Source organism: Streptomyces sp. enrichment culture (assembly GCF_964272855.1).
Lineage (GTDB): Bacteria > Actinomycetota > Actinomycetes > Streptomycetales > Streptomycetaceae > Streptomyces.
This window is the reverse complement of sequence record NZ_OZ186847.1, coordinates 7,441,825-7,551,704: the sequence shown is the minus strand read 5'-3', so window position 1 is coordinate 7,551,704 and position 109,880 is coordinate 7,441,825. Positions and strand designations below refer to the sequence as shown.

Here is a 109,880-nt window from a genome sequence, read left to right as displayed (position 1 = left end):
GCGAGCGTGGAAGAACCCTTGTCCAGGGTATATCGCCACACAGTGGCAGGCTGCTCGGAGCGGGTGCAGCCCGCCCCGCGTATGTTCGGTGCGGTCAGCGCTCACCGATGCCTCGTGCGGCTCGGCAGGCCGCCACGGACGGCAAGCGGCCGCCCGGGCAGGCAGAGCCCAGGCGGCCGGTCCGGCCGTGATCACCGGCTTCCGATGGCCGGCAGTCCGCCTCCTTCACCAGCAGAAGGGGAAGGCGCTCTCCCCGTTCTCCGTGAACCACGCGGACCAGTAGCCGTCGAGGAACTGCCGCTTCCAGGTGTCGATCTCCGCTTCCGGGACGTCGCACTTCTCGGCGACCTCGGCGCTCGTCGTGTGTCCGGACATCAGGGACATCACGATCCGTACCTTGTCCGCTCTCCCGAGCTTCGATCCTTCCGGCTTGTGCGGCAGCAGGTCCTCGAGCCGGAAACAACCGGGCTTGCCTGGCTCACCGGGCTTACCGGGCTCGCCGCCCTTACCGCCCTCCCCGCCCTTGCCGCCCTCGCCGCAGTCCGAACGGTGACCGAGGGGATGACCGGCATCAGTGGAGTGAGTGGAGCCTGTCGGGGCACTCTGCGCCGCCTGGGCGGCGTACACGGTGCCGGTGGCGAGAGCCGCTGAGGCCATCGCCAGGATGAGTGGACGCTGCCAGATACTTCTGGGCATGAGGTTTCTCCGTTTCCAAGTCAAGGGATCAGCCACGGCGCCGGCCCCGGACGCCGGGGCCGGTCGCAGTGGCCTATGAGGGGCGGGGTGAAGGTCTCGCCGGACCTCCACCCCGTCCAGGTGGGGCTGCCGTGGCCCGCGCCGATCAGAAGACGCTGGAGCCGCCCGCGCCGCCGGCGCCGCCGTTGCCGAAGACGCTGGAGCCACCGGCACCACCGGCACCGCCATCACCGAAGACGGTGTTGCCACCGTTGCCGCCACCGCCGCCGTTGCCGAAGACGCTGGAGCCACCGGCACCACCGCCGCCGCCATTACCGAAGACGCTGGAGCCACCGCCGCCGCCACCGCCGCCACCACCGAAGACGCTGGAGCCGCCCGCGCCGCCGGCGCCGCCGTTGCCGAAGACGCTGCCGCCACCGGCACCGCCCGAGCCGCCGCCACCGAAAACGCTGGAGCCGCCCGCGCCGCCGGCGCCGCCGTTGCCGAAGACGCTGGAGCCGCCCGCCCCCCCGGCCCCGCCACCGGTGACGACGCTCGCCGCGGAGTGGCTCGGGGCCGCCGTCGCGGCGGACGCAGGAAGGACGACGCCTCCGGTGACGACAGCGGCCGACGCGAAGACCATCGCGAAGCGGTAGCCCCACCGCTTGGGCCTGGCGTCCTTGTGGGTGCCGGCGTGGGCGCTGTGAACCTTGCGAGTCATGGGATTTCTCCTTTGTGAAAACATTTTTCCTGATCCTAAGAGGAAACCCTGGTCGAGGATTCCTCCGCACCGCACGGTCCTCATTTCCTTTCCGGTGAGAACCACACTTCAATTAGGCCCGAGACGACGCAGCGCGTCATGCTCCGAGGACTCGGGACTTGACCGGGCCGAAGACGCCGGGTAAAAGCCCATAAGACGGTGTCCTATGTGGTGAGGCAGACGAGTCGCTTGTAGCAGCACAGGGCGGCGGCGAGACCGAGAAAGGCCAAGTAGTTGCGGGGATTTCGTTCGCAGCGGGGGCTGAGCCGACGGTAGCCGGACAGCCAGGACATGGTCCGCTCGATGACCCACCGGCGACGGCCCAATCGTTCGCTGGACTCGATGCCTTTGCGGGCGATGCGCAGCCGATGCGCTTGCCGCGTAACCATTTCCGCAGCTGAGGCACGTCGTATGCCTTGTCTGCATGGAGCCGTTGGGGCTTGAGGTGACGGCCGCGGTGGGGGTCGTGTCTCGTTTGGTGACCGGCCACCATCGGCTTCAGTCCTTCGCTGTCGTGGACGTTCGCGGCGGAGACGCCGACGACCAGGGGCAGTCCGTTCGCGTCCGACAGGACGTGCATCTTGGAACCCGGTTTGCCCCGGTCCACGGGGCTCGGACCTGTGTGTTCGCCCCCTTTTCAGCCCGGACGTGGGCGGTGTCGAGGACTACGCGGGTGACGTCGATGAGGCCAGCGTCGTCAAGTTGGTGCAGCACGGCCTCGTGCAGCCGGCCCCAGACACCGGCTCTGGACCAGATGAGGAACCGGCGGTGGGCGGTCGACTTCGATATCCCGAAGCACGGCGGCAGAGCCCGCCAGGCGCAGCCGGACACCAGCACGTAGATGATCGCCGCGAACAGGGTTTCATCAGGCGTGTCCTGCGTTCCGCCGCCCATGTGGCCGCACCTTCGACGGTGGGATCAGCGGCTTCGCGATCTCCCACAGCCCGTCCGGAACAATCCGAATCCACGTACCCCGCCCCATGCCGAGTTCAACGACGCCTCACCACACAGGACACCGTCAATCCCCCAGGGCGGCCACGGCCGGTCTCGGTGTCGAAAGTTCACAGCAAGGTCCAGTTCTGCAGCCGGACATGCCGCTGGCCTGGCCGGGCGTTGCCGCCCGGCCAGGCCGTGAAATCGATGCCGTCTACAGAAGTCAGGTCAGCGAATTGCCGCTCCCATTACCGTTGCCGTTACCATTGACCGTATTATTGTTCCCGATGACGATGATGGTGACGGGGCCGTTCTTGTTTCCGCCGTAGCGGCTTTTCTTGTGCTTGCTGTCCTTGCCGTACTTCTTGTCCTTGTCGTTGCCGTATTTCTTGTGATCACCGTGACCGGCTGTCGTCATGGCCACCGTGCCGGTATGCGGCGCCGGGGCTGCGAACGCACTGGTGGGCACCAGCACACCTGCTGCGGTCAGGACGGTCGAGGCGGCAGCCATCACGAGACGCTGCGTCGAAAAGGTACGGGGCATGGGAATTCTCCTCCAGCGAGAAACATCGGGGGCTTGTGAGACGGCTCTGCCGGGTCGCACCAGGTCATTCCGCACCGTGCGGGCCGACCAGCTGCTCCGCGCAAGCCCATGCCTCAAGTAAGCCCTGGCAGACGCATCGCGTCACGCCCCTGGAACCCGGGACTTGACAAACTCACAGCGACCACTCCGCGTGAGGTCGTCGCAGGCCAGGGGCGTGTCGTTTGGATCAGGCCGACTGTGAGGGACGGTGCGTCCTGGCCGAGCCGAGCGGGGTCTGGTGCGGGCGGCTGCAAGGCGGAGGAAGGGGTCGACGCGGAGCGTCCGGGACCGACATGACCGCTCTGCGCCGGCCGGTCATGCCGACCTTCCACGCCGCCTTCAGCCTGGGCGGCATGCTCGGCGCGGGACTGGGCGCGCCGCGGCTGCTCGCCGCCTTCCCGGACATGCCCGTCATCGTGGCCTGGGACCTCAACGTCATCGAGCGCGGCCACCAGCCCCCACACAAGGTGTTCGGCGACTGGGAGTACGACTTCTACGACTCGTTCCAGGCCGCCGGCCTCATCGACGCCTTTCGCCACCTCCACCCCTACGAGGTCGCCCACTCCTCGTTCGGGCGCAGCGGCAACGGCTTCCGCTTCGACCACCTCTTCATCTCCACACCCCACGCCGAGCGCGTCCTGGCCTGCGACTACCACCAGGAAGCCCGCGAAGCGGGCTTGACCGACCACGCGGTCATGACGCTGCGCCTGGGCCTGCCGTCCACCCCGGGCGAACAGGGCGAAGCCCCAGCGACGGGGGCTGGCTGACAGCCGGCCGCCGCAACGGACATCGGCGTTTCGGCCAACCTCCCCCAGACCGCAGGCTCTTGCGCGGCAAGGGTCGATGCACTGCGCACCCTCGGAAAACCGCTGAATCACAGGGCGCGCAACGCGTCCGAAAGGAACAGGCGCTCGAAAGCGTGCGGCGTCGTTGAGCACGGCGACGCCACCGCCACGTCCACGAGAGGGGAACACATGGACGCCAGTCGAACCAGGCGGCGACAAGACCCACGAGGACCTGATCTCCCGTAAGCGCGGCCTGTACCGGGGCGTGTTCACTGCCGACGCCCCCTACGGAATCGCGCCGCCAGCCGGCAGCGTACCCGGCCCCCGAAGCGCCAAGCCGTCCGGCCACTAAACGGCGAGCAGAACCACTGGAGCTTCCTTCCCCCGCCCGCCAGCCCCTGACATCGAAGGCGAGACGACGCCCATGCCACCCAGCTCCACCGCGATCCGCAGGACCGTCGAGGCGTACCTCGGCCGGCACCCCGGCGAGCGTGACGCCCTGGCCGACCTCCTTGCCGCGCTGGACCGGCCCGTCGACGCGACCGCCCGGACGACGCTGCCCGGGCACGTCACGTGCAGCGCCGTCGTCATCGACCGGCAGGGCCGGGTCCTGCACATCCGACAGCCGTCTTTGCCCTCGCTGATGGGGGTATTCGCCCATCCCGACGATGAGAGCCTGCTGGCCGGCGGTGTGCTCGCACAGCACCACGCCGCCGGCGCCCGCACCTCCGTTGTCACCGCCACCTGGGCGCCGACGAGCCACCGAACTCGCCGGCGCCCTGGACGTCTTGGGCGCCGGGGCGCCGCGGCTGCTCGGCTACGCCGATGCCCTCAACCCCGCCTCGGCACCCGACGGCGCCGTGCGCCTCGTCGACGCGCCCCTCGAGGAAGCCGTCGGCCGCCTGGTCGCACACATCCGTGAGGTCCGGCCCGACATCGTGATCGGCCACGATGCCCTGGGCTAGCTCACGGGGCACCCGGATCACCGGCGTGCCCACCAGATCACCCTCCTCGCCGTCGAGGCCGCCGGCCTGTCGACCCTGTATCCCGACGCCGGGGAGCCCTGGCAGCCTGCCGCGCTGTACGCGGCCACGCACTCAGCATCCGGTGTGGGCCTTCTCGGCCCGCTACTCCAGAGCGTTGGGAAGACACTCCTCGCGGTGCCGGACGCGTACGTGACCACGACCGTCGACGTCTCACCGGGGGCCGCGGTGAAGCTGAAGGCCATCCTCGCGCACCGCAGCGAAGCCGCCCGCGAGCGGCCCCTGCCCGGCCTTCTCGCCCGCCTGCCCGAAGCAGAACGCGACGAGATCATCAGCACCGAACAGTTCACCCGGCTCACCCCCGGCCCCGCGCCGGGTGACCCTCACCGGCTCGGCGCCTGACTGGCCGCCGTCCACCAGGCCCGCGCGCGGCTCCGGATCCCCCGTGCCGCGTGGCAGCTCCTCACCGAACTGCTGGACGCCACCGACCTCACCACCTTGTAGCCTCCGGCCCATCTCGAAGCGAGGACTCGCATGAGCAACACATCACCCGCCCTCAGCACGCCCTCCGTGGCCGCTCAGCCCCTGCCGGCCACAAGAGCCGCATCGGATGCTCCAGCGCTGGTTCGAACGGGACACTGCCAGTGCGGCCGGATCACCTACCAGGTCACCGGAGTTCCGGATGATCCGCATTTGTGTTCATGTGTCTATGAGACTCGGATCTCCGGCGGGCCCGCGGTGCTGTGGGTGGGCTTCCCTCTGGACTCCCTGATCTGGACCGGGCCCAGGGGTGAGCCGAAGTGGTACGCGACCTACCCGGCCCTCCGACGAGGCTTCTGCCCCGACTGCGGAACACACCTCGTGTCCGTGGCCGACGGCTCCAGCACGGTCATGGTGACCGGGTTCAGCCTCACCGACCAGAACGGCATCGAACCCCTCGGTCACTCCCACCGCGAGAACGCCGCGCCCTGGATGCACATCACCCTCGCGCCCGGTCCGATCGTCCTGATGTCCGACCCGCGCGTGACGGCCATCCCCGTCGCCGACTGCGGCGAACCGCTCACCGACGTACGGGGAACCCTGCTGGTCGACGACCGCAGAGCCGACACGACCGGCTCGTACGCCCATCTGCGCCGCGGCGTCCTCGACCGGCTCGTACATGCCCAGTCACTCCTGCCCGACGGGCTGCGCCTGCTCTACATCGAGGGCTACCGCCCGCCCGACCTGCAGCGGCGCTACTTCGAGGAGTACGCGAACGAACTCCGCGCGGCCAACCCGGCCTGGCCCGACGACCAGGTCTACAAGGCCGCCAGCCGGTACGTGTCCCCGCCGGAGATCGCCCCGCACAGCACCGGCGCCGCCGTCGACCTCACCCTCGTGGACGCCAGCGGCACCGAGCTCGACATGGGCACGCGCGTGAACGCCAGCCCCGAAGAGAGCGACGGCGCCTGCTACACGGACGCCACCTCGATCAGCCACCAGGCCCGCACGCACCGGGCCCTGCTGGCCGCCGCCCTGTCCGCTGCCGGGTTGACTAACTACCGCACGGAGTGGTGGCACTGGAGCTACGGCGACCGGTACTGGGCCCTGATGACCAACCAGCCGACGGCACTGTACGGACCCCGCTCCCTTCGCTGTTCGCGGTAACCCACGGTCGTCGGAATGCAGGTCCGCAGAGGGCGAGCCACTGTCCAGCCACGACCGACGGGCGCTGGCCGCGTACGTAACTCTCGTAGTGGGTTCATCCGCACACCGCCTCGGGCACCCCGTCGCCGGACCAGGGTGGCGTGGGCCAGGTCGGGCGGTACGGGTCGTCGACGATCCACCCCCGCCACGCCGGGTCGCGGAGCTCTCCCGTGTTTTCGTCGACCACGCCCTCGGGCACCAGCCGCAGCCGCGCCCCGCCGGACCGGCGACGCTCGACGGTGCGCTGTGCGCGTGCGGTGAGCCACTCTCGGTAGTACCGCCGCTGATCGCCGTGCCGCTGGCGGCGCCGCTTCCCCAGGCCGGCGGTGCCTCGGGCGAGGGCGACTTGCTGAAGCTGGTCGGGGTCGGGGCGAAGGCCTCCATCACCGGCCAGGTGGCGGGGCAGGTAGACCAGGCCGTCGGCTTCCTCGGCCAGCCCGTCCTCGACGAGCTTGTCCACGCGGCGGCGGACCGTGGTGCGATGCAAGCCGGTAACCGCGGCCAGCTGCGCTACCTCGACACCGTCGAGCGGGTCGAGGGCGGCGAGAATCCGAGCACCGGACGTGCCGGTGGTGACAGGCATCCGTGCCCATCACGGCACCCGACGCGCGGGTGCTCACCTCCCGGCCCGTGTGCACTTCCGGGACACCCCCTGCCCCCCTCTCGCCCGGAACTGGACGGTGTCCCGGGCGCGCACAGGACTCCTCGGCTTCTTGTGGGATCCGCAGGGACCAAGTCCGTCGGACTGCAGGGAAGTTTTCAGTAGCGCACGATTGATCTCAGTGAGTCCTTCAGTGTCCACGCCGGCCCGGCCCCCGGCCGGATGACCAGCCTGCCCCGCGTCGAGCTCTCGCCGCTCGAGGAGGTCCTCGCGCGGATGCTCGTGCAGCGCCTCCTCCGCGGACTCGGTGCCGGCTCGCGCGCGCCCCGCCGACGGGCACTGCGCACGCTCGTGCTCATCGGAATCCTCCGGCTCGGGCGACACCGAGCCGATGGCCGGGGACAAGGCGGGCGCCTGGCCGTCCTGCGCCTGCTCGAGCACGACCACCCCCGGCGCGGCGGGCGCAGTATGCTTGTGCAGTTCGTTCCGTTCCGATCGGTGCGGCTCTGCTGCTGGGCGGACGGCGTATCCCAGACGGCTGCGGCGCAACGGCCGCAGCTCCTCGCGCGTGGCCTTCGGCCGCCAGCGCCAGCCGTAGGCGTCTCGCAACTCCCGGCGGTAGTCCAGCTTCTCCTGGTACAGCGCCACCTCGTACGAGGAGATCGTGCTCGGCCACAGTTTCCTGCTGCGCCACATCAGCCAGGTCGACCAGGGGGCGAGAAGCCACCGGCCCAGCGAGAGCGCATGTTCCTCCCGCCCCTCCTCCCGCGCCGTCGCGACGGCGATCGCATGCCGGACCGCCTCGGTGATCGCGATGAACAGCAAGGGAATCGCCGCATGCATAAAAGATGCAAGTATGTCCGGGTAAGAGGAGAAAGCGTTGAATGCCACCGTTGCCACGGTAAGCAGCCAGGCGATGTGCCGCAGGAGCGGATACCGCAAGTCGACCCAGGTCAGGGCAAGGTCGAGGGCGAGCATCGCGATGATGCCAATATCGGCCCCAAGGGGAAAACAGCGGCAAGCCACCCGAACCCCTTCTCCTCGGCGAGGTCACGTACGGCCGTGTAGGAGCCGACGAAGCCGGTCAGGGCGATCAGCAGGGACCCGAACCCGATGATCCCGAAGGTGATGCGGCGGCCACGGGTCCACACGACTCGGCGGCGGCCGCCGCCGACCGCCCCCGCCCTCCCGAGATCGGCGGTGATCGTCATGGACCCATGCCCCCTTCGTCGTGCCCGTGCGCTCGGCGCTGTCGCCTATAGAGGTGCGGTCAGCAGCCGCCGTGTGACATTCGCCCCTCCGCGGTTCGGTGACCGCGCCTCTGAATCTGAACGGTAGGAGCGACGGCCCGGCGCATCCACCGCGATCAGGGCCCTAGCCCGCGCCGTCACCTGGTCGTTGCTTTCGACCTGGTCACCGATACCCCAACGAACCGTGGGGACGACTCGCATAGGCTCCAAGATCCCGACATATGCCGGGGCAGAACGACACCGGGAGCCGCCGTGATGACCGTGCTGACCACGACCGTCGCCCTTCTCGCCGGCGCCCTGGCCGGCACCGCCACCCGCCCGCTGCTGTTCACCAGGACCGTGCCCGCTGGCGTACCGCTCCGGCACTCCTGCCCCTCGTGTGGCACCCAGCCCAAGCGGCCATCCAGCTCCTCGCACCACCCCGAGGCCGCTGCGCCTCATGCCGCACGCCTTGGTCCCCGGCCCGCGGCCTCCCCGAGGCCATGACCGCGCTCGCCTTCGCCCTCGTCGCCGCCACCGGTCTGACGGGCTGGCTGGCCGCCGCGCACTACTGGGTCGCCGCCTGCGGCACCGCGCTCATCCTGATCGACGCAAAGGTGCACCGGCTGCCCAACGTCCTCACCGTTCCCGCCTTCGCCGGGACGATCACCCTGCTGGCAGCCGCAGCAGCGGCCGGAGAACACGGCAGCTTCGCCCGTTCCCTTGCCGCCGCGGCCGCACTCGGCTCCGCGTTCGCCCTCATGACCTTCGGCGGCATCGGACTCGGCGACGTGAAACTCGCCCCCACCCTCGGGGCCCTGCTCGGCTGGCACAACTGGACCACCGTGTTCCTCGGCACCTTCGCGATGTTCGCCCTCGGCGCCGTAGTGAACCTGCTCCAGGGGCGCACCCACGGTCGCATCGCCTTCGGCCCCTACATGATCATTGGTGCGCTCGGGGTGTCGGTCTGCGTGTCGTAGCCCTCTGGCGACGGCCGGAACGCCACCCGGCTCGTGCCCCTGCCTCGGGTCGGCGCCTCCGCACCGGTCCCGTAGCCAGCAGGACAGCCGATCGTTAACCCGACGGGGGCCACCCGACGGCGACCAGATGAGGCACCTGCATGAGCACCACCGAAGCGAAGACCAGGGCATGGTCTGCTGGCATGCCGCAGGACAAAATGGCCTGGTACGCCCAAGCTGCTGGCCCTACTCCTCGCCGCCGGCCTCCCCCTGGTCAGGGCCGGGCACCCCATGCGCATCCGCGAAGCGCACGGCTGGCGGATGACCCTGCACCAGGACGCCCGAACGATCGAAGTCCACATGCCAGATGAAGACGAACCCTGCTCACGCTGCCGGGCGACGTGCCACCGCGCTGGAACTACCTCGCGAACAAGGTGGGATGCGTCGTCTTGTACGTGTCCGATGATCTCGGGCTGCCGCTCAGCGGTGGCGAACAGGAACTTCAGCGTCAGCTAATGGCTGCGGCCGAACGAAGCCGGTTCGTGGCGGCCTCGATCGCCTACAGCGCCCTCTGACTGCGGCGCTCGTGACCGGGACGCTCAACTACGCGGGCGACGGCAGCGGAAACCCGGGCCCGTACGTCGCCGACCGGCCACACGCGTCATTCGGCTCGAGGATGAGTTCGCCGTGCTCGATCGGCACCAACCCCTGCCTCCCTACGGTCCATGGTGCACCGGGCCGTCGTCACCGGTCACCAGCGTCAGAACGCCGCTCGACGCGGCGACGAACGAGGCACCCAGCAGCGCGACCAATCGCTCCCGGTCCCGATCCGATACACGGACCTCCCCGCCGATGACGCCGACCGGCACCGCGTAACTACCGAGCTCCAGGTCACCGGCCTTGGCGACCAAGGCGATCCGGCCGCCGGGACCGCCGACCGGTTCCGTCCGTTCGGGCCGGGACCGCTCCCCGCCCGAACGGGCCGATGCCGCCCGACCGAGCCGGCGCCCGCCAGCCCGGATCAGGCCCCGGGCCAGGCCCCGGATCAGGCGGCCTGCCGGGACCTCGGGGCCGCTCCGGCCGGGCGGGCGGCCCGCGCCGCCCGGCCCCGCCGGGTCGGCCCCCACGGCTTGAGAACCGAGACCGCCGTCATGAAGACGTAGGCGGACAGCGAGACGACCGGGCCGAACAGCACATCGCCGGCGTCCGGCAGCGGTCGTCCCGCGGCGACCGCGGCGACCGCCTCGTTCACCCCCGGCCGCAGGGCGAACGCCGTGGCGGTGGTCGTGGCGAGCGTGAGCCAGAACTTGGTGTACACCCACCGGTGCCGCGCGAGCCCCCACGCGGTGCCCAGCGCCAGCACCAGCCCGCTGAGCAGGGTGAGGAACGCGGCCGGCAGCAGCAGCCAGTCGGCGAAGAGCTTCATGGCCCGTACGGAGGCCTCCACGGCCGCCGCGGAACCGGTGCCGGCCGCGGTGGTCCCGAGGGCGAGCAGCCCGAGCGTGAGCCCGAGCCAGCAGGCGGAGGCGGCCACATGGACGACGAGGAAGGCCCGGCGTGCGGGTCGGCTGAGTTTCACGCCCACCACGCTGCCCGGCCGCGGCGGCGAACGCGTCTGACGGCGGGAACAACCGCGGGTACTCGGCTGGGCGTACACGCCACCGCGAGGGCTGGCAGATCTTCCCGCGCGACGGGTGAAACCGCAGGTCAGCGCGGCGCCTGTGGGGGCGTCAGGTGGCGCAATACTTCGGCAACACCACTGTGCGCCACCCCCGGCTAGGGTCCACCCCATGCCCACCGACCGCATCCGCGACCACGTCGGCCAGGGCGCGCCCACCGTCGCCGCTCACCGCACGCGGCGCCGGCTGCGCGCGGACCAGGCCCGTCAGCTCGCCGACCTCCTGCGCCGCCAGCTCCTCACCGGGGGCTTCCCGGCCGGCACCCTCCCCCACGAGTCGACCCTCGCCGCCGACTACCGGGCCTCCCGCAACACCGTCCGCCAGGCCCTCGACCTGCTGCGCGCGGAGGGCCTGGTGGAGCGCCTGCCCGGCGTGGGCACGGTGGTCGTCGCCGAGAAGTACCCGCACGGGCTGGACCGGCTGATGGGGCTCGCGGAGACGCTGCACGAACACGGCCGCGTCACCAACGAGGTCCGTACCGTGGGCCCGGCGCCCGCCCCCGCCCCGGTCGCCGAACGGCTGCGCGTCCCGGCAGGCGCCGACGTCCTCTACATCGAACGGCTGCGTCGGCTGAACGGGCTGCCCCTGTCCCTGGACCTCACCTACGTCCCGCTGGACATCGGCGCCTCGCTGCTCGGCTGCGACCTGGAGAACACGGATGTCTTCCGCCTGCTGGAAAGCCTCACCGGGCAGCCCCTCGGGCACGCCGAGATCACTCTGGAGGCGGTCAACGCGGACGCCCACTCCGCCGCTGTGCTCCAGGCGCCGCGTGGGGCGGCCGTGCTGATGCTGGAGCGCCTCACCCATCTCGCCGACGGCCGGCCCGTCGACCTGGAGTTCATCCGTTTCCGCGGCGACCGCATCACGATGAGCGGCCTGCTGCGCCGCTCCCTCTGACCCATCTCCCCATAGCGCAACCTTCCTGGAGACAGCCATGCCTTTGGCGCCCCAGCGGGCCGACGTGCCCGTGACCATCGACGAGTCGAAGTGCATCGACGGCTGCACCCTCTGCGTGGACATGTGCCCGCTGGACTCCCTCGCCATCGACGAGCGCAACGGCAAGGCGTACATGCACGTGGACGAGTGCTGGTACTGCGGCCCGTGCGCGGCCCGGTGTCCCACCGGAGCCGTCACGGTCAACATGCCCTATCTGCTCCGGTGAAAGGCCCGAACCAGCATGAAACGCACCGCAGTCGCCGTATCGGCGCTCGCCCTCCTGCTTCCCCTGACCGCCTGCGGCGGTGACGCCCAGGCCGGCGACGGTTCCACGGTGACCGTCACCGTCGGCTACCAGTCCAAGACGATCAACACGGTCACCGCGGGCACCCTGCTCCGCTCGCTCGGCTACTTCGAGAAGCAGCTGAACGCGCTCGACGACGGCGTCACCTACAAGGTCGTCTGGCAGGACTACGCCACCGGCGCCCCCATCACCGCGCAGATGACCGCCGGGAAGATCGACATCGGCTCGATGGGCGACTTCCCGCTGCTGCTCAACGCGGCCCGCGGCAGGCAGCTCGGCAAGCCGACCCATCTGGTCTCGGTCACCGGCTACAACCTGCGCGGCGGCCTCAACACCGTGGTCACCGCACCCGGTTCGTCCCTCGACTCCCTGAAGGACCTGAAGGGCAGGAAGGTCTCGACCAGCGTCGGCTCCGCCGCCGACGGCACCCTGGTGCGCGCCCTGCAACGCGCCGGCCTCGACGCCGGCGAGGACATCGAGAAGCTCAACCAGCAGCCCGCTGTCGGCGCTTCGGCCCTCGCCGCGGGCAGCGCGGACGCGCTGTCGCAGTTCGTCGCCTGGCCTGGCCTGCTCGTCCACCAGGGCAAGGCGAAGGCGCTGTACGACGGTGCGCGGCTGAACCTGCCCACCTTCCACGGGGTCACCGCCCGCGAGGACTTCGCCGAGCGGCGCCCGGCCGTGCTGGAGGCCTTCCTGAAGGCCCAGGCGCAGGCCACGGACTATCTGAACGACCATCCCGTGACCGCCGCCGAGCAGGTCGCGAAGGCCACGGGCCTGCCCGCCGAGGTGGTCTACCTGTACAACGGCGCCCACGGCATCGCCACCTTCGATCCGGCGGTCAAGCCGCGGCTGGTGGCCGCGCTGAAGGAGGACGTGTCGATCCTGAAGTCCGCGAAGCTGACGGGTGACGTGGACGTGAACGCGTTCGTCGACGACCGGTACGTCCGCAAGGCGCTCGGCGCGGACTACGCGAAGCGGCTCGCCGCCCCGCCCGCGCCCGCGCGGAGCGAGGTGTGGAGCGAGGGCGAGGACACGACGCGGACGTTCGGCACGCCCGCCGGACTGCTGGCGCACGTCGCCCGGCACCCGGACAGCGTCCGCGCGGCCTACGTCCCCGACGCCACCACGGGCACCCAGTGGTTCGCCGACAAGGCGGTGTGGGTGGCCGACGGCGACCAGCTGCTGCCGTTCGTCGCGCCGGACACCGCGCGGGCGTACGTCGGCGGTCACGAGGGGGCACGTGTCGTCTCATACGCCGAGGCGCTGGAGCGGGCGTCGTGACCCGGTACGCGCTGCGGGTCGCGTCCCTCGCGGTCGCGCTGGGCCTGTGGCAGCTGCTGACCAGCCGGGACGTCGATCTGTGGCTGCGCTTCTCGCAGTTCCCGACGGTCACCGACGTGGCCCGCGCCTTCGCCGGCCGGCTGGCCGGGCCCGACTACTGGACCGACCTCACGGACAGCCTGACCCGGATCCTCAGCGGCTTCCTGCTGGCCGCCGTGCTGGGCGTGGCCGGGGGCGTGCTCGTGGCCCGCTCCCGGCTCGCCGAGGACCTGCTGGGACCGCTGCTGGAGGTCGTCCGTCCGATCCCGGCGATCGCGCTGGTCCCGGTGGCGATCCTGCTGTTCCCCTCCAACGAGCAGGGCATCGTCTTCATCACCTTCACCGCCGCGTTCTTCCCGGTCCTGGTCTCCACCCGGCACGCGGTGCGCGCGCTGGCCCCGGTGTGGGAGGAGGCGGTGCGCACCATGGGCGGCGGCCGGTGGCGGATCCTCGGCTCGGTCGTCCTGCCGGGCGCGCTGCCCGGCGTGTTCGGCGGCCTGTCGGTCGGCATCGGAGTGTCGTGGATCTGTGTGATCTCCGCCGAGATGATCTCCGGCCAGTACGGGGTCGGCTACCGCACCTGGCAGGACTACACGGTCGTCGACTACCCGGGCGTGTTCGTCGGGATGGTCACGATCGGCGTGCTCGGCTGGCTCACCTCCACCGCCGTGGAGCTGCTGGGCCGCCGGCTGACCCGCTGGCTGCCGCGCACCTCGTACGTCCCCGGCGGCCGTGCCCCGCGGCGCGTGCGCGGCGCCGCCACCCCCGCCCCGGCCGGCCCGCGGCCCCGGAAGGACGTGCCCCATGACCAGCTCGTCTGACGTCCGTTCACCGTCCCGCACCGGCGCCCGGCTGGCCCTGCGCGACGCCACCCTCGGCCGCCCGGGGGCGCCCGCGCTGCACTCGGTGGACCTCGATGTGGCCTCCGGCGAGATCCTCACCGTCGTCGGCGCCTCGGGCTGCGGCAAGTCGACGCTGCTGCGCACGCTGGCGGGGCTGCTGGCCCCGCTCGCCGGTGAGGTCGCGCAGGACACGCGGCCGCTGACGGGCCCGGCCGCCGACCGGGCCCTGGTGTTCCAGGAGGACGCGCTGCTGCCATGGCGGACGCTGCGCGGCAACGTCGAACTGCCGCTCGCCATCCAGGGGGTGCCGCGCGCCGAGCGCCGAGCCCAGGCCGAGGCCTGGCTGGGCCGTGTCGGACTGGCCGCGCAGGCCCGGCAGTTGCCGCACCGGGTCTCCGGCGGGCAGCGGCAGCGCGCCCAGCTGGCCCGGGCCCTGGCCGGGGCGCCGCGCGCCGTGCTGATGGACGAGCCGTTCGGCGCGCTGGACGCGCAGACCCGGGCCGGGATGCAGGACCTGCTGGTGGAGGTGCTGCACGGCACGGGCGCGACCGTCGTCTTCGTCACCCACGACGTGGACGAGGCCCTGTTCCTCGGCGACCGCGTCGCGCTGCTCGGCGACGGCCGGCTGACCGCCGTACGCGAGGTGCCGAGCCCCCGCGACCGTACGGCCCACGACGACCCGGCGCGCGTGGCGCTGCGGCGCGAAGTCCTCACGTCCCTCGGTACCTGAAAGGCCCTGTGGTGGACCCTTTGGTGGCAATTCCCGCCCTCACCGACGCCGAAGAGCTCTCCTGTGACGTCCTCGTCATCGGGGGCGGCACCGCCGGCACCATGGCGGCGCTGACCGCCGCCGAGCGCGGCGCGGACGTGCTGCTGCTGGAGAAGGCGCACGTGCGGCACTCCGGCGCGCTCGCCATGGGCATGGACGGCGTCAACAACGCCGTCGTCCCCGGCCGGGCCGAGCCCGACGACTACGTCGCCGAGATCACCCGCGCCAACGACGGCATCGTCGACCAGTCGACCGTCCGGCAGACCGCCGTCCGCGGCTTCGACATGGTGCGGCGGCTGGAGTCGTACGGCGTGAAGTTCGAGAAGGACGAGCACGGCGAGTACGCGGTCCGGCAGGTGCACCGCTCCGGCTCCTACGTGCTGCCGATGCCGGAGGGCAAGGACGTCAAGAAGGTCCTGTACCGGCAGCTGCGGCGGCGCGAGATGCGGGAGCGGATCCGGATCGAGAACCGGGTCATGCCGGTGCGGGTGCTGACGGCACAGGGGCGCGCGGTCGGCGCGGTGGGCTTCCACACCCGTACGGGCGCCTTCGTGACCGTCCGCGCGGGCGCGGTCATCCTCGCGACCGGCGCGTGCGGACGCCTCGGTCTGCCCGCCTCCGGCTATCTGTACGGCACGTACGAGAACCCGACCAACGCAGGCGACGGCTACGCGATGGCGTACCACGCGGGCGCCGAGCTGACCGGCATCGAGTGCTTCCAGATCAACCCGCTGATCAAGGACTACAACGGTCCCGCCTGCGCCTACGTCGCCAACCCGTTCGGCGGCTACCAGGTGAACCGGCACGGCGAGCGCTTCGTCGACTCCGACTACTGGTCGGGCCAGATGATGGCGGAGTTCGCGGCGGAGGTGGCGAGCGACCGGGGTCCGGTGTACCTGAAGCTGAGCCATCTGCCGGAGGAGTCGGTGGCGGCCCTGGAGTCGATCCTGCACTCCACGGAGCGGCCGACGCGGGGCACCTTCCACGCGGGCCGCGGCCACGACTACCGCACCCACGACGTGGAGATGCACATCTCCGAGATCGGGCTGTGCGGCGGCCATTCGGCCTCGGGCGTACGGGTGGACGACCACGCCCGGACGACCGTGCCCCGCCTGTACGCGGCCGGTGACCTGGCCTGCGTGCCGCACAACTACATGATCGGCGCGTTCGTCTTCGGCGACCTGGCGGGCGCGGACGCCGCCCGGTACTCGGCGTACGACGGGGAGCTGCCCGCCGACCAGCTGCGCGAGGCGCACGAGCTGATCTACCGGCCGCTGCGCAACCCCGACGGCCCGCCGCAGCCGCAGGTGGAGTACAAGCTGCGGCGCTTCGTGAACGACTACGTGGCTCCGCCGAAGTCCGGCGCCCGGCTGTCGCTGGCGCTGGAGGCGTTCGAGCGGATGCGGGGCGACATCGCGGAGATGGGCGCGCGCACCCCGCACGAGCTGATGCGGTGCGCCGAGGTCTCCTTCATCCGGGACTGCGCGGAGATGGCGGCGCGGGCGTCCCTGGCCCGTACGGAGTCCCGCTGGGGTCTCTACCACGACCGCCTGGACCATCCGCACCGCGACGACGCGTCCTGGTTCCACCACCTCGATCTGCGCAAGTCGCCGTCGGGTGCGATGGAGTTCACGGCGCGCCCCGTGGCGCCGTATCTGGTGCCGGTGGACGAGTACGCGCCGGTCGGCGGTCCTTGGCGGCAGCTCGGCGAGGTCCACCCGGAGCAGGTGGCGACGGCGGGGGCCAGGGAGGTCGCGCCGGTCGCGATGGGGCAGGAGTCCGCCGTGCCCACGGCCACCGTGGCGTCGGCGGCGGACGCGGACACCCCGGCCACCCCGCGCCTGCTGGAGCTGCTCGCCCTCGCCGAGGAGGAGCCGGAACTCGAGTCGCTGGCAGGCTACTTGGCCGATCCTGATCCCGCCGTCCGCCGCACGGCCGTCACCGTCCTGACGGAGACCGTGTCGGCGGGCACCGGTCCCGCGCTGGCCGCGGCGCTCACCGACACCGACGCCGGCGTGCGCGGCGCCGCGGCGGCCTCGCTGCGGGAACTGGTGGAGACCCTGCCTGCGGAACCGGCGTTGCGCGACGCCCTCACCACCGCCCTGTCCGAGGCCGACCCCGTCGTGCGCGCCGCGGCGCTGGACGTCCTGCGCGCCCTGCGGCTCGGGGACGCCGGGCTGTTCGCCCGCTGCCTGCCGGACGCCGACATCACCGTGCGGACCGAGGCGGTGCGGGCGCTGGTGTCCGTCGACGCCGCCGCGGAACTGGCCCGGGCGGCGACGGCCGACCCGTCCCGCGAGGTCCGCGTCACGATCGCCAAGGGGCTCGCCACGGTCGCCGCGGGTGGACCCGACGTGGCGCGGGCCGCGCTCGCCGGGCTCCTCGACGATCCGGACGCGCTGGTGCGAGCGGCGGCGTACGAGGCGCTGGGCACCGCCGGCTGCCCCGCGCCGCTCGCCGCACGCGCCGAGGCGGCCCTGGCCGACCCGGCCTGGCAGGTACGGGCCGGAGCGGCCACCGCCCTCGGCGTCGCGGACCCCGACCTGGCCGTCCCCGCCCTCGCCAAGGCCCTCGCCGACCCGAACGCGGACGTACGCAAGGCCGCCGTCCGGTCCCTGACCCGGCATCGCTCCACCGAGGAGGTCCGGTCGGCCCTGGCCGGCGCCACGACGGACTCGGACGCCGACGTCCGCGCCTACGCGGCGAAGGCCCTGTGAACCCGGTCCCGCCAGGTCGCGGACGCCCGCCCGGCCCGCTAGGGGGCCGGGCGGGCGTCCGCGACCTGGCGGGCGGGGACCTCAGCGGGCGGACAGGAGTCGTCCCGCGTCACCGAGGACGTACCGGGCCACGTTCTTGCCGAGGGTGATGCCGGCCTCGTCGGCCGAGCGGGTGTGGATGCCGGAGAAGATCCGGGCGTCCACGTTCTCGTCCGAGAGCTGCTTCCAGGCGGTGTACGTCCGGATCGCGCCGGGCGCGGTGGGGCTGGTCAGCTGGAAGGGCTCGGTGCGCGGTCCGACGAGCGCGCTCAGCACGGCCTCCGCGGCGCCCGAGTAGGTGTTGTGGCCGCTCGGGTAGTCCGGGTGGGCCGGGGTGGTGTGCAGCGGCGTCCACGCCGGGTCGGGGTCGATGGCGCCGGTGCGGATCGCGGTGACGGGACGCCACCGCTCGTGGGCGTACTTGCTGTCGGAGGTGGCGATCTGTGTGTCCACCAGGGCGACGTGGAAGAGCGCGACCAGCCGGGCCTGCCCGGCGGTCCCCTGGTCGGTGCGGGAGAGCGCCACGCGCAGCGGCTCGGTGTACAGGGTGTAGGAGGAGCCGAGCCAGAAGGTGGCGGTCTCCGTCTGGCGGGCGCTGCGCCGGGTGCTGTCCGCGGCGCCGTACGCCCGTACCTCCGCGAGGTCGGCGGCGTAGCGCGCCGAGTCCGGTGCGGGCGGCGGTCCGAGCCGGAACTGGCTCGGGGCCGTGAGCGCGAACGGCTTCGCGAGCCGGTTGCCGTACTGGGCCGCCGGGGCGTAGGCGGGCGGCGTCGGCTGCCAGACACCGGGGGCGGCGGGTCGCACGGTGTACGGCGCGTTGACGGAGGCGGGGTCGAGGCCGTCGTCCGCCCGCTCGGCGAGCAGGAGATCGGCCTGGCGCTGCCCCGCCGCGATTCCGCGGTCCTCCGCCCGACCGTCGGGGATGGCGTCCAGGGTCTCCTTCAGCTTCGCGTCGAGCTGTTCGGTGCGGCCGGGGGCCAGCGCCACCAGGGTGCGGTGGACGGCCGAGGCGAGCGCAGCCTCCTGGTAGGGGCCGCGCGCCACACCCGCGGGCACCGCCCGGGTGGCGCGGGCCGCCGCGAGCCAGCCGACGGCCCAGGTGCGGCTGTTGGTGACCTGTGTGGGCGCCCCGGCGGCGGCGAGCGTGTCGGCCGTGACGTCGTACCAGGTGAGCGCGGTGGCGGAGGCCGTACGGGCGGCCGGTGCGGCCACGGCGGCCTGCGGGACGGCGGCGGACACCGTCAGCAGGGCCGCCGCGCCCAGGGCGGCGAGGGCCGGGCGGGTTCTGAACGCGCTCATGCGTGCTCCTTCGGTGAGGTGAGTGCGAGGCGACGGCCGGTGGGGCGCGGCAGTCCGTAGTGGTCGCGCAGGGTGGTGCCGCGGTACTCCGTGCGGAACAGTCCGCGCCGCCGCAGGATCGGCACCACGTGCTCGGCGAAGAGGTCGAAGCCGCCGGGCAGCCAGGGCGGCATGACGTTGAAGCCGTCTGCCGCACCGTGTTCGAACCACTCCTGGAGCTGGTCGGCGATCTGCTCGGGGGTGCCCGCGACGACGCGGTGGCCGCGGGCGCCGGCGAGGCGGTGGAGCAGTTGGCGGACGGTGGGCTGCTCGCGGTGGATGATGTCGAGGACCAGCTGGAAGCGGCTGCCGTTGCCGCGTTCGCCGCCGGTCTCGACGAGTTCGCGCGGCACCGGGCCGTCGAGCCGGTCGGCGGTCAGCCTGACGCCGAGGAGGCGGTGCAGCAGTTCGAGCGAGTACTCGGGCTGGGTCAGTTCGTCGAACTCCTCGTGCAGGGCGCGTGCCTCCGCCTCCGTGGAGCCGATGAAGGGGCTGATGCCCGGCAGCACGAGCAGCCGGTCCGGGTCCCGGCCGAGCGCCGCGGCGCGCGTCTTGAGGTCGGCGTAGAACTCCTGCCCGCTGCGGAGTGTCTGGTGCGCGGTGAACACGGCCTCGGCGTGGCGGGCGGCGAAGGCGCGTCCGTCCTCGGAGGAGCCGGCCTGGACGTAGACGGGGCGGCCCTGCGGGGTGCGCGGGGTGTTGAGCGGGCCGCTCACCTTGAAGTGGCGGCCCTCGTGGTCGATCGGGTGGATCCGGTCGGTGTCGGCGAACAGGCCCGACTTCTGGTCGGCGATCAGCGCCTCGTCCTCCCAGCTGTCCCACAGCCGGGTGACGACGTCTACGAACTCGTAGGCGCGGTCGTAGCGTTCGGCGTGCGCGGGGTGTGCGTCGAGGCCGAAGTTCCCGGCCGCCTGGGGTGCGCCGGTGGTGACGATGTTCCAGCCCGCCCGGCCCCGGCTGAGATGGTCCAGGGAGGCGAAGAGCCGGGCCAGGTTGTACGGCTCGGTGTAGGTGGTGGAGGCGGTGGCGATCAGGCCGATCCGCTCGGTGGCCGCGGCGATGGCGGACAGCCAGGTGAACGGCTCCAGCCGGAAACGGCTGGCGTAGCGGACGTTGTCGGCCTGGGACGGGCCGTCCGCGAAGAACACGGCGTCGAACGTGGCGCGCTCGGCGGTGCGGGCCAGTTCCTGGTAGAAGCCGATGTCCAGGAGCCGGTCGGGGTCGGTGCCGTGGTGGCGCCAGGCGGCCTCGTGGTGGCCGCCCGGGTAGACGAAGAGGTTCAGGTGCAGTTGCCGTCGCTCGGTCATGCCGGGCCGTCCTCCTCCGCGAGGTCCACTCCCAGCCGGCCGAGCAGGCGGTCCCGCAGGTCCGCGTAGGCGGGGCTGCCGTGGCGGCGGGGTGCCGGGAGTTCCACGGGAAGGTCGGCGGCGATCCGGCCCTGGTCCAGTACGACGACCCGGTCGGCGAGCGCGATCGCCTCGTCGACGTCGTGGGTGACCAGCAGGACGGCGGGCCGGTGCCGTTCGCACAGGTGGCGCAGCAGGGCGTGCATGCGGATGCGGGTGAGCGCGTCGAGCGCTCCGAACGGTTCGTCGGCGAGCAGCAGGCGCGGTTCGCGGACCAGGGAGCGGGCGAGCGAGACGCGCTGCTGCTCCCCGCCGGACAGTTCGACGGGCCAGGCCCGTTCGCGCCCCTCCAGGCCGACTTCGGCGAGTGCGGCCCGGCCGCGCTGTTCGGCGTCCGGTCCGCTCAGGCCGAGTACGACGTTGTCGAGGACGCGTTTCCAGGGCAGCAGCCGGGCGTCCTGGAAGACGACGGAGAGGTGGTCGGGGGCGGCGAGCACGCCGCTCCCCGCCACGTCCTCGTCGAGCCCGGCCAGCGCCCGCAGCAGGGTGCTCTTGCCGGAGCCGCTGCGCCCGAGCAGGGCCACGAACTCGCCGTCGCCGATGGTCAGGTCGAGCCCGTCCAGGATGGTGCGCTCGCCGAAGGAGCGCACCAGGTTCTCGATCCGGACGGTGGTCCGCCCGGTCGTGCGGTCCTGTGTCGCGGTCAGGCCGCCAGGGTGCGTCGCCATGACAGGGTCCTCCTCTCCACGAGTCGCACCAGGCCGTCGGAGAGGAGCCCGAGGAGGCCGTACACGACGAGGCCGACGAGGATGACGTCGGTCTGTCCGTACGTCCGTGCGAGCTCCATCATGTAGCCGATGCCGCTGGTCGCGTTGACCTGTTCGACGACGACGAGCGAGAGCCAGGCGGCGGTCACCGCGAAGCGCATCCCGAGCAGGAAGCCGGGGAGGGCGCCGGGCAGGACGACGTGGCGGACGAAGCCGAGCCTGCCCAGCCGTACGGTCTCGGCGAGTTCGACATAGCGGCTGTCGATGGTGCGCAGCCCGTTGTGGGTGTGGATGTAGATCGGGACGAACACGCCGAGCGCGATGGTGACGACCTTCATCGTCTCGCCGATGCCGAACCAGAGGATCAGCAGCGGGATCAGGGCGAGCGAGGGGATCGCCCGCTTGATCTGCACCGGGCCGTCGATGACGGCCTCGCCGATCCGGCTGAGTCCGGAGACGAGCGCGAGGAGCAGTCCGGCGGCGATGCCGAACAGCAGGCCGAGCACGGCGCGTTGGGCGGAGGTGGCGAGATGGGACTGGAGCCGGCCGTCGGCGATGAGGTCGCCCGCGGTGGCGGCGGTGGTCCACGGGGCGGGCAGGCTGCGGGCGTCGAAGAGACCGGCCGCGGAACCCGCCGCCCACAGGGCGAGCAGCAGCAGCGGGCCGAGCGCCCAGCCGTACGGCACGGGGCGGCCGGGGGCGAGCCGCCCGCGGGTGCGGCGGCGCGCCGGGCGCCTCAGGGCGGCGGGGACGGCCCGCTTCGTCGTCGGTGGGGTCTGCTGGTCGAGGACGGTGGCACTCATGACGCCTTCCCTTCGTCGGCTATGGCTTTCGCGGCCACCGATTCGTAGCGGCGGTCGAACAGGATGTCCGCCTCGAAGCGCGGACGGTCCTGTTCCTTCGCGAGCAGGTCGATGGTCTGCTGCTGGCGTTCGATCGCGTCGGACCAGTCCGCGGGAATGTCCGAGAAGCCGGACCGCTCGACGAGGTATTCGCCGTCCTCGTGGCTCAGCCCCTGGTCCTTGACGTAATAGCCCTCGATCCATTCCTCCGGGTGTTCGTCGATCCAGACGCGGGCCCGCGCCCAGAATTCGACGAGTTCACGGATGGCGGCGGACTTCTGGGGATCGCTCACGGAATCCGTGAGCGCCCACAGATGCTCGGGATCGTCGCGCAATCCGTGCTGGACGGTGGTGGCGCCGTCCTTTCCGTATTTCGTGAGATAGCGCTTGATATTGACCCCGCCGATGGGTGCGGCGTGCACCTGGCGTTCGCCGAGCGCGGTGGGGTAGACGTCGTCGATGCTGGCCAGTTCGACCAGTTCCACGTCGTCGCGGGTCAGCCCGGCCTTCTGCAGGATCCGCAGCACGAGGGCGCCCTGCGCCTGACCCGGGCTGTAGGCGATCTTCTTGCCGCGCAGGTCGGCGAGGGTCCGGATGCCGGCGCCGGGGGCGATGCCCAGCTCGTAGATGGGGTGCTGCAGAGGCTCCTTGTGGAACTTCGCCGCCACCAGCTTGGTGTCGAGACCCGTCCAGTGGGCGTTGATCGCCGGGATGTCCGCGGCCGAGCAGACGTCGAGGGCACCGGCCCGGAACGCCTCGGAGCACTTGGGGCCGCCGCTGATGTTGGCCCATTCGACCTTGAAGGGCAGTTCGTCGATCTGCCCGGAGAGTTCCAGCGCGACCTTCAGTTCGGGCGATCCCACGGTGAGGGAGGTGCCCGGCGACACCTCGGCCGGAATCTCCTTGGCGGAGACGTCTTTCCCGACCGAGGTGGATTCGTCGTTCTGGGCGCACGAGGAGAGAAGGAGGCCGAGGGACAGCGCGGCACCCAGGGCCGCGAACCTGCTTCTGGGCATGCGTATACGGGGGATCATTCACGCCTTCACAAAGTGAGCGAACGGGACATCGAATGGGGGGTTGACCGACGCGGTGCAGTTCGGCTGGAGTTCAGCTACACACCGCGGTGGCGATCCGCATCAGATCGATGGCTCGCCGCTTGTAAAAGCGACCGAATGTCCTCATGCCGCCGAACCTAATGGCGGGTCAAAACGCGGTCAAGGGACAAGGGTTCGCTCGGCGGCCGCTGCAACGGCACTTTCGTTCGGGCGCCATGTCCGCGTTACAAGCGCCGCTCGCGCCGCGGCAGGCCGACGCCGGGACGCCGCCCCCTTGCCCCGCGCCGGTGCGGCTCCTAGCCTGACTTTGTGCCGGAAATAAACAAAACCCGCTCGCACAACGTCGTGCCGGGTCACCACGCCGACCTCACCCGCCTCCGAATCGCCCTGACCACCTTCTTCGCCCTCGACGGCTTCGTCTTCGCCGGCTGGGTCGTCCGCATCCCCGCCATCAAGGAACAGGCCGGCGCCTCCCCCAGCACCCTCGGCCTCGCGCTGCTCGGGGTGTCCGCCGGCGCGGTCGTCACGATGATCCTCACCGGCCGCCTGTGCCGCCGCTTCGGCAACCACCGGGTCACCGTCGGCTGCGCCGTACTCCTCTCGCTCAGCGTCGCCCTGCCCCCGCTCACCCACTCCGCGCTCGCGCTCGGCGCGGTGCTGCTGGTGTTCGGGGCCGCGTACGGCGGGATCAACGTGGCCTTCAACAGCGCGGCCGTCGATCTCGTGACCGCCCTGCGCCGGCCGGTCATGCCGACCTTCCACGCCGCCTTCAGCCTGGGCGGCATGCTCGGCGCGGGACTGGGCGCGCTGGTGGCCGGAAGCCTCTCCCCCACCCGCCATCTGCTCGGACTCACCCTCGTCGGCCTGGCCGTCACCGCCCTCGCGGGACCGACGCTGCTGCGCCACGAACCCCCGGCGCGGCCGGCACCGGCGGAGCGGGGGCACCGCGCGGCGGACGCCCCGCCCCACCCCGACCGCCGTACCCGCGCCCTCGTGATCGTGTTCGGGCTCATCGCCCTGTGCACCGCGTACGGCGAGGGCGCTCTGGCCGACTGGGGCGCCCTGCACCTGGAGCAGGATCTGCACGCCTCCCCCGGCGTCGCCGCGATCGGCTACTCGTGTTTCGCGCTCGCCATGACCTTGGGACGGCTGAGCGGGACCGTGCTGCTGGAGCGCATGGGCCGCACCCGCACCGTCGTCGTGGGCGGTGCCACCGCCGCGGCCGGCATGCTGCTCGGCTCGCTCGCGCCGTCACTGTGGGCGGCGCTGCTGGGCTTCGCGGTCGCGGGGCTCGGCCTCGCCAACCTCTTCCCGGTCGCGGTGGAGCGCGCGGGCGCCCTCGCCGGTCCCGGCGGTGTCGCCGTCGCCTCGACGCTCGGCTACGGCGGCATGCTGCTCGGGCCGCCCGCCATCGGGTTCATGGCCGACTGGTTCTCCCTGCCGGCCGCCCTCACCAGCGTCGCCGCGCTGGCGGCCCTGGCCGCGCTGATCGGGTTCGTGACGCGACGGACCACGGCGTAGCCGCGGAGAGACCCCGCCACGAAGACATCGCCACGAAGACCCCGCCACACCCCGCAGGGGTCGGCGCGGAAACCGCCTTGCCATGAAGCCCTCTCCATCCGGCAGACTGCGCCGCATGGAACCCACTGCCCTGGATACGGGCCGATTCGTCGAAACACTGGACAGGGAAGGCCGGTTGCTCGCCGCGGCCGCCGAGCGGGCCGGCACCGACGCCAAGGTGCCGACCTGCCCCGGCTGGCAGGTGCGCGACCTGCTGCGGCACACCGGCGCGGTGCACCTGTGGGCCGCGTCGTACGTCCTGGAGGGACACACCGAGCGGCGCCCCTTCGGTGACGCCCCGGACCTCGACGGCGCCGCGTTGGTGACCTGGTACCGAGACGCGCACCGCCGGCTCGTCGACACCCTCACCGACGCGGCGCCCGACGTGTCCTGCTGGGCGTTCCTGCCCGCGCCCTCGCCGCTGGAGTTCTGGGCCCGCCGCCAGGTCCACGAGACGACCGTGCACCGCTTCGACGCCGAGTCGGCGCTCGGCGGCACACCGAGTCCCGTCGAGAGGGCCGTCGCGGCGGACGGCATCGACGAGTTGCTGCGCGGCTTCCACGCCCGCTCGAGGAGCCGGGTCCGCACGGACGAGCCGCGTGTCCTGCGGGTGCGGGTGACCGACACGGACACGGACGCGATGTGGACGGTACGGCTGTCGCCGGAGCCGCCGGTGACGGTCCGGGGCGGCGACGGGGAAGCCGACTGTGAACTGTCCGGTGGCGCCGAGGAGTTGTACCTGGCGTTGTGGAACCGGCTGCCCCTGCCGTCCGTGACGGGCGACCGGGCGCTGGCCGCGCTGTGGCGGGAGCGGTCCGCGATCTGACAGGCCTTCGCTCAGCCCTGCGCGTCCGGCGTCTCCGGCGCGCCGGGCGTGTCCTGGCCCAGCATCCGGGTCAGCACCGCCCGCTGCACCGGCAGCACCTCACCGTGCAGGGCACGCCCCTTCTCGGTCAGCGCGACCCGGACACCGCGCCGGTCCTCGGCGCACATGCCGCGGCTGACCAGCCCGTCCTTCTCCAGCCGGGCGATCAGCCGGGACAGGGCGCTCTGGCTGAGGTGGACCCGCTCGGAGATCTCCTGCACGCGATAGCTGCAGGGACCTTTCGGCGCCTCGGCCTCGGCCAGCACGTCGAGGACCTCGAAGTCGCTGGCGCACAGCCCGTGCCCGTGCAGTGCCCGGTCGAGTTCCCAGTGGGTGCGGGCGTGCAGCGACAGGAGGTCCCGCCACTGCTCCACGAGCGCCCGCTCGTGCTTGTTCGCCGCCATGTCGGCACCGTAACAGAGAAAGCGCTTTATTGCACAGGCATTAAATGCACACGCATGTATTTTGCTTCGGGCTCGCTTGCTCCGCCGGGCGCGCGGCTGTGAGACTCGTGCCATGACTTTCCACGGGGGACGGCGCACGCAGGCCGAGCGGGACGCGATCACCGTCGAGATCGGGTACGCGCTGTGCAGCGCGGCCTTCGCGGCGGCGCTGCTCTTCGGGGCGGTCGCCGGTCCGGCGCTGCTGTTCGACCTGCCGCCCACGCTGTCGGCCCTGCTCCTGCGCACCGGCCAGGTTCTCGCACCGGTGCTGTTCCTGGCCCGGGTGATCGCGGTGCTGGTCCGCTTCCGTACCGCCCCTCAGCCCAGCCAGCCCGGTCGCACCAGCCCCGACTCGTAGGCCAGCACGACGAGTTGGGCCCGGTCGCGGGCGCCGAGCTTCACCATCGTGCGGCTCACATGGGTCTTGGCGGTGAGGGGGCTGACGACCAGGCGGCGGGCGATCTCCTCGTTGGACAGGCCGATGCCGACCAGGGCCATCACCTCCCGCTCCCGCTCGGTGAGGGCGGCGAGCGCGCCGGCCGCCGCGGGCTCCTTGGAGCGGGCCGCGAACTCGGCGATCAGCCGCCGGGTCACCCCCGGCGAGAGCAGGGCGTCGCCCGCGACCACCGCCCGCACCGCGCGCAGCAGTTCCTCCGGTTCGGTGTCCTTCACCAGGAAGCCGGAGGCGCCCGCGCGGATCGCCTCGAAGACGTACTCGTCGAGTTCGAAGGTGGTCAGCATGACCACCCGCACACCGTCCAGGCCCGCGTCGCCGGTGATCCGGCGGGTGGCGGCCAGGCCGTCGAGGACCGGCATCCGGATGTCCATCAGGACGACGTCGGGGCGCCGCTCCCGCACCGCGCGCAGCGCCTCCTCGCCGTCGGCGGTTTCCGCGACGACCTCGATGTCGGGCTGCGCGTCGAGCAGCGCCCGGAAACCGGCCCGCACCAGTGCCTGGTCGTCGGCGAGCAGTACGCGGATCACCGTTCCCCCTCCTCGCGGCGCGCCGGCAGTGGCAGGACGGCGGCCACCCGGAACCCGCCGTCGGGGCGCGGGCCCGCCTCGATCGTGCCACCCAGGGCCGCGGCCCGCTCCCGCATCCCGGCCAGTCCGTTGCCGCTGCCGCCCGCGTCGGCGCCGGTCGCGGGCCCGTCGTCGTCGACACTCAGCCGTAGCGCGTCGCCGTCGGTGGCGAGCCGCACGCGCGCGTGCCGTGAACCGGAGTGCCGTACGACGTTGGTGAGCGCTTCCTGGACGATCCGGAAGGCGGCGAGGTCCGTGCCCGGCGGCAGTCGCGGTGCCGTCCCCTCGACCCGGACCGTGAGGCCGGCGTCCGCCGCCGCCTCGACCAGCTCGGGCAGCCGGTCCAGACCGGGGGCCGGGGCGCGGGGCGCGTCACCGGGCGCGCGCAGCGTGTCGAGCACCTGGCGGACCTCGCCCAGGGCCTCCTTGCTGGCGGCCTTGATGGTGGTGAGCGCGGTGCGCGCCTGCTCCGGGTCGCTGTCGAGGAGGGCGAGTCCGACGCCCGCCTGCACGTTGATCACGGAGATGCTGTGCGCGAGGACGTCGTGCAGCTCGCGGGCGATCCGCAGACGTTCCTCGTCGGCGCGCCGCCGCGCGGCCTGGGCCCGCTCGGCGCGCTCCCGCGCCCACTGCTCGCGCCGGGCGCGGGCCAGCTCCGACAGCGCCACGACCGCCACCACCCAGGTGGCGACCACGATCTCCTGGCCCCAGGAGGCGGCGCCGTCCCCGGACGGCGGCAGCCACCGGTACAGCCAGTGGGCGACCAGCACATGTGCGGCCCACAGCGTGCCGAGCGCCGTCCAGGCCGCTCTTCGGTGTCCGGTGACGACCGCGCTGAAGCAGGCCACGGCGACGGTCAGCAGCACCGGCCCGTACGGGTATCCGGCGCCCAGGTAGACCGCGACCGTCGCCGCCGTCCCGAACACCACGGCCCGCGGCCGGCGGTACCGCCACAGCAGCTGGCCCGCCGCCACGAACAGCAGCACCCGCGCGAACGGATCGAGGGCCGCCCGCTCGCCCTCCTGGGCGTGCGCGGCGAAGTTCGAGCCCAGCAGGACGAGGACGGTGAGCAGCGCGGTGGAACGCCACGGCCACCGGACCGGGCGCCCCTCGCCTTCCGGGGCCCCCCGCCACTGCGGCCCGTGCCGCCACCACGCGGGCGGACCGCCCCGGCGTACGTGCTGCTGTTCCATGACGGCCACGCTAGACGCCGGGCCCCGTGGTCGGCGTCACCCCCGGGAGGTGCTCACACGTACTCCTCGCGAGGTACGGGCCGCCGGGCCCCGGTGTCCTCCCTGAGTCGCAGCCGGCGCAGCGGCCGGGGCGCCCACCAGTTGGCGCGCCCGGCGAGCCGCATCGTCACCGGGAGCAGCACCACCCGGATGAGGGTGGCGTCGACGAGAATCGTCAGGGCCGTGCCGACGCCCAGCTCCTTGAGGAAGACGACGCCGCCGGTGGCGTACGACAGGAAGGACAGGGCCAGGATCCCGGCCGCCGCGGTGATCAGCGGGGCACTGCGCCGGATGCCCTCGGCGACCGCCCGCGTGGTGTCGCCGGTGCGTTCGTGCTCCTCCTTGACGCGGGCCAGGAGGAACACCTCGTAGTCCATCGACAGCCCGTACGCCACGCAGAACATCAGCACCGGGATGCTCGGCTCGATGGAACCGGTCGGGGTGAAGCCGAGCAGCCCGGACAGGTGGCCGTCCTGGAACACCCACACCAGGCAGCCGAACATCACGGACAGGCTGAGCAGGTTGAGCACGGTCGCCTTGGCCGGCAGCAGCACACTGCCGGTCATCAGGAAGAGGATCACGTACGTGGCGACCAGGACCAGGGCGACCGCGAGCGGCAGCCGGTCCAGGAGCGTGGCGCGGAAGTCGGTTGTCTCGCCCGGATAGCCGCCGACCAGCACAGGGGCGGGCGCCGGGGTGTCGCGGATCCGCTCGACGAACGCGGGGACGTTCCCGTACATCGCCTCCTGGGTGGGTACGACGGCCAGGCGCACCCGTCCGTCGGGGGCCGTCAGCCGGTCCTGGCCGGGCGCGCCGGTGCGGACGCCGTCGCGGTAGGCGCCGTCGGGGGCGTCGACCAGGAAGACGCCCGGGATACGGGAGAGTTCGGCGGCGTACGCGCGCGTGGCGGCCGTTTTCGTGAGCACGACCTGGACCGTGTCGGTGGGCTCGGCGGCGAACTCCCGGTGCACGATCTCGGAGGTGGTGCGCGAGGAGGTGCCCTCGGGCAGGGTGCGCTCGTCGGGCAGGCCGAAGCGCAGCCCGAGGACGGGCGAGGCGGCGACGAGGAGCACGGCCAGCACCGCGGCGCCCGCGAGGACCGGGCGGCGCATGGCGGCGAGCGCGGTGCGGTGCCAGAAGCCGGAGGCGGGGGCCTCGGCGCGTTCCACGCGGTGTCCCCAGCGGGCGAGCGCGGCGGGCAGGAACAGCACGGCGCCGGTGACCGCCGCCGGCACGACGAGGACACCGGCGTAGGCGAACGAGCTGAGGAAGAAGAACGGGAACACCAGCAGCGCGCACAGCGACACCGCGACCGTGACCCCGCTGAAGACGACGGTCCGGCCGCCGACGGCGGTGGCCCGCACGACGGCCTCGGGCCGGGCGAGGCCCGCGACCCGCTCCTCCCGGTACCGGTTGATCACGAACAGGCTGTAGTCGATGCCGAGGCCGAGGCCGAGGACCAGCGCGAGGTTCGCGGCGAACGTGGACACCTCGGTGAACTGCGCGAGCGCCCGCAGTCCGGCGAGGGTGCCGACGACGGAGAACAGTCCGACGGCGACGGTCAGCAGGGCGGCCACCGTCCGCCGGTAGAACAGGATCAGCAGGAGCAGCACGGTCGGCAGGGCGAACGCCTCCGCGCGCAGGAAGTCGGTGCGGGCCTGCTCGCCGACCTGCCGGGAGATCTCCTCCTGCCCGCCGACCCGTACCTCCAGTTCGGGGGTGACGCGGGTCAGCCGGGGCGAGAGCGTGGCCAGTTCCTCGCGGGTCTCGGTGGCGGAGCCCTCCAGGCGGGCGAGGATCAGGCCGCGCCGGCCGTCCTCGCCGCGCAGCGCCGGACCGTTCGCGTCCCAGTACGAGGTGACGTCCGTGACCTGCGGCAGCCCCTCCACCTCGGCGGTGAGGGCGCGGGCGGCGCGGGCGGTGGCCGGGCTGTCCACATCGCCGTCGCGGGCCGTGACCAGCAGGGCCAGATTGGGGTTGCCGGTGCCGAAGCGGTCGCGCAACTGCTCCGCCGCGCGCACCGACTCGGTGCCGGGCGAGTCCCAGCGGGACAACTGGAGGTCGTCCTGGGCGCCGGCGCCGTACGCGCCGAGGCCCAGGAAGGCGAGCAGGACGCCGATCAGAACGGCACGACTGTGCCGCACGGCCAGGCGGCCGAGCCGGGTGAGCATGTGAGGGCCTTTCTCGGGGAAACGCTGTCCGGACACCGTCCGGGAGAGCGCTGGAAGGCCCGCTGGAAGATCCGCTGGAAGACCTGTGATCCGCCGGAACCCGGGCCTCGGGATACGCTCGACGCATGGGTGAGGGGACAACCGGCACATCGGGCGTGCGCTTCGAACTGCTCGGCCCGCTACGGGCGTTGCGCGACGGCGAGGAGATCCCGCTGGGCCCGCCGAAGCAGCGGTCGGTGCTCGCCGTCCTGCTGCTCCAGGAAGGCCGCTCCCTGTCGTACGACGGTCTCGTCGAGGCCGTGTGGGGCGGCGCGCCGCCGGTGCATGTGCGCAACCTGGTGCAGAAGTACGTCTCCGGACTGCGCCGCGCGCTGGGGGACGGACCGCGGCTGTCGTGGACGGGGGCGGGCTATCGGCTGACCGGCGCGGACATCGACGACCTGCGCGAGCGGCGCCGGCTGGTGGACTCGGCCCGCGCCGCGCGGGAGGCGGGCCAGGTGGCGCAAGCCGTCGAACTGGCACGCCGCGCCGAAGAGTTGTGGCGGGGCGAGTTCGCCGAAGGCCTCCAGGCGCCGTACCTGGCCGCGGAGCGTCTGCGCTGGGCGGAGAAACGTCTCACCGTGCTGGAGGCACGCCTCGGCGGCGAGATCGAGCTCGGACGCTCCTTCGAGTACGTCCACGAACTCGTCCGCCTCGTCGCCGCGCACCCCCTGCGCGAACGCCTCGTCGAACTCCTGATGCTCGCTCTGTGCCGCAGCGGGCGCCCCGCCGACGCCCTCACCGCCTACGAGTCCGCCCGCCACCGCCTCGCCGAGTCCCTGGGCGCGGACCCCGGCCCCGCACTCCGCTCCCTGCACGCCCGGATCCTGCGCCAGGACCCGGAGTTGATGCCGGGAGCGGCGGTGGCGGTGTCCTGACGAGGGCCGTCCACGCCGGCAGCCCCGGCCGTGTCACTCCGCGTGGACCAGCCCCACGGAGTGGGCGAGCCCGGTCACGGCGTGGCGGAAGAACGGTTCGCGGTCCTCGACGATGCGGTTGAACTGGCCGAACACCTCGAAGGTCACCAGCCCGTACAGCTGCGCCCAGGCCGCGACGAGCACGGCCACCACCTCGGGCGGGAGGTCGGGGGCGAGGTCGGCGGCCATGCGCTCGGCCTCGGCGCGGAGGTCGGCGGGCAGGGGCGTCTTCGCCACGCCACGGCCCCGGTGGGCGTCCCGCACGATGCGGATGAGCAGGTGCCCGACGCGGGCCGCGGGGGGCACGGTGGTCCGGGGCGCGGTGTAGCCCGGCACCGGTGAGCCGTAGATCAGGGCGTACTCGTGGGGCTGCGCGAGCGCCCATGCCCGTACCGCCTCGCACACGGCCGTCCAGCGCCGGATCGGCCCGGCGTCGGCCACCGCGTCGTGGGCGGTCTCGGCGGCCTCGCCGAGGGAGTCGTAGGCGTCGATGATGAGCGCGGTCAGCAGGTCGTCGCGGCTGGGGAAGTAGCGGTAGAGCGCGGAGGAGACCATGCCCAGCTCGCGGGCGACCGCGCGCAGTGAGAGCTTGGCGGCGCCGTCGACCGCGAGCTGGCGGCGGGCCTCGTCCTTGATGGCCTCGGTGACTTCGATCCTGGCGCGGGCGCGGGCGCCGCGGGTGGTGCTGCTTCCGGTGCTGCTGCTCATGAGAGGGAGTTTCCCATGTTTCCGGAGCAGTGCACACATAGGTGAGCGGTGCTCTTGGTCTGGAGTGGCGCTCTTGGTGCGGAGTGGTGCTCTCGGGTCGGAGCGGCGCTCTCCTCAGAGATTGCCGACCCGAAAAGAGAGCACTGCTCTTGCTTTGGATCGCCGCTCTCGTGCACACTGCTCTCAACCGAGAGCAGTGCTCACACTTCTTCTCTCCCAGGGGGAACACACATGTCCACGCACGTCCTGAAGCCCGGCTGGTTCACCGTCAACGTGTTCAACCGCGCCGTGGCCTGGCTGACCCGCCGCGGCCTCAGCGTCTGGGGCTCCCGCGTCCTCGCCGTCCGCGGCCGCAAGAGCGGGCAGTGGCGCACCACCCCCGTGAACCTGATGACCTTCGAGGGCCGGCAGTACCTGATCGCACCGCGCGGCCACGTCCAGTGGACGCACAACATGCGCGCGGCCGGCGGCGGCGAGCTGCGGCTCGGCAAGGGCGTGGAGGTGTTCACCGCGACCGAGGTCGCCGACGACGACAAGCCCGCGCTGCTGCGCGCCTACCTCAAGCGCTGGAAGTTCGAGGTGGGCGCGTTCTTCAACGGGGTCGGCCCCGACTCCTCCGACGCCGAGCTGCGCCGGATCGCCCCGGACCACCCCGTCTTCCGCGTCGAGATCACGTCGGTCAGGACGACGGGGTGACCTCGCCGTCGGCCGTGGCCGACCTGCGGTCCAGTGCCACCAGGGCGCGCTGGGCGATCGGCCGGGTGCGGACCATCTCGCCCAGCGAGGTCGACCCGCGGGTGATGTCCATGAACGCCCGCCACGCCGGCCGGAAGCCGGTCAGCGCCGCGTGGAACAGGCCGGGCCGCCGCTCGAACGCCTGCAGCAGCCGCTTGCCGACGGCCATCTCGACGCCCAGCCCCGCCTTGACGGCGAACGCGTAGTTCAGAGCCTGCCGGCGGGTGTCCACGGCGTCGTGCGCCTCGGCGATCCGCACCGCCCACTCCCCCGCGAGCCGACCGGAGCGCAGCGCGAACGAGATGCCCTCGCGGGTCCACGGCTCCAGCAGCCCCGCCGCGTCCCCGCACACCAGCACCCGCCCGCGTGACAGCGGCGAGTCGTCGGCGCGGCAGCGGGTGAGATGCCCGGACGAGACGCTCGGCTCGAAGCCGGCGAGGCCGAGCCGCCCGATGAAGTCCTCCAGGTAGCGCTTGGTCGCGGCGCCTTCGCCGCGTGCCGAGATCACGCCGACGGTGAGGGTGTCGCCCTTCGGGAACACCCAGCCGTAACTGCCCGGGATCGGCCCCCAGTCGATGAGGACGCGCCCCTTCCAGTCCTCGGCGACGGTCTCGGGCACCGGGATCTCCGCCTCCAGGCCGAGGTCCACCTGTCCGAGCTTCACGCCGACGTGCGCTCCTATGCGGCTGGCGCTGCCGTCCGCGCCGACCACGGCGTGCGCCAGCAGGGTCTCGCCGCCCTGGAGGACGACGGCGACCGTGCGCCGGTCCGGGACCGCCGAGCCGTGCTGCTCGACCCGCTGCACGGTGACGCCGGTACGCAGTTCGGCGCCCGCCTTCTGCGCGTGCTCGACGAGCTGCTGGTCGAACTCGGGCCGGTTGATCAGCCCGAACAGCATCTGCTTGGAGCGCCGGGTGCGGCTGAAGCGCCCGTTGTGGGAGAACGTGACCGCGTGGACGCGGTCCTTGAACGGCAGTTCGAAGCCGGGTGGCAGCGCGTCGCGGGAGGGGCCGATGATGCCGCCGCCACAGGTCTTGTAGCGGGGCAGCTCCGCCTTCTCCAGCAGCAGCACGCGCCGTCCCGCGACCGCCGCCGCGTAGGCGGCCGAGGCCCCCGCGGGTCCCGCCCCCACCACGACGACGTCCCACACCTGCCGCACGTCGTCCGCCGAAGAGTTCTCGCTGCTCACGATGGTCTACTGCTCCCGATCCAGCCGCCTGCCGCCTCTGTCCCTCGCATCCTACGGCGGAGATCGCCACAGGCCGCTGTGGGAGGATCGGCACTACTCGCACCCGTACAACGTCGCACCCACAAGGAGCGTGCCCATGTCGTCGAATCCGGTCGCCGAGACCGTCGCCTCGCTGATGCCCAGGGCGAAGGCGGAGCTCACCGAGCTGGTGGCCTTCAAGTCGGTGGCGGACTTCGACCAGTTCCCGAGGAGCGAGAGCGAGGGCGCCGCGCGCTGGGTCGCGGACGCGCTCACCGCCGAGGGCTTCGAGGACGTGGCGCTGCTGGACACCCCGGACGGCACCCAGTCGGTGTACGGCTACCTGCCCGGCCCGGCGGGCGCGAAGACGGTCCTGCTCTACGCGCACTACGACGTGCAGCCGCCGCTCGACGAAGCGGGCTGGAGCACCCCGCCGTTCGAGCTGACCGAGCGGGACGGCCGCTGGTACGGGCGCGGCGCCGCCGACTGCAAGGGCGGCGTGATCATGCACCTGCTGGCGCTGCGCGCGCTGAAGGCGAACGGCGGTGTGCCGGTGCACGTGAAGGTGATCGCCGAGGGCTCGGAGGAGATGGGCACGGGCGGCCTGGAGCGGTACGCCGAGGCGCACCCGGAGCTGCTGGAGGCCGACACGATCGTGATCGGCGACGCGGGCAACTTCCGCGTGGGCCTGCCGACGGTCACCGCCACGCTGCGCGGCATGACCCTGGTGCGGGTGCGGATCGACACGCTCGCCGGCAACCTGCACTCGGGCCAGTTCGGCGGCGCCGCGCCCGACGCGCTGGCCGCGCTGATCCGCGTACTGGACTCGCTGCGGGCCCAGGACGGTTCGACGACGGTCGAGGGGCTGACCGGCGAGGCGTCGTGGGACGGTCTGCAGTACGACGAGGAGCAGTTCCGCGCGGACGCGAAGGTGCTGGACGGCGTGGAGCTGATCGGTTCCGGCACGGTCGCGGACCGGATCTGGGCGCGTCCGGCGGTCACCGTGCTCGGCATCGACTGCCCGCCGGTCGTGGGTGCCACGCCGTCGGTGCAGGCGAGTGCCCGGGCGCTGGTCAGCCTGCGGGTGCCGCCGGGGGTGGACGCGGCCGAGGCGACCAAGCTGCTCCAGGCGCACCTGGAGGCGCACACCCCGTGGGGGGCGCGGGTGAGCACGGAGCAGATCGGCCAGGGCCAGGCGTTTCGCGCGGACACCTCCAGCCCGGCGTACCAGGCGATGGCCGACGCGATGGCGGTGGCGTACCCCGGTCAGGAGATGCAGTACGCCGGTCAGGGCGGCTCGATCCCGCTGTGCAACACCCTCGCGGCGCTCTACCCGCGGGCGGAGATCCTGCTCATCGGGCTGAGCGAGCCGGAGGCCCAGATCCACGCGGTGAACGAGAGCGTGTCGCCGGAGGAACTGGAGCGGCTGTCGGTGGCGGAGGCGCTGTTCCTGCGGAACTACGCGGCGAGCTGACACCCGCGGGCTCTGCTCTCGGCCAAGGGCCCTCGCCTGCGGGCGGGGGCCCTTCTACGGTCGCCCCATGGACGTCATCGAGTTGCTGCCCAGCCTCCATCTGCTGCGTTTCCCGGTCGGCCAGGCCTATCTCTGGCGGGACGGGGACGAGTCGACCCTGATCGACGCCGGGCCGGGCGGCTCCGGCGCGGCTCTCGCCGAGGCGGTCACCGCGCTCGGCCGGAGGCCGCGGGACGTACGGCGGATCGTGCTCACGCACTTCCACGAGGACCATGTGGGCGGGGCGGCCGAGTTCGCCGCGCTGAGCGGGGCGGAGGTGTTGGCCCACCACCTGGACGCGCCGTTCGTCCGGGGTGAACGGCCGGGTCCGCCGCCGGTGTTCGAGGACTGGGAGCGCCCGATCCACGCCGAGGCCCTCAAGCTTCTGCCGCCGGACGACTTCGCGCGCCCGCAGCGCGTCACCGAGGTGTCCGACGGTGACGTTCTCGACTTCGGCGGCGGGGCGTGGGTCGTCCACGTCCCGGGCCACACGGACGGCAGCGTCGCACTCCACCTCCCCGAGCACGGTGTGCTGTTCACCGGGGACGCGGTAGCCGCGTCCCCGGTGGACGGCGCGGTGCTACCGGGCGTGTTCAACCTGGACCGGGCGCGGACGATCGCCTCCTTCCACCGGCTGGCCGCCCTCGACACCGAGGTGGCCTGCTTCGGGCACGGCGATCCGGTGGTCGGGCAGGCCGCCGCGGCGCTCAGGAAGTCGGCGGAGGCGTACGCGTAGCCGTGTCACCGACCGGCACGCCCGCCTCCAGGTACATCGCGGCCCCGCGCTCTCTGGCCCGCAGTGCCCAGCGGAGCCGTTCGTAGCGCACGGGCGGGAGCAGGTCGGCGGCCTCCTGCTCGGTGACGAAGCGCCAGTCGCGCAGTTCGGGCCCGGGGAGCAGGACCCGGCCGGTCTCCTCGGAGTCGAGCCGTCCGCCGTCGAAGAGCAGACGCAGACCGCCGTATCCGGGGGGTGCGGGCGGTTCCCAGTCGGCGACGAGCAGACGTGGTACGTCGTCGAGGCGGATGCCGGTCTCCTCGGCGACCTCGCGGATCCCGGCCCGGGCGGGTGCCTCGCCGGGTTCCACGACGCCGCCGGGGAACTCCCAGCCGGGCTTGTAGGTGGGGTCGACGAGGAGGACCCGGTCCTGTTCGTCGAAGAGGAGGACGCCGGCGGCGAGGGTCTCGGCGGTGGGTTCGGGGGTCTGCACGATGTCGCAGACGGGGACGGTCCCCGAGGCGACGGCCTCCGCGATGCGTGCGGCGGTCTGCTGCGGGGTGAGGGTGCCGTTGTCGACGAGGTGGGCGTCGGCGGTGAGCCAGGAGGCGAGGGCGGCCTGGTACGGCTCGATGTGGTCGTAGGACCACTGGCGGATCCGTATCTCGCCGTCGGGCAGGTCCGGTGGGACCTCCCGGTGGGCTATCCGCTCCCGCAGTATCGTTTCGGCCGGAGCGAGCAGCACATGGCGGACACTGATCCGGCGGGCGGCGAGACCACCGAAGATCTCGTCGCGGTACTCCTGGCGGAGCAGGGTCATGGGGACCACGAGGGTGCCGCCGAGTTCGGCGAGCATCGCGGCCGCGGTGTCGATGACGAGACGGCGCCAGATCGGCAGGTCCTGGAAGTCGCCGACCTCGGCGAGGTGTTTGGCCGGCAGCAGGTGCGTGAGTGCGCCGCCGATGACCTCGGGGTCGAAGAGCGTGCTGTTCGGGATCAGGTCGATCAGTTCCCGTGCGGTGGTGGTCTTCCCCGCACCGAACGTACCGTTGATCCAAACGACGGTCACGTTTCCCCCTCTTCTGTTGGCCCCTGTGGCTTGCCCGCTCCACCCTGCCACGGAAACCAGCCCCCGTTGAGGGCGCACAAACGGAAGGCGCCGGTCCCCATGTCGGGGAACCGGCGCCCGCTGTTCCGGGTTGGCCCGGTCAGCGCTCCTGCCCGCCGGACGTGTCGTCGCCCGGCATGGCCAGGCTGTCGCTGGCGATGGCCGGGTCGAGTCTGCTGAGGGTGTCGCCCACTTTGAGGTCGGTCAGCTGTTCCCCGAGCGCGTGGGACGGGGTGACCGCCGCGACGACGAAACCGGTGGCGAGGGAGGCGATGGCGAGCATGCTGCGCTTCTTCATGCCCCGTTCAACTGCGAACCGGACCGGAGGTCACGCCCCCACCGCCGGACGCTTCCTCCACGGCTGCCGCCTCCTCACACCCCCGCCTCCTCACACCCCCGCCGCGGCCGCACGCCGGGTCAGCGCGGCGGCCGCCGCGCCCACCAGGCCCGCGTCCGTGCCCATCCGGGCCGGGGCGACGGTCAGGTGCCGGACGAAGGAGAGGGTCGCGTAGTCCGCGAGCGCCTCGCGCAGCGGGGCGAACAGGACGTCACCGGCCTTGCCCACGCCCCCGCCGATCACGGCGATGTCGATCTCCACGAGGGTCGCGGTGGCCGCGATCCCGGCGGCCAGCGCCTGCGCGGCCCGCTCGAAGGAGGCCACGGCGACCGGATCGCCGGCCCGCGCCGCGGCCGCCACCGCGGCGGCGGAGCCGTCCCCGTCCGGGCCCGGCCGCCAGCCGTTCTCCAGGGCCCGCCGCGCGATGTTGGGACCACTCGCGATGCGCTCCACGCAGCCGCGCGCCCCGCACGGGCACGGGTCGCCGTCGAGGTCGACGCTGATGTGGCCGATGTGTCCGGCGTTGCCGGTCGGGCCGGGGTGCAGCCGCCCGCCCAGGACCAGCCCGCCGCCGACGCCGGTGGAGACCACCATGCACAGCGCGTTGTCGTGGCCGCGCGCGGCGCCCTGCCAGTGCTCGGCGGCGGTGATCGCCACCCCGTCGCCGATCAGCTCGACCGGCAGCCCGCCGGTCGCCGCCCGGACCCGCTCGACCAGCGGAAAGCCACGCCAGCCGGGCACGTTCACCGGGCTCACGGTGCCCGCCGAGGCGTCCACCGGGCCCGCGCTGCCGATGCCGACGGCGGTCACACGGCTCCACGGCGGCGCGACGGACAGTTCCCCGAGGACGTCCTCGACGGCCCGCATCACGGTGTCGCCGTCCTGCTGCGCGGGGGTCGGGCGCTGGGCCCGCACCACGATCCGGCCGCCGCCGTCCACCAGCGCGCCTGCGATCTTGGTACCGCCGATGTCGAGCGCGGCCACGAGGTCGGTGTGCATCAGTGTCGGATCTCCCGCTCAGACAGGTTCTCCCCACCGGGGGAGACGGGTCGTCCGGTCCTGCGGTGGGGGCGCGAGGCCGGAGTGTGCGGTGGACAGTCTCTCCCGGCCATGACAACGTTGTCCAGGCTCTATGCTCGACGCCACATCCTCATACAACCCATGGGCCGACGCATCCCGTGGATCACAGGACAGGACACCGCACGTGCCCGAGACCATCCGAGCCGACCGTCTCCCCGGCAGCCGCTACGGCAACCGGCCCACCATGAAGGACGTCGCGGCGCGCGCCGGCGTCGGTCTGAAGACGGTCTCCCGGGTCGTCAACGGCGAACCGGGTGTGACCCCGGAGACGGAGGCCCGGGTCCAGGAGGCCATAGCGGCCCTCGGATTCCGCCGCAACGACAGCGCCCGGGTGCTGCGCAAGGGCCGCACCGCGAGCATCGGCCTGGTCCTGGAGGACCTCGCAGACCCGTTCTACGGCCCCCTCAGCCGCGCGGTCGAGGAGGTGGCCCGCGCACACGGCGCGCTGCTGATCAACGGCTCCAGCGCCGAGGACCCCGAGCGGGAGCAGGAGCTGGTGCTGGCGCTGTGCGCACGGCGGGTGGACGGCCTGGTGGTGATCCCGGCCGGCGACGACCACCGCTACCTGGAGCCGGAGATCAGGGCGGGCGTCGCCACCGTCTTCGTGGACCGGCCCGCCGGGAGCATCGACGCCGATGTGGTGCTCGCCGACAACCACGGCGGTGCCCGCGCCGGAGTGGCCCATCTGATCGCCCACGGGCACCGCCGGATCGGCTTCATCGGCGACATGCCCCGCATCCACACCGCCGCCGAGCGGCTGCGCGGCTACCGGGCGGCCATGGAGGACGCGGGCATACCGGTCGAGGACGCGTGGATGTCCCTGGGCGTCACCGACCCGGCACGGGTGCGGCGGGCGGCCGAGGAGATGCTCTCCGGCCCGGCCCCCGTCACCGCGATCTTCGCGGGCAACAACCGGGTCACCGTCACCGTGGTGCGGGTGCTGGCCGAGCAGAGCCGCCGGGTCGCCCTGGTCGGCTTCGACGACTTCGAACTGGCCGATCTGCTCCGGCCGGGCGTCACCGTCGTCGCTCAGGACGCGGCCGCCCTCGGCCGGACCGCGGCCGAGCGGCTGTTCCGCCAGCTGGACGGCTCACTGGTCGTCCCGGAGCGGATCGAGCTGCCGACCCGGCTGATCACACGCGGCTCGGGCGAGCTGCCGCCGGCGGACTGAGGGGATCGAGAGCCCTGGTGAGCCACCGCGACGACCGGACGCTTCGCGCGCTGGGCCTCGCCGAGGCGCCGCGCGACCATCCGCTGACCTATCCGGGCGCCTGGCCCGAGGACTCCGGACTCCTCACCGGAGACCGGCTGTTACCGCTGGACCGGCTGGTGTACGAGGACCGGACGCCCGTCCTCACCGTCGGCTCCAACGCCTGCCCCGGCCAGCTGCGCCACAAGATGGACGACTTCGGCCTCGACTCCCCCATCCCCATGGTGCGGACCCGGGTGACCGGCCTCGACATCGGCGTCTCGGCACATGTGAGCCGCCTGGGCTATGTCTCCGCCTCGCCCTTCGCCGCGCCGGGGACGGTACGCGAGCTGTTCGTCATCTGGCTGGATCCGGCCCAGCTGACGATCATCGACGCCAGCGAGGGGGTGCCGCTGCCGGACGGCAACTTCCGGCGGGCCTGGCTGCCCGCGCCCGAGGTGCGCGTCGAGCTGGCGGACGGCACCGTACTGCCCGGAGCGTACGCGTACGTGAATCGCCGTGGCGTCCTGCGCGACGGCGCGGGCGCGCCGCGTCGGCATCCCGGCCGGCAGCGTCCCCTGATCACCGAACTCCTCGCCGCGCTCCCCCGGTTGCGGGCCCTGTTCGGGGGCACGCCGGAGGAGTTCACCGCGCGGGCGCGGGCCGACCGGCGGCTGTGCGAGCGGGGCACCCGGGTGTTCGCCGAGGAGAAACTGGTGACGGCGTCCGGGCTGGAGCGGTACGTACGGACTCAGCAGAACGGAAGTCCCGGCACCGGCCCGTCGTTGACGCCGCCCTCGATGTAGACGTCGCTGACCCAGACGTCCGCGTTGCCGCTGTCGTCGTCGGTCTTCGCCCACCAGACGTTGGTCCACCGGCCCTGGGTCTCGCGGCGGCCCAGGTTCTGCTGGCAGTAGAAGTAGTTGGTGCCCTCGTTGAGGATGCCCACCTCGGTGCCGGAGGCGGTGTGGGACCTGGCGGTGCGCCAGACCCGGCAGTTGTACTTGCCGCCGCCGATGGGGTGGCAGGTCGGTGCGGGGGTGCCGTCGTCGGCCGCCGTCCGGCTCGGGGACGGTGCGCGGGACGACTCCCGGGCCGTGGGCTCCGCCGTGCGGCCCGCGCTCCGGGTGGCGGTGGGGCTCGGCTCGTCCGCGGCCCGCCCGGACGGCTCCGGGTCCGCGGAGCGGCCGCCTCCGGCACGGCGCTCCGCCGAGGACGCCGACGGCGCGGTGGGCCGGTCGTCCGCCTTGGCGTCACCGGCGGGGGCGTTCAGCAGGGCGACGGTGACGCCGGTCGCGACGAGGACGACGGCCACGGCCGCGGCGGCGAGCAGCGCACGCCCCTTGCGGCGAGGCGGGGTGCCCACGGCCATGGGGCTGGTGACGGGAAGCGCGGCGGGCGTGCCGGACGCCGGGACGGGGGCTGCCGGGCCGTATCCAGGTGCGGTGGGGACTCCGTGCCCCGGCGCGCCACCCGTGACGTGGCCGCCTCGGGAGTACTCCGAGGCGCCTTGGGGCGGTCCGAAGCCCGGTGGTACGGACGGTACGTCGCGCTCGGTCTCGGTCCGGGACGGGGCGGTCGTGGGGCCGCCGCGCAGCGGGGTGGTCGGCAGGTCCCGGTCCGGGGCCTGGGCCACGGCTTCCAGGAGGTCGCGGCCCCGTTCGGCGTCGGGGCGGGAGTGCGGCTGCTTTTCCATCAGCTGCCGGAGCACGGGGACGAGGGGTCCGGCGCGGCGGGGTTCCGGGAAGGGTTCGGCCACGATCGCGGTGAGCGTGGAGTACGTCGACGTACGGCGGAACGGCGAGGCGCCTTCCACGGCCGCGTACAGGGTGGCGCCGAGGGCCCAGACGTCGGACGCGGGGCCGGGTTCGGCGCCCTGGGCGCGTTCGGGGGCCAGGTAGTCGAGGGAGCCGACGATCTCGCCGCTGCGGGTGAGGCGGGTGGCGGAGCCGTCCCCGGGGTCGTCCATGGTGGCGATGCCGAAGTCGGTGAGGACGACACGGCCGGAGCGGTCGAGGAGGATGTTGCCCGGCTTGACGTCGCGGTGCAGGACACCGGCGCGGTGGGCGGCGGCGAGCGCGTCCATGACCTTGGCGCCGATGCCGGCCGCCTCGCGCGGGTCGAGGGTGCCGCGGTCGCGCAGCACGTCGTCCAGGGACGGCCCGTCGACCAGCTCCATGACGATGAGCGGACGGCCGTCGACCTCGGCGATGTCGTGGACGGCGACGACTCCGGGATGGCGCACCCGGGCGGCCGCGCGGGCCTCGCGCTGCATCCGCAGCCGTAGTTCGGCCAGTTCGGGCCCGGCGGCGTCGTTGTAGGTGCGCAGTTCCTTGACGGCGACCTCGCGGCCCAGGACCTCGTCGACGGCTCGCCACACGACTCCCATGCCGCCGCGTCCGAGCCGGGCCGTCACGCGATACCGCCCGGCCAGCAGCCGGCCGGCCCCCTCCGTCTGTTCGTACTCCCCCGAAGACACCGCTGCCCCGTTCCTGTGTCACGTCATTGCGTGGCGTACAGGGTACGGGGCAGGGGTGACGGCGGCGGCCGGGCCCCGCTACTCGGCGGAGGCCGTCAGGTCGCCCCGGCGGGGCGCGGCGAAGCCCTCGAGGTCGGCGCGGGTCAGCCCGGTCAGCTTGGCGACCTCGGCGATGTCCAGGGCGCCGCAGTCCAGGCCGCGCAGCAGGTAGCCGCTGAGGGCCTTGGCGGTGGCGGGCTCGTCCATGACGTCGCCGCCGGCCCGGTTGGCGTACCGGGCGAGGCGGCCGGCGGCCTGCTCGAAGCCCTCGCGGTAGAAGGCGAAGACGGCCGCGTAGCGGGTGGGGATGTGGCCGGGGTGCATGTCCCAGCCCTGGTAGTAGGCGCGGGCGAGGGCGCGGCGGGTGAGGCCGTAGTGCAGGCGCCAGGCGTCGTGGACCTTGGCGGTCGGGCCGACGGGCAGGACGTTGGTGGAGCCGTCGGAGACGCGTACGCCGGTGCCCGCGGCGGCGACCTGCATGATCGCCTTGGCGTGGTCGGCGGCGGGGTGGTCGCTGGCCTGGTAGGCGGCGGAGACGCCGAGGCAGGCGCTGTAGTCGAAGGTGCCGTAGTGCAGGCCGGTGGCCCGGCCCTCGGCGGCCTGGATCATCCGGGCGACGGTGGCGGTGCCGTCGGCGGCGAGGATGGACTGGCTGGTCTCGATCTGGATCTCGAAGCCGATCCGGCCGGCCTCCAGACCGTGCGCCTTCTCGAAGGCCTCCAGGAGCCGGACCATGGCGGTGACCTGCTCCGGGTAGGTGACCTTGGGCAGGGTGAGGACCAGTCCGCCGGGCAGTCCGCCGGCCCGCATCAGGCCGGTGAGGAAGATGTCGAGGGTGCGGATGCCGCGGTCGCGGACGGCGGCCTCCATGCACTTCACGCGGATGCCCATGTAGGGGGCGGCGGTGCCGTTCGCGTACGCCTCGGCGATCAGCCGGGCGGCGCGGGCCGCGTCCTGGTCCTCGTCCTTGCCCTGGTAGCCGTCCTCGAAGTCGACGCGCAGGTCCTCGATGGGCTCGCGCTCCAGCTTGGCGCGGACGCGGGAGTGGACGGGCTCGGCGAGTTCGTCGGGCAGGCCGAGGACGGCGGCGAAGGAGGCGGCGTCCGGCGCGTGCTCGTCGAGGGCGGCGAGGGCCTGGTCGCCCCAGGAACGGATGGTGTCGGCGGCGAAGGCGTCGCCGGGGACGTAGACGGTGTGGACGGGCTGGCGGGTGCCGGGGTCCCCGGGGTAGAGGCGCTCCAGTGCGGCGTCGACCGGTGCGAGGGAGGCGCTGATCTCCTCGCCGACGGCGCCCGCGAGGCTCGTCGCCACCTGCTCCTGCTGCCCCTGACCCATTCCCACACCCTCCTGTTTTCCGTTGTGCGGAATCAATAATCCGCAGAACGAAGTTATCCGGGTGGCTTCCCGCTGGTCAACACCCGTCCGCAGCATGGTCCGCCCTGACGGCCGCTCCCGCGCGCCGGGCCCGGACGAGCCGAGGCCCCCGTGACCGTCGGCGGTCACGGGGGCCTCGGACGAACCGGGCGGGGATCAGCCCTTGCGGGTCTTGATCTCCTCGGTGAGCTGCGGGACGACGTCGAAGAGGTCGCCGACGACGCCGTAGTCGACGAGGTCGAAGATCGGGGCCTCGGGGTCCTTGTTGACGGCCACGATGGTCTTCGAGGTCTGCATGCCCGCGCGGTGCTGGATCGCGCCGGAGATACCGGAGGCGATGTACAGCTGCGGCGACACGCTCTTGCCGGTCTGGCCGACCTGGTTGGTGTGCGGGTACCAGCCGGCGTCGACCGCGGCGCGCGAGGCACCCACGGCCGCGCCGAGGGAGTCGGCGAGCGCCTCGATGATCGCGAAGTTCTCCGCACCGTTGACACCGCGGCCACCGGAGACCACGATCGCGGCCTCGGTCAGCTCCGGACGCCCGGTCGACTCACGCGCGGTGCGGCCGGTCACCTTGGTGCCGGTCGCGGCGGCGGAGAACGACACGGACAGCGCCTCGACCGCACCGGCGGCCGGAGCGGCCTCCACAGCGGCCGAGTTCGGCTTGACGGTGATGACCGGGGTGCCCTTGGAGACCCGGGACTTGGTGGTGAACGCGGCGGCGAACACCGACTGCGTCGCCACCGGACCCTCATCGCCGGCCTCCAGGTCGACGGCGTCGGTGATGATCCCGGAACCGATACGCAGCGCCAGGCGGGCGGCGATCTCCTTGCCCTCCGCGGACGACGGCACCAGCACCGCGGCCGGGGAGACGGCCTCGACCGCGGCCTGCAGGGCGTCCACCTTCGGCACGACCAGGTAGTCGGCGTACTCGGCGGCATCGTGGGTGAGGACCTTCACCGCGCCGTGCTCGGCCAGCGCTGCGGCGGTGTCCGCGGCCCCGTTGCCCAGCGCGACGGCGACCGGCTCGCCGATGCGGCGGGCCAGGGTCAGCAGCTCCAGGGTGGGCTTGCGGACGGCACCGTCCACGTGGTCGACATAGACGAGGACTTCAGCCATGGGACTTCTTCTCTCCTGCTTGCGAAGTGTGAGGGACGGTCAGCTGACTGGGGCTCAGATGAACTTCTGGCCCGCGAGGAACTCAGCGAGCTGCTTGCCGCCCTCGCCCTCGTCCTTGACGATCGTGCCCGCCGTCCGCGCCGGCCGCTCGGCTGCGGACTCGACGACGGTGTAGGCACCCTCGAGGCCGACCTCGTCGGCGTCGATGTCCAGATCCGACAGGTCCCAGGACTCAACCGGCTTCTTCTTCGCCGCCATGATGCCCTTGAACGACGGGTAGCGCGCCTCACCCGACTGGTCGGTGACGGACACGACGGCCGGGAGGGAGGCCTCCAGCCGCTCCGACGCGGCGTCGCCGTCGCGGCGGCCCTTGACCGTGCCGTCCTCGACGGAGACCTCGGAGAGCAGGGTGACCTGCGGGACGCCCAGACGCTCGGCCAGCAGCGCCGGGACCACACCCATGGTGCCGTCGGTGGAGGCCATGCCGGAGATCACCAGGTCGTAGCCGGCCTTCTCGATCGCCTTGGCCAGCACCAGCGAGGTGCCGATCGCGTCGGTGCCGTGCAGGTCGTCGTCCTCGACGTGGATCGCCTTGTCGGCACCCATGGACAGCGCCTTGCGCAGGGCGTCCTTCGCGTCCTCCGGGCCCACCGTCAGCACGGTGACCTCGGCGTCGTCGGCGTCCTCCGCGATCTGCAGCGCCTGCTCGACCGCGTACTCGTCCAGCTCGGAGAGCAGACCGTCCACGTCGTCCCGGTCGACGGTCAGGTCATCGGCGAAGTGCCGGTCGCCAGTGGCGTCGGGCACGTACTTCACAGTGACAACGATCCTCAAGCTCACGCCGGCTCTCCTACTGCATCGTCATTTTTCGGCTACCCCTTGCAGGCAGCATAGGCGCCCCAAGCGGCCGATCCCGGTCGGGGCGGCCTGCGCTTCCGACCGAAATATTACTCGTCAGTACACCCAGTTCGTGCCCGCTAAGCAAGCGCTTTGAACTGTGACCTTCGCAACGCAGCGTAACCGGAACTCGACGCCCTCGCAGGCGGACCCGTGCGTGATCAATCACGCAGAGCGGTGAACCGGCCCTGGTGGTAGAGAAGCGGGCGGCCGGTGCCCGTGGGGTCGCCGACGGCGACCTCGGCGAGGACTATGCGGTGGTCCCCGGCGGGCACGCGCGCGCGCACCCGGCACACCAGCCAGGCCAGTACGCCGTCGAGGACCGGGACGCCCTCCGGGCCCTCCCGCCAGGCAGTGGGCTCGCCGAAGCGGTCGGCGCCGCTGCGGGCGAAGGTGGCGGCCAGCTCCTGCTGGTGCTCGCCGAGTATGTGGACGCCCACGTGGTCGGCCTCGGCGATGGCGGGCCAGCTGGAGGCGCCGGTGCCGATGCCGAAGGACAGCATCGGAGGCTCCGCGGAGACGGAGGTGAGGGAAGTGGCGGTGAAGCCGACCGGACCGGCCGCGCCTCGCGCGGTGATCACCGCGACGCCCGCCGCGTGGCGCCGGAAGACGGCACGGAGCAGGTCGGGGGAGGCGAGCCGGGGGCCGGCTAGGTCGGGGGTTGCCGTCATGGTGGCCTTCTGCGAGTGGGGGCGAGCGGGTCCGTGGGTGCTCAACGGCCCGGACAGCGTGCGCTCGCGGTGCGGGCGAGGTCGACGTGCACCCGCCCGTAGAGATGGAGTTCCGAAGGCATAGGGTCAGGCTGACGATAGGTGGCTTGCACAGTCAAGTGCGTCCCACGTTGTGGGAGATGCCTCACGCTCGCCCGAACGCCCGGCACGGGGCCGCTCACACGGCCTCTCCCAGGGCCGCGATGACGTCGGCCTTGCGGGGCTGTCCGGTGGCCCGCCGTACGACCCGGCCGTCGGCGTCGAGGACCAGCACGGTCGGCGTCTTGACGATGTCCAGCCTGCGGACCAGGTCCAGGTGGGCCTCGGCGTCGATCTCCACATGGCGGACACCCGGCACCAGGCCGGCCACCTCGCCGAGGACGCGCCGGGTGGCCCGGCAGGGGGCGCAGAACGCGCTGGAGAACTGGACCAGCGTGGCGCGTTCGCCGAGGCCGACGCCCAACTCGGCCGCGTCGAGCCGCCTTCCGCTGTCGCGCCCGTGCACGTGTACTCTCCCGCTCCGCCGCCGTTCGCGGCTCTCCGTCAACTCACCACTGTCGTGCAGCGTTCACAGGGCCGCAAAGATTCCCGCCCGCCCCGGCTGCGAGATGTACCGGCTCGCGCGGCGCGTCACGGTTCGCACAGAGTAAAGGACGCTTAAAATCCCGAGGTGATCATGGGGGTGACGTGACAAGGATCTCGCCGACTAGGGGCACCAGGACTGGCTACCCGTCCGTTCTTCGGGCACGATCTGCGACAGGCCGTAAACCTACGGCTGCGTAGCTTTCCGCTGGGAGTCCCTTCCCAGGCAGAGCAAGGAAGGGTTCACTTCGTCCATGGCAGAGCTCGTCTACCGTCCCGTCATCGGTCTCGCCCGCACGCTGTTCAAGGTCTGGGACCTCAAGATCGACTGCAAGGGGTCCGAGAACATCCCGCGGTCGGGCGGTGCCGTGCTGGTCAGCAATCACATCAGCTACCTGGACTTCGTCTTCAACGGACTGGCCGCGCTGCCGCAGAAGCGGCTCGTGCGCTTCATGGCCAAGGAGTCCGTCTTCCGGCACAAGGTGTCCGGGCCTCTGATGCGCGGGATGAAGCACATCCCGGTGGACCGCGAGCAGGGCGAGGCGGCCTACGCGCACGCGCTCGACTCGCTGCGGTCCGGCGAGGTGATCGGGGTGTTCCCGGAGGCCACGATCTCGCAGTCGTTCACGCTGAAGAGCTTCAAGTCGGGCGCCGCGCGCCTGGCTCAGGAGGCCGGCGTGCCGCTGATCCCCATGGCCGTGTGGGGTACCCAGCGACTGTGGACCAAGGGGCACCCGCGCAACTTCAAGCGCAGCCACACCCCCATCACCATCCGGGTGGGCGAGGCCATCGAGGCGTCCCGCGACAAGTACGCCGGGGCCATCACCCGGCAGCTGCGCGAGCGGGTGCAGGAGCTGCTGGAGGCCGCTCAGCGCGCCTACCCCGTCCGCCCGAGGGACGCCGACGACACCTGGTGGCTGCCCGCCCACCTCGGCGGCACGGCCCCGACGCCGGAGCAGCTCCGGGCCGCCGAGGCGCACTGACACCCCCTCACCGCCACCCCGCCGGGCGCCTGCCGCGTCGCTGCCGAAGGTCCGGCCGGTGACGTGAGGCACGACTGCGCTACGGGGCCGGCTGTACTTCCTGGTGCCCTGCCCGAAAGCTGGGCACGGACGACGCCGGGCGGCAGCGCAAGATGCTGGTGCGCACCGGCTTCGGCCCGGACGCGTCATGGGGCACTCCGGCGGCGTACGTGACGGCTGTCGCACTGGTCGGCGCCGCCTCTGACCAGCTGGGGTGCGGCGCCGAGCCGCTGAGCGCGCCGGAGGGCGACACCGCGCCGGCGGAGGCGAACGAGGAGCCGGAGCCCTCGGACACCGTGCCGCTGAGGGAGGCCGCCGCGCTGGGCTGCGGCTGGGCGTCGAAGGCCGGGCTGCCGCGGCCGGAGAACTGGCGGGTCGGCTCCGGGACGAACGACGCGGCGCCGACGGGCCGTTGCGACCTGATCCACGGCGACGACGAAGTGGGCGAGGACGAGTACCGCCTGACCTTCGCCGCCTGGTACGGCGACTGGAACAACCGGCTCACCCGCGAGGAGGGCGAGCCCCGCGGTCTGACGGCGACCGCCCGCTGCGCCGGTGAGGCCGCCAACTTCGCGCCGGGTGGCCCCGACGAGGTCCCCGGCATCGACCGCGGCGGCCTGCCGGACCTGCTGGAGGCCTTCGCCCGGGACCAGGTGGAGCGGCGGGACTGCTCCGGCCTCCAGGTGTGGGGCTGAGCCACCGGGCGCGGTCACAGCACTCTCAGCCAGACACCCCGCAGATAGGCGTCGTCGACGATCTGCCGCATGACCTCGGCACGGCCCTCGGGCACGCCCCGGTCCTCGGCCCAGGCGTCCAGCACGGTCAGCAGCTGGTGCCGGCCGTCCGTCAGGTCGCCTCGCGGCGGCCCGGAGACCGGCCGGTCGGCGATGTCACCCATGGGCGGGCGGGTGGTGAGCTGCCGGGGAGCGGCCTCGTAGGCGCCGCGGGTTTTGCCGGCGTACGGCCTCGTCGAAGGCGGCGAGATCGGGGATGCCGCCCTCCTTGGTGTGCTCGGCCCGGTGCCGCATGAGGGCGCCGACGCGCTGGGCGATGTCCTCGAGGTCGTTGTCGGGCCAGACGGTGGCCGACGACCGGGCGGCCGGATCGCCGCCCTCCCGGGTGAGGCGTTCCAGGTAGCGGGCGAAGTACGCGCGCTCGGCGTCGTACAGGATCGCGAACGCCTCCGGGTTCCCGGCCAGTTCGCTGACGAGGTGATCCGGCTCGGGTGCGGCGTCCGCGACGGGGTCGTGGTACTCGAAGTCGACGTGTGCCTCGCCGGGAGCGAGGAAGCGGCCGTACCGGCCGTGGCCCTCCTCGTCCGGTTCGGCCGGCTCCGGGGATGCCACCGGGAGGGCGGCAGAGCTGGAGGGGACAGGTAACGGGCCTCGTCCTCCACGTAGTCGGCCAGCACGCGGGCGACCGAGGGGGCCATGCCGTCGGGTACGTCCGCCCAGGAGAGGGCCGCGACCACGGCGAACACGGAGCGCGCCTGGGCCACGGTGTGCGGCGCGCCGGGCGGGGGCGCGGGTGGCGGCGGCCGGGTCCTCGGCGAGGGCGCGGGTCGATACGGGGATCCGCCGGCAGGGCCGGTCCTCGCCGGAGTCGGCGAGGACCGCGGGGACGGCCGTGCCGGCGGCAAGGAGGGTGAGCGCCGCGGCCGAGGCGAGCAGCCAGTGCTTCCTCAGCCGGGCGAACCGCACCCCGGATCGCTCTGCTGCCTCATCGGTGGCGGTGTCTTCCGGCGTCGCTCCCCCATCGCGCATGGCGGGGAGATCAGCGACCGTGACGGATCGGCGGCGCGGCGGGGTGCGCGTTCGGGCGGGGCGGGGTCAGAGGGCGGTGGGGAGCGTCCGCATCAGGTGCTCCCGGTCCGTGGCGGCCTTCAGGACGGCCACGACGGCCGGATGGGGTGCGGCGTACAGGACCGGGTAGTCCGTCTCGCCGGATTCCGGGTCGGTCACGAAGGCCAGCTGTTCGCCGTCCAGGGAGAACCGCGCGTCCACCCCGCCCACGTTGCCCCGGGCGTCCTGGCGGTGCCAGGCCCCCTGGAAGCGGACGGCGACCAGGCCGTGCACCACGTCGAACTTCTGGTAGCACAGCGCGGTCGGGATGTCCTCCGCGCGCAGCAGGGCCGCGAGCGCGTGGGCTTTGGCGTAGCAGATGCCGGTCTTCTGCTCCAGCACGTCGGAGGCTCGCCAGGTGACGCGCATGTCGCCCGAGTCCTGGGAGTGCGGGATGGCGTCGCGGACGAATTCGAAGGCCGCTCGCGCATATTCATACGAGTTGGACACATCGCGGGCGAGGTGGGCGGCCGTCTTCCGCACCAGCGAATGCCCGTGGTCGATGACCTCGTCAGCGGACAAATAGGCGGATAGATCGGCGGTTTCCTGGATCAGCTGCATGCCCGTGGAGCTTAGGCGGGTAAATGATCAGGAGTCAATATAGTTTCCGTAACCTGCATATGTATGCGTCAGACTCTTGCCAGTCCGAGAACGGCCGAAGACCGCCGCAACCCCGGCCGCCACCACAACCCTTCCCGGGCCTCGCGTGTCTCGGCCACCGGCGGACCACCATCAAAGGGGGATGAAGACATGCAGGACCGACGGACCGGACCGGCGCGACGCGCCGGGCGGCTGCTCCTCGGAGTGGCGCTCGCCGGCTCTGCCCTGGCGGCGGTCGGGGCGGGGCCCGCGTACGCCGAGTCCGACCAGCTGTGGATCAGCGCGCCGTCCGAGACGGTGCTGCCCGGGCCGGACGCGGACGGCAGCGCGCGTGAGCGTACGGTCGCGGTGCGGGTCACCCACGACAACGTCGACAACGGCGTTCCGGCCGGGCGGCTGACCGTCGACGTGGCCGGGATCGCCGCCTTCGCGCAGGTCTCGTGGCCCGTCGGCTGCGTGCCCGAGTCGGCGGTGAGGGCGGTCTGCGACGTCCCGGAGATGCCGGCCGGGACGGAGAGCGTGCCGGCCGCGACGCTGGGCATCCGCGCACTGCCGGACGCCGGCGTCGGCGCGTCGGGATACGTGCGCTACACGGCCGCCGCCGGGGAGCTGGAGGCGTACCCGGCGGAGACGCTGGTCTCCGTGGGCAACGGCCCGGACCTCGGGCTCAGCCAGGCCGAACGCCAGAGCGGGCTCAGGCCGGGGACCAGCACCGAGGTACGGGCGACGCTCTCCAACAGCGGCAACCGTGCCGTGGACCGGACCCTGCTGTCGCTGAACGCCTCGTACGGGCTGCGGTTCGCGGAGCGCCACTCCAACTGCGAGTACCGGGAGCACCCCACCGGCACGTCCGCCCTGTGCGTGCTGGACGAGGCGGTGGCACCGGGGCAGCGGTACGCGCTGGTGACGGGGCTCGGGGTGCGGCGGCAGGCGCTGTACGAGCGTTTCGACCACTCGGTCCAGCCCTACTCGGACGAGGCCCTGGAGGAAGCGCGCGGCAACGAGACGTGGACGCCCGGCACCGGGCCCGAGCTTGATCTGCGCCCGCTGACCGGGACGCGGGCGGCGGCCTCGGAGCCCGATCCCGATCCGACGGACAACTACCGGACCGTCATGCTCGACGCCAGGAACACCGCCGACATCAAGCTCACCGGCAGCAGGGTGGCCGGGGCGGTCGACGACGTCGTGACCGCGCGGGTGACCGTCTCCAACCGCGGCCCCGCCTGGGTGGCGTCGCTGGGCGTGGGCGCCCCGGCGGCCACCGTGCGGTTCCGGGCGCCCGAGGGCACGTCGGTCGTCGGCCTGCCGGAGGACTGCTGGGTCCAGCCGCCGCCCGAGGAGGGCACGGCCCCCGAGACCTACTACTGCGGAACGCCGATCCACCTCCACGACAAGGCGTCCCACGCCATCGAGGTCCGGCTGCGCGTCGACCGGGTGGTGCCCGGGGCCCGCGCCACGGTCGCGACGGTCAACGACAACCCGGAACTGGAGCTGCGGGAGTTCGACCCGGACCTGCGCAACAACAGGACGTCGATCGTGGTCAACGGATGAAGACGCGGGAGCGGCCGCCCTCGCCGGGACGGCCGCTCCCGCGCACCTCGCTCACTCAGGCCCTCAGCGGGCCATCTCCTCCTTGAGGGCGGCGACGAACGCGTCCACGTCGTCCTCCGTGGTGTCGAACGCGCACATCCAGCGCACGACCCCGGCCGCCTCGTCCCAGAAGTAGAAGCGGAAGCGCTTCTGCAGGCGCTCGCTCACGTCGTGCGGGAGCCTGGCGAAGACGCCGTTGGCCTGCACCGGGTAGAGGATCTCCACCCCGTGCACCGCGCGGACGCCCTCGGCGAGCCGCTGGGCCATCTCGTTGGCGTGGCGGGCGTTGCGCAGCCAGAGGTCCTTGGCGAGCAGCGCCTCCAGCTGCACCGAGACGAAGCGCATCTTGGAGGCGAGCTGCATGGACAGCTTGCGCAGATGCTTCATCCGGCGGACCGCGTCCTGGTTGAGGACGACGACCGCCTCGCCGAACAGCGCGCCGTTCTTCGTCCCGCCCAGCGAGAGGATGTCGACGCCGACCGCGTTGGTGAACGTGCGCATCGGCACGTCCAGCGAGGCGGCCGCGTTGGCTATCCGGGAGCCGTCCAGGTGCACCTTCATGCCGTGCGCGTGGGCGTGCTCGCAGATGGCGCGGATCTCGTCGGGCGTGTAGAGGGTGCCCAGCTCCGTGCTCTGGGTGATCGAGACGACCTGCGGCATCGCCCGGTGCTCGTCCTCCCAGCCCCAGGCCTGCCGGTCGATCAGCTCCGGCGTGAGCTTGCCGTCGGGGGTGGGCACGGTGAGCAGCTTCAGGCCGCCCATGCGCTCGGGGGCGCCGCCCTCGTCGACGTTGATGTGCGCGCTCTCGGCGCAGATCACCGCGCCCCAGCGGTCGGTCACCGCCTGGAGCGCGACGACGTTGGCGCCGGTGCCGTTGAAGACCGGGAACGCCTCGGCCGTCGCCCCGAAGTGGCTGCGGATGATCCGCTGCAGGTTCTCGGTGTAGACGTCCTCGCCGTACGCGACCTGGTGCCCGCCGTTGGCGAGCGCCAGGGCGGCGAGCACCTCCGGGTGGGCACCGGCGTAGTTGTCACTGGCGAAACCGCGGACCGAGGGGTCGTGATGGCGGCGCGCGTCGGTCTTCGGAGGGTTCACGGCTTCTCGGTCAGCCACAGACGGTTTCCGTTCACTTCCGCGGCGGGCTTGGCCCAGACGTCGACGATGGCCTCGGCGAGGTCCTTGACGTCCGTGAAGCCCGCGAACTTCGCGTTGGGCCGCTCGGCGCGCATCGCGTCGTGCACCAACGCCTTCACCACCAGGATCGCAGCCGCCGAGGTCGGCCCCTGCTCGCCCCCGGCCTTGCGGAAGTAGTCGGCCATGGCCAGCGTCCACGCCTCGGCGGCGGCCTTGCCGGCGGCGTAGGCCGCGTTGCCCGCGGTCGGCTTGGTGGCGCCGGCCGCGCTGATCAGGACGTACCGGCCGCGCTCGCTGCGCTGCAGCGCCTCGTGGAAGGCGAGGGAGGTGTGCTGCACGGTGCGGATGAGCAGCAGCTCCAGGAAGTCCCAGTCGTCGAGGCTGGTCTTGGTGAAGGTCTCGCTGCCGCGCCAGCCGCCGACGAGGTGGACCAGGCCGTCGACGCGGCCGAACTCCTTCTCGGTGCGGTTGGCCCAGTCGCGGGTGGCGTCCAGGTTGAGCAGGTCGACCGTCTCGCCGGTGACGGCGGCGCCGCCGGAGGCGTAGCGCGCCGCGTCCACGGCCTCCGCGAGCCGCTCCGGGTCGTTGTCGGCGCCGACGACCGTGGCGCCGGCCTCGGCCAGCCGCAGCAGCGCCGCCCGTCCCGCGGGCCCGCCCGCGCCGGCCACCGCGATCACCGCACCGCTGAGAGCACCGTTCCCCGTCATGATCCTCGCCTCCTGAGCAGCGTTGTCGCGGTCGCTCACGCGGCGACCCGCTCGGCGCGGTCCGCCGTGATGCCCTTGGTCGAGGCAATCACGTTCTTCAGCTTCTTGGACAGCGCCTCATAGAACATGCTCAGCGGAAACTCGTCCGGAAGCACGTCATCGACGAGCTTGCGCGGCGGCTGGGTCAGGTCCAGGGCGTCGGGGCCCTTGGCCCACTTGGAGCCGGGGTGCGGGGCGAGGTAGGTGGAGACCAGCTCGTAGCCGGCGAACCAGTGGACGAGCTTGGGGCGGTCGATGCCGTCGCGGTACAGCTTCTCGATCTCGGCGCAGAGCTGGTTGGTGACCTGCGGGGCGCGCTGCCAGTCGATGTGCAGCTTGTTGTCGGTCCAGCGGACGACGTCGTGCTTGTGCAGGTAGGCGAAGAGGAGCTGACCGCCGAGGCCGTCGTAGTTGCGGACCCGCTCGCCGGTGACCGGGAAGCGGAACATGCGGTCGAAGAGGACCGCGTACTGCACGTCACGGGCCTGCGGGACGCCGTCCGCCTCCAGCTTCACGGCCTCCTTGAAGGCGGTGAGGTCGCAGCGCAGCTCCTCAAGGCCGTACATCCAGAACGGCTGCCGCTGCTTGATCATGAACGGGTCGAACGGCAGGTCGCCGTGGCTGTGGGTGCGGTCGTGGACCATGTCCCAGAGCACGAAGGCCTCTTCGCAGCGCTTCTGGTCGTGGACCATCGCGGCGATGTCCTCGGGCAGGTCGAGGCCCAGGATGTCGACGGCGGCGTCGGTGACGCGGCGGAAGCGGGCGGCCTCGCGGTCGCAGAAGATGCCGCCCCAGGTGAACCGCTCGGGGGCCTCGCGCACGGCGATGGTCTCCGGGAAGAGGACGGCGGAGTTGGTGTCGTAGCCCGCCGTGAAGTCCTCGAACTTTATGCCGCAGAACAGCGGGTTGTCGTAGCGGGTGCGCTCCAGTTCGGCGAGCCAGTCCGGCCAGACCATGCGCAGTACGACCGCTTCGAGGTTGCGGTCGGGGTTGCCGTTCTGCGTGTACATCGGGAAGACGACCAGGTGCTGCAGGCCGTCCGCGCGGCTCGCGGCGGGCTGGAAGGCCAGCAGCGAGTCCAGGAAGTCCGGCACCTGGAAGCCCGCGTCGGCCCAGCGGCGCAGGTCCTTCACCAGGGCCGCGTGGTAGGCGGCGTCGTGCGGCAGCAGCGGGGACAGGGCCTCGACGGCCTCCGTGACCTCGCGTACGGCGGCCTCGGCCGCCGCGCGCTCCGGGGCGCCCTCGGCCTCGAAGTCGATCGATCCGTCCTTGGACTGCCATGGCCGGATCCGCTCCACGGCATCCTTGAGCACGGGCCATGCCGGGTGCTCCACCACCCTGGCCACGGGAGGAACCTGTCCCTCCGAACCCACCTGCACAAGAATTTCCGTCATGTCCCATCCTCCACTGGAGAACCTTGCGTATGGACACCGTATGCATATGGGGTTTCTCCCAGCAAGAGGAGGCTCGGGAAATTATCCTGCGCACCCGCATTGTCACCGCACTTTTTCCTGTCCGTTACGCCGGATGCGGCTCCTCCGTGCAGAGCGGCGCACACCCCGTTCCATCGTGGGGCGAGCGGACTAGGCTGGCGGGTCTGTCCGTCGACGGAAGCGAGCGAATCTTGAACTTCCTCACCATCGGTCATCGCGGAGTCATGGGTGTCGAGCCCGAGAACACCCTGCGTTCCTTCGTCGCCGCCGAGCAGGCCGGCCTCGACCTCATCGAACTCGATCTGCATCTCAGCAAGGACGGCGCGCTGGTCGTCATGCACGACGCCGAGGTGGACCGGACGACCGACGGCAGCGGCGCCATCGCCGAGAAGACCCTCGACGAGCTGCGCACGCTGGACGCGGGCAAGGGCGAGCGGATCCCGGTCTTCGAGGAGGTCCTGGACGCCGTCGACCTGCCGATCCAGGCCGAGATCAAGGACGTGGCGGCGGCGCGGGCGCTGGCGGAGGTGATCCGGCGGCGGGAACTGGCGGGGCGGATCGAGGTGTCCTCGTTCCACGACGAGGCCGTCGCCGAGACGGCCCGGCTGCTGCCCGGCGTCCGCACGGCACTGATCGCCAGCCGCTACGGCACCGACATCGTGGAGCGCGCCGTCCGGGCCGGCGCCTCGACGGTCTGCCTCAACATCCGCCGGCTCACCCTGGAGGTCGTCGAGCGCGCCCGCGAGGCAGACCTGCGGATCATCGGCTGGGTGGTGAACTCGCAGAAGCACCTGCGGCTGGTCCGGGCGCTGGAGCTGGACGGCGCCACCACCGACCACCCGGACATCAAACGCACCGGCCGCTTCACCGCGTGAGGCTCACACCAGCCGCTTGACCAGCAGCTCGAACTGCAGGTCGGGGCGCTGCGGGATGCCGAAGCGCTCGTCGCCGTACGGGAACGGGGACATCCGGCCCGTACGGCGGTAGCCGCGCCGCTCGTACCAGGCGATCAGGTCCTCGCGCACGGAGATCACGGTCATGTGCATCTCCCGCACGCCCCAGCTCTCGCGCGCCTGCCGCTCCGCCTCCGCGATGACGACCTTGCCGAGACCCTCGCCCTGCAGCACGGGGCTGACCGCGAACATGCCGAAGTAGGCGTGCTCACCGCGGTGTTCGAGCTGGCAGCAGGCGACGACGGTGCCGTCCCGCTCCACCGTCAGCAGCCTGCTGTCGGGCGACTCGACGACCTCCAGCACGCCCTCCGGGTCGGTCCGCTGCCCTTCCAGGATGTCCGCCTCGCTGGTCCACCCGACCCGGCTGGCGTCCCCGCGGTACGCCGACTCGACCAACGCCACCAACGTTTCCACGTCGGCGCGTGTGGCATCGCGGAAGGTCAGTCCGGTGGTCGCGGTCTCCATGGGCGGCGTCTCCGATTCTCGGCGCGGCACGGGCACCGATGAGGGTATCCCGCCCACTACGCTCCCGTGCATGGTGCATGTACTCGGCAGCCGGATCCTGCTGCGCCCCACGGACCCCGAACGGTCCCGGACCTTCTACGGCGAGCGGCTCGGCCTCGCCGTCTACCGGGAGTTCGGCACCGGGCCGGAGCGGGGCACCGTCTACTTCCTCGGCGGCGGCTTCCTGGAGCTGTCCGGCCGCTCCGGCACCCCGCCCTCCCCCGCCGTACGGCTCTGGCTCCAGGTCGCCGACGTGCACGCGGCCCACGACGAGCTGCGCGCCCGGGACGTGGGGATCGTGCGACCGCCGGTGCGGGAGCCGTGGGGGCTGGTCGAGATGTGGATCGCCGATCCGGACGGGACACCGATCGTGCTGGTGGAGGTCCCGGCGGACCATCCCCTGCGGTACCGGCCGGGCATCTGAGGCCCGTCCGCGGCGACTTGCAGGATCCCTGCGCGAGGCGGTGCCGCAGTCCTCCGTCCGCGGAGTCTCGTCCCGGCCGGACCGAGACCCCCGGAGAACCCCATGCGTCGTCCTCTGCTGCTGACCGCCGCCGTCGCGCTGCTGTGCGCCGGTTGTTCCACGAACGACGGCTCCCCGGCCGACGCCGGGGACGGGGACCGGCGCGCGGGCGCGTCGGCTTCCCCCGACCCCGGCTCCGCCGTACGTGCGGCCGTCGAGGCCGTCGGCGAGGAGAGCGCCCGGATCGACGAGGAGATCGAGCTGGCGGCGGAGGGCGAGGAGTACGGGCTCACCGTCACCGGCGACTTCGACTTCGCCGCGGACCGGGGCCGGCTCACCGTCGGACTCCCGGGCGGCGCCATCAGCCGCAGCGACGAGATCTTCGCCAAGGGAAGGATCTACATCAGCGGCGTCGCGGGGATCGACGAGGGCGCCTGGGGCGTCATGCCGGGCAACGAGGCGGAGGCCCACTACGCGCTGCGGGCACCGCTCAACGACCCCGAGCACGTCTTGCGGCAGATATCGGCGATGCGGCAGACGACCGAGGAGGGCGAGGAGACCGTGCGGGGTGTGCGGACCACCCACTACCACGGCACGATCGACCACGACACCCTCACCCTGCGGATGGCCGGCGACGTCCGCGCGAGGACGGACCAGGCCCGCGACATGCTGGGCAGCGACCTCCCGGTCTTCGCGGACGCGTGGGTCGACGGCCGGGGACGACTCGTGCAGGTGCGCATGGCCTTGAACATGTCCGGTACCCGCGTGACGGTGACCATGGGCCTGTCGGACTTCGGGAAGTCGGTGAAGGTGACGGTTCCGCAGGCCTCGGACACCGTCGCCGTCAGCAGCGCCACGGGCGTGCTGAACGGCTGAGGTTCCGTTGGCCGCCGGGCGGGGTCGGGGCTAGCGTGCTGACCGGGGGACGTCCTGACGTGCTGCGGAAGGAACGCCATGAAGCTCGACGCGCCGGTCACCGGCGGCCCCTGCTGGACCGAGCTGGGCACCAGCGACCTGGAGTCCGCGAAGCGGTTCTACGGCACCCTGTTCGGCTGGCGGCCCGAGACGGACCCGCGTCAGGAGGCGGGCGGCTACACGATCGCGCACCTCGGGGACGCGCCGGTCGCGGCGCTGGCCCCGCTGTACCAGGAGTCGCAGCCGGTGGCGTGGAACGTGTCGTTCGCCGTGTCGGACGCCGACGCCACCGCCCGGCTGGTGCAGGAGACCGGCGGCAAGGTCCTGGTCGGCCCGATGGACGTGTTCGACGTGGGCCGTTTCGTGGTCGCCCTCGACCCGGGCGGCGCGGCCTTCCAGCTGTGGCAGCCGCGGACCTTTCCGGGCGCCGGGGTGTTCAACGCGCCCGGCGCGCTCGGCTGGGTGGAGCTGCTGACCCGCGATCCCGCCCGCGCGAGGGACTTCTACGCCACGCTCTTCGGCTGGACCGTCAGCGTCTCGGAGCACTACACGCAGTGGCAGGTCGGCGGTGCCGACTTCGGCGGCATGATCACGATGGACGACAAGTTCCCGCACGAGGTGCCGCCGCACTGGCTGCCGTACTTCGCGGTCGAGGACGTCGACGCCGCCGCGGCGACGGCGACCGGGGCGGCCGGCACCGTGCTCATGGAGCCCACCTCGGTGCCGGAGGGGCCGCGGATCGCGGTGCTGCGGGATCCGCAGGGGGCGGTGTTCGGCGTGTACCGGGCGGCCGACGAGAAGTGAGGCGCGTGGGGCTTGCGTTGAAGTGCGCTCCAGCTTCTAGCGTCGACCGCACGAACTGCTCGAAGGGGAAATCGACGTGCGGTACACACTGTTCGGCCGGACCGGTCTGCGGGTGAGCGAGCTGAGCCTCGGCACGATGGTGATGGGCGACGGCCTCGACTACGGCTCCGACCAGGACACCAGCGCGCGGCTCGTCGACGCCTACGCGGACGCCGGCGGCAACTTCATCGACACCGCCAACATCTACACCGGGGGCGCCTCGGAGGCGATCCTCGGCCAGGTGCTGGAGGGGCGGCGCGACGAGTTCGTGCTGGCCAGCAAGTACACCTGCGTGATCCGGGAGGGTGATCCCAACGCGGCCGGGAACCACCGCAAGAACCTGGTGCAGTCGGTGGAGGCGAGCCTGAAGCGGCTGCGCACCGACCGGCTGGACGTGCTGTGGGTGCACGCCCGGGACAACTTCACCCCCGTGGAGGAGGTGATGCGGGCCCTGGACGATCTCGTACGGACCGGGAAGGTGCTGTACCTCGGTGTCTCGGACTGGCCGGCCTGGGAGATCGCGCAGGCCTCGACCATGGCCGACCTGCGCGGCTGGACGGCGTTCGCGGGCTCGCAGCTGCGGTACAACCTGCTGGAGCGCACCCCGGAGCGGGAGCTGCTGCCGCAGGCGCAGGCGTACGACCAGGTGGTGCTGGCCTGGGCGCCGCTGGCGGCCGGGAAGCTCACCGGCAAGTACCTGCGGGGCGGGGCGGGCCGGCTCGGCGCGTCGGGCGGCGCGGCCGACGCCCGCGAGGAGGCCGTGGTCACCGCCGTCGTGGAGATCGCCGAGCAGGGCGGCTGGAGCCCGGCGCAGGTGGCGCTGGCCTGGCTGCTGGGCCGGCCCGGCAACGTGGTGCCCATCGTCGCTGCGACCAGGGAGAGCCAGCTCGCCGACAACCTGGGCGCGCTCGACGTCCGGCTCGACGCGGACGCCGTGGCCCGGCTCGACGAGGTGAGCGCTGTACCGCTGGGCTTCCCGCACGACTTCGTCCGGGACCCCGGTGTCACCCGCAACATCTACGGCGACCGCTGGCCGGAGATCGACGACCGCCGCTCCACGTACCGGCGCACCGCCCACGACGTCCTCTGAGCCGGCCCGCGCTCAGGCCCGCAAGCCGCCCAGGCGGCCCTCGAGCCGGGCGAGCAGATCGCCGAGCAGTGCGGCGAGTTCGCCCTGCTCGCCGGCGCCCAGGACGGACAGCACGGCGGTCTCGTAGGCCAGCTGCTCGGGCAGGATGCCGTCGACCAGCTCCCGTCCGGCGTCGGTGAGGCGGACGTGGGCCACGCGGCGGTCGCGGGCGTCGCCGCGCCGCTCGACCAGCCCGCGCTCGGTGAGCTGCTTGAGTCGCTTGGTGACGGCGGCGCCCGAGGAGAAGGTCTCCCGGGCCACTTCGCCGGGGGTCAGCTCGTGGCCGGTACGGCGCAGCGCGCCGAGCAGGTCGAACTCGGGGCGGCTGAGCCCGGCGCGGCGCAGCGGGGCGTCCTCGGCCTGCTGGAGGAGGGCGGCGCAGCGGTTGATCCGGCCGATGATCTCCATGGGCCCGGTGTCGAGGTCCGGGTGGACGGCCCGCCACTGCCGTACGACGGCGGCGACGGTGTCGGTCCGCGTCGCCGTGCCGCCGTCCGCCGCGCCCGGCCGCCCGTTCGTCGCGCTCATGGCCGTACGTCCTCCGTGGTGTCGTGCGTGCCGTCCGGGAGCAGGCCCTGGCGGCGTACCGTCTCGGCGAGCGTACGGTGTCCGGCCTGTTCCGCGCCCTCGACCCGGTCCTCGGACGGGGTGCGCTGCCACCATTCGCCGAAGGCGGCGTCGGCCGTGGTGCGCAGCTCGACCAGGGCGGCGGCGAGGGAGCGGCGGGCGGCCTCCAGGGCGCCGGGGGCGGGGTGCGGGTCGGCGAGCAGGCGGGCGGCGCGCTCGCGGGCGCGTTCGGCGGCGGCGAGGGCGTGCCCGAGGCGGGTGCCCGCGCGGCGGTTGGTGACCGCGACGGCGGCGACGAGGCCGACCAGCGCGCCGACGACGGTGTCGACGATCCGCTCGGTGACGAGGTCGCCGGGGTTCTGGTAGCCGGTGAACTCGGTGATCAGCAGGGCCATCGGGGTGACGCAGACGCTGCCGAGCCAGTAGTTGCGGCTGATCAGCGCCTCGGCGCCGAAGCTGAAGGCGAGGCAGCACAGCACGAGGGCGGCCTGGCCGAGGTGGGCGAGCGGGGCGACGGCGGCGAAGACGAGGACACCGGCGAGGTTCCCGACGACGCGCTGGACGCTCCGGCTCCAGGTGAGGGCGAGGTTCGCCTGGTAGAGGGCGGCCGCGGTGACCAGGGCCCAGTAGGGGCGGCCGACGCCGAGGGCGAGCGAGGCGTATCCCGCGAGCGCGCAGCCGAGGGCGGTTCGGGCGGCGATGGGGGCGAGCGGCACCAGCCGGTGCCACAGCCGTTCTCCGGCGGTCGCGGTCGCGTCCGGCTCGGGGGCGGCCGGCTCGCCGTCGTGCGGGACGGGACCGGTGCCGCGCAGCGCACGGGCCCAGCCGCGCAGCCGCCGCGGCTCCGCGTCGGCGGGGGCGGCGAGGGCGACCTCGGCGCGCAGCAGGAGGTGCGCGAGGGCGGGGCGGGCGGCCGCCGAACGGGCGCCGCCGGCGAGCAGTGCCTGGCGGGCGGCGAGTACGGCGGCGGTGGCGGCCGCACGGGCCCGGGTGTGGCCGGGGCCGGTGCCGCGGGTCTCGGCGTACGCGGCGGCGGCGTTCAGGGCCTGCGCGGTGGCGCGGCGCTCCGGGCCGTGCGGGCGGGGCAGGCCGGGTGCCATGCACACGAGCCAGGCCCAGGCGCCGGCGGCGAGGCCCAGCGCGAGATGGCCGGGGACCTGGCCGAGGCTCTGCGGGGCGAACAGGGCGGCGGAGCTGACGAAGGTGAGGACCACGTTGCCGGGCGGCCCGAGGCGGGTGGCGTCGCAGAGTGCCTTCTGCGCGGCGGCGAGGAGCGCGCCTACGGTGACGAGCACGACCGCGTGGCTGGTGAGCGAGGCCGCGACCAGCGCGACCGCGAGGCCGCCGAGCATGCCGAGGACCACCCAGGCGAGGACGCGGGCGCGCGCGGCGTACGGGCGGTTGTGGGCGTAGAGCGCGCACAGCGATCCGGCCATCGTGTACATGGCCAGGTCGAGGCGGCCGAGCGCCAGCAGGGTGAGGTTGGGCGGTGCGATCGAGGCGACGACGCTCAGCGCGGGTTTGAACCAGATGTCGGACGGACGGCCGAGGCGCAGGGCACCGGTGAGGGGGAGTCGTCGGGGGCGGGGGGTCGTCGGGGCCGGGTGCGCACTGCTCATGGGGAAATATATTAGCAGGTGTTTTACTCGTAAATGATGCTTCCCGGATGCGCCGCCCATCGCGCAGCGGCCCGCGCTCCCCGCGCCGACCTGCCGCTAACTGCGGCGACCTGCGACAACTCGTCCGCGCTCCCCCGCATGCCCCCCGCGTACACCCTTGCGCTCGCGTGCGCACCGTGCCGCCCGGGCATCCCTTGACCGACCGGCGAACGGGGGAGGCGCGTGTGCACGGACCGGCTCCGTCCGGATGGCCGCTGGTCGCGCTGTGCGCGGCGACCGGCCTCTACTGCCTGCTGCGGATGCGCAGCAACGTGGAGGAGCAGCGCAGAGCCGCGGGCGGCGAGGCGCTGATGGGTTTCGGCATGGCCGCGATGGCCGTCCCGGCGGCGGTGTTCAGCCCGCCGTCGTGGACCTGGCCCGGATACGCGGTGGTCTTCGGCGCGGCGGCGCTGCGCGCCCTGTGGACGGCGCGGACCGGCCCGCACCATCTGCACCACCTGGTCGGCGCCCTCGCCATGGTCTACATGGCGGTGGTGATGTCCGCCGCCCCGGCGGGCGGCCACGCCGACGGCTCCGGCGGGGTGCCGCTGGTGACGGGCGCCCTGCTGCTCTACTTCGCCGGATACGTGCTGCTGACCGGCGCCCGGCTGATCCCCGCCCCCGCGGCGGCGGGCCCGGGCCTGGCGGGCGCGGGCTGGGGGGACCGCCCGGAGCTGGCACGGGCGTGCCGGCTGTCGATGGGGATCGCGATGGTGGCGATGCTGCTCACGATGTGACGCGTGGGCCGCAGGGCGGGTTCCGTGGCCTGCGTCACTTCACGGCAGCACGCCGTACCGCCGAGTAGCCCTCGCTCATAGGGTTGCCCCCATGATGGTCCCCGCGGCACTGCTGCTGCTCGGCGCGCTGACCGCCGTGGCGGCCCCCCGGCTGCTCGCCCGGGCCGACTGGCCGGACCGTGAACCGGTGGTCGCCCTCTGGGTGTGGCAGTGCGTGGTGGCGGCGGTCCTGATGTGCTGCGCGCTGTCGATGACGCTCAGCGCGGCGGCCGCCTGGCAGGCGGTGCGCGGCCATGTGTTCGCCTCGGCGCCGCGCGCGGTCGTGGAGGCCTACGCCCTCGGCGCGGCCGGCCCCTGGGCGGCGACCACCGCGGTGGCGCTCGCCCTGGGCGGGGTGTGGACCGCCACGATGCTGGTCCGCGAGATCGTACGAGCCCGGCGCCGGCGTCGGCTGCGCAGCGGCGAACTCCTGCTGCGCGCGCCGCTGCTGCCGGGCGAGGAACCCGGGCAGGGGCGGTTCGTCGTACTGGAGGGCGAGCGGGTGGACGCCTGGTGGCTGCCGGGCACGACGCCCCGGCTGGTCGTCACAACCGCCGCGCTGCGCCGCCTCAAGGGGCGGCAGTTGGACGCCGTACTCGCCCATGAGCAGGGCCACGCGCGGGCCCGGCACGACTGGCTGCTGCACTGCTCGGAGGCGCTGGCGGGCGGTTTCCCGCAGGTGCCGGTGTTCGCCGCGTTCCGGGACGAGATGCACCGGCTGGTGGAACTGGCCGCCGACGACATGGCGTCCCGGCGCTTCGGCCGGCTGACGACGGCGCTGGCGCTCGTGGAACTCAACGAGGACCGGGGTGTGTTCGGGCCCGGTGCGACGCCGCACGCGTACGTCCCGCAGCGGGTGCACCGTCTGCTCACTCCCCCGGACCGGCTCACCGCGGCCCGCAGGCTGCGGCTGACCGCGGCGGCGGCACTGGTGCCGGTGGTGCCGGTGCTGGTGGCGTCGGTGCCCGCGCTGCGGGCGCTGGGGTAGCCGCCGGGTGAACCCGACTTGACCGGTACTTGACCTTCCGCCCCACCCGTCGGCGAGGATCGGAGCATGCACTCCCCCTCCGTCGACTCCCCGCCCCGTCCGCCCCGGCACGACCGCGCCGTGCGCACCGGTACCGGTCTGGCGCTGTGCTCGATGCTGCTGCTCGTCCTCGTCGCCGCGGAGTGGGGGCCGTTGCTCTCCTTCGACGGCGACGTCGCCCGCACCACCCATCGCTGGGCGGTCGACGAGTCCGGCCTCACCCGGGCCAGCCGGATCCTGACGGACTGGGTATGGGATCCGGTCACCATGCGGATCCTGTGCTCGGTCGTCGTGGTGTGGCTGGTGTGGCGGGTCAGAGCGCGGTGGACCGCGGTGTGGCTGGTGATGACGGTCGCGCTGGCCACCGGGTTGCAGCAGACCCTGAAGGCCGTGGTGGACCGGGCCCGGCCCGTCTGGCCCGACCCCGTCGACTCCGCCCACTACGCCGCGTGGCCCTCCGGCCACGCCATGACCGCCACCGTGGTCCTCGGCCTGCTCCTGTGGCTGATGCACCGCCACGGCGTGGGTCGCGTCCTGTGGCGTACGGCGGTGACCGTGGCGGTCGTCTCCGTCGCGGGCGTCGGCCTCACGCGGGTGTGGCTCGGCGTCCACTGGCCGTCGGACGTCCTCGGCGGCTGGCTGCTCGGCGCGACCGTGGTGGCCCTCGCGGTCGCCGCCCATCAGCGGCTGCGGCCGTGAGCGCCCCGGGGCGGCGGTACGGGTACGTCGGCCCGCCGCACCTCCTGCGGACCGTCCGCCCCGGCACGGCGGGGCACGCCGTCCACGCCGGTGCCGACCTGGACGCCTGGGCCGCCGAGCGGGGCGGCGCCGAGTTCGCGGAGCCCTTCACCTTCGTCGTCACGCCCGACGGGCTGCTGCGGCTCGCGCCGCGCCGCAGCGAGCACGTGGCGTGCGCCGGTGGCGAGGACGTCCTCGCGGCGGGCGAGATGGCGTTCCGGCGGGCGGCGGGGCGCTGGACGGTGACCGAGGTGAGCAACCAGTCGACCGGCTACTGCCCCGACCCCGACTCGTGGCCCGCCGTCGCCGCCGCCCTGGACCTGGCCGGCGTCGGCCGTCCAGGGCGCTTCACGCACGAGCTGGTGTTCCGGCGCTGCCCGGAGTGCCGGGAGCTGAACGTGGTGCGCGAGAACCAGTTCGTCTGCGTGTTCTGCGACGGCGACCTGCCCCCGCTCTGGAACGTCGCTCCGTAGGATCACCGCATGGCTGCCGTGCTGTTCGACTTCTCCGGAACCCTCTTCCGCGTCGAGTCCACCGCGGCGTGGCTGCGAGCCGTGCTGGACGAGCGGGGACTCGTCTGGAGCGAGAGCGAGTTGACGAGGACGGCACGGGCACTGGAGGCGGCCGGGGCGCTGCCCGGCGGGGCGCATCCGCGGCGGCTGCCCGCCGGGCTCGCCGCGTCGTGGGAGGTCCGCGACCGGAGTTCCGCCGACCACCGGGCCGCCTACACCGGTCTGTCCCGCCAGGTCCCGCTGCCCGACCCGGCCCTGCACGACGCCCTGTACGACCGCCACATGACCCCGGCCGCCTGGTCTCCCTACCCGGACGCCGCCGAGGTGCTGGGCGGGTTGCGCGAGCGCGGGATCGCCATCGGGGTGGTCAGCAACATCGGCTGGGACCTGCGCCCGGTCTTCCGCGCCCACGGGCTGGACCGGTTCGTCGACACCTACGCCCTGTCGTACGAGCACGGCGTTCGCAAGCCGGACCCGCGGCTGTTCCGGGTGGCCTGCACGGCGCTCGACGTGGACCCGCGCACGGTGCTGATGGTGGGCGACGACCGCCACGCCGACGGGGGCGCGGCCGCGCTCTGCTGCGCCGTGCACTTCGTGGACCACCTGCCGGCCGACCGGCGGCCCGACGGCCTGCGCCCCGTGCTCGACCTGGCGGGCTGAGGACCACCGGCCGCGTCGGACACCGGTGATTGCAGTCTGCCCCGGTGCATCACGCCGGGGCAGACCTCAGCAACTGCCGCAACCCGACTTGTTCGTCGGAGTGATACCGGAACTGTACGACGACCCACTGACAACGCCGGGGCGGCGCGGGACGGCGATCAGCCGGCACCGCCTCGCGGTCGTCCGCCAGCCGCGACGGGATGGGACATGACGGACCGTCACCCGGCTGACCACGACTCGGCAGCGGACGCGTCGGCACCCGGACCCTCCGCCACCGCCCTCACGAAACGGTGACCCCTCCTCCGGAATTACACATTTCCTTCACGTAGCAGCTACCTTATTTGCTTCAACGCTCAACAAGGGGGGCGACATGACCAACCCGTACACACCGCCGTCAGCAGGACGGCCCGCGTCGAAGTGGGCGCGGAAGCGTTACGTCCTGCCCGCGCTCGGCCTCGCCTTCTTCCTCGGCGTCGGCGCAGGCGCCGGCGACAGCGAATCGGAGGAAGACGCCAAGCCGGTGGCGGCCAAGCCTCAGCCCACCGTGACCGTCACCGCCACTGCCACGGCCACCGCGACGGCCACCGCGAAGCCCGAACCCGCTCCGACCGTCACGAAGACCGTGAAGGTCAAGGTCACTGAGACCGTGACCGCGGAGCCCGCCTACGACAGCGGCGTCGGCGGCGGCAGTGACGACAGCAGCGGCGGCGGCAGCGTCTACTACGAGAACTGCGCCGCCGCCCGAGCCGCCGGCGCTGCCCCCGTCCACCGCGGCGACCCCGGCTACGCCAGCCACCTCGACCGCGACAACGACGGCATCGGCTGCGACTGGGGCTGACAAGAAGGCCCGCCTCGTCAGGGAACGGGGCGGGCCCACCGGTCGCACAGCGATCGTGTGACGGTCAGTCGACGACCTCTGCGAGGGGCTCGTCGGCTTCGACGACCTCCCCTTCCACGACTCGGGGCGTCGGCTTCGTCAGCTCCAGGCCGGAGAGGTGCTTCTTCAGCCTCTTGGCCATCGGAAGGTAGGTCGCGAGAGTGAGCCCGCCGGACACGACGGCCCCGACGACGGGGATGGCCTTCGAGACGGTCTTCGCGAAGGTCTGCTTCGTCATCTGAACGCCGAGGTAGCCCGCGACCTTCTTCACCATCGGGTAGACGACGCCCTGGGTGAGTGCCTTCTGCGGCAGCTTCTTGGCGACCTGCTTCGACATCATCCCCGCGACCTTCCCCACAGCCGCGTTCGCCGACTGGGTTCCGAACATCACGCCGACGAAGAGCGTGAGCACTCCCTTGGTCGCGTCGTCGAGGTCGTCGCCGTCCTCGAACAGGTCGGGCCAGCTGTAGAGGTAGGCGAGTTTCTGCGCGATCCGCAGCATGTGGCCGAAGTACTGGGCCACATCTGCGGGCACCGTGGTGGGGATGAAGAGCAGCCCGGGTATCCCGGCGGCCGCGGAGAGAGCGCTGGCCTTGGTGGCTTCGTAACCGATGGAGTCGCCGGCCGCCTTGTCCAGGACCTCGAGAGGGATGCCGGCAGCCGCGGGGGTCTCTTCGATCGCCCTGCGGATGTCGTCCTCCGAGCAATAGCGAGCCAGCGCCTTCCGGAGGTACGCCTCCCGATTGATGCGCACGCCCGGAAGCTTGGCCGCGCCCACCAGCACTGCGGAGAAGCGCGACTCCGGGTCCTCGATCACTTTGCTCGTGGCCATGGCGGGAACCTACAGCACCCGGGCGCCGGTTGCTCCCGCATCGGTCCTTCGGACGTCCCGCCGCAGCCACACCGACCGCCTCGGACGATCCCCCGCGTCGCCCGAGGCAGTCGGCGCTCCGGGCCGGGCCCGGGGCACGGGTCGGTCCGGACGCGCTGAGTATAGTTGGCTGGCAGCCAGTCAACGCAGGAGTTACAGGATGTCCCCTCGAAGCGCCGCGGTCAATGAAGAGTTGCGGCGCCGTTCGCGCGAACGGCTGCTGCAGGCGGCGGTCGAGCTGGTGAACGAACGCGGGTACGAGGCCACGACTTTGGGCGACATCGCCGACCGTGCCGGTTCGGCGCGCGGGCTGGTGTCGTACTACTTCCCCGGCAAACGCCAGCTTGTCCAGTCGGCCGTGCACCGGTTGATGCACCGCACGCTGGAGGAGGCCCTCGAACGCGAACCGCGTACGGAGGACGGACGGGAGCGGATGGCGCGGGCCGTCGACGCGATCCTGGGCCTGGCCCGCGACCGCACGGTGCTGATGCGTCAGCACATGGCGGGCCTGCTGCAGGCGGAGGGCTTCGTGCGGTGCCCGGAACAGCAGCGGCTCGCGGAGCTATTGCGGGACACGGTGGTCCGGTACGGCTCTCGGGACGCCGACGCCGACTACCCGATGCTGCGCGCCCAGCTCATGGGCGCGGTCTTCGCGATGGTGCTGCCGAACGTGGGGATGCCCATCTCCCCGCTGCGCGCCGAGTTGTTCCGGCTCTACGGCCTCGACTGGGAGCTGGGTACCCCGCCGGACGCCGAGGCGCCCGGCGGGGGATGCGACCGGGATCTGTCACGGTTCTTCGCGACGGGAACCCCGGCGGTCGATCAGTCGAAGTAGTCCGGCTGCGTCTGGACGTTGAGCTCGTCCAGCCAGACCCGCTTGGCGGGATCCGTGCGCCGGTCGTCGATCTTCAGGACGTCGAAGCCCTTCGCCATGTCGTTCGAGTAGATGTGGCCGTTGTAGTAGTAAGCCGACCAGGAGCCGCCGGAGGCCAGGCGCTCGGTGCTGATCGGGCCACGCTCGAAGTAGGCGATCTCCTTCGGGGCGGACGAGTCGGTGAAGTCCCAGACCGAGACGCCGCCCTGGTACCAGGCCTGGACCATGAGGTCCTTGCCCTTGACCGGGATCAGCGAGCCGTTGTGGGCGACGCAGTTCTCGGTGTCCGCCTGGTGACGGGGGATCTTGTAGTAGCTGCGGAAGACCAGCTTGCGGTGGTCGCCCTTGCCGACCACGTCGTAGATGCCGTCCGCGCCGCGGTTCGGGCCCACGGCCGCGTTGCAGGTGGCCGCGCCGCCGCCGCCCAGCTCGTCGGTGAAGACGACCTTGTCCGCCTTCTGGTTGAAGGTCGCCGAGTGCCAGAACGCGAAGTTGACGTTGTCCTGCACCCGGTCGATGACCTTCGGGTTCTCCGGGTCCTCGATGGAGAGGAGGATGCCGTCGCCCATGCAGGCGCCCGCCGCGAGGTCCTTGGAGGGCAGCACGGTGATGTCGTGGCAGCCGGTGGTCTTGGTGACGCCCGGGTTGGTGGGTCCGCCCGGGTTGCCGCCGCCGTCGGGGCCCTCACCGGGGAACAGCACAGGGAAGCCCACGACCGCGGCCTTCTCCGGGGCCTTGCGCGGCACCTTGATGACCGAGATGCCGTCGTGCGGCGGCTGGCAGTCGGGGTAGGCGGCGTTCGGCGAGTAGGAGGAGACGTAGATGTAGACGTTGCGGCGCTCGGGCACCAGCGTGTGGGTGTGCGAGCCGCAGGCGGTCTCGACGGCGGCGACGTACTTCGGGTTGCGCTTGTCGCTGATGTCGAAGACCTTCATGCCCTCCCACGAGGACTTCTCGCTCGCCGGCTGGGTGGTGCTGTTGCAACTGCTGTCGCTGCGCGAGGAGTCGGTCGACAGGAACAGCAGGTCGCCGGAGACGGAGATGTCGTTCTGCGATCCGGGACACAGCACCTGGGAGACCGTCTTCGGTTCCTTCGGGTCGCTGATGTCGAAGATGCGGAAGCCGTCGTAGTTGCCGGCGAACGCGTACCTGCCCTGGAAGGCCAGGTCGGAGTTGGTGCCGGGCAGGACGTCCTTGGGGATGTTCGTCAGGTGCTCGATGTTGGCGGAGTGGACTATCTCGTCCTGGCCGGGTATCTCCCCGTTCTGCACCGCCTCCCTCACTTCGTCGCGGGTGCTCTCCGACACCCGCTTCTCCGTGGTCGGCGCGTCCCCCGGGTCGGGGGTGGCGACCGCGGGCTGTGCGGTGATCAGCGCGGCCAGGAGCCCGGCGGCAGCCGTGGCGATTCCCAGGCGTCTGCGCCGTGTTCGGGGATTGCTCAACAGGGTCACTGCATCCTCCCTTGTTCCGTTCGCAAGGGAACGGTTCACGGACCCCCGAAGTATCGTCTTCACCATGCACATATCAACAGGGGGCAACAGAGATGTAATGAATGTTTTCCATGAACAGTGCTCACCGGCGTGTTAAGACGGTCTCCAGCACTCACAAGGTGTTTCCCGCGCCCCGCCCGTCACAGGAGGTCGTCGTGCTCTTCCGCCGCGCGTTGCGTGTCACGGTCCCGTTGACCGCGCTGGCCGCCCTCGGGCTCGGCGCCTGCGACTCCGGCTCGGCGTCCGAGCCGGACAAGGCGAACGGCCCCTCAGTGCTCGTACCGGGCAAGCCCGGTGAGGCCAACCGGACCCTGTCCGCCGAGGACGCGGCGCGGCAGCGCGCCGACGACGACACGCCCAACTCGGCGGACGTCGACTACGCCCGGATGATGATCGAGCACCACACCCAGGCCGTCGAGATGACCGAACTCGCCCCCGACCGCGCCGAATCCACGCAGGTGAAGAAGCTGGCCGAGCGGATAGCGGCGGCGCAGGAGCCCGAGATCGGCATGATGAAGGCGTGGCTGAAGGAGCACGGCAAGGCGGAGCGCGGCGAAGGTCATGAGGGGCACGCGATGCCGGGGATGGCGACCGAGGCGCAGCTGAAGCAGCTGCGCGCGGCGAACGGGAAGGCCTTCGACGAGCTGTTCCTGAAGCTGATGATCACCCATCACGAAGGGGCGATCACGATGGCCGCCGACGCCAAGACGCAGGGCAACAACGTGCGGATCGAGGAGATGGCCGACGACGTGGTCGCGCAGCAGACGAGCGAGATCACGCGGATGCGGCGGATGCTCTGACGTCCGGTCAGACCCGCCGGACGTGACGCGGGGTCAGGAAACCCGCGTCACGCGCCTGGGCGATCAGTCTGAGGGACCTGCGGCGACTGTGGCCGGTCGCGCACATCACGGCGAGCACCGGATCGGCGCCCTCCTGCTGGGCGGCCCGGTACTCCTGCGCGACCAGCCGGCGCCCCTCGACGCCGCGCGGCCACGGCGCCCGCGCCCGGCGCGGTCCCGCGGTCCCGTCCGGCTCGGCCCGGCGGTCGTACCCGCCCTGCCCCTCGACGACGCCGGTGCCGACCCCGCACGCCGCGAACAGCGGCACCTCGAGCCAGTCGGCGAGCACCGCCAGGTCGTCGAGGGAGAGCGCGGGCCGGGCCCGGACGTCCTCCAGGGAGACCTGCCCGTCCGTCACGACGGCCAGCGCCTCGACCCCGGCACCGTCGGGGAAGTCGAGCCGCACCTGGAACCAGGAGGTCGCCTCGTCGCCCTCCCGCACCTCCCACGCGGGCCACACGGACACCGCGCCGTCCTCCGGACGGCGATCGGAAAGATGAAGAAAGGATGCTTCCAGCACACACGCAACGTAACCGCATGATCACACTCCATACGAATGGACACGCGTCGGAAACCGCGCGCTGCACCCTGTCAGCGCAGCCCCCGTGGTGCGATGCTGGAACCATCAGCGATCTCCTGCCGATCAGCGCTCTTGTGTCGATCAGCGACCTGCTGCCGATCCCGGGGATGAAGGAGTTCCGCCGTGCTGCGTGTCGCCGTCGTCGGCTCCGGGCCGAGCGGGGTCTACTCCGCCCAGAGCCTCGTCCAGCTGGAGCCTCTGGCACTCGTCGACGTCCTCGACCGGCTGCCGTGCCCGTACGGGCTGGTGCGCTACGGCGTGGCGCCGGACCACGAGAAGATCAAGTCGCTGCAGAACAACCTGCGCACGGTCCTGGAACACGACCGGGTGCGCTTCCTCGGCGGGGTCCAGGTCGGCGCCGGCGGGGTGCCGGCGGCGCGGCTGCGGGAGCTGTACCACGCGGTGGTGTACTGCGTGGGCGCCGCCACCGACCGGCATCTGGGGATCCCGGGCGAGGAACTGCCGGGGAGCTGGTCGGCGACCCAGTTCGTGTCCTGGTACAGCGCCCACCCGGACGCCGTGGACGACGGGTTCGTGCGCGGCGCCCGGTCGGCGGTGGTCATCGGGGTCGGGAACGTGGCGGTGGACGTCACCCGGATCCTGGCGCGCGGCGCGCCCGAGCTGAGCGCGACCGACATGCCCGACGCGGCGCTGCGGGCGCTGACGGCGAGCCGGGTGACCGAGATCCAGATGGTGGGACGGCGCGGCCCGTCCCAGGCCCGGTTCACCACCAAGGAACTGCGCGAGCTGGGCGGACTGCCGGAGGCGGAGGTGACCGTCGACCCGGCCGAACTGGCACTGGATCCGGCCTGCGCCGACCCGTCCGCGCTGCCCGCACCACAGCGCCGCAACGTGGAGGTGCTGCGCGGCTGGGCGGACCGGGCGCCGCAGGGCGCGCCGCGCCGGATCCGGCTGCGGTTCTTCCTGCGCCCCGTCGAACTGCTCGCTGAGGGCGGGCGTGTGGGCGCGGTGCGGTTCGAGCGGACGGCGCCGGACGGGCGGGGCGGGGTGACGGGCACCGGTGAGTTCGAGGTGGTCGAGGCGCAGGTGGTCCTCAGGTCGGTCGGCTATCGCGGGGTGCCGCTGGAGGGGCTGCCGTTCGACGCCGATCAGGGGACGGTGCCGCAGCTGGCGGGGCGGGTGCTGCGCGGCGGGGCCGTGTCGCCGGGCGAGTACGTGGCGGGCTGGATCAAGCGGGGCCCGACGGGCGTCATCGGCACCAACCGGCCGTGCGCCAAGGAGACGGTGACCTCGCTGCTGGAGGACGCCCCGGTGCTCGTCCGCCGGGAACTGCCTCAGGATCCGCTCGCCGCGCTGCGCGCCGAGGGCGTCGAGCCCGTCGAGTGGTCCGGCTGGCAGGCGATCGAACGGGCCGAGGCGCGGCTCGGGGCGTCGCTCGGGCGCGGGGTGGTCAAGCTCCCGGACTGGCAGTCCCTCATGGCCGCCGCCGGAGAAACGCACCGGCAACACCCCTGAAATCAACAAACTGTTCAACGCGCCTACGGTCTCGGGCATGGCCGAAACCACCCCTGTGCACCCCGTCGACGAGATACCGCCGACCCGTCAACTCGCCGCCTTCGGACTGCAGCACGTCCTCGCCATGTACGCCGGCGCGGTGGCCGTGCCGCTGATCGTCGGCGGCGCGATGAAACTGCCGCCCGCGGACCTGGCGTACCTGATCACCGCCGATCTGCTGGTGTGCGGTATCGCCACCCTCATCCAGTGCGTCGGCTTCTGGCGGTTCGGCGTCCGGCTGCCGATCATGCAGGGCTGTACGTTCGCGGCGGTCTCGCCGATGGTGCTGATCGGCACGACGGGCGGCGGACTGCCCGCGATCTACGGCTCGGTGATCGTCGCGGGTCTCGCGATCATGCTGCTGGCGCCCGTGTTCGGCAGGCTGCTGCGGTTCTTCCCGCCGCTGGTCACCGGCACGGTGATCCTGATCATCGGTGTCTCGCTGCTGCCGGTCGCGGGCAACTGGGCCGCGGGCGGCGCCGGGGCGGAGGACTTCGGGGAGCCGCGGAACCTGGTGCTCGCCGCCTTCGTCCTGGTGGTGGTGCTGTGCGTGCAGCGGTTCGCGCCGGTGTTCCTGAGCCGGATCGCGGTGCTGACCGGCATCGCGGCGGGGCTCGCCGTGGCGGTTCCGTTCGGGTTCACGGACTTCGACGGGGTCGGGGACGCCGACTGGGTCGGCATCAGCACGCCGTTCCACTTCGGGGCACCCGTCTTCGAGGCGTCGGCGATCGTGTCGATGCTGGTGGTGGCCTTGGTCTGCATGACGGAGACGACCGGTGACTTCATCGCCGTCGGCGAGCTGACCGGGCGCGGGCTCAAGCCCCACGCGCTCGCGGACGGCCTGCGCGCCGACGGTCTGTCGACCGTGCTCGGCGGCGTCTTCAACACCTTCCCCTACACGGCGTACGCGCAGAACGTCGGCCTGGTCGGCATGACCCGGGTACGCAGCCGCTGGGTGGTCGCGGCGGCGGGCGGCATCCTGGTGCTGCTCGGGCTGCTGCCCAAGCTGGGCGCGGTGGTGGCGGCGATTCCGGCGCCGGTGCTGGGCGGCGCGGGCCTGGTGATGTTCGGGACGGTCGCGGCGAGCGGGCTGCGGACGCTGGCCGAGGTCGACTTCAAGGGCAACCACAACCTGACCGTGGTGGCCGTGTCGGTGGCGATCGGCGTGCTGCCGGTGGGCGTGCCGACGGTCTACGACGAGTTCCCCGACTGGTTCCAGACCGTCATGCACAGCGGCATCAGCGCGGGCTGCCTGACCGCGATCGTACTCAACCTGCTCTTCAACCACCTGCCCGCGCGGGGCGGTTCAGCCGTCGCCGAGCCGGGCGGACTGGCGGGCGGCGGCGGCGAGGAGCGCGTCGAGAAGCCCCGGGAAGAGAGCGTCTAGGTCCTCCCGGCGCAGCCCGTTCATCTTGGCCGTGCCCCGGTAGACCTGCCGGATGACGCCGCTCTCGCGCAGCACCCTGAAGTGGTGCGTGGTGGTGGACTTGGTGACCGGCAGATCGAAGTGCGAACAGGAGAGCTCGTCGCGGTCCGCGGCGAGCTCTCGCACGATCCGCAGCCGCATGGGGTCGGACAGGGCGTGGAGCACGCCTTCCAGCCGGATCTCGTCGCGCAGCGGGTGCGGCAGGGATCGGCTGGCGCTGGCACTGGCGGTGGTCACGGCGGCTGGCTCCACTTCGTCGGGAGCACCATTGTACGAGGATCCTCGTAGTTTGACATCTGCCGTACTACGATGCCTATCGTACGAGCGAAGCCTTCGGCCGTGACGAATGGAGCCCGACCCGTGACCGCCCTCTTCGAGCCCTTCACCCTGCGCGACGTGACCATCCCGAACCGGGTGTGGATGCCGCCCATGTGCCAGTACTCGGCCGCCCCGGGCGGGCCCGACGCCGGAGCCCCGCACGACTGGCACTTCGCGCACTACGCCGCCCGCGCGGCCGGCGGTACCGGCCTGATCGTCGTCGAGGCCACCGCAGTGAGCCCCGAGGGCCGCATCTCCCCCTACGACCTGGGCCTGTGGACCGACACCCAGGTCGAGGCGTTCCGGCGGATCACCCGCTTCCTCACCGACCACGGCACGGTCCCGGCGGTCCAGCTCGCCCACGCCGGCCGCAAGGCGAGCACCGACCGGCCCTGGAAGGGCGGCGCGCCCGTCGGACCGGACGCGCACGGCTGGCAGCCGCTCGGCCCGAGCCCGGTCGCCTTCGACGACCGGCACCCGGTGCCCACCGAGCTGACCGTCGAGGAGATCCAGGAGATCGTCGGCCAGTTCGCGCAGGCGGCCCGCCGCGCCCTCGCCGCCGGGTTCGAGATCGCCGAGATCCACGGCGCCCACGGCTACCTGATCCACGAGTTCCTGTCCCCGCACTCCAACCGGCGCACCGACGCCTACGGCGGCTCGTACGAGAACCGTGCCCGATTCGCCCTCGAGGTCGTCGACGCCGTGCGCGAGGTGTGGCCGGACGACAAGCCGCTGTTCTTCCGCGTCTCGGCGACCGACTGGCTGGAGGAGGGCGGCTGGACCCCCGACGACACCGTCCGCCTCGCCCACGACCTCCAGGCGCACGGCATCGACCTCCTCGACGTCTCCACCGGCGGCAACGCCGCCCACGTCCGCATCCCCACCGGGCCCGGCTACCAGGTGCCCTTCGCCGCCCGGGTGAAGGCCGAGACCTCGCTGCCGGTCGCGGCCGTGGGCCTGATCACCGAGGCCGAGCAGGCCGAGAAGATCCTCGCCAACGGTGAGGCCGACGCCGTCCTCCTCGGCCGGGAACTGCTCCGCAACCCGTCGTGGGCACGCCACGCGGCCCGGACACTGGGCGGGGAGGTCCGGGTACCGGACCAGTACCACCGCTCGGTCTGAGGGACGCGCCGCCCGCGGGGTCGGCGGGGTCAGCGGCATTGCCGAGCGGGAGCCCGACACCGTCGCCAGGCTGCACCCGGCAGGTCACCGGCCTCGTAGGCCGCAAGCCCACCCGCGAGCCGGCGGGGCCGGCGACCTCGTCGACCGCTTGCCCGACGTCCGTCGCCGGGCTGCGACCCGGCGGACCACCGGTCTCTTCGGCCGCCAGCCCGCCGCCATCTTCCGCCAGCTCACCGGCCTCGTCGACGGCTAGCCAGCCCGCCAGCCAGCGGGCCAGCGAACTTGTCGGTCGCGAGCCCGACGCCGTCACCCCGCTGCGACCCGGCGGACCAGCGGCCTCGTCAACGGCAGGCCGGCCCGCGAGCCAGCGCGGTGGTCGATCGAGACCATGACACCGTCACCCGGCTGCGATCCAGCAGACCAGCGGCCTCGTGGGGCGCGAACCACCCGCGAGCCGGCCGGGTCGGCGACCTCGTCGACCGCGAGACCGACGTGCGTCGTCCGGCGGCCATCCAGCGGGCCGCCGGGCGCGTTGGCCTCGAGCCCGCCCCGCGAGCAGGCGGTCGGCGATCTCGTCGACCGCGCGCCCGACACCGTCGCCCGGCTGCAACACGCTGGACCACCAGCCATATCGGCCATGAGCCCGTCAGCGGGCCAGGCGCAGCACTGCCCGTTCCAGGTCCGGCAGTACCCGCTGGCCCGTGACCGCGAGTGCGATGGCGGCCACGACGCCCGCCCAGGCGATCGGGCCGAGCGGGGTGCAGCCGACGAGTCGGCTGGCGCCGGGCGTCTGGACGAGGGCGACCAGGGCGGCGGCCGAGCCGAGGGCGGTGAGCTGCACCAGCGGGCTGTCGCGGCGGTCGAGCAGGGTCTGGGCGAGCTGGGTGCCGACCAGGGCGCACAGGGCCATCGTCGTCGTACGGCGGGCCGTGCCCGGGGTGAACCGGCCGAACAGCCAGGCGGCGACCGCGCCCAGGCAGGTCGTCAGCGCCCGGTGCCGGATCTGCCGCATCAGCGGCGCGCCCAGCAACGACGTGCCCAGCGGCCTGTCGGACTCCGTGACGGCCGCGTCCTGGCTCGGCGTGACCGCGACGGCCATCGCCGGGAACAGGTCCGTGAACAGGTTGACCAGCAGCATCTGACGGGTCGACAGCGGCGCGGCACCGGCGAGCAGCGTGCCGATGATGCCGAACCCGACCTCGCCCGCGTTGCCGCCGATCAGGATGGCGACGGAGTCGGCGACGCTGTGCCACAGCGCGCGGCCCTCCCCGACAGCCTCCACGAGGACGGTCAGGTCGGCGTCGGTGAGCACCAGGTCGGCGGCGTTGCGGGCGGCCGCCGAGCCGCGGGCGCTGATGCCCACGCCGATGTCGGCGGCGCGGATGGCGGCCGCGTCGTTGGCGCCGTCGCCGACCATTCCGACCACCCGCCCGGCGTCCCGCAGCGCCTCGACGACCTGGAGCTTCTGCTCGGGCGCGACCCGTGCGACGACGTCGGCGTCGCGCAGCATCCGGGCGCGCTCGGACCGGTCGACGGCGGCGAGGTCGTCGCCGGTGACGACGGCGGTGTCCTCCGGCCAGCCCAGCTCCAGCGCGATCGCCTTCGCCGTCTGCGGATGGTCGCCGGTCAGCATCACCGGCCGCACGCCCGTCTGGCGCAGCCCGTGCACCAGGGCGGTGGACGTCTCGCGCGGCACGTCCGCCAGCGCCAGCAGGCCGGTGAACTCCAGGTCGCGGGGCTGCTCGTCGCAGACCTCCGCGTCGTTCTCGGTCTCGGCCAGGCGCCGTTTGGCGACCGCGAGGACGCGCAGTCCGTCGGCGGCCAGCGCGTGCGCGGTGTCCTCCGCGTGCTCCGGCAGGTCCCGGCAGGCGGGCAGGACGATCTCGGGGGCGCCCTTGACCACGAAAAGCCGCTCCCCGTCCGTCGTACGGCCGACCGCGCCCGCGTAACCGCGGCCCGCCTCGAACGGCCGGGCCTCCGTCTGCTCCCAGTCCGGATCGCGGCCGGCCGCCTCCAGCACCGCCTCGTCCGTGGCGTGCACCGGCTTCTCGCCGCCGCCGTTGAGCCGCGGGCAGGCCCGCACGGCGATCCGCAGCGCCTCCGAGTCGCCCGCCTCGGCGAGCTTGCGGACGGCGCCGTCCACCTCGGCGACCCGGACCAGGCGCAGCCGGTTCTCGGTGAGGGTGCCGGTCTTGTCGAAGCAGATGGTGTCCATCCGGCCCAGCGCCTCCAGGGTGCGCGGGGTGCGCACCAGGACGCCCCGCCGGCTCAGCCGCCGCGCGGCCGCCAGCTGGGCCACCGTCGCCACCAGCGGCAGCCCCTCGGGGACCGCGGCCACGGCCACCGCCACGCCGCCGCTGACCGCCTCGCGGATCGGCGTGCCGCGCAGCAGCGACAGACCGGTCACGGCGGCGCCGCCCGCCATCGTCAGCGGCAGAGCCTGCCGGGTGAGTTCCTGCAGCCGGGCCTGGACGCCCCCGGCAGGCGGGGTGCGGGCGGCGAGATGGACGGCGCGGGCCGCCTCCGTGCGGTCCCCGGTCTCGACGACGACGGCCCGGGCGTGCCCGGCCACCACGGTCGTTCCCTCGAACACCATGCAGCTGCGGTCCGGCACGGCGGCGCTCGGGGTCGGCTCCACCTGCTTGTCGACCGGCAGCGACTCCCCGGTCAGCGCCGACTCGTCGACCTCCAGCCCGTCCTCCCACAGCAGCCGGGCGTCAGCGGGCACCACGTCGTCGGCGTTGAGTTCGATCACGTCGCCGGGCACCAGCCGTGCCGCGTCCACGGTGCGCGGGCCCTGGCGGCGCCGGTCCCGACGCGACTCCGGCGTCCCGGCCGGGCCGTGGCCGTCGGCCGTCACCCGCGCCTTCTGCTTCTGCTCGGCGACCAGCCCCGACAACGCCCGCTCGGCGCGCAGCCGTTGCAGGCCGCCGACAAGGGCGTTCAGGTCCAGCGCGCCCACGACCAGCAGGGCGTCCGCGACGGAGCCGAGGATCGCCGACGCGGCGGAGCCGACCGCCAGCACCGGGGTGAGCGGGTCGTCGAGTTCGCCGCGCACTGCGCGGGCGAGCTGGAACGACCAGCGGGCCGGCGCCATCGCGGGCATCCGGCCGACCGTGCCGAACGCCTCCCGCACCCGGCCCGCCGCCTGCTCCACGGCGGTCTCCTCGGACTTCAGCCGCTCGGCCAGCCGGGCCTGTACCGAGCGGTGGTCCAGGGCGTGCCAGGCCACCCGCGGCTGGGGGTGCGGCGCCCTCGTCAGCGCCGCGCCGACAGCCGCGCGCATCCCGCCGAGCAGGGCCACCGCCGCGGCCACGTCGACGGGCGCGTGCCGCAGTCCGGGCAGCCACGGGTTGGTCTGCCGACGGGCCTCGCCGACCGCCACGAGCAGCCCGGACAGCGCGGCACCGGACCGGGCCAGCGTCTGGGACCGGCGTCCGACCCGGCGGGCCGCGGGCACCGCGGCCAGCAGCCGCCACACGTCGGGCAGGCCGTCCGGGGTGAGGACGTCCGCGCCCCAGGCGACCGCCGCGTCCCGGTCGGCGAGCGCGACGGCCAGGTCCCCGGCGAACAGCCCTTCCAGGACGTCGATGTCGTCGGAGGAGGCGGGGCGGGCGACGGTGATCACGCAGCCGTCGGCCTCGCGCAGCCGCCGCACCGCCTCCGCGGCCGACCGGTCGGCGGGCACGATGTGGTCGGCGAGGCCGATGAAGTCGGCGAGCGCGGGGTCGTCGCCGACCACCACGCGCAGTCCCGCGCGCCGTGCCGCGTCGAGGACCGGCTCGGCCCACGGGTCGGCCTCGCCGTCCGCGGTGAGCAGCGCGCTCGGGTGCAGGAGGACCGTGCCGGCCGTCTCCAGCCTGCGCAGCCGCTGCTGGTCGCGGACCAGCACGCCGGTGCGCGCGAGGGCGCAGCTGAGGGCGGCGTGGAAGGCGGCGGGGCCGTAGCGGGCGGCCTTCGGTGAACCGGCGAGCACCGCCTCGGCGGCCTCCCCCGCGTCATGCTTGACCAGCAGGGTCGCGAGGGCGCCCACCAGGCTGCCCGACTCGGCGTGGACGGCGTACGCCTGGGCGGGGGTGCGGCGCAGCGGCGGGCGCGGGAACCGGTCCATGGCCACGCCGTGCCGGTCGGGCACGCACAGCCGGTCGTGTACGGCGTCGAAGGCTGCCGCCCGCGTCAGTGTCTCCGCCAGTCCGCAGACGCGCAGCGAGCCGTCGAGGAGGAGGGCGACGGGGTTCTGGCCCGAGCCGTGGACGGCCGCGTTGACGACGGCGAGGACGAGGTCGGCGCGGGAGTCGCCGAGCCGGCCCCGCAGCCAGGAGCGGAACCGGGGGTTCTCCCGGAGCAGGGTGTTGCCGGCCGACACGAACCGGGGTGTGGGCGGCAGGCGCAGCGCGGACACGCCGAACGCGGCACCGATGCCGAGCGCGTCGACGACGAGCGCCGCCACGGCGGTGCGCACCCCGATCGGGTCACCCGGGTGGGCGAACTCCTCCACCAGCTCGTCGTCGGGTGTCAGCCCGTGCCGTTCGGCGAGGTCGGCGGCCTTCTCCAGCACCGTGTCGGCGACGGCGGACTCGGTCGCGGCCACCACCAGGCGGGACAGCCCGCCGTCCCAGTAGGCGTAGGCCACGTCGGGCCGCTCCGCGAGAGCGGCGGCCACCCGCCGCGCGGCGTGGGCGGTCTCCTCCGCCTCGTGCACCAGTGCCGGTCCGGCCGACTTCAGCGCGAGGTGCGCCCGTGGTCCGGACCGCCAGTGGCGCCCGCGTCCGGGCACCACCGCGGTCCGCACGACCCGGGCGACGCGCCCGGCGGAATCGGCTCCGCGCACCCCGGCCCGCGCGGCGCCGGCCGCCGCCCCTGCCGCCATGCCCGCCGCCGGCGCGGCACCGCGCGCCAGTAGCCGGGGCCCGGCCAGCAGGGCCCCGGACACGGCCGTCGCCGACCCCGTCAGCAACCCCATCGTTCACCCTCAGCTCGTCGTCGGGTCGTTTCTCAGCTCGTCGTCAGCCCATCGTCGACGCGTCGTCGGGCGTCGTCGGCTCGTCGTCAGCCCATCGTCGCGGTGCCCCGCCGGGCCGCCGTGCGCCGGTGGGCGGTCGCCGCCCTGATGGTCGTGGTGCCGGTGCCGTGCGCCACGCGGGTACGGGCCCCGGACGCCGTCGTACGGCCGGTTGAGGCGATACGACCGGGGGACGCCGCAGTGCCACCGCCCGCGGACGCTCCCATGCCCGCGCGCGTCGCCGCGGACGTCGTGGTGCCGCCCGACGCCGTACGGGACGCGGCGCTCGTCATGGCCTTGGTCTTGTTGCCCTCGGTGCCCGCCGTCCGTTCGTGGGCGGCGCCCTGCTCGGGCTTCGGCTGGGTCAGCCAGGCGACGGCGGCCCCGGCGATGGCCACGGGCCACTCCACGACGCCCGCGACGCCGAGCAGCCCGGCTCCCGTGTACACCGCCATGCGACGCCCGCGCGGCGACACGTTGCCGACCGCGTCCAGCGTGCCCTCGGCGGCCCTGCTCACCATTCCGGCGCCGGGTACCCGGCGCAATGCCGAGCCGGTCATGTGAACCGGCTTCGTCACAACGGACGACGGCTTCAGCCGTGTCATGACGCTCCCCGCCTCCCTGAAGATGGGTTCGGTGCACGGGCCCGAGTTCCCGCGAAACTCCTAGTCACCCATGGGGAGCGGGGGAAACACGAGTGGCCGGGGACACCGCCTCCCGGCCACTGTGCCACGCCCGTGAGTCAGGCGCTCGCGCAAGCGGTCCCGTTGAGCCTGAAGGCGCCCGGTGCCGCGCTGTCGCCGCCGTGGTTCGCCTGGTAGCCGATGGTGACGCTGCCGTTCGGCGCGATCGTGCCGTTGTAGGCCGCGTTCGTCGCCGTCACCGCGCCGGACGCCGGTGCGTAGGTGGCGCCCCAGCCGTTGGTGATGGTCTGGCCGCCGGGCAGGGTGAAGCCCAGCTTCCACCCGTTGACCGCGGTCGTCCCGGTGTTGGTGATCGTCACGGAGCCGGTGAGTCCGGTGCTCCAGGCGCTGGTCGTGGCGGTCACCTTGCAGCCGGCCGGCTGGGGCTGCGGTGCCGGGCCGGAGCCGTCGAGGCCGAAGAAGGTGAGGACGCGGGCGCCCATGGTGCCGTAGGCGTACAGGTTGTGCCCGACGCCCTGGAGGCTGATCGCCTCGACGGGGGCCTGGTCACCGGTGCCGCCGTAGCGGGTGCGGGTCCAGCCGGTGGCGGGGGTGTCGGTGGACACCGCAGTGCGGCTCACGCCCAGGACGTTCGTCCACTGGTCGATCTCCTCGCCGAAGTTGGGGTAGCGCAGCACGTCGTCCTCGGTGCCGTGCCACAGCTGCATGCGGGGCCGCGGGCCGCTGTAGCCCGGGTGGGCGCCGCGGACCAGGTCGCCCCACTGCTGCGGGGTGCGGGTCACAGTGCCGTTCGCGCAGGCGCTGTTCCACTCGGAGCCGTCGGTGGTGGCGAAGCAGCCGAAGGGGACCCCGGCGAAGGCGGCGCCCGCGGCGAAGACGTCCGGGTAGACGCCCAGCAGGACGTTGGTCATCATCGCGCCGGAGGAGATGCCGGTGGCGAAGACCCGCTTCGGGTCGGCGTCGTAGGTGCCGAGCACCCAGTCGACCATCGACTTGATGCCGGCCGGGTCGCTGCCGCCGCCGCGCCGCAGGGCCTGCGGCGACGAGACGTCGAAGCACTTGCTGGCGCGGGTGACCGACGGGTAGACGACGACGAAGCCGTAGCGGTCGGCGAGCGAGGCGTACTCGGTGCCGTTGTACATGGCCGGCCCGGAGCCGGTGCAGTAGTGCACGGCCACCAGGACCGCCGGGTTCGGGGTGACGCTCTCGGGGACGTACAGGTACATCTGGAGGTTGCTCGGGTTGCTGCCGAAGTCGGTGACCTCGGTGAGGGTCGCGTACGGCACGTCGGCGGCGGCGTCGGTGCGGGCGGCGGCCGGGGGCGCGGCGAGGAGCAGCGCGGCGAGCAACGGTACGAGCGCTCCGTAGAGCGCCACGAGTACCGGACGCAGGGGTCTTCTGACGGTGGTGCCGGGGGTGGCGGGCACGTGGTCGTCCCTTCCTGTTCGCGGCTCGGGATCGTCGGGAGAGGGGAGCGCCGATCCAGCGTGGAAGCGCTCCCACAACAACACACGAGAGCAACCGTGTCGCCGTTCACCACCGACCTCCCGCGGTGCGGGAGTGGCCGAATGTGTTCTGCGCGAAGCGTTGACCAGAAAGCGCTTGCCCTCTACGGTCCGTTCAACAGTGTGACCCACTGGCGCCCCCAAGGGCGGGAAAGGTCGCACAGGCGAGCAATATCGTTCACTCAGCAGTACAAGGTTCACAGACAGGAACAGCGACAACCTCCTAGCACATCCGAAGGGACGCACCCGCATGCGTACACACCCCCACACAAGCGATCGGGACACCGCTTCCGCGCCACGGCCGTACAGCCGCCGACGCGCACTGACCGGAGCGCTGGCCGCTCTCGGCGTCTCGGTTGGCATGCTCATGACCACCGGGGCGCCGTCGGCGAACGCCGCGACCTGGCCCACCCCGAACGGCAGCCAGGCGGTCTCGTCCACCATCTCCCTGTCCGGCACCAAGGACTACGGGATGAAGCGCCTGTACGGCAGCGGCGACCTCGGCAGCGGCGGTCAGGACGAGGACCAGGGGCCGATCCTGAAGCTGGCCGCCGGCACCGTCCTGAAGAACGTGATCATCGGCGCGCCCGCCGCGGACGGCATCCACTGCGAGGGCAGCTGCACGCTGCAGAACGTCTGGTGGGAGGACGTCGGCGAGGACGCCGCCACGTTCAAGGGCTCCTCGTCGTCGAACGTCTACACCATCTCCGGCGGCGGCGCGAAGGAAGCCGGCGACAAGGTGTTCCAGTTCAACGGCGCCGGAACACTGAACATCTCGAACTTCGCGGTGAAGAACTTCGGCACCTTCGTCCGCTCCTGCGGCAACTGCTCCAGCCAGTACAAGCGGACGATCAACCTCAACACGATCGAGGCCACCTACAAGGGCAGCCGGCTCGTCGGCATCAACACCAACTACGGCGACAGCGCGACCCTCCGGGGCATCACCATCGTCGGTGACACCGGCAAGAAGATCGTCCCGTGCCAGAAGTACATCGGCAACGACGACGGTGACGAGCCGACCAGCAACGGCTCCGGTCCGGACGGCACCTACTGCAAGTACTCGTCGTCCGACATCACCTACAAGTAGCCCGCCCCGCACCGCCCCGGTGCCCCCGGCCGTACGAAGTGCCCGCGCGGCGCATCGTACGGCCGTCGCGTCGTGCGCCGCCCGTCAGGGGCTCTCCACGCGCGCGGGGACCCGCGCCGCGAGCTCGCCCCGGTAGTCCGCGTAGGCCGCCCGCAGCCGCGCGCCCGGCCACTCGGCGGGCAGCAGCGCCTCGGGCAGGACGGGGTCCGCCAGCAGATGCCGGACGACGGCCGCGAACGCGGTGAGCCGGTCGGCCGGTCCCTCCGCCCGGGTGACATGGTCGAGCAGGGCCCGCGCGGTGCCGGCCCAGCCGTCCAGCGGCCACAGGTCCGCCGCCAGTTCGGCGGTCGGCCGCGCGGGGCGCACCGTGTAGCGCTCGGCCACCAAGTCCAGGTCGTCCGGCAGCGGCCGGCTCAGGTTGGCGGGGCGCAGCCAGACCCCTTCGCGCCGCTCGGCCAGGCGGAGGGCGGCGAGCCGGGTGCGCAGCTCCACGCGTTCGGCGGGGCCGCGACCGGTCGCCGTGACCACGACCATCTCCCAGTCACCGTCCCACGCGCGCGTGCGCGGCCGCACGGCGTCGTCCTGGCGGCGCCGGCGGGCCAGCAGCCGGTCGCCGATGCGGTAGCCGGTCGCGGTGCGGCGCAGATCGCCGGCGGCCGTCATCCGGCTGAGCGCGGCGCGCAGCGTGGAGCCGCCGACGCCGAACGGGGCCACCACGCGGGCCAGGTCCTTTCCGGACAGCTCCGGCGGGTGCGCACCGAGCAGCAGGCTCAGGACGACCGACCGCGCGGAGAGCGGGCGCAGGTCGAGTTCGTTCGTCGGCATGAAGCCGTACTCTAGGGCGCGACTCCGCGCGTTGCACTATTGCTGCGGTCGAAGCAAGAGTGCAACACTCGGGTATGACCTCGACAGTCGCCCAGCCGCAGCAGGACACGACCACGCAGACCGTGACCGCGCAGACCGCCACCACGCACACCGTCACGAACCAGCCGCCACCGCTCACTCCGTACGACGCGTCGGAGGACGCCGCCCTCCTGGAGGGCCTGCGCCGGGAGGGCGCCGGATGGGCCGAGGCGGATCTCCGGCGGCTCGGCCTGCGGGCCGGGAGCGAACAGGCCCAGGAGTGGGGCGACCTGGCCAACCGGCACGAACCGGTGCTGCGCACCCACGACCGGTACGGCCACCGCGTCGACGAGGTCGACTTCCATCCCGCCTGGCACCACCTGATGGAGGTGGCCGTCACCGAGGGGCTGGCCGGCGCGCCCTGGGCGGACGACCGGCCCGGCGCCCATGTCGCCCGCACGGCGGGCGGCCTGGTGTGGGGCCACGCGGAGGCCGGACACGGCTGCCCCACCTCCATGACGTACGCGGCCGTCCCCGCGCTGCGCCGCACACCCGGGCTGGCCGAGGTGTACGAGCCGCTGCTGACCAGCGGGGAGTACGACCCCGGCCTGCGGATCCCGGCGGAGAAGCGCGGGCTCCTGGCCGGGATGGGGATGACCGAGAAGCAGGGCGGCTCAGACGTCCGGACCAACACCACCACCGCCACGCCCACCGCCGAGCCCGGCGTCTACACCCTGCGCGGGCACAAGTGGTTCACGTCGGCGCCGATGTGCGACGTGTTCCTGGTGCTGGCGCAGGCTCCCGAGGGCCTGTCCTGTTTCCTCGTCCCGCGCGTGCTGCCCGACGGCACCCGCAACGCCTTCCGCATCCAGCGGCTCAAGGAGAAGCTCGGCAACCGCTCCAACGCGTCCTCCGAGCCGGAGTTCGACGGGACCGTCGCCTGGCTGGTCGGCCCCGAGGGGCAGGGCGTCAAGACCATCATCGAGATGGTCAACTGCACCCGCCTGGACTGTGTGATGGCCTCGGCCACGCTGATGCGCAAGACCCTGGTGGAGGCGGGGCACCATGCGCGGCACCGCGGCGCGTTCGGGGCGCGGCTGCTCGACCAGCCGCTGATGCGCAACGTGCTCGCCGACCTCGCCCTGGAGTCGGAGGCGGCGACGACCCTGACGCTGCGGCTCGCGGGCGCCGCCGACCGGGCCGTGCGCGGGGACGCCGGGGAACGGGCGCTGCGACGCATCGCCACCGCCGTCGGCAAGTACTGGGTCACCAAGCGGGGTCCGGCGTTCACCGCGGAGGCGCTGGAGTGCCTGGGCGGCAACGGCTACGTGGAGGAGTCCGGGATGCCCCGGCACTACCGCGAGGCCCCGCTGCTGTCGATCTGGGAGGGCTCCGGGAACGTCAACGCCCTCGACGTGCTGCGCGCGCTGGGCCGGGAACCCGCCGTCGCGGAGGCCCTGTTCGACGAACTCGGCCTCGCGCGGGGCGCCGACGCGCGACTGGACGCGGCGGTGACCCGGCTCAAGGACGGCCTCGCCGAGGCGTCGCCCGTCGGTGCCCGCAGGCTGGTGGAGCACATGGCTCTCGCCCTGCAGGCGTCCCTGCTGGTCCGGTTCGCTCCGCCCGCCGTCGCGGACGCGTTCTGCGCCACGCGGCTGGGCGGTGACTGGGGGCACTCGTTCGGGACGCTGCCCGGGTCGGCCGACCTCGACGCGATCCTCCAGCGGGCGCTTCCCGGCGGCGGCTGACCGCTCCGCGCGGGCACGCCGAGGTTGGCTCACAGTCGCCGGTCGATTCCGGGCAAAGGCGTGGTGGGCGGTGGCGCGGGACGCCGACGCGGTCCTGCCGGTGCTGCTCGGCGAGCTGGAGCGGGAGGGCCGCGCGGCCGCGCGGGTGCTGGAGCTGCTGGGGCCCTAGGCACGTCCGGCGGTGCCCGCGCTGCGGCGCCTGGCCGGGTCCGAGCGGATGTGGGACCGGACGGCCGCCGCTTGTGCCCTCGCGCGGATCACCGGGGACGTCGGCTCCGTCGCGCCGCTCCTGCGCGCCGCCTGGGCGGAGAACCCTCGGACCCGCCAGCCGATCGCCGACTGCCTCGCCGCGCTCGCCGACGCCGCCGCGCCGCTGCGGGACCCGGCCGAGACGGAACTCGCCACGCGCCGCCGGCACACGGCCCGGCCGGACGGCCGCGGCAGCCATGACGTCCCGGCGGACGAGGCGCTGCTGCGGGTGTGCCGGGTGGTGGCGGAGGCGTAGGCGGGCGGCGGGCATGCGTGGCGGAGGGCCGGCCGGGCGGCCGGCACGGCGGGGTGGCGACGGCGGCTCGCGGTGGGGTGACCCGGCGTTCCCCGGGCCGGCGCACGGACAAGTCGCAGTCCGTCGCCGACACGGCCCTGACCTGCGGCGACGGCGCCCTGAGAGGTGACTGTCAGTGGTGGGGTGCAGACTGGCCGATGTCTGGGACGAAGATGTCGCGGAGGTGATCGGCATGACCGACGTACTGCTCGCCGTGGGCACGCGCAAAGGCCTGTTCATCGGGCGCCGGCGAGGTGGCGTGTGGGAGTTCGACGAGAGTCCCTACTTCAACGCGCAGGCCGTGTACTCGGTCGCCATCGACACCCGTGGCCCCACGCCGCGCCTGCTGGCCGGCGGCGACAGCGCGCACTGGGGACCGTCCGTGTTCCACTCCGACGACCTCGGCCGCACCTGGACCGAGCCGTCGCGGCCCGCCGTCAAGTTCCCGCAGGACACGGATGCCTCGCTGGAGCGGGTGTGGCAGCTGCACCCGTCGGCCGCCGAGGCGGACGTGGTCTACGCGGGCACCGAACCGGCCGCGCTGTACCGCTCGGAGGACCGCGGGGAGAGCTTCACCCTGGTCCGGCCCCTGTGGGAGCACCCCACCCGTTCCCAGTGGGTGCCGGGCGGCGGCGGGGAGGGCCTGCACACCGTGCTGACCGACCAGCGCGACCCGAAGTCCGTGACGGTCGCCGTGTCGACGGCCGGGGTGTTCCGCACCACCGACGGCGGAGCCAGCTGGGCCCCGTCCAACTCCGGTGTGTCCGCGGTGTTCCTGCCCGACCCGAACCCGGAGTTCGGCCAGTGCGTGCACAAGGTCGCCCGGGACGCCGCCGACCTGGACCGGCTGTATCTCCAGAACCACTGGGGGGTGTACCGCAGCGACGACGCGGGCGCCCACTGGACCGACATCGGCGAGGGCCTGCCGTCCACGTTCGGTTTCGCCGTGGCGGCCCATCCGCGCCGCGGGGACACGGCGTACGTGTTCCCGATCACCGCGGACTCCGACCGCGTGCCCGCCGGACGGCGCTGCCGGGTGTACCGCACCGCGGACGCCGGTCGGACGTGGGAGCCGCTGGCGGCGGGCCTGCCGCAGGAGGACCACTACGGCACCGTGCTGCGCGACGCGATGTGCACGGACGACGCCGACCCCGCGGGCGTCTACTTCGGCAACCGCAACGGCGAGGTGTACGCGTCGGCCGACGACGGCGACAGCTGGCGGCAGTTGACCCACCACCTGCCGGACGTGCTGTGCGTGCGGGCCGCGGTGGTCGCGTGAGCCGATGACGAGCGTGCCGGTCCGGTCCGGCCCTCGGCCACCGGTTGATCACCCTGTGCCGTACGGCAGTAGGGTGACGCCGTGGCACCACGACCGTTGCATGAAATCGTCGAACCGGGCTGGGCGAAGGCCCTCGAACCCGTCGCCGGAAGGATCGCCGAGATGGGCGACTTCCTGCGCGCGGAGATCGCCGCGGGACGCACCTATCTCCCGGCCGGACAGAACGTCCTGCGGGCCTTCCAGCAACCCTTCGACGAGGTGAGGGTCCTGATCGTCGGACAGGACCCTTACCCGACACCGGGGCACGCGGTGGGGCTGTCGTTCTCCGTGGCCCCGGACGTCCGGCCGCTGCCCGGCAGTCTGATCAACATCTTCCGCGAGCTGCACACCGACCTGGGACTGCCCCAGCCGTCGAACGGCGACCTCACGCCGTGGACCCGGCAGGGCGTGCTGCTGCTCAACAGGGCGCTCACCACGGCCCCGCGCAAGCCGGCGGCACACCGGGGCAAGGGCTGGGAGGAGGTCACCGAGCAGGCCATACGCGCGCTGGCCGCCCGCGGCAAGCCGCTGGTGTCGATCCTGTGGGGCCGGGACGCCCGCAACCTGCGTCCGCTGCTCGGCGACCTGCCGGCGGTGGAGTCCGCGCACCCCTCCCCCATGTCGGCCGACCGCGGCTTCTTCGGCTCACGCCCGTTCAGCCGCGCCAACGACCTGCTGATGCGCCAGGGCGGCCAACCGGTGGACTGGCGCCTGTCGTGACGTCCGGGGCCGGGACCTCAGCGGGCGTCGGGCCGTCCGGTTCCGCCGGATTCCTCGCCGTCGACTCGGGAGGTTCCGGGCTGCGGGTCGTCGTCGGCACGGTGGATGCCGGGCCGCTCGGGCAGCGCGAGTCACGGGTGCCGGTGCGGACGGGGTCGCGGGGCATCGACGCCGGGCACCTGATGGGGCAACTGGTGCCGCTCGTCCGGTCGTTGACCGTCGAGACGGGTGTCGTGGAACTGACGACGGCCGCCGTCGGCGCCGCCGGTTTCGGGACGCTGGGTGACGCGCTGCGCGCCGAGCTGCCGGACGCCCTGCGGCGGGAGTTCGGCATCCATGCGGCCGCCCTCGCCGCGGACGCCGTCACGGCGTATGTCGGCGCGCTGGGCCCGCGCCCCGGCGCCGTGATCGCCGCGGGCACGGGTCTGATCGCCCTCGGCACGGATCTGACCGAATGGCGGCGCGCGGACGGCTGGGGCCATCTGCTCGGCGACTGCGGCGGCGGCGCCTGGATCGGCCGGGCGGGACTGGAGGCCGCGCTGCGCGCCCACGACGGCCGGGAGGGCGGCTCCGCCCCGCTGATGGCCTGCGCGCGGGCACAGTTCGGCCCGCTGCCGGAACTCCCCGGCGCGCTGTATCCCCGTACGGACCGTCCGGCCGTCCTGGCCTCCTTCGCGCCCCAGGTGGCGGCGTGCGCGGACACGGATCCCGTCGCCGCGGACATCCTCCGTGCCGCGGCCCGGCACATGGCCGACTCGGCGGCCGCGGTGTGCCCGTCGAAGGGGGAGCCGGAAGTCGGCCTCACCGGAGGCCTGTTCAAGATGGGCGAGCCGCTGCTCGCGCCGGTGCGGGCGGAGCTGCTGAAGCGGCTGCCGCACGCGCGCTGCGTGTGGGCCGAGGGCGATCCGCTGCACGGCGCGGCGCGGATCGCCACCGCGCTGGCGACGGGCACGCTCGCGCTCCCGAGGGACGAGCGGCTGCTCTGCACGGCGACCTCGCCGGACTGATCCGGCGACGGCGATTCGGCCATAAAGATTCGGCCATTCGAGCGAGGGCCGACACGAGTGACTGTAGGTAAACCCGCTGATCAGTTCGGATCTCCGCGTAACTCATCAGACAAAACCGGACGGAAACCGCTCACCTGCACCCTCCCCGAACAGGGGAACCCAGTAAGCCAGTAACATGCGGCGCCATGAGCTCCCCCACTGGGCCCGCGTCCGGCCTGCCAGTACGAATGCCGCGCCCCCGCCAGCCCGGGCGGCACCGCCGACCCGAGCCCCTGGCGGCTCCCGAGGGCGCGCCCGCGCTCGTCCTCGCGGTACCGGGCACGCCCAGCGCCACCACGCGCAGCCTCGCCGAGGAGATCGTGAGCATCGCCCGCTCCGAGCTGCCCGGCCTCGACGCGCGGATCGGGTACGTCGACGGGGACGACACCGAGTTCCCCACGCTCCAGGCCGTGCTGGCGCACGCCGCCGACGAGCGCACCGCCCGCTACGAGCAGGCGCTCGCCGCGGGTCTCGAGATCAAGGAGCCCGAGGGCCCCGTCGCCGTCGTGGTGCCCCTGCTGGCCGGTCCGGACGCCGCGCTGCTGCGCCAGGTCCGCCAGGCCGTGATGGACAGCCGCGTCGCCGCCGAGCTGACCGATGTGCTCGGCCCGCACCCGCTGCTCGCCGAGGCGCTGCACGTGCGCCTGTCGGAGGCCGGTCTGGCCCGCGCCGACCGTGCCCGGCTGTTCACCGTGGCGACCGCCGCGGACGGCATCATCCTGGCGTCCGTCGGCGGCGAGGAGGCCGTTCAGGCGGCCGGGATCACCGGCATGCTGCTCGCCGCGCGGCTGGCCGTTCCGGTGATGGCGGCGGCCCTCGACCAGGAGGGCTCGATCGCCTCCGTGGCCGAGCAGCTCCGCTCCTCCGGCTCGCAGCAGCTGGCGCTGGCGCCGTACCTGATCGGCCCGGAGATCGACGCCGCGCTGGTCGAGGCGGCCGCCGCCGAGGCCGGCTGCCCCGCCGCCGAGGCGCTGGGCCCGTACCCGGCGATCGGCAAGCTGGCGCTGGCCAAGTACACGACGGCGCTGGGCATCGCCCCGCAGCAGCCGCAGGGCACGCCGGTCCGCTGACACCAGGCCCTGCCCCAGGCCGTTAGACGCGTAAGAGGCCGTACGAGCCGTAGGACGGCCGTACGGCCGAAGGGCCCGCTCCCCGCCAGGAGCGGGCCCTTCGCTCATCCGACGACCACGCAGGAGGCCGCCGGCACGTCGACCGCGCCGCCGCGCCGGGGCCGGCCCGTGGCCGGGTCGACGTCGAACCACGTGACGTCGCCGGAGCGCTCGTTCGCGACGTACAGCCGGCCCTCCGAGGCGGTGAGGGCGCGGGGCCAGTGGCCGCCGCAGGGGACCGTCGCGGTCAGCCGCAGCGTGTCGCCCTCGACGGTGAACACGGACAGCACGTCCTCGCCGCGGGTGGCGGTCCACACGAAGCGGCCGTCGGGCGAGACGACGATGCCCGACGGGTAGGCGTCGCCGGCCGGTGCGCCGGGCAGCACCGGCGTCTCGGTCAGCGGCCGCAGCACACCGTCCTCGGCGTCCCAGCGGCAGACGGTGACGGTCGGGCTGAGTTCGTTGATCACGTACGCGTACTCGCCGTCCGGATGGAAGGCCAGGTGGCGCGGTCCGGAGCCGGGCCGCAGCGGGGTCTCCCGGTGCGGGACGAGACCGCCCTCCTTGAGGACACTCACGCGCGCGGAGTCGGTGCCGAGGTCGACGCTGACGATCCACCGTCCGCTCGGGTCGGACTGCACCTGGTGGGCGTGCGGGCCCTGCTGGCGGGGCGTGTAGGGACCGGATCCGGTGTGCTGGAGGGTGGCGGAGGCGGCGGCCGCGAGGGTGCCGTCGGGCCGCAGCGGCACGACGGTGACGCTGCCGGAGCCGTAGTCGGCGGTCAGGACGTGTCCGGCGTGCACGCCGAGGTGGGTGGGCCCGCCGCCGACGGGGACGAGCGGCCCGGCGAGCTCTGGCACCCCGCCGTCCACCCGGTACGCGGCCACCGCGCCCTGGGCCGTCTCACTGACCGCGTAGAGCATGCGCCCGCCGGGCGCCAGGGCCAGGTAGGAGGGGTCGGGCACACCGCCGACGCTCGCGCCGAGGGTCAGCGCGCCAGTGCCCGGATCGACGTCCGCCACCACCACGCCGGGGCCGCCGGCCGCCGTGAACGACCCGATGAACGCCCGCCGCCGCTGTCCGCCGTCTGCCACCGCTGTCCCCTCTCGGTCCTGGGCTCCCGGGGGTGACGTTAGCAGCGGATCACGGAAGGTCTAGACCAACAGGGCGAAATCTCTGAATCTCTGAGTCCTTGAAGCTCTGATTCCTTGAACTCCGAATCCTTGAACTATGAATACCTGAAGCTTCGAATCTCCATGTCTCCGACATGCGACGCCCCGCCCGCGTCACGCCCCCACGAGCGGTGACCCGGACGGCGCCCGCAGCGGCGTGGCGAGTTCCGCCAGCGCGCGTTCCAGCCCGTGGAGATGGGCGAGTGCCGGTTCCGCGGCGGGTGGCTGTGTCGCCAGAGCGGGGACGCCCTGCTCGGCCGGGCCGCCCGTCAGGGCCTCCACCGCCGCCTGGACCCGCCAGCACGCGGCGGCGAGGCGGGCGTCGTGGGAGGCCTCCGGGTCGGCGGCGACGGCGACCAGGCCGCGGACCTCGCGGGCGCAGTCGTCGAGCAGAGCGAGCACCCGGCGGGCCCGCCGCTTGCGGCCCAGCATCGGGTTCAGCGGGTGCACCAGAGGCGCGACGGCGAGCCGGACGCGGGCGAGCAGCAGTTCCAGATCGGCCACGCCCGGGGCGGGGTCGGCGTCCGGGTCGCCCGCGAGCCGGGCGGCGGTCTCGGCGGTGCAGGCGTGCACGGAGCGCAGAGCGCGCTGGATCCAGGCGTCGGTGACCCGGTGGGTGGTGACCGGGAGGACGAACAGCACGGCCAGGACGGCGCCGAGCGCGCCGACGCCGGTCTCGACGAGGCGCAGGGCGAGCAGCGCGGGATCGAGCACGCCGAGGAGCCCGTAGAGCAGCCCGGCGAGGAGGGTGACGCAGAGCATCATCCAGGTGTAGGACACCGCGGCCGTGTAGAAGATGCCGAAGACGCAGACGGCGATCAGCGCCACGGAGGGGGCGGCGGCGCCGTGCAGCGGGACCGCGGCCAGCACGCCGAGGCCGATGCCGAGCACCGTGCCGAGGACCCGGCGGAAGCCGCGGACCAGAGTCTCGCCGCGCGAGGTGGTGTTCACGAAGATCCACCAGGTGGCGCCGACGGCCCAGTACCAGCGCTCCCCGGACACCAGCTGGCCCACGACCAGGGCGAAGCCCGCGCCGACGGTCGCCTGGATCGCCTGGCGGGTGGTGATCCGGGCGAGGCCTGATCCGGCCGGCGGGGCCACGGTGGGCGCCGGGGGCAGCCGGCGCTCGTAGCACCACAGCCCGAACCGCACCGCCGCCGCGACGAGCACGGACAGCACGACGGCGGCGTACAGCTCGGGCAGCTGCCGCGGGGTCGCCTGGAGGAACTGGGCGATGAAGTAGGTCATGAACGCGAACACGCCGAGGCTGTGCCCGCGCGGGCCCCAGCGGCGGGCGTAGACGCCCGCGCCTACCACGGCGAGGAAGACGAGGTCGCGGACCACGGGCCGATCGTGCACCCCGGCCGCCACGGCGAGCACCGGCAGGCCGGCCAGCGGCAGCAACGCCGTGGTGACGGCCTGGCCGCGGACGGTGGCGTCGGTGACGGTGAACAGGGCGAGCAGCGCGGCGAGGCCGCCGATGACGGCGCCGACGAGGGAGTGGCCGGCGAGGCCGCAGACGGCCACGGCGAGGCCGATGCCGAGAACCGCGCGCGTCGCGAAACGCAGCCGCGTACGCCCCGGGTCCGGAGCCACGAACACCCTCTTCAGCACTGCTTACCGCCCCCTGGAATGGATCTGGAGATGATCGGCATGAAAAAGGCGCCGCGGGATCCGCAGCGCCATCGACCTCCACATGACAGCATCCTCTCCACCAGTGGCTCAAGTGCTCCCGGTCTCACTGGTCCATTGGCTCAGCGGGACGGCTCGGGATGCGGCCGGCACCGGACCATCGGACCATGGCGAGTGGTTCAGCCGGGCAGGCGAGTGGTTCAGCCGGGCGGCGGACAGCCGGGCCATTGGTACAGTCCATCTTGATCACCAGGTCTTCGTGATCACCGTAGGAGGGGCCGGGCACATGGCGGTGGACGAGCTGGACACCCGCATTCTGCGGCTGCTGCTGGAGCAGCCGCGCACGAGTGTGCGGGAGTACGCCCGCATCCTCGGGGTCGCCCGCGGCACACTCCAGGCCCGGCTGGACCGGCTGGAGCGGGACGGGGTGATCACCGGCACGGGCCCGGCGCTCTCCCCCGCCGCCCTCGGTCACCCGGTGCTCGCCTTCGTCCACATCGAGGTCACCCAGGGCCATCTCGACGACGTGGGCGACGCGCTCGCCGGCGTGCCGGAGATCGTCGAGGCCTTCTCGATCACGGGCGGCGGCGACCTGCTCACCCGGGTCGTGGCCCGGGACAACGCCCACCTGGAGGACGTGATCCAGAAGCTGATCAGTCTCCCCGGCGTGGTCCGCACCCGCACGGAGGTCGCCCTGCGAGAGCGCGTGCCACACCGCCTGCTGCCGCTCGTCGAGTCGATCGGGCGCGCCTCGAAGGGCTGAGCCCGCAGGTCCCGTCCCGGCCAATCCCGCGGCTTCCGTCCCGGCCAATCCCGCGCCTTCCGTCCCCGCCGATCCGGCCGTGATCCATTCTTGGCATCCTGGTTCCATGAGCACTCTCGGCGGCATCTCGGTCATCTTCGATCTCGACGGAACGCTCGTGGACAGCGAGCCGAACTACTACGAAGCAGGCCGACAGGTGCTCGCCGAGCAGGGCGTGCCCGGCTACACGTGGGCTGATCACGAGCGGTACGTCGGCATCAGCACCCTGGACACCATCGCCGACTGGAAGCGGCGCTACGACCTGACCGCGCCCACGCAGGAGCTGTTCGCCGCCAAGAACCGCCGCTACCTGGAGCTGGCCCGCGCCGCGACCCCCACCTACCCGGAGATGCGGAAGTTCGTGGAACTGCTCGCCTCCGAAGGCGTCCCGATGGCGGTGGCGTCCGGCTCGTCGCCGGAGGCCATCGCGGCGATCCTGGCCGCCACCGGCCTGGACGCGTTCCTCCGTACGACCGTCTCCGCCGACGAGGTCCCGCACGGCAAGCCCGCCCCCGACGTCTTCCTGGAGGCGGCCCGCCGGCTCGGCGCGGCCCCCGCCGACTGCGTGGTCGTGGAGGACGCCGCCCCGGGCGCCACCGCCGCACAGGCGGCCGGCATGCGCTGCGTCGCCGTCCCGTACGTCGCCGACCAGGCCGACGACCCGGGCTTCGCCGGTGCCGGCCTGCTGTTCCGCGGCGGCCAGCCGGAGTTCACGGCACGGGCGGCGTACGACTGGCTCACCCGCTAGTTCCAGCTCCGCGACCCCACCGGCCCCGGCCGAATCGGCCGGGACCGTTGACGCGCTCCCGCACCGCCTCTACCTTCTGGTCGACTCTTCGTACGCCGTTCGCGATATCGAACAACTTACTTCTTCACCCCATGAGTCGGACCACACAGCCGATCACTCCGCAGAGGAGCAGCACATGGCACCGCCCCTCTCCCGCCGGGCCCTTCTCCGCACCACGGTCCTCGCCGCGGCCGCCGCCCCCGGGCTGGCGACCGCCACCGCAGCGGCTCCGGCCTCCGCCGCCGACCTCCCCGCACCGGACGCCTGGACCCTGCGCCCGTTCCACCTCAAGGACGTCACGCTCGGCGACGGCCTCTTCGCCGCGAAGCGGCAGCTGATGCTCGACCACGCCCGCGGTTACGACGTGAACCGGCTGCTGCAGGTCTTCCGCGCCAACGCCGGCCTCCCCACCGGCGGCGCCGTCGCCCCCGGCGGCTGGGAGGGCCTGGACGGCGAGGCCAACGGGAATCTGCGCGGCCACTACACCGGGCACTTCCTCACCATGCTGTCCCAGGCCTTCGCGAGCACCGGCGACCAGGTGTACGCGGAGAAGATCCGCACCATGGTGGGCGCCCTCACCGAGGTCCGCGAGGCACTGCGCCGAGAGCCGGTCGTCCTGTCCACGGACGGCAGGTTCGGCACGGCGACGGAGCAGGTACGGGGCTCCTACCAGTACGTCGACCTGCCGCCGGACACCCTCGCCGCGAGCCCGGCGATCACCCTCGCGGCCTGGGTCAGACCCACCCACGACAGCACGTGGGCCCGGATCTTCGACTTCGGCGACGACACCACCCGCTACCTGTACCTGACCGCCCGCAACGCCGGCGGCGTCCCCCGCTTCGCCCTCACCACCGGCGGACCCGGCGCGGAACAGGGCCTCAACGGCACCGCTCCCCTGCCCCTGGACCGGTGGAGCCATCTCGCGGTGACCATCGCCGACGGCACCGGCACGCTCTACGTCAACGGCACCGCCGTCGCCCGCGACACCGCCATGACGCTCACCCCGGCGAGCCTCGGTACCCCCGCCCACGCCTGGCTCGGCCGCTCCCACTTCCCCTCAGACCCCGTCTTCGCGGGTGCCTTCGGCGGCTTCGACGTCTGGTCCCGCGCCCTGACCGCCGCCGAGATCGCCGGCCTGCAGAGCAGCCGCGCCGCCGACGCCCCGGCCGGACGCGGCGACCTCGCGTCGTACGCCTTCGACGAGACCGCCGGATCCGCCTTCGCCGACGCCTCCGGCCGCGGACCGACCGCCACCCTGCGCCGCACCTGGGGCGAGCCGAGCCACCCCGGGTTCCTCGCCGCGTACCCGGAGACCCAGTTCATCCAGCTGGAGTCGATGACCAGCGGCGACTACACCAGGGTCTGGGCGCCGTACTACACCGCGCACAAGATCCTGCGCGGGCTGCTGGACGCCCACCTCGCCACCGACGACGAACGCGCGCTCGACCTCGCCTCGGGCCTGTGCGACTGGATGCACTCCCGGCTCTCCCGGCTGCCGGACGCCACCCTGCAACGCATGTGGGGCATCTTCTCCAGCGGCGAGTTCGGCGGCATCGTCGAGGCGATCGTCGACCTGCACGCCCTCACCGGAAAGCCCGAGCACCTCGCGCTCGCCCAGCTGTTCGACCTCGACCGGCTCATCGACGCGTGCGCCGCCGACACCGACGTCCTCGACGGGCTGCACGCCAACCAGCACATCCCGATCTTCACCGGGTACGTCAGGCTGTACGACGCGACCGGCGAGGAGCGCTACCTCACCGCCGCGAGGAACTTCTGGCGGATGGTCGTACCGCACCGCATGTACGGCATCGGCGGCACCAGCACCGGCGAGTTCTGGAAGGCCCGGGACGCCATCGCGGGCACGATCGGTCCCACCACCGCCGAGACCTGCTGCGCGTACAACATGCTGAAGCTCAGCCGGACCCTGTTCTTCCACGAGCAGGACCCCGCGTACATGGACTACTACGAGCGGGCCCTGTACAACCAGGTCCTCGGCTCCAAGCAGGACGAGCCGGACGCCGAGAAACCGCTCGTCACCTACTTCATCGGGCTCACCCCCGGCCATGTCCGCGACTACACGCCCAAGCAGGGCACGACCTGCTGCGAGGGCACCGGCATGGAGAGCGCCACCAAGTACCAGGACTCGGTGTACTTCGCGCAGGCCGACGGCAGCGCCCTCTACGTCAACCTCTACAGCCCCACCACCCTCACCTGGGCGGAACGGGGCGTCACCGTCACGCAGACCACCGACTACCCGCGCGAACAGGGAACGACGCTGACCGTGCGCGGCCGCACCGGCGCGTTCGCCCTGAAGCTGCGGGTGCCGTCCTGGGCGACCGCCGGATTCCGGGTCACCGTCAACGGCCGCCCCGTCGACGGCACCCCCACCCCCGGCGGCTACTTCACCGTGCGGCGCACCTGGCGCAGCGGCGACACGGTCCGGGTGAGCATCCCCTTCCGGCTGCGCGTGGAGAAGGCCCCGGACGACCCGTCCCTCCAGACCCTGTTCCACGGACCGGTCAACCTGGTCGCCCGCAGCTCCTCCACGGACTACCTGGAGTTCGGGCTGTACCGCAACGCCGCGCTCTCCGGCGACCTCCTGCCCACCTTCACGCCGGTGGCCGGGAAGCCCCTCCACCACACCCTCGACGGCACGGAGTTCGCCCCGTTCTTCGAAGGCACCGAGGACCCCACCCACGCCTATGTCCGGCGCTCCGAGCCACGCGTGATCCTCGGCGGCACGGACTCCGGCGTCGCCAACCCGGCCAGGCCCGACGGCACGACCCTGCTCGACGAAATCTGGGCAGGGGCGCCGTTCGCGGGCAAGGGCGCGCTGGTCGCACGGGTGCGGACCACCGTCGAGGCGTGGGTCGGCGCGGGGCTGCTGAACGGGGCGGACGGCGAGCAAATCGTCGCTACGGCACGGAAGGCGTCGTACGTCTCCTGAGCTGCCGGGCCGGGGCGCCGCGCCGTTCGCCTAGGACCGGCGGCGCGGCTTGCCCCGGCCCTTCGCGCCGCTCTTCGGGGCAGCCTTGGCCCCGCCCTTGGCCGCACGGGCGCCGGCCGGGGGCTTGCGGCGGGCCGCGGCCTCGGTCCGGCTCTTCCCGCTCTTCGCCTCCTTCTCGGTCTTCGCGGTCTTCCCGGGCTGCTCGGACTGGGGGCGCGTCCGGCCCCTTGTGCTGTTGACCGTGCGGCCGCGCACGATGCCGATGAAGTCCTCGACCAGGTCGGTGGTGGCGTCCTCCGGCCAGGACAGGGCGACGCTCGACTGCGGGGCGTCCACGAGCGGCCGGTAGGTGAGGTCACGGCGGTGGTGCAGCCGGGCCAGCGACTGCGGCACGACGAGGACGCCCACGCCCGCCGCCACCAGCTCGATCGCGTCGGCGGTGGTGGCGGGACGCTCGACCGCGGGCTTGCCGGGCAGCCGCTCCCATTCCAGCACGTCGTCCAGGGGCTGCCAGACCACGTCGTCCGCGAGGTCCTCGGTGGAGACCTCCTCCGCGGCGGTGATCAGGTGGTCCTTCGGGACCACGACGACCGTCGTCTCGGTGTAGAGGGGGATCGCGCTGAAGACCGTACGGTCCACCGGCAGCCGGACCAGGCCCGCGTCGGCGGCACCGTCGCGCAAGACGTCGGACGCCTCCGCGGCCGGGACCGAGAGGAGGGTCAGCGGGATGTCGGGCTGGCGCTCGTTCCAGATGCGGACCCACTTGGCGGGCATCACCCCGGGCACGTACGCGAGCCGGAACGAGGGGGAGTCTTCCGAGCCGGTCACCCCGCCAGGTTACCGGCTGTGGTCGGACGTCTCCGCCGCGGCCGATAGTCTGGACTGCATGAAGTCGCACCAGAGCACCCAGACGATGAAGCCCGCGACCGCGGCGAAGAAGCTGGGTGTGTACCTCCCCGCCACCCCCACCGAGTTCCAGGAGGGTGTCGTCTCACGCGCCGAGCTGAACGAGCTCCAGGCCAACCCGCCGGAGTGGCTGCGGGAGCTGCGACGCAACGGCCCGCACCCCCGCCCGGTGGTCGCGGCGAAGCTCGGCGTCTCCATCGCCGGCCTGGCCCGCGGCGGGGTCACCGAGGCGCTGACCACCGAGCAGATCGACGCGCTGAAGCAGGACCGGCCCGAGTGGCTGGAGAAGGAGCGCGCCACCCAGGCCGAGGTCCGCAAGGAAGCCGCCCGGCTGAAGCAGCGCGACGCCGAGCGCGCGCAGCGGGGCGACGCGGGCGCCTGACACACCCCTGACAGCCGGCTGCCATCGCACTGCCAACCTCCCTGTCATCCGCACCGGGCCGACGCCCGGGGTGGAAAGTTCGGAACCGTCCTGTGACGACCCGTTCCGATGGGAGTATTCGGATGAAGGCACTGCGCCGTGTCCTGGTCTCCGCCGCGCTGACCCTGTCGCTCGGCGGTCTGCTGGTCCCCGAAGCCGTCGCCGTCCCGGCGGCCGTCGACGTCGTGGCGGCCGCCGCGCCCAGCTGCCGCGCGGGGGACAATCTCGACGAGGTGGCCGCCAAGTTCATCTCCCGCTGCAAGAAGGGCTCGATCCGCCGCGAGTTCCCCAGTGACCGCCTGTCGCGCACGCTCGGCCAGATCTACGACGGGAAGCTGCGGGGCGACCGCGACGACGTGAAGGCCTGGAAGCTGCTGAACGACCGCCGCTTCGACAAGTAGACAAGGCGACCTCAGGCAAGGCGACGAAGCGACACTCTGGAGCCAGCGTGACCGAGCGACACGGCATCGAACAGCCGACCGACCTGCCCTTCGTCGCCCTGGTGGTGATGGAGGCGACCACCGCCGAGGCGGGCTCCCCGGAGGGCCCCCTGTACCAGGAGAACTTCGTCCTGGTGCACGCGCCCGACGAACGCTCCGCGCGCGAGCGGGTCGAACGACGGGCCCGGGACGCGGAGACCAGCTACCTCAACGACCGCGGGCAGACGGTCACCTGGCGGCTCAAGGCGGTCGTCGACGTCAAGGAGTCCGAGGACACCGACCTCGCCAAGGACGCCGACCTGTACGCCCGGCACTTCCGCGACTGGGCGGCGTACGCCCGGGTGGAACCGCTGCTGCCGCGGGACGGCGAGCCCACGTAGGCCGCGCGGCTGTCGTGCGCCGGGAGCCGTGAACCGGGCCGGTGGGTACCGCTACGTACCGGGCATGCGACACGACACGACAGCCGCCGCCCCCGCCGGGGCGGGACGCGACCGCCCCGCGCCGGTCCGGGACAACCCCTCCCTGGCCACCGTGACCGGCACGGAGCTGGCCCGGCTCCGCCGGGGCTTCCTCGCCTGGTACCACCTGCTCGCCCCGGTGATCATCACCGTTCCGCTGTTCCTCGGCGCGCTCGGCTCCTCCGAGGCGAAGGCCGGCCAGACCTTCGAGGTGTTCCGGAACGTCACCCTGGAGTTCTGGGGCGTCCTGGTCCCGATGACGGCCGGGCTCGCCGCGGCACTCTCCGTCCGCGCGGACCAGGACGCCTGGCGGCTCCTGTTCTCCTACGGCGTCCCGCGCGGCCGGTACTTCATGGGCAAGGTCGCCGCGCTGGGCGTGCTGGGCTTCGTCTCCGCCACCGTCCTGCTGGTCATGCTCTCGTTCGGCGCCATGCTCAGCGGCCGCTTCCCTGCGGCGCTCGGCACGGTCGCCGCGGCGGTCTGTCTGCCCTGGCTGGTCGGTCTGTCGATGACGGCACTGGCGACGCTGGTGGCGATGGTGTGGGGCATGGGCCCGAGCATCGGCGTCGGCGTGGCCGGGCTGCTGTGCGGGGCGCTGGTGTCGGACAAGGCGTTCTGGTACCTGGTGCCGTTCGCGTGGCCGATGCGGGTGGTGCTGCCCCTGGCGGGCATCGGGCCGAACGGCGTGCCGCTGCCGGAGGACAGCCCCGTCACCGACCCCGGGGCGATCCCGGTGGCACTGCTGCTCGCCGCGGGCCTGACCGTCGTCCTCCTCCTCGTCGGCCGGCTCCACATGATCCGTAAGGAGATCTGAGATGGCCCAGGCCCAGGCGCACGCCCTGCTCATCCGCGATCTGCACAAGCACTACGGCGCCCACCGCGCCCTCGACGGGGTGGACCTGACGGTCGGGACCGGTGAGGTGTACGGCCTGCTCGGGCCGAACGGCGCGGGCAAGACCACCCTGATGAAGGCCCTGCTCGGCCTCCAGCGGCCGACGGCCGGCACGATCGAGATCCTCGGCCGCCCCGTGGGCCGCGACAGCCTCGCCGAGGTCGGGGCGCTGATCGAGGTTCCCGGCCTGTGGCCGCAGCTCACCGCCGACGAGACGCTGCGCATCCACGCCCGGCTGCGCGGGGTGCCGTTCGACTGGATCGACCCGGCGCTGGAGCTGGTCGGCATGACCGGGGCCCGGCAGCGCAGGGTCCGTACGTACTCCCTCGGCATGCGCTGGCGTCTGGGCATCGCGGTCGCCCTGCTGGCCCGGCCCCGCCTGATCGTCCTGGACGAGCCGACGAACGGCCTGGACCCGGTCGGCATCCGCGAGATGCGCGGCATCATCCGCTCCCTCGCCGAGCAGCAGGTCGCCGTGCTCATCGCCAGCCACCAGCTCGCCGAGGTCGCCCAGGTCTGCGACCGCGTCCAGGTCCTCGTCGCAGGCCGCACCCGTTATGAGGGCTCCGTGGAGGGACTCGCCGTCGACGGCGATGTCGAGGCGGGCTTCTTCCGGCTGGTGGAGACGGCGGACGCTGGAATCCGCTGAGGAGTGGGTGGGGCAGCTGGGGGTGGCTTTCCCAGCGGGGGTGGCCTTCCCGGCGGGGGCGGCCCAGGAGGGTCGCCCCCGCCGGCGTCAGCCTGCCCTGCGGATCTGTGCTCCCGGCCCCCCTCCGTCGTCCACCAGTCCCAGTTCCACCGCGCGGGCGAGCAGCGCGCTGCGGCCGGAGACGCCGAACGCGTTGTACAGCTTGCGGATCCGGCGGTACATGGAGCGCTCCGAGCAGTAGGTGCGGCGGGCGATCTCCGAGACCGTCGCGGAGGAACACAGCATGCGCAGCAGGTCGGCGTCGTAGCCGGCCGGCACGACGGACGCGCGGGCCGCGGCCGGTGCGGATAACGCGCCGTCGGGCAGCGCGCACAGCCGCGTCTCGGAACGCCTGGCCCCAGGCGGGCGGTGGGCTCTGAACTGGGCGAGCAGCAGATCGATCTGCCGTTCGTCGGTGATGGCGAGGTTGAACGCGAAGTTCGCCCCGGCCCGGATGGCCTGGTAGGTGAGATGCCCGGAGACACAGTCGGTGACCGCGACCAGCAGGGCCGCCGGATGCCGGACGCGCAGCGCCCGCAGCCGGTCGGCCTGGAGTTCGCTGAACACCGGCATGAGCACGGGCAGCCGGGGATCACCGGGCGCGGCGAGCTGGACGTCGTCGACGAAGTCGACCCGGTCGAGGCTCACCAGCAGGGCACTGAGCGGTGTCCCCGGTACGGAGCAGGGTGCCTCCAGCCCGCGGTGGGCGAGGACATGAAGACGGCTGTTGACGATGAGTTGCGGCAAAACGTCGATCCCCCGTGGTGCGCGACGCCGGACCGTACGGCTGGTCCGGCGAGGTGGTAGCAGGAACCGCGCCGCCCTCTGACGCGGCGGCGCGGTGCTGAAGGCAGCGGTGGTCAGCCGGCGGCCTGGCAGAGTTTGAGCGTCTTGGTCAGCAGCGACCCGAGGCTGATCGGATCGCCGTCGTCCCCGGCGGCCCGCAACGGCTCGATACTGCGGTATCCGGCGTCGCGCGCCCGGTCGTTGAGCGCGTAGGTCGTGCCGTCGGGAGCCGTGAAGACGGCTTCGTTGTCGCCGCGGCACTCGGCGGTGCCGTGATCGACGGTCAGCGGCCAGGTGTAGCCGAGGTTCTTCTCACTGATCTCCTGGGTGGCGGAGGTGGGGCTCGGCAGTGGCTCCGGATCGGTGGTGGCCGGGTCGGAACGGCCGCTGCCACCACAGGCGGTGACGAGGCAGCAGACGATCAGCGCGACACCCACCAGGGCGCGCGGGCCGGACGGTGCTGTGCCGCGGGCGCCGTCGGGGCCTCGGGTGTGGTCGGGCCGGATCCTGTCGGAGGTCCGTGTGGACGGTGGACAGCCGGGGTCTTGCGTCATCTGCTGGCTACCTCGCTCTCGGAAGAATCGGAAGAGTCCGAAGAGGTGGAAGAGGTGGACGGTCCGGTGGTCTTGAGGAGGGCCGCGTAGCCGTCCTCCAGGGTGGGCTGGACGGGCCGGGCTCCGGGCGGTGGCACCGAGGCGACGACCCGGTACTCGGGTCCGTCGGCGGTGGTGACCGCGCTGACCACGTCGGCTCCGGGCGGCGGTGCGGGGGTGCCGGCGGGCAGCAGATAGGTGCAGCCGGCTGCCTGGCTGACCAGGGCCGCGGTGCTGTCGTGGAAGACGAGCCGGCCCGTGGTGAGGACGGCGACTTCGGGGCAGGTCTGGGCGACGTCGTCGAGGATGTGGGTGGAGAGCAGCACGGTGCGGTCGCCGCCGAGCGCGGCGAGCAGGGCGCGGAACCGCATCCGTTCGTGCGGGTCCAGTCCGGCGGTGGGCTCGTCCACGATCAGCACGCTCGGGTCGCCGAGCAGGGCCTGCGCGATGCCGATCCTGCGCCGCATGCCGCCGGAGAAGCCGCCGAGCCGCTCGTGGCGCAGGTCCTCCAGGCCGACCTGGGTGAGCCGGGTCTCGACCTGCCGCCGCCGCTCGCGCCGGTCGTGGATCTCCTTGAGGACGGCGATGTAGTCCAGGAACTCACGGGCGGTCAGGTCCGGGTACAGGGAGAGTTCCTGCGGGAGGTAGCCCAGGGTGCGCTTGACGGCGGTCAGGCCCGCGCTGGTGGCCAGGTCGTGGCCGGCGACGACGACCCGGCCGGAGGTGGGCCGCAGGACGCCGGTCAGGATGCGCAGCAGTGTGGTCTTGCCGGCCCCGTTCGCCCCGAGCAGGCCGACGGTGCCACCCTCGATGTGCAGGTCGACGCCGTCCAGGGCGCGCCGGCCGCCTGGGTGGACCTTGGTCAGTCGCTCCGTCGTGATGTTCATCGCGGTCAGGCTCCGTGTCGTCGGGGGCGTGCGGCGAGGTGGCCGAGGGCGTGGCAGAGCGCGGCGGTCAGCAGCACGAGGGCGAGGTTGAGCAGGGCGGAGGTGCCGGTGACGTCCGGGCGCAGCGGGCCGGTGCCGCCGCGGGCCGCCCAGATGCGGGGGGCGTCGGCCCAGGCGACGAGGGGGTAGCCGCCGAGCGGCGAGAACACCGTGCCGGTGGGGGTGGGCAGCGGTGAGAAGCGGGGCGGGAAGTGGGTCGCCCACAGCCATACCGCCACGACGACGGCACGGGCCGCGGCGACCGGCATCAGCAGCCCGAGCAGCCCGGCGAAGGCGGTGGCCAGCAGGGCGGCGGGCAGCACGGCCGTGCCGAGCGCGATCAGGGCGGCGGTGAGGGGTCTGCCGCTGGTCTCGGTGAGCGAGAGGACCGCCCCGTAGAGCAGCAGGAGTGCGGCGACGGGGCCGAGTGCGGCGAGCAGCGGGCCCAGGAGGGCTCCGGTGCCGCGGGGCACCCGGCCGGCGGCGGTGGCGGCCAGCAGCTCCGGCATGCCGCGCGCCTCCACACCGCGGCGCAGCCGGTCGGTGAGGGCGAGCGCCAGTCCGAGGGTGCAGAAGGTGTTGGCGAGGACCGCGGTGACGCCGACCCGGACGGCCGGGTCGGCCGGGTCGGTGACCACGGGAGAGGTGACCGCGAGCAGCAGGGTCAGCGCGGCGAGCGGCAGCACCGCGGCCCAGACGACACGCCGCCTGACCGCCATCAGCGCCTCGTAGCGGATGGTCCACAGCAGCGCGGTCATGGAGCTCTCCAGGGTCGGTGGTTCGGTGCCGGTACGGCACGGCTCGGCGGCGTACGCCCCATCAGCCGCCCTCCTCCCGCTCGTGCGTGAGTACGCCGGAGCGTTCCGCGTCGGTGAGGAGGCGGAGTGCGCGGGCGGTGAGCGCGACGCCGGCCAGGGCCGCGGCGACGCCCTGCGGGGCGCCGTGCGGGGCGACCCGGTCGAGGAGGAGCAGCTTGGCCAGGCAGACCGCGGTGACCAGGCCCGCTCCCGCGCCGGAGGAGCCCGCGCGTGCGGTGGCCCAGAGCGCGCAGCCGGTCAGCAGCACGGTGAGGCCGGCCAGTTCGACGAGGACCGTGGCGGGGCGGATGCCGCGGTCGGCGGCGGTGAGCGCGCCGACCAGGGCCGCCGCGGCGACGGCGGTCGACCCGGCGGGCCAGCACAGCCGGCGCAGCACGGTGCGGGGGTAGTCGGTGGGCAGTGTCAGATGCAGTTCCGTCATCGCCTCGCGGGCGATCACGGAGCCGCAGGCCAGGGCGGCGGCGGCGGGCAGCGCGGTGCTGAGCAGGGCGCGGCCGAGCAGGCTGCCGCCGTGCGGCCCGTTGGCCATCGCCGCCCAGGCCGCGAGCGCGGCGAGCAGCGGCAGGACCAGGGCGCCGCGGCCGCAGCGCCGGGCCTCGTACGCCCACCATGAGCGCCAGGGCACGGTGGTCATGGCCTGCTCCTCCCTGCGGCTCCGTGAGGCCGCCGGCTCCTCGCCGGATCGGGGGGTACCCGGACGAGGCGCCGGCGGACGACAGGTACGTAGCGGTGGGACGCGGAACGGTTCACGAGGTCTTCCGTGGGCGCCGCGGCGCGTCCCGTCGGCCGTGCCGTCATGTGCGGGACGGGTGACCGCGCATCGCCGTCGTGGCCCAGGCGAGCAGCAGCGCGGAGGCGGCCACCGTCCACGGCGTGGTGGCCAGCAGGGGGCCCAGAGCCGTGCCGACGGGCGAGGTCAGGAAGCCCTGGGGGCCCGTCAGCACGCCGAGCAGCCACAGGGTCCCGCCCGCTGCGGCTCCGGCGGCCGGTGCCACCCGCACGGCGAGGGCGAGGGCGAGCGACGAGGCGAGCAGCGCCTCGCCGAGCCAGTCGGTCACCACCGGCCACCACCCGGGCCCGCCGACCAGCGCCGAGCACACCACGGCCAGTGCCAGGTCGGCGCCGACGACGACGGCGAGCCGGGCGAGAAACACGGTCCCCGGTGACACGGGGAGCGCGAAGTGCAGCTCCCGGCGCGGGTCCCGGCGGGGTGAGGCAACGACGAGGGAGGCGAGCAGGACCAGCAGCACACAAGCGGCGCCGAACAGCCGCTGCCCCAGGCGCTCGGCGCCCAGCAGCGGTGCCACGAGCGCGGCCGCCACCAGGCCGAGGGCGCTGAGCGGCGCCCACAGCCGGGGCAGCAGGGCGGCCTCGGTGCGGGCGAGTTGCCAGGCCAGCCGCCACGGCACCGGTGGGCGGGCGGGTGTGACGGGGCGGACCGGGGTCACGGCGGGCGCGTCCGCGGGGTCTTCGGTGAGACGGGCGCCGAGGAGGGCGTCGAACGAGGGCGGGACAAGGTGGGGTGCGCTCTCCAGGTCGCGGGTGGCGCGGCCGATGGCCCGCCAGTCCGCCAGTCTGGCGCGGCAGCCGGAGCAGCCGTCGAGGTGGTGCCGTGGGCCGGGTCCGGCGGGGGTGCCGCGCACCAGACGGATCAGCTGTTCGTCGGCGAGGTGGCCGGCGGAGTGTTCGGCGAGGTGTTCTCTCATCGTCGTCCCGTTCCTTCCAGCCGCGAGGCGGCGAGCATGCTGCCCAGCCGCCTGCGCGCGTGGGACATCCGGCTCTTGACGGTGCCCACCGGGATGCCGAGCACGGCGGCCACCTCCGGGTAGGCGAGTTCGTCCACGAGGACGAGGCCCAGTACTTCACGCAGGTGCTCGGGGAGGGCGCGGACCGCCGCGCGCAGCTCGGTCCGCTCGGCCGCCAGGATCACCTGTTCCTCCACTCCGGGGTCCGGGTGCGGTACGTGCTCGGCCTCGGCGAGGTCGGTGAGCTGCGGCCGCGCCCGGCGGAGCTGGTTGTGCGCCTGCCGCCTGGCCACTCCCAGCAGCCAGCCGCGGACGGAGGACTCGCCCCGGAACCCGGCCGCGGACCGCCACACCGCGAGCCAGGCCTCCTGGAGGATCTCCTCCGCCACCGCCGGCTCGGAGGTGAGTCTGCGGATCAGGCGCAGCATGGCGGCCGCGTGCCTGTCGTACAGGGTCCGCAGGGCGGCCTGGTCGCCGTGGGCTGCCGCGGTCAGCAGGGCTTCGTCCGAACACACACGACGTACGTAGCCGTCCGCGGGGCGGCGGTTCATCCGCTCCCGCGGATGATCCCTCCTACGAGCGAATCGGGCCCCGGCCCGGGACCGGGCTGCCGCCGGCGGCCGAATACTGCGTTCCGCCCTGCCATTGCACTGCCATTACTGCCAGCCCTTCGGGAAGCCGTTGAGCCCGTCGTGGCGCACGTGGTTGCGTGCTGCACAGAGAGAGCCAACGAGCACCACCCGAGCATCCATCCGCCTCTCCGAACGAAGGAGCCTCACATGGGCACCCACGGACCCGCTCAGTACGACGACGCGGACCTGTTCGACCTCGACCTGGAGATCGGCGTGGAGAAGTCGGTCGCGGGACCGGCCATCACGTCCGTCTCCTACTGCACGCCTGGCTGCACCAGCGACGGCGGCGGTTCGGGCTGCAGCCACTGCTGCTGAGCCCACCGTCCGGGTGGCCGGCCGGCCCCGGAGCCCGGCCGGCCCCCGGACGGCGCCGGTGACATCGACAACGACACGGCATCGACATCGACATCGACCGAACGACGCGCGCGGGGACCGCGGCAGGACGGCGGAGGGGAGCAGGCCTTGGGAGACACGGTGTTCCGCGCGGCCGACGTCTTCCTGCTCCGCGCCCCGGTGGCCCCGGCCGCGCCGGGCCTGCCGCTCCCCGAGGACGGCGTCACGCCCGACGATCCCGGCGCCTGCGCGGCGCTGCTGTGCGCGGCCGCCGCCGATCCGCTGCTGGACGAGGCCCTCGCCCTCGCCTCACCGGCGCTCAGCGCGCTGGTGCGCCGCGTGGCCGCGCGGAGCACCGAAGGGCTGACGGCCCGGCGGCTGCGGCGGGCGGCGCTGGCGGTGCTGCGGTACGACATCCGGATGCGGACGCGGCCGACGCCGTTCGGTCTGTTCGCGGGCGTGGCCGTGGGCGAGTTCTACGCCACCGCGAAGGCGGTCCGGGGAACGGCCCATCGGACGCGCACCCACGCGGACGTCCAGTGGCTCACGAAGGTGACGCACCGTCTGGAACGGGATCCGGCGGTGCTGGAGGCGCTGACCGTGCAGGCGCACCAGGCGCTGACGGTGCGCGGCGACCGGCTGGTGCTGACCGCCCCCTCGGCACGCGCGGCGGCGCCCACGGCGGACGGCGCCGGGCGGGCCACCGTGTCCGTACGGCACACGCCGGTCGTGGCGCGGGTGGTCGCCGAGGCCCGTACTCCGGTGCCGTATCCGGTGCTCGTGGACCGGCTCACGGCCGCCTTCCCGAAGGCGCCCGGTCACCGGCTGCGCGCCCTGCTGGCGGAGCTGGTCGGGCAGGAGATCCTGATCACCTCGCTGCGCCCGCCGCTGGACGGCCGTGATCCGCTGCGGCACGTGCGGTCGGTCCTGGACTCGGTGGCGGCCCCCTCTCCCGCCACCGAGCAGGTCCGCGCGGCGCTGCACCGCCTCGACCGGGACCGCGCGGACTACGACGCCCTGCCTCCGGGCGCCGGGCGGGAGCGGCTGCGGCGGCTGCTGGCGGACGCCCGTGCCGTGGCGGCGGACGACACGCCGTTGCACGTGGACACCCGGCTGGACGTGG

At 73.0% G+C, this 109,880-nt stretch carries 109 protein-coding genes and 3 pseudogenes (1 of these 112 running past the window's edge); 56 read left to right on the top strand and 56 right to left on the bottom strand.

Annotation, left to right across the window (positions count from 1 at the left end):
- Positions 1 to 225: 225 nt before the first annotated feature.
- From ACSU6L_RS33680 to ACSU6L_RS33660, 5 genes and pseudogenes are all read right to left on the bottom strand, one after another.
- On the bottom strand, positions 226 to 696 hold the full coding sequence (locus ACSU6L_RS33680; RefSeq protein WP_437063010.1) for a hypothetical protein: 471 nt from the start codon (positions 694 to 696) through the stop codon (positions 226 to 228).
- Between the two features lie 145 nt (positions 697 to 841).
- On the bottom strand, positions 842 to 1,396 hold the full coding sequence (locus tag ACSU6L_RS33675) for a hypothetical protein (RefSeq protein WP_437063009.1): 555 nt from the start codon (positions 1,394 to 1,396) through the stop codon (positions 842 to 844).
- Between the two features lie 203 nt (positions 1,397 to 1,599).
- Positions 1,600 to 2,015, bottom strand: a pseudogene (locus ACSU6L_RS33670) (transposase).
- Positions 1,934 to 2,329 carry a transposase gene (locus ACSU6L_RS33665; protein ID WP_437063007.1) on the bottom strand — a complete coding sequence of 132 codons (396 nt, stop codon included), beginning with the start codon at positions 2,327 to 2,329 and terminating at the stop codon, positions 1,934 to 1,936. Before ACSU6L_RS33665 ends, ACSU6L_RS33670 begins: the two are co-directional and overlap by 82 nt.
- 262 nt (positions 2,330 to 2,591) lie before the next feature.
- Positions 2,592 to 2,912 carry a hypothetical protein gene (locus ACSU6L_RS33660; protein ID WP_143204302.1) on the bottom strand — a complete coding sequence of 107 codons (321 nt, stop codon included), beginning with the start codon at positions 2,910 to 2,912 and terminating at the stop codon, positions 2,592 to 2,594.
- 332 nt (positions 2,913 to 3,244) lie between these two features.
- Between ACSU6L_RS33660 and ACSU6L_RS33655 the strand changes: the two genes are divergently transcribed.
- The 3 genes and pseudogenes from ACSU6L_RS33655 (at position 3,245) to ACSU6L_RS33645 (ending at position 6,366) form a co-directional block, all read left to right on the top strand.
- A complete protein-coding gene (locus tag ACSU6L_RS33655; RefSeq protein ID WP_437065248.1) occupies positions 3,245 to 3,718 on the top strand; it encodes a hypothetical protein in 474 nt (157 codons plus the stop codon).
- Positions 3,719 to 4,379: 661 nt separating this feature from the next.
- Positions 4,380 to 5,121 (top strand): annotated as a pseudogene (locus ACSU6L_RS33650) (PIG-L deacetylase family protein).
- Between the two features lie 132 nt (positions 5,122 to 5,253).
- Positions 5,254 to 6,366: a M15 family metallopeptidase gene (locus ACSU6L_RS33645; RefSeq protein ID WP_437063005.1), complete on the top strand. Its 1,113-nt coding sequence runs from the start codon at positions 5,254 to 5,256 to the stop codon at positions 6,364 to 6,366.
- A 94-nt stretch (positions 6,367 to 6,460) separates the two neighbouring features.
- On the opposite strand, the gene ACSU6L_RS33640 is transcribed toward ACSU6L_RS33645, so the two are convergent.
- Both ACSU6L_RS33640 and ACSU6L_RS33635 read right to left on the bottom strand, forming a co-directional pair.
- Complete coding sequence (locus ACSU6L_RS33640; RefSeq protein WP_437063003.1) at positions 6,461 to 6,988, bottom strand: helix-turn-helix domain-containing protein; 528 nt, start codon at positions 6,986 to 6,988, stop codon at positions 6,461 to 6,463.
- A gap of 33 nt (positions 6,989 to 7,021) precedes the next feature.
- Positions 7,022 to 8,217: pseudogene (locus ACSU6L_RS33635) on the bottom strand (DUF2637 domain-containing protein).
- Positions 8,218 to 8,738: 521 nt separating this feature from the next.
- Here ACSU6L_RS33635 and ACSU6L_RS33630 point away from each other — a divergent pair.
- On the top strand, positions 8,739 to 9,215 hold the full coding sequence (locus ACSU6L_RS33630; RefSeq protein WP_437063001.1) for a prepilin peptidase: 477 nt from the start codon (positions 8,739 to 8,741) through the stop codon (positions 9,213 to 9,215).
- A 380-nt stretch (positions 9,216 to 9,595) separates the two neighbouring features.
- On the top strand, positions 9,596 to 9,769 hold the full coding sequence (locus ACSU6L_RS33625; protein WP_437062999.1) for a hypothetical protein: 174 nt from the start codon (positions 9,596 to 9,598) through the stop codon (positions 9,767 to 9,769).
- A 141-nt stretch (positions 9,770 to 9,910) separates the two neighbouring features.
- Here ACSU6L_RS33625 and ACSU6L_RS33620 read toward each other — a convergent pair whose 3' ends face one another.
- On the bottom strand, positions 9,911 to 10,105 hold the full coding sequence (locus ACSU6L_RS33620) for a hypothetical protein (protein WP_437062997.1): 195 nt from the start codon (positions 10,103 to 10,105) through the stop codon (positions 9,911 to 9,913).
- Between the two features lie 134 nt (positions 10,106 to 10,239).
- Positions 10,240 to 10,773: a DUF2269 family protein gene (locus tag ACSU6L_RS33615; protein WP_437062995.1), complete on the bottom strand. Its 534-nt coding sequence runs from the start codon at positions 10,771 to 10,773 to the stop codon at positions 10,240 to 10,242.
- Positions 10,774 to 10,984: 211 nt separating this feature from the next.
- On the opposite strand from ACSU6L_RS33615, the gene ACSU6L_RS33610 reads away from it, so the two are divergent.
- Genes ACSU6L_RS33610 through ACSU6L_RS33585 form a run of 6 tightly spaced genes read left to right on the top strand, consistent with a single transcriptional unit; the run spans position 10,985 to position 17,761 of the window.
- Positions 10,985 to 11,770, top strand: coding sequence for a GntR family transcriptional regulator (locus ACSU6L_RS33610; RefSeq protein ID WP_073945078.1), 786 nt, complete (start codon positions 10,985 to 10,987; stop codon positions 11,768 to 11,770).
- 37 nt (positions 11,771 to 11,807) lie between these two features.
- Positions 11,808 to 12,035 (top strand): 4Fe-4S dicluster domain-containing protein, encoded by a 228-nt coding sequence (locus ACSU6L_RS33605; RefSeq protein ID WP_003992261.1) that lies wholly within the window; start codon positions 11,808 to 11,810, stop codon positions 12,033 to 12,035.
- A 15-nt stretch (positions 12,036 to 12,050) separates the two neighbouring features.
- The gene (locus ACSU6L_RS33600; RefSeq protein ID WP_437062992.1) at positions 12,051 to 13,394 is read left to right on the top strand and encodes an ABC transporter substrate-binding protein; all 1,344 of its coding nucleotides are present in this window, start codon (positions 12,051 to 12,053) and stop codon (positions 13,392 to 13,394) included.
- A complete protein-coding gene (locus ACSU6L_RS33595) occupies positions 13,391 to 14,254 on the top strand; it encodes an ABC transporter permease (protein ID WP_437062990.1) in 864 nt (287 codons plus the stop codon). The genes ACSU6L_RS33600 and ACSU6L_RS33595 overlap by 4 nt, the downstream gene beginning before the upstream one ends.
- Positions 14,238 to 15,005, top strand: a complete 768-nt coding sequence (locus ACSU6L_RS33590) for an ABC transporter ATP-binding protein (protein ID WP_437062988.1) — start codon at positions 14,238 to 14,240, stop codon at positions 15,003 to 15,005. The genes ACSU6L_RS33595 and ACSU6L_RS33590 overlap by 17 nt, the downstream gene beginning before the upstream one ends.
- A 23-nt stretch (positions 15,006 to 15,028) precedes the next feature.
- Positions 15,029 to 17,761 carry a fumarate reductase/succinate dehydrogenase flavoprotein subunit gene (locus tag ACSU6L_RS33585; protein ID WP_437062986.1) on the top strand — a complete coding sequence of 911 codons (2,733 nt, stop codon included), beginning with the start codon at positions 15,029 to 15,031 and terminating at the stop codon, positions 17,759 to 17,761.
- Between the two features lie 81 nt (positions 17,762 to 17,842).
- Here the strand turns inward: ACSU6L_RS33585 and ACSU6L_RS33580 are convergent, their stop codons facing one another.
- From ACSU6L_RS33580 to ACSU6L_RS33560, 5 genes are read right to left on the bottom strand one after another with little or no spacing between them, the layout of a single operon-like run.
- Positions 17,843 to 19,099, bottom strand: coding sequence for a vanadium-dependent haloperoxidase (locus ACSU6L_RS33580; RefSeq protein WP_437062984.1), 1,257 nt, complete (start codon positions 19,097 to 19,099; stop codon positions 17,843 to 17,845).
- On the bottom strand, positions 19,096 to 20,445 hold the full coding sequence (locus ACSU6L_RS33575; RefSeq protein WP_437062982.1) for an LLM class flavin-dependent oxidoreductase: 1,350 nt from the start codon (positions 20,443 to 20,445) through the stop codon (positions 19,096 to 19,098). The genes ACSU6L_RS33580 and ACSU6L_RS33575 overlap by 4 nt, the downstream gene beginning before the upstream one ends.
- A complete protein-coding gene (locus ACSU6L_RS33570; RefSeq protein ID WP_437062980.1) occupies positions 20,442 to 21,212 on the bottom strand; it encodes an ABC transporter ATP-binding protein in 771 nt (256 codons plus the stop codon). The genes ACSU6L_RS33575 and ACSU6L_RS33570 overlap by 4 nt, the downstream gene beginning before the upstream one ends.
- The gene (locus ACSU6L_RS33565; RefSeq protein ID WP_437062978.1) at positions 21,188 to 22,054 is read right to left on the bottom strand and encodes an ABC transporter permease; all 867 of its coding nucleotides are present in this window, start codon (positions 22,052 to 22,054) and stop codon (positions 21,188 to 21,190) included. Before ACSU6L_RS33565 ends, ACSU6L_RS33570 begins: the two co-directional genes overlap by 25 nt.
- Positions 22,051 to 23,109, bottom strand: a complete 1,059-nt coding sequence (locus ACSU6L_RS33560; RefSeq protein WP_437062976.1) for an ABC transporter substrate-binding protein — start codon at positions 23,107 to 23,109, stop codon at positions 22,051 to 22,053. Before ACSU6L_RS33560 ends, ACSU6L_RS33565 begins: the two co-directional genes overlap by 4 nt.
- A gap of 384 nt (positions 23,110 to 23,493) precedes the next feature.
- On the opposite strand from ACSU6L_RS33560, the gene ACSU6L_RS33555 reads away from it, so the two are divergent.
- Together ACSU6L_RS33555 and ACSU6L_RS33550 are read left to right on the top strand one after the other, a co-directional pair.
- A complete protein-coding gene (locus ACSU6L_RS33555; RefSeq protein ID WP_437065140.1) occupies positions 23,494 to 24,669 on the top strand; it encodes an MFS transporter in 1,176 nt (391 codons plus the stop codon).
- Between the two features lie 115 nt (positions 24,670 to 24,784).
- Positions 24,785 to 25,534: a maleylpyruvate isomerase family mycothiol-dependent enzyme gene (locus ACSU6L_RS33550; protein WP_437062974.1), complete on the top strand. Its 750-nt coding sequence runs from the start codon at positions 24,785 to 24,787 to the stop codon at positions 25,532 to 25,534.
- A gap of 11 nt (positions 25,535 to 25,545) precedes the next feature.
- Here ACSU6L_RS33550 and ACSU6L_RS33545 read toward each other — a convergent pair whose 3' ends face one another.
- Complete coding sequence (locus ACSU6L_RS33545; protein WP_437062972.1) at positions 25,546 to 25,977, bottom strand: MarR family winged helix-turn-helix transcriptional regulator; 432 nt, start codon at positions 25,975 to 25,977, stop codon at positions 25,546 to 25,548.
- A 112-nt stretch (positions 25,978 to 26,089) separates the two neighbouring features.
- Here ACSU6L_RS33545 and ACSU6L_RS33540 point away from each other — a divergent pair, with 112 nt between their 5' ends.
- On the top strand, positions 26,090 to 26,374 hold the full coding sequence (locus ACSU6L_RS33540; protein WP_073945089.1) for a DUF6332 family protein: 285 nt from the start codon (positions 26,090 to 26,092) through the stop codon (positions 26,372 to 26,374).
- On the opposite strand, the gene ACSU6L_RS33535 is transcribed toward ACSU6L_RS33540, so the two are convergent.
- Genes ACSU6L_RS33535 through ACSU6L_RS33525 form a run of 3 tightly spaced genes read right to left on the bottom strand, consistent with a single transcriptional unit; the run spans position 26,335 to position 30,442 of the window.
- Positions 26,335 to 27,000: a response regulator gene (locus ACSU6L_RS33535; RefSeq protein ID WP_437062969.1), complete on the bottom strand. Its 666-nt coding sequence runs from the start codon at positions 26,998 to 27,000 to the stop codon at positions 26,335 to 26,337. The genes ACSU6L_RS33540 and ACSU6L_RS33535 overlap by 40 nt on opposite strands.
- On the bottom strand, positions 26,997 to 28,232 hold the full coding sequence (locus ACSU6L_RS33530; protein WP_437062967.1) for a sensor histidine kinase: 1,236 nt from the start codon (positions 28,230 to 28,232) through the stop codon (positions 26,997 to 26,999). The genes ACSU6L_RS33535 and ACSU6L_RS33530 overlap by 4 nt, the downstream gene beginning before the upstream one ends.
- Positions 28,233 to 28,285: 53 nt before the next feature.
- On the bottom strand, positions 28,286 to 30,442 hold the full coding sequence (locus ACSU6L_RS33525) for an MMPL family transporter (RefSeq protein WP_437062965.1): 2,157 nt from the start codon (positions 30,440 to 30,442) through the stop codon (positions 28,286 to 28,288).
- A 125-nt stretch (positions 30,443 to 30,567) separates the two neighbouring features.
- Between ACSU6L_RS33525 and ACSU6L_RS33520 the strand changes: the two genes are divergently transcribed.
- Positions 30,568 to 31,359, top strand: a complete 792-nt coding sequence (locus ACSU6L_RS33520) for an AfsR/SARP family transcriptional regulator (RefSeq protein WP_437062963.1) — start codon at positions 30,568 to 30,570, stop codon at positions 31,357 to 31,359.
- 33 nt (positions 31,360 to 31,392) lie between these two features.
- Here the strand turns inward: ACSU6L_RS33520 and ACSU6L_RS33515 are convergent, their stop codons facing one another.
- Positions 31,393 to 32,106, bottom strand: a complete 714-nt coding sequence (locus ACSU6L_RS33515) for a TetR/AcrR family transcriptional regulator (RefSeq protein ID WP_437062961.1) — start codon at positions 32,104 to 32,106, stop codon at positions 31,393 to 31,395.
- A 231-nt stretch (positions 32,107 to 32,337) separates the two neighbouring features.
- Here ACSU6L_RS33515 and ACSU6L_RS33510 point away from each other — a divergent pair, with 231 nt between their 5' ends.
- Positions 32,338 to 32,802: a nitroreductase family deazaflavin-dependent oxidoreductase gene (locus tag ACSU6L_RS33510; protein WP_437062959.1), complete on the top strand. Its 465-nt coding sequence runs from the start codon at positions 32,338 to 32,340 to the stop codon at positions 32,800 to 32,802.
- On the opposite strand, the gene ACSU6L_RS33505 is transcribed toward ACSU6L_RS33510, so the two are convergent.
- Complete coding sequence (locus tag ACSU6L_RS33505; RefSeq protein WP_437062957.1) at positions 32,786 to 34,030, bottom strand: geranylgeranyl reductase family protein; 1,245 nt, start codon at positions 34,028 to 34,030, stop codon at positions 32,786 to 32,788. The two genes, ACSU6L_RS33510 and ACSU6L_RS33505, sit on opposite strands and share 17 nt — an antisense overlap.
- Before the next feature lie 136 nt (positions 34,031 to 34,166).
- Here ACSU6L_RS33505 and ACSU6L_RS33500 point away from each other — a divergent pair, with 136 nt between their 5' ends.
- Together ACSU6L_RS33500 and ACSU6L_RS33495 are read left to right on the top strand one after the other, a co-directional pair.
- The gene (locus ACSU6L_RS33500) at positions 34,167 to 35,522 is read left to right on the top strand and encodes a dipeptidase (RefSeq protein ID WP_437062955.1); all 1,356 of its coding nucleotides are present in this window, start codon (positions 34,167 to 34,169) and stop codon (positions 35,520 to 35,522) included.
- A gap of 67 nt (positions 35,523 to 35,589) precedes the next feature.
- On the top strand, positions 35,590 to 36,297 hold the full coding sequence (locus tag ACSU6L_RS33495; protein ID WP_437062953.1) for an MBL fold metallo-hydrolase: 708 nt from the start codon (positions 35,590 to 35,592) through the stop codon (positions 36,295 to 36,297).
- Here the strand turns inward: ACSU6L_RS33495 and ACSU6L_RS33490 are convergent.
- The 3 genes from ACSU6L_RS33490 to ACSU6L_RS33480 form a co-directional block, all read right to left on the bottom strand.
- Positions 36,269 to 37,345 (bottom strand): NUDIX hydrolase, encoded by a 1,077-nt coding sequence (locus tag ACSU6L_RS33490; protein WP_437062951.1) that lies wholly within the window; start codon positions 37,343 to 37,345, stop codon positions 36,269 to 36,271. The genes ACSU6L_RS33495 and ACSU6L_RS33490 overlap by 29 nt on opposite strands.
- Before the next feature lie 139 nt (positions 37,346 to 37,484).
- A complete protein-coding gene (locus ACSU6L_RS33485) occupies positions 37,485 to 37,682 on the bottom strand; it encodes a hypothetical protein (RefSeq protein WP_437062949.1) in 198 nt (65 codons plus the stop codon).
- A gap of 90 nt (positions 37,683 to 37,772) precedes the next feature.
- The gene (locus tag ACSU6L_RS33480; RefSeq protein WP_437062947.1) at positions 37,773 to 38,720 is read right to left on the bottom strand and encodes an ROK family protein; all 948 of its coding nucleotides are present in this window, start codon (positions 38,718 to 38,720) and stop codon (positions 37,773 to 37,775) included.
- A gap of 205 nt (positions 38,721 to 38,925) precedes the next feature.
- Here ACSU6L_RS33480 and ACSU6L_RS33475 point away from each other — a divergent pair, with 205 nt between their 5' ends.
- A complete protein-coding gene (locus tag ACSU6L_RS33475) occupies positions 38,926 to 39,972 on the top strand; it encodes a LacI family DNA-binding transcriptional regulator (RefSeq protein ID WP_437062945.1) in 1,047 nt (348 codons plus the stop codon).
- A gap of 17 nt (positions 39,973 to 39,989) precedes the next feature.
- Entirely contained in the window at positions 39,990 to 40,796 is an 807-nt protein-coding gene (locus tag ACSU6L_RS33470) for a hypothetical protein (RefSeq protein ID WP_437062943.1), read from the top strand.
- Here the strand turns inward: ACSU6L_RS33470 and ACSU6L_RS33465 are convergent.
- From ACSU6L_RS33465 to ACSU6L_RS33440, 6 genes are all read right to left on the bottom strand, one after another.
- Positions 40,742 to 42,469 (bottom strand): protein kinase domain-containing protein, encoded by a 1,728-nt coding sequence (locus ACSU6L_RS33465; protein ID WP_437062941.1) that lies wholly within the window; start codon positions 42,467 to 42,469, stop codon positions 40,742 to 40,744. The two genes, ACSU6L_RS33470 and ACSU6L_RS33465, sit on opposite strands and share 55 nt — an antisense overlap.
- A 78-nt stretch (positions 42,470 to 42,547) precedes the next feature.
- Positions 42,548 to 43,843: a DUF6986 family protein gene (locus ACSU6L_RS33460; RefSeq protein ID WP_437062939.1), complete on the bottom strand. Its 1,296-nt coding sequence runs from the start codon at positions 43,841 to 43,843 to the stop codon at positions 42,548 to 42,550.
- Positions 43,844 to 44,038: 195 nt separating this feature from the next.
- Positions 44,039 to 45,001, bottom strand: a complete 963-nt coding sequence (locus ACSU6L_RS33455; RefSeq protein WP_437062937.1) for an electron transfer flavoprotein subunit alpha/FixB family protein — start codon at positions 44,999 to 45,001, stop codon at positions 44,039 to 44,041.
- 54 nt (positions 45,002 to 45,055) lie between these two features.
- Positions 45,056 to 45,841 carry an electron transfer flavoprotein subunit beta/FixA family protein gene (locus tag ACSU6L_RS33450; RefSeq protein ID WP_437062935.1) on the bottom strand — a complete coding sequence of 262 codons (786 nt, stop codon included), beginning with the start codon at positions 45,839 to 45,841 and terminating at the stop codon, positions 45,056 to 45,058.
- 218 nt (positions 45,842 to 46,059) lie between these two features.
- Positions 46,060 to 46,569 (bottom strand): flavin reductase family protein, encoded by a 510-nt coding sequence (locus ACSU6L_RS33445; protein WP_437062933.1) that lies wholly within the window; start codon positions 46,567 to 46,569, stop codon positions 46,060 to 46,062.
- Between the two features lie 217 nt (positions 46,570 to 46,786).
- On the bottom strand, positions 46,787 to 47,173 hold the full coding sequence (locus ACSU6L_RS33440) for a thioredoxin family protein (protein ID WP_437065139.1): 387 nt from the start codon (positions 47,171 to 47,173) through the stop codon (positions 46,787 to 46,789).
- Between the two features lie 271 nt (positions 47,174 to 47,444).
- Between ACSU6L_RS33440 and ACSU6L_RS33435 the strand changes: the two genes are divergently transcribed.
- Together ACSU6L_RS33435 and ACSU6L_RS33430 are read left to right on the top strand one after the other, a co-directional pair.
- Positions 47,445 to 48,173, top strand: coding sequence for a lysophospholipid acyltransferase family protein (locus tag ACSU6L_RS33435; RefSeq protein ID WP_073945470.1), 729 nt, complete (start codon positions 47,445 to 47,447; stop codon positions 48,171 to 48,173).
- Positions 48,174 to 48,325: 152 nt separating this feature from the next.
- Complete coding sequence (locus tag ACSU6L_RS33430; protein ID WP_437062931.1) at positions 48,326 to 48,907, top strand: hypothetical protein; 582 nt, start codon at positions 48,326 to 48,328, stop codon at positions 48,905 to 48,907.
- 14 nt (positions 48,908 to 48,921) lie between these two features.
- Here ACSU6L_RS33430 and ACSU6L_RS33425 read toward each other — a convergent pair whose 3' ends face one another.
- The 3 genes from ACSU6L_RS33425 to ACSU6L_RS33415 form a co-directional block, all read right to left on the bottom strand.
- Entirely contained in the window at positions 48,922 to 49,110 is a 189-nt protein-coding gene (locus tag ACSU6L_RS33425) for a hypothetical protein (RefSeq protein WP_437062929.1), read from the bottom strand.
- Positions 49,103 to 49,558, bottom strand: a complete 456-nt coding sequence (locus ACSU6L_RS33420) for a hypothetical protein (RefSeq protein WP_437062927.1) — start codon at positions 49,556 to 49,558, stop codon at positions 49,103 to 49,105. Before ACSU6L_RS33420 ends, ACSU6L_RS33425 begins: the two co-directional genes overlap by 8 nt.
- Positions 49,559 to 50,041: 483 nt before the next feature.
- A complete protein-coding gene (locus tag ACSU6L_RS33415) occupies positions 50,042 to 50,614 on the bottom strand; it encodes a transglutaminase domain-containing protein (RefSeq protein WP_437062925.1) in 573 nt (190 codons plus the stop codon).
- A 189-nt stretch (positions 50,615 to 50,803) separates the two neighbouring features.
- Between ACSU6L_RS33415 and ACSU6L_RS33410 the strand changes: the two genes are divergently transcribed.
- Positions 50,804 to 52,204 (top strand): hypothetical protein, encoded by a 1,401-nt coding sequence (locus ACSU6L_RS33410; protein ID WP_437062923.1) that lies wholly within the window; start codon positions 50,804 to 50,806, stop codon positions 52,202 to 52,204.
- A 63-nt stretch (positions 52,205 to 52,267) separates the two neighbouring features.
- On the opposite strand, the gene ACSU6L_RS33405 is transcribed toward ACSU6L_RS33410, so the two are convergent.
- Genes ACSU6L_RS33405 through ACSU6L_RS33395 form a run of 3 tightly spaced genes read right to left on the bottom strand, consistent with a single transcriptional unit; the run spans position 52,268 to position 55,517 of the window.
- Positions 52,268 to 53,338, bottom strand: a complete 1,071-nt coding sequence (locus ACSU6L_RS33405) for a threonine aldolase family protein (protein WP_437062921.1) — start codon at positions 53,336 to 53,338, stop codon at positions 52,268 to 52,270.
- Positions 53,335 to 54,084, bottom strand: a complete 750-nt coding sequence (locus tag ACSU6L_RS33400; RefSeq protein ID WP_073945338.1) for an SDR family oxidoreductase — start codon at positions 54,082 to 54,084, stop codon at positions 53,335 to 53,337. The genes ACSU6L_RS33405 and ACSU6L_RS33400 overlap by 4 nt, the downstream gene beginning before the upstream one ends.
- Before the next feature lie 35 nt (positions 54,085 to 54,119).
- Positions 54,120 to 55,517 carry a DUF6421 family protein gene (locus ACSU6L_RS33395; RefSeq protein WP_437062918.1) on the bottom strand — a complete coding sequence of 466 codons (1,398 nt, stop codon included), beginning with the start codon at positions 55,515 to 55,517 and terminating at the stop codon, positions 54,120 to 54,122.
- 230 nt (positions 55,518 to 55,747) lie between these two features.
- Between ACSU6L_RS33395 and ACSU6L_RS33390 the strand changes: the two genes are divergently transcribed.
- Complete coding sequence (locus ACSU6L_RS33390; RefSeq protein WP_437062916.1) at positions 55,748 to 56,431, top strand: glycerophosphodiester phosphodiesterase; 684 nt, start codon at positions 55,748 to 55,750, stop codon at positions 56,429 to 56,431.
- Between the two features lie 3 nt (positions 56,432 to 56,434).
- Here ACSU6L_RS33390 and ACSU6L_RS33385 read toward each other — a convergent pair whose 3' ends face one another.
- Positions 56,435 to 56,974: a GNAT family N-acetyltransferase gene (locus ACSU6L_RS33385; protein WP_437062914.1), complete on the bottom strand. Its 540-nt coding sequence runs from the start codon at positions 56,972 to 56,974 to the stop codon at positions 56,435 to 56,437.
- Positions 56,975 to 57,044: 70 nt separating this feature from the next.
- On the opposite strand from ACSU6L_RS33385, the gene ACSU6L_RS33380 reads away from it, so the two are divergent.
- The 4 genes from ACSU6L_RS33380 to ACSU6L_RS33365 all read left to right on the top strand — a co-directional run bounded on the left by ACSU6L_RS33380 (position 57,045) and on the right by ACSU6L_RS33365 (position 60,324).
- The gene (locus tag ACSU6L_RS33380; protein ID WP_437062912.1) at positions 57,045 to 57,437 is read left to right on the top strand and encodes a VOC family protein; all 393 of its coding nucleotides are present in this window, start codon (positions 57,045 to 57,047) and stop codon (positions 57,435 to 57,437) included.
- Between the two features lie 102 nt (positions 57,438 to 57,539).
- Positions 57,540 to 58,352, top strand: coding sequence for a hypothetical protein (locus ACSU6L_RS33375; RefSeq protein WP_437062910.1), 813 nt, complete (start codon positions 57,540 to 57,542; stop codon positions 58,350 to 58,352).
- Between the two features lie 78 nt (positions 58,353 to 58,430).
- Positions 58,431 to 59,195 (top strand): VOC family protein, encoded by a 765-nt coding sequence (locus ACSU6L_RS33370; RefSeq protein ID WP_437062908.1) that lies wholly within the window; start codon positions 58,431 to 58,433, stop codon positions 59,193 to 59,195.
- Positions 59,196 to 59,271: 76 nt separating this feature from the next.
- Complete coding sequence (locus ACSU6L_RS33365; RefSeq protein ID WP_437062906.1) at positions 59,272 to 60,324, top strand: aldo/keto reductase; 1,053 nt, start codon at positions 59,272 to 59,274, stop codon at positions 60,322 to 60,324.
- A gap of 12 nt (positions 60,325 to 60,336) precedes the next feature.
- On the opposite strand, the gene ACSU6L_RS33360 is transcribed toward ACSU6L_RS33365, so the two are convergent.
- Positions 60,337 to 60,891: a MarR family winged helix-turn-helix transcriptional regulator gene (locus ACSU6L_RS33360; RefSeq protein ID WP_437062904.1), complete on the bottom strand. Its 555-nt coding sequence runs from the start codon at positions 60,889 to 60,891 to the stop codon at positions 60,337 to 60,339.
- On the bottom strand, positions 60,888 to 62,549 hold the full coding sequence (locus ACSU6L_RS33355) for an FUSC family protein (protein WP_437062902.1): 1,662 nt from the start codon (positions 62,547 to 62,549) through the stop codon (positions 60,888 to 60,890). Before ACSU6L_RS33355 ends, ACSU6L_RS33360 begins: the two co-directional genes overlap by 4 nt.
- A gap of 224 nt (positions 62,550 to 62,773) precedes the next feature.
- On the opposite strand from ACSU6L_RS33355, the gene ACSU6L_RS33350 reads away from it, so the two are divergent.
- From ACSU6L_RS33350 to ACSU6L_RS33325, 6 genes are all read left to right on the top strand, one after another.
- Positions 62,774 to 63,325 carry a DUF5134 domain-containing protein gene (locus ACSU6L_RS33350; protein WP_437062900.1) on the top strand — a complete coding sequence of 184 codons (552 nt, stop codon included), beginning with the start codon at positions 62,774 to 62,776 and terminating at the stop codon, positions 63,323 to 63,325.
- A 91-nt stretch (positions 63,326 to 63,416) separates the two neighbouring features.
- A complete protein-coding gene (locus tag ACSU6L_RS33345) occupies positions 63,417 to 64,352 on the top strand; it encodes a M56 family metallopeptidase (RefSeq protein WP_437062898.1) in 936 nt (311 codons plus the stop codon).
- 66 nt (positions 64,353 to 64,418) lie between these two features.
- Complete coding sequence (locus tag ACSU6L_RS33340) at positions 64,419 to 65,090, top strand: phosphatase PAP2 family protein (protein ID WP_437062896.1); 672 nt, start codon at positions 64,419 to 64,421, stop codon at positions 65,088 to 65,090.
- Positions 65,087 to 65,602, top strand: coding sequence for a hypothetical protein (locus ACSU6L_RS33335; RefSeq protein WP_437062894.1), 516 nt, complete (start codon positions 65,087 to 65,089; stop codon positions 65,600 to 65,602). Before ACSU6L_RS33340 ends, ACSU6L_RS33335 begins: the two co-directional genes overlap by 4 nt.
- A gap of 9 nt (positions 65,603 to 65,611) precedes the next feature.
- The gene (locus tag ACSU6L_RS33330; protein WP_437062892.1) at positions 65,612 to 66,301 is read left to right on the top strand and encodes an HAD family hydrolase; all 690 of its coding nucleotides are present in this window, start codon (positions 65,612 to 65,614) and stop codon (positions 66,299 to 66,301) included.
- Between the two features lie 370 nt (positions 66,302 to 66,671).
- Positions 66,672 to 67,139 carry an excalibur calcium-binding domain-containing protein gene (locus ACSU6L_RS33325; RefSeq protein WP_437062890.1) on the top strand — a complete coding sequence of 156 codons (468 nt, stop codon included), beginning with the start codon at positions 66,672 to 66,674 and terminating at the stop codon, positions 67,137 to 67,139.
- Positions 67,140 to 67,203: 64 nt separating this feature from the next.
- On the opposite strand, the gene ACSU6L_RS33320 is transcribed toward ACSU6L_RS33325, so the two are convergent.
- The gene (locus ACSU6L_RS33320) at positions 67,204 to 68,010 is read right to left on the bottom strand and encodes a hypothetical protein (protein WP_437062888.1); all 807 of its coding nucleotides are present in this window, start codon (positions 68,008 to 68,010) and stop codon (positions 67,204 to 67,206) included.
- Positions 68,011 to 68,209: 199 nt separating this feature from the next.
- Here ACSU6L_RS33320 and ACSU6L_RS33315 point away from each other — a divergent pair, with 199 nt between their 5' ends.
- Positions 68,210 to 68,884 (top strand): TetR/AcrR family transcriptional regulator, encoded by a 675-nt coding sequence (locus tag ACSU6L_RS33315; RefSeq protein WP_437062886.1) that lies wholly within the window; start codon positions 68,210 to 68,212, stop codon positions 68,882 to 68,884.
- On the opposite strand, the gene ACSU6L_RS33310 is transcribed toward ACSU6L_RS33315, so the two are convergent.
- On the bottom strand, positions 68,872 to 70,374 hold the full coding sequence (locus ACSU6L_RS33310; protein ID WP_437062884.1) for an LVIVD repeat-containing protein: 1,503 nt from the start codon (positions 70,372 to 70,374) through the stop codon (positions 68,872 to 68,874). The two genes, ACSU6L_RS33315 and ACSU6L_RS33310, sit on opposite strands and share 13 nt — an antisense overlap.
- A 194-nt stretch (positions 70,375 to 70,568) precedes the next feature.
- On the opposite strand from ACSU6L_RS33310, the gene ACSU6L_RS33305 reads away from it, so the two are divergent.
- Positions 70,569 to 71,213, top strand: coding sequence for a DUF305 domain-containing protein (locus ACSU6L_RS33305; RefSeq protein WP_437062882.1), 645 nt, complete (start codon positions 70,569 to 70,571; stop codon positions 71,211 to 71,213).
- A gap of 7 nt (positions 71,214 to 71,220) precedes the next feature.
- Here the strand turns inward: ACSU6L_RS33305 and ACSU6L_RS33300 are convergent, their stop codons facing one another.
- A complete protein-coding gene (locus tag ACSU6L_RS33300) occupies positions 71,221 to 71,718 on the bottom strand; it encodes a DUF6214 family protein (protein ID WP_437062880.1) in 498 nt (165 codons plus the stop codon).
- 237 nt (positions 71,719 to 71,955) lie between these two features.
- Between ACSU6L_RS33300 and ACSU6L_RS33295 the strand changes: the two genes are divergently transcribed.
- Positions 71,956 to 73,308 carry an FAD-dependent oxidoreductase gene (locus ACSU6L_RS33295; protein WP_437062878.1) on the top strand — a complete coding sequence of 451 codons (1,353 nt, stop codon included), beginning with the start codon at positions 71,956 to 71,958 and terminating at the stop codon, positions 73,306 to 73,308.
- A 37-nt stretch (positions 73,309 to 73,345) separates the two neighbouring features.
- Entirely contained in the window at positions 73,346 to 74,734 is a 1,389-nt protein-coding gene (locus ACSU6L_RS33290; RefSeq protein ID WP_437062876.1) for a nucleobase:cation symporter-2 family protein, read from the top strand.
- On the opposite strand, the gene ACSU6L_RS33285 is transcribed toward ACSU6L_RS33290, so the two are convergent.
- Positions 74,654 to 75,010, bottom strand: a complete 357-nt coding sequence (locus ACSU6L_RS33285) for an ArsR/SmtB family transcription factor (RefSeq protein WP_437062874.1) — start codon at positions 75,008 to 75,010, stop codon at positions 74,654 to 74,656. The two genes, ACSU6L_RS33290 and ACSU6L_RS33285, sit on opposite strands and share 81 nt — an antisense overlap.
- 123 nt (positions 75,011 to 75,133) lie before the next feature.
- Here ACSU6L_RS33285 and ACSU6L_RS33280 point away from each other — a divergent pair, with 123 nt between their 5' ends.
- Positions 75,134 to 76,213, top strand: a complete 1,080-nt coding sequence (locus ACSU6L_RS33280) for an NADH:flavin oxidoreductase/NADH oxidase (protein ID WP_437062872.1) — start codon at positions 75,134 to 75,136, stop codon at positions 76,211 to 76,213.
- A gap of 646 nt (positions 76,214 to 76,859) precedes the next feature.
- Here ACSU6L_RS33280 and ACSU6L_RS33275 read toward each other — a convergent pair.
- The 3 genes from ACSU6L_RS33275 to ACSU6L_RS33265 form a co-directional block, all read right to left on the bottom strand.
- Positions 76,860 to 81,176 (bottom strand): HAD-IC family P-type ATPase, encoded by a 4,317-nt coding sequence (locus ACSU6L_RS33275; protein WP_437062870.1) that lies wholly within the window; start codon positions 81,174 to 81,176, stop codon positions 76,860 to 76,862.
- Between the two features lie 86 nt (positions 81,177 to 81,262).
- Positions 81,263 to 81,775 carry a hypothetical protein gene (locus ACSU6L_RS33270; RefSeq protein ID WP_437062868.1) on the bottom strand — a complete coding sequence of 171 codons (513 nt, stop codon included), beginning with the start codon at positions 81,773 to 81,775 and terminating at the stop codon, positions 81,263 to 81,265.
- 182 nt (positions 81,776 to 81,957) lie between these two features.
- Entirely contained in the window at positions 81,958 to 83,286 is a 1,329-nt protein-coding gene (locus ACSU6L_RS33265; protein ID WP_437062866.1) for an extracellular catalytic domain type 1 short-chain-length polyhydroxyalkanoate depolymerase, read from the bottom strand.
- A 328-nt stretch (positions 83,287 to 83,614) separates the two neighbouring features.
- Between ACSU6L_RS33265 and ACSU6L_RS33260 the strand changes: the two genes are divergently transcribed.
- A complete protein-coding gene (locus tag ACSU6L_RS33260) occupies positions 83,615 to 84,451 on the top strand; it encodes a pectate lyase (protein ID WP_437062864.1) in 837 nt (278 codons plus the stop codon).
- A gap of 84 nt (positions 84,452 to 84,535) precedes the next feature.
- Here the strand turns inward: ACSU6L_RS33260 and ACSU6L_RS33255 are convergent, their stop codons facing one another.
- Positions 84,536 to 85,276 (bottom strand): PaaX family transcriptional regulator C-terminal domain-containing protein, encoded by a 741-nt coding sequence (locus ACSU6L_RS33255; RefSeq protein ID WP_437062862.1) that lies wholly within the window; start codon positions 85,274 to 85,276, stop codon positions 84,536 to 84,538.
- A gap of 74 nt (positions 85,277 to 85,350) precedes the next feature.
- Between ACSU6L_RS33255 and ACSU6L_RS33250 the strand changes: the two genes are divergently transcribed.
- The 6 genes from ACSU6L_RS33250 (at position 85,351) to ACSU6L_RS33225 (ending at position 91,740) form a co-directional block, all read left to right on the top strand.
- The gene (locus tag ACSU6L_RS33250) at positions 85,351 to 87,042 is read left to right on the top strand and encodes an acyl-CoA dehydrogenase family protein (protein WP_437062860.1); all 1,692 of its coding nucleotides are present in this window, start codon (positions 85,351 to 85,353) and stop codon (positions 87,040 to 87,042) included.
- A 181-nt stretch (positions 87,043 to 87,223) separates the two neighbouring features.
- Positions 87,224 to 87,547, top strand: coding sequence for a hypothetical protein (locus ACSU6L_RS33245; protein ID WP_437062858.1), 324 nt, complete (start codon positions 87,224 to 87,226; stop codon positions 87,545 to 87,547).
- A 175-nt stretch (positions 87,548 to 87,722) separates the two neighbouring features.
- The gene (locus ACSU6L_RS33240; RefSeq protein ID WP_437062856.1) at positions 87,723 to 88,865 is read left to right on the top strand and encodes a WD40/YVTN/BNR-like repeat-containing protein; all 1,143 of its coding nucleotides are present in this window, start codon (positions 87,723 to 87,725) and stop codon (positions 88,863 to 88,865) included.
- Between the two features lie 81 nt (positions 88,866 to 88,946).
- Positions 88,947 to 89,624, top strand: a complete 678-nt coding sequence (locus ACSU6L_RS33235; RefSeq protein ID WP_073945308.1) for a uracil-DNA glycosylase — start codon at positions 88,947 to 88,949, stop codon at positions 89,622 to 89,624.
- Positions 89,621 to 90,631, top strand: a complete 1,011-nt coding sequence (locus tag ACSU6L_RS33230; protein WP_437062854.1) for an N-acetylglucosamine kinase — start codon at positions 89,621 to 89,623, stop codon at positions 90,629 to 90,631. The genes ACSU6L_RS33235 and ACSU6L_RS33230 overlap by 4 nt, the downstream gene beginning before the upstream one ends.
- Positions 90,632 to 90,816: 185 nt before the next feature.
- Positions 90,817 to 91,740: a sirohydrochlorin chelatase gene (locus tag ACSU6L_RS33225; protein WP_437062852.1), complete on the top strand. Its 924-nt coding sequence runs from the start codon at positions 90,817 to 90,819 to the stop codon at positions 91,738 to 91,740.
- Positions 91,741 to 91,844: 104 nt separating this feature from the next.
- On the opposite strand, the gene ACSU6L_RS33220 is transcribed toward ACSU6L_RS33225, so the two are convergent.
- On the bottom strand, positions 91,845 to 92,873 hold the full coding sequence (locus tag ACSU6L_RS33220) for a lactonase family protein (RefSeq protein ID WP_437062850.1): 1,029 nt from the start codon (positions 92,871 to 92,873) through the stop codon (positions 91,845 to 91,847).
- Positions 92,874 to 93,065: 192 nt separating this feature from the next.
- Positions 93,066 to 94,565: an FUSC family protein gene (locus ACSU6L_RS33215; RefSeq protein WP_437062848.1), complete on the bottom strand. Its 1,500-nt coding sequence runs from the start codon at positions 94,563 to 94,565 to the stop codon at positions 93,066 to 93,068.
- A 304-nt stretch (positions 94,566 to 94,869) separates the two neighbouring features.
- Between ACSU6L_RS33215 and ACSU6L_RS33210 the strand changes: the two genes are divergently transcribed.
- The 3 genes from ACSU6L_RS33210 to ACSU6L_RS33200 all read left to right on the top strand — a co-directional run bounded on the left by ACSU6L_RS33210 (position 94,870) and on the right by ACSU6L_RS33200 (position 99,119).
- A complete protein-coding gene (locus ACSU6L_RS33210; RefSeq protein ID WP_073945303.1) occupies positions 94,870 to 95,346 on the top strand; it encodes an Lrp/AsnC family transcriptional regulator in 477 nt (158 codons plus the stop codon).
- Between the two features lie 106 nt (positions 95,347 to 95,452).
- Positions 95,453 to 96,133 carry an HAD family hydrolase gene (locus ACSU6L_RS33205; RefSeq protein ID WP_437062846.1) on the top strand — a complete coding sequence of 227 codons (681 nt, stop codon included), beginning with the start codon at positions 95,453 to 95,455 and terminating at the stop codon, positions 96,131 to 96,133.
- A gap of 175 nt (positions 96,134 to 96,308) precedes the next feature.
- The gene (locus ACSU6L_RS33200) at positions 96,309 to 99,119 is read left to right on the top strand and encodes a beta-L-arabinofuranosidase domain-containing protein (RefSeq protein ID WP_437062844.1); all 2,811 of its coding nucleotides are present in this window, start codon (positions 96,309 to 96,311) and stop codon (positions 99,117 to 99,119) included.
- Between the two features lie 30 nt (positions 99,120 to 99,149).
- Here the strand turns inward: ACSU6L_RS33200 and ACSU6L_RS33195 are convergent, their stop codons facing one another.
- Positions 99,150 to 99,947, bottom strand: a complete 798-nt coding sequence (locus ACSU6L_RS33195) for a LysR substrate-binding domain-containing protein (RefSeq protein WP_437062842.1) — start codon at positions 99,945 to 99,947, stop codon at positions 99,150 to 99,152.
- Positions 99,948 to 100,005: 58 nt separating this feature from the next.
- Between ACSU6L_RS33195 and ACSU6L_RS33190 the strand changes: the two genes are divergently transcribed.
- The 5 genes from ACSU6L_RS33190 to ACSU6L_RS33170 all read left to right on the top strand — a co-directional run bounded on the left by ACSU6L_RS33190 (position 100,006) and on the right by ACSU6L_RS33170 (position 102,885).
- Complete coding sequence (locus ACSU6L_RS33190) at positions 100,006 to 100,407, top strand: DUF5997 family protein (protein ID WP_437062840.1); 402 nt, start codon at positions 100,006 to 100,008, stop codon at positions 100,405 to 100,407.
- Positions 100,408 to 100,529: 122 nt separating this feature from the next.
- Positions 100,530 to 100,847, top strand: a complete 318-nt coding sequence (locus ACSU6L_RS33185; protein WP_073943655.1) for a hypothetical protein — start codon at positions 100,530 to 100,532, stop codon at positions 100,845 to 100,847.
- 47 nt (positions 100,848 to 100,894) lie between these two features.
- A complete protein-coding gene (locus ACSU6L_RS33180) occupies positions 100,895 to 101,266 on the top strand; it encodes a DUF4288 domain-containing protein (RefSeq protein ID WP_437062838.1) in 372 nt (123 codons plus the stop codon).
- A 64-nt stretch (positions 101,267 to 101,330) separates the two neighbouring features.
- A complete protein-coding gene (locus ACSU6L_RS33175; RefSeq protein ID WP_437062836.1) occupies positions 101,331 to 102,158 on the top strand; it encodes an ABC transporter permease in 828 nt (275 codons plus the stop codon).
- A gap of 1 nt (position 102,159) precedes the next feature.
- Positions 102,160 to 102,885, top strand: coding sequence for an ABC transporter ATP-binding protein (locus ACSU6L_RS33170; RefSeq protein WP_437062834.1), 726 nt, complete (start codon positions 102,160 to 102,162; stop codon positions 102,883 to 102,885).
- An 87-nt stretch (positions 102,886 to 102,972) separates the two neighbouring features.
- Here ACSU6L_RS33170 and ACSU6L_RS33165 read toward each other — a convergent pair whose 3' ends face one another.
- The 7 genes from ACSU6L_RS33165 to ACSU6L_RS33135 form a co-directional block, all read right to left on the bottom strand.
- Positions 102,973 to 103,671, bottom strand: coding sequence for a helix-turn-helix transcriptional regulator (locus ACSU6L_RS33165; RefSeq protein ID WP_437062832.1), 699 nt, complete (start codon positions 103,669 to 103,671; stop codon positions 102,973 to 102,975).
- 113 nt (positions 103,672 to 103,784) lie between these two features.
- Positions 103,785 to 104,264, bottom strand: a complete 480-nt coding sequence (locus ACSU6L_RS33160) for a DUF2511 domain-containing protein (protein ID WP_437062830.1) — start codon at positions 104,262 to 104,264, stop codon at positions 103,785 to 103,787.
- The gene (locus ACSU6L_RS33155; protein WP_437062828.1) at positions 104,261 to 105,190 is read right to left on the bottom strand and encodes an ATP-binding cassette domain-containing protein; all 930 of its coding nucleotides are present in this window, start codon (positions 105,188 to 105,190) and stop codon (positions 104,261 to 104,263) included. The genes ACSU6L_RS33160 and ACSU6L_RS33155 overlap by 4 nt, the downstream gene beginning before the upstream one ends.
- A 5-nt stretch (positions 105,191 to 105,195) precedes the next feature.
- The gene (locus ACSU6L_RS33150) at positions 105,196 to 105,987 is read right to left on the bottom strand and encodes a hypothetical protein (RefSeq protein ID WP_437062826.1); all 792 of its coding nucleotides are present in this window, start codon (positions 105,985 to 105,987) and stop codon (positions 105,196 to 105,198) included.
- Positions 105,988 to 106,048: 61 nt separating this feature from the next.
- Entirely contained in the window at positions 106,049 to 106,681 is a 633-nt protein-coding gene (locus ACSU6L_RS33145; protein WP_437062824.1) for a hypothetical protein, read from the bottom strand.
- A 160-nt stretch (positions 106,682 to 106,841) separates the two neighbouring features.
- Positions 106,842 to 107,753, bottom strand: coding sequence for a hypothetical protein (locus ACSU6L_RS33140; protein WP_437062822.1), 912 nt, complete (start codon positions 107,751 to 107,753; stop codon positions 106,842 to 106,844).
- Positions 107,750 to 108,307, bottom strand: a complete 558-nt coding sequence (locus tag ACSU6L_RS33135; RefSeq protein WP_073943685.1) for an RNA polymerase sigma factor — start codon at positions 108,305 to 108,307, stop codon at positions 107,750 to 107,752. The genes ACSU6L_RS33140 and ACSU6L_RS33135 overlap by 4 nt, the downstream gene beginning before the upstream one ends.
- Positions 108,308 to 108,571: 264 nt before the next feature.
- On the opposite strand from ACSU6L_RS33135, the gene ACSU6L_RS33130 reads away from it, so the two are divergent.
- Both ACSU6L_RS33130 and ACSU6L_RS33125 read left to right on the top strand, forming a co-directional pair.
- Positions 108,572 to 108,739 (top strand): gallidermin/nisin family lantibiotic, encoded by a 168-nt coding sequence (locus ACSU6L_RS33130; RefSeq protein WP_073943648.1) that lies wholly within the window; start codon positions 108,572 to 108,574, stop codon positions 108,737 to 108,739.
- Between the two features lie 147 nt (positions 108,740 to 108,886).
- A protein-coding gene (locus ACSU6L_RS33125) for a lantibiotic dehydratase (RefSeq protein ID WP_437062819.1) crosses the window boundary here: on the top strand, positions 108,887 to 109,880 show its 5' end (the start). Its footprint extends 2,255 nt past the window's final position; 994 of the gene's 3,249 nt are visible here — the first part of the coding sequence; its start codon is at positions 108,887 to 108,889; its stop codon lies beyond the right edge, outside the window.

What these genes read in the sequence shown, in the direction of transcription:
- ACSU6L_RS33680 (WP_437063010.1), bottom strand. Translation starts at nt 696, where the DNA reads ATGCCCAGAAGTATCTGGCAGCGTCCACTCATCCTGGCGATGGCCTCA.
- ACSU6L_RS33675 (WP_437063009.1), bottom strand. Translation starts at nt 1,396, where the DNA reads ATGACTCGCAAGGTTCACAGCGCCCACGCCGGCACCCACAAGGACGCC.
- ACSU6L_RS33665 (WP_437063007.1), bottom strand. Translation starts at nt 2,329, where the DNA reads ATGGGCGGCGGAACGCAGGACACGCCTGATGAAACCCTGTTCGCGGCG.
- ACSU6L_RS33660 (WP_143204302.1), bottom strand. Translation starts at nt 2,912, where the DNA reads ATGCCCCGTACCTTTTCGACGCAGCGTCTCGTGATGGCTGCCGCCTCG.
- ACSU6L_RS33655 (WP_437065248.1), top strand. Translation starts at nt 3,245, where the DNA reads ATGACCGCTCTGCGCCGGCCGGTCATGCCGACCTTCCACGCCGCCTTC.
- ACSU6L_RS33645 (WP_437063005.1), top strand. Translation starts at nt 5,254, where the DNA reads ATGAGCAACACATCACCCGCCCTCAGCACGCCCTCCGTGGCCGCTCAG.
- ACSU6L_RS33640 (WP_437063003.1), bottom strand. Translation starts at nt 6,988, where the DNA reads ATGCCTGTCACCACCGGCACGTCCGGTGCTCGGATTCTCGCCGCCCTC.
- ACSU6L_RS33630 (WP_437063001.1), top strand. Translation starts at nt 8,739, where the DNA reads ATGACCGCGCTCGCCTTCGCCCTCGTCGCCGCCACCGGTCTGACGGGC.
- ACSU6L_RS33610 (WP_073945078.1), top strand. Translation starts at nt 10,985, where the DNA reads ATGCCCACCGACCGCATCCGCGACCACGTCGGCCAGGGCGCGCCCACC.
- ACSU6L_RS33605 (WP_003992261.1), top strand. Translation starts at nt 11,808, where the DNA reads ATGCCTTTGGCGCCCCAGCGGGCCGACGTGCCCGTGACCATCGACGAG.
- ACSU6L_RS33600 (WP_437062992.1), top strand. Translation starts at nt 12,051, where the DNA reads ATGAAACGCACCGCAGTCGCCGTATCGGCGCTCGCCCTCCTGCTTCCC.
- ACSU6L_RS33590 (WP_437062988.1), top strand. Translation starts at nt 14,238, where the DNA reads ATGACCAGCTCGTCTGACGTCCGTTCACCGTCCCGCACCGGCGCCCGG.
- ACSU6L_RS33580 (WP_437062984.1), bottom strand. Translation starts at nt 19,099, where the DNA reads ATGAGCGCGTTCAGAACCCGCCCGGCCCTCGCCGCCCTGGGCGCGGCG.
- ACSU6L_RS33575 (WP_437062982.1), bottom strand. Translation starts at nt 20,445, where the DNA reads ATGACCGAGCGACGGCAACTGCACCTGAACCTCTTCGTCTACCCGGGC.
- ACSU6L_RS33570 (WP_437062980.1), bottom strand. Translation starts at nt 21,212, where the DNA reads ATGGCGACGCACCCTGGCGGCCTGACCGCGACACAGGACCGCACGACC.
- ACSU6L_RS33565 (WP_437062978.1), bottom strand. Translation starts at nt 22,054, where the DNA reads ATGAGTGCCACCGTCCTCGACCAGCAGACCCCACCGACGACGAAGCGG.
- ACSU6L_RS33560 (WP_437062976.1), bottom strand. Translation starts at nt 23,109, where the DNA reads ATGCCCAGAAGCAGGTTCGCGGCCCTGGGTGCCGCGCTGTCCCTCGGC.
- ACSU6L_RS33550 (WP_437062974.1), top strand. Translation starts at nt 24,785, where the DNA reads ATGGAACCCACTGCCCTGGATACGGGCCGATTCGTCGAAACACTGGAC.
- ACSU6L_RS33545 (WP_437062972.1), bottom strand. Translation starts at nt 25,977, where the DNA reads ATGGCGGCGAACAAGCACGAGCGGGCGCTCGTGGAGCAGTGGCGGGAC.
- ACSU6L_RS33540 (WP_073945089.1), top strand. Translation starts at nt 26,090, where the DNA reads ATGACTTTCCACGGGGGACGGCGCACGCAGGCCGAGCGGGACGCGATC.
- ACSU6L_RS33530 (WP_437062967.1), bottom strand. Translation starts at nt 28,232, where the DNA reads ATGGAACAGCAGCACGTACGCCGGGGCGGTCCGCCCGCGTGGTGGCGG.
- ACSU6L_RS33525 (WP_437062965.1), bottom strand. Translation starts at nt 30,442, where the DNA reads ATGCTCACCCGGCTCGGCCGCCTGGCCGTGCGGCACAGTCGTGCCGTT.
- ACSU6L_RS33520 (WP_437062963.1), top strand. Translation starts at nt 30,568, where the DNA reads ATGGGTGAGGGGACAACCGGCACATCGGGCGTGCGCTTCGAACTGCTC.
- ACSU6L_RS33515 (WP_437062961.1), bottom strand. Translation starts at nt 32,106, where the DNA reads ATGAGCAGCAGCACCGGAAGCAGCACCACCCGCGGCGCCCGCGCCCGC.
- ACSU6L_RS33510 (WP_437062959.1), top strand. Translation starts at nt 32,338, where the DNA reads ATGTCCACGCACGTCCTGAAGCCCGGCTGGTTCACCGTCAACGTGTTC.
- ACSU6L_RS33500 (WP_437062955.1), top strand. Translation starts at nt 34,167, where the DNA reads ATGTCGTCGAATCCGGTCGCCGAGACCGTCGCCTCGCTGATGCCCAGG.
- ACSU6L_RS33495 (WP_437062953.1), top strand. Translation starts at nt 35,590, where the DNA reads ATGGACGTCATCGAGTTGCTGCCCAGCCTCCATCTGCTGCGTTTCCCG.
- ACSU6L_RS33485 (WP_437062949.1), bottom strand. Translation starts at nt 37,682, where the DNA reads ATGAAGAAGCGCAGCATGCTCGCCATCGCCTCCCTCGCCACCGGTTTC.
- ACSU6L_RS33480 (WP_437062947.1), bottom strand. Translation starts at nt 38,720, where the DNA reads ATGCACACCGACCTCGTGGCCGCGCTCGACATCGGCGGTACCAAGATC.
- ACSU6L_RS33460 (WP_437062939.1), bottom strand. Translation starts at nt 43,843, where the DNA reads ATGGGTCAGGGGCAGCAGGAGCAGGTGGCGACGAGCCTCGCGGGCGCC.
- ACSU6L_RS33455 (WP_437062937.1), bottom strand. Translation starts at nt 45,001, where the DNA reads ATGGCTGAAGTCCTCGTCTATGTCGACCACGTGGACGGTGCCGTCCGC.
- ACSU6L_RS33445 (WP_437062933.1), bottom strand. Translation starts at nt 46,569, where the DNA reads ATGACGGCAACCCCCGACCTAGCCGGCCCCCGGCTCGCCTCCCCCGAC.
- ACSU6L_RS33435 (WP_073945470.1), top strand. Translation starts at nt 47,445, where the DNA reads ATGGCAGAGCTCGTCTACCGTCCCGTCATCGGTCTCGCCCGCACGCTG.
- ACSU6L_RS33430 (WP_437062931.1), top strand. Translation starts at nt 48,326, where the DNA reads ATGCTGGTGCGCACCGGCTTCGGCCCGGACGCGTCATGGGGCACTCCG.
- ACSU6L_RS33425 (WP_437062929.1), bottom strand. Translation starts at nt 49,110, where the DNA reads ATGGGTGACATCGCCGACCGGCCGGTCTCCGGGCCGCCGCGAGGCGAC.
- ACSU6L_RS33415 (WP_437062925.1), bottom strand. Translation starts at nt 50,614, where the DNA reads ATGCAGCTGATCCAGGAAACCGCCGATCTATCCGCCTATTTGTCCGCT.
- ACSU6L_RS33410 (WP_437062923.1), top strand. Translation starts at nt 50,804, where the DNA reads ATGCAGGACCGACGGACCGGACCGGCGCGACGCGCCGGGCGGCTGCTC.
- ACSU6L_RS33400 (WP_073945338.1), bottom strand. Translation starts at nt 54,084, where the DNA reads ATGACGGGGAACGGTGCTCTCAGCGGTGCGGTGATCGCGGTGGCCGGC.
- ACSU6L_RS33395 (WP_437062918.1), bottom strand. Translation starts at nt 55,517, where the DNA reads ATGACGGAAATTCTTGTGCAGGTGGGTTCGGAGGGACAGGTTCCTCCC.
- ACSU6L_RS33385 (WP_437062914.1), bottom strand. Translation starts at nt 56,974, where the DNA reads ATGGAGACCGCGACCACCGGACTGACCTTCCGCGATGCCACACGCGCC.
- ACSU6L_RS33380 (WP_437062912.1), top strand. Translation starts at nt 57,045, where the DNA reads ATGGTGCATGTACTCGGCAGCCGGATCCTGCTGCGCCCCACGGACCCC.
- ACSU6L_RS33375 (WP_437062910.1), top strand. Translation starts at nt 57,540, where the DNA reads ATGCGTCGTCCTCTGCTGCTGACCGCCGCCGTCGCGCTGCTGTGCGCC.
- ACSU6L_RS33370 (WP_437062908.1), top strand. Translation starts at nt 58,431, where the DNA reads ATGAAGCTCGACGCGCCGGTCACCGGCGGCCCCTGCTGGACCGAGCTG.
- ACSU6L_RS33360 (WP_437062904.1), bottom strand. Translation starts at nt 60,891, where the DNA reads ATGAGCGCGACGAACGGGCGGCCGGGCGCGGCGGACGGCGGCACGGCG.
- ACSU6L_RS33355 (WP_437062902.1), bottom strand. Translation starts at nt 62,549, where the DNA reads ATGAGCAGTGCGCACCCGGCCCCGACGACCCCCCGCCCCCGACGACTC.
- ACSU6L_RS33345 (WP_437062898.1), top strand. Translation starts at nt 63,417, where the DNA reads ATGATGGTCCCCGCGGCACTGCTGCTGCTCGGCGCGCTGACCGCCGTG.
- ACSU6L_RS33340 (WP_437062896.1), top strand. Translation starts at nt 64,419, where the DNA reads ATGCACTCCCCCTCCGTCGACTCCCCGCCCCGTCCGCCCCGGCACGAC.
- ACSU6L_RS33330 (WP_437062892.1), top strand. Translation starts at nt 65,612, where the DNA reads ATGGCTGCCGTGCTGTTCGACTTCTCCGGAACCCTCTTCCGCGTCGAG.
- ACSU6L_RS33325 (WP_437062890.1), top strand. Translation starts at nt 66,672, where the DNA reads ATGACCAACCCGTACACACCGCCGTCAGCAGGACGGCCCGCGTCGAAG.
- ACSU6L_RS33320 (WP_437062888.1), bottom strand. Translation starts at nt 68,010, where the DNA reads ATGGCCACGAGCAAAGTGATCGAGGACCCGGAGTCGCGCTTCTCCGCA.
- ACSU6L_RS33315 (WP_437062886.1), top strand. Translation starts at nt 68,210, where the DNA reads ATGTCCCCTCGAAGCGCCGCGGTCAATGAAGAGTTGCGGCGCCGTTCG.
- ACSU6L_RS33290 (WP_437062876.1), top strand. Translation starts at nt 73,346, where the DNA reads ATGGCCGAAACCACCCCTGTGCACCCCGTCGACGAGATACCGCCGACC.
- ACSU6L_RS33275 (WP_437062870.1), bottom strand. Translation starts at nt 81,176, where the DNA reads ATGGGGTTGCTGACGGGGTCGGCGACGGCCGTGTCCGGGGCCCTGCTG.
- ACSU6L_RS33270 (WP_437062868.1), bottom strand. Translation starts at nt 81,775, where the DNA reads ATGACCGGCTCGGCATTGCGCCGGGTACCCGGCGCCGGAATGGTGAGC.
- ACSU6L_RS33260 (WP_437062864.1), top strand. Translation starts at nt 83,615, where the DNA reads ATGCGTACACACCCCCACACAAGCGATCGGGACACCGCTTCCGCGCCA.
- ACSU6L_RS33255 (WP_437062862.1), bottom strand. Translation starts at nt 85,276, where the DNA reads ATGCCGACGAACGAACTCGACCTGCGCCCGCTCTCCGCGCGGTCGGTC.
- ACSU6L_RS33250 (WP_437062860.1), top strand. Translation starts at nt 85,351, where the DNA reads ATGACCTCGACAGTCGCCCAGCCGCAGCAGGACACGACCACGCAGACC.
- ACSU6L_RS33225 (WP_437062852.1), top strand. Translation starts at nt 90,817, where the DNA reads ATGAGCTCCCCCACTGGGCCCGCGTCCGGCCTGCCAGTACGAATGCCG.
- ACSU6L_RS33210 (WP_073945303.1), top strand. Translation starts at nt 94,870, where the DNA reads ATGGCGGTGGACGAGCTGGACACCCGCATTCTGCGGCTGCTGCTGGAG.
- ACSU6L_RS33205 (WP_437062846.1), top strand. Translation starts at nt 95,453, where the DNA reads ATGAGCACTCTCGGCGGCATCTCGGTCATCTTCGATCTCGACGGAACG.
- ACSU6L_RS33200 (WP_437062844.1), top strand. Translation starts at nt 96,309, where the DNA reads ATGGCACCGCCCCTCTCCCGCCGGGCCCTTCTCCGCACCACGGTCCTC.
- ACSU6L_RS33190 (WP_437062840.1), top strand. Translation starts at nt 100,006, where the DNA reads ATGAAGTCGCACCAGAGCACCCAGACGATGAAGCCCGCGACCGCGGCG.
- ACSU6L_RS33185 (WP_073943655.1), top strand. Translation starts at nt 100,530, where the DNA reads ATGAAGGCACTGCGCCGTGTCCTGGTCTCCGCCGCGCTGACCCTGTCG.
- ACSU6L_RS33175 (WP_437062836.1), top strand. Translation starts at nt 101,331, where the DNA reads ATGCGACACGACACGACAGCCGCCGCCCCCGCCGGGGCGGGACGCGAC.
- ACSU6L_RS33170 (WP_437062834.1), top strand. Translation starts at nt 102,160, where the DNA reads ATGGCCCAGGCCCAGGCGCACGCCCTGCTCATCCGCGATCTGCACAAG.
- ACSU6L_RS33160 (WP_437062830.1), bottom strand. Translation starts at nt 104,264, where the DNA reads ATGACGCAAGACCCCGGCTGTCCACCGTCCACACGGACCTCCGACAGG.
- ACSU6L_RS33155 (WP_437062828.1), bottom strand. Translation starts at nt 105,190, where the DNA reads ATGAACATCACGACGGAGCGACTGACCAAGGTCCACCCAGGCGGCCGG.
- ACSU6L_RS33150 (WP_437062826.1), bottom strand. Translation starts at nt 105,987, where the DNA reads ATGACCGCGCTGCTGTGGACCATCCGCTACGAGGCGCTGATGGCGGTC.
- ACSU6L_RS33145 (WP_437062824.1), bottom strand. Translation starts at nt 106,681, where the DNA reads ATGACCACCGTGCCCTGGCGCTCATGGTGGGCGTACGAGGCCCGGCGC.
- ACSU6L_RS33140 (WP_437062822.1), bottom strand. Translation starts at nt 107,753, where the DNA reads ATGAGAGAACACCTCGCCGAACACTCCGCCGGCCACCTCGCCGACGAA.
- ACSU6L_RS33130 (WP_073943648.1), top strand. Translation starts at nt 108,572, where the DNA reads ATGGGCACCCACGGACCCGCTCAGTACGACGACGCGGACCTGTTCGAC.